General features: G+C 65.6%; 71 protein-coding genes and 1 pseudogene. 47 read left to right on the top strand and 25 right to left on the bottom strand.

The window, feature by feature from the left end:
- From K206_RS37305 to K206_RS0101620, 9 genes are all read left to right on the top strand, one after another.
- Positions 1-865, top strand: an 865-nt coding sequence (locus K206_RS37305; protein WP_020200667.1) for a tripartite tricarboxylate transporter substrate-binding protein, incomplete at its 5' end; no start/stop codon positions are given.
- A 46-nt stretch (positions 866-911) separates the two neighbouring features.
- On the top strand, positions 912-1,901 hold the full coding sequence (locus K206_RS0101650; protein ID WP_020200666.1) for a tripartite tricarboxylate transporter substrate binding protein: 990 nt from the start codon (positions 912-914) through the stop codon (positions 1,899-1,901).
- Between the two features lie 40 nt (positions 1,902-1,941).
- On the top strand, positions 1,942-3,105 hold the full coding sequence (locus tag K206_RS0101645; RefSeq protein WP_043365039.1) for an iron-containing alcohol dehydrogenase: 1,164 nt from the start codon (positions 1,942-1,944) through the stop codon (positions 3,103-3,105).
- Between the two features lie 19 nt (positions 3,106-3,124).
- Positions 3,125-4,141 (top strand): substrate-binding domain-containing protein, encoded by a 1,017-nt coding sequence (locus K206_RS0101640; RefSeq protein ID WP_020200664.1) that lies wholly within the window; start codon positions 3,125-3,127, stop codon positions 4,139-4,141.
- Between the two features lie 663 nt (positions 4,142-4,804).
- Positions 4,805-15,730: a hemagglutinin repeat-containing protein gene (locus tag K206_RS0101630; protein ID WP_196812828.1), complete on the top strand. Its 10,926-nt coding sequence runs from the start codon at positions 4,805-4,807 to the stop codon at positions 15,728-15,730.
- Complete coding sequence (locus K206_RS42535; protein ID WP_155887906.1) at positions 15,727-16,119, top strand: hypothetical protein; 393 nt, start codon at positions 15,727-15,729, stop codon at positions 16,117-16,119. The genes K206_RS0101630 and K206_RS42535 overlap by 4 nt, the downstream gene beginning before the upstream one ends.
- A gap of 979 nt (positions 16,120-17,098) precedes the next feature.
- Positions 17,099-17,443 (top strand): DUF596 domain-containing protein, encoded by a 345-nt coding sequence (locus K206_RS42530; protein ID WP_155887905.1) that lies wholly within the window; start codon positions 17,099-17,101, stop codon positions 17,441-17,443.
- Positions 17,444-18,174: 731 nt separating this feature from the next.
- Positions 18,175-19,872 carry a ShlB/FhaC/HecB family hemolysin secretion/activation protein gene (locus K206_RS0101625; protein ID WP_369796856.1) on the top strand — a complete coding sequence of 566 codons (1,698 nt, stop codon included), beginning with the start codon at positions 18,175-18,177 and terminating at the stop codon, positions 19,870-19,872.
- Between the two features lie 375 nt (positions 19,873-20,247).
- Positions 20,248-21,195, top strand: coding sequence for a cupin (locus K206_RS0101620; protein WP_029043109.1), 948 nt, complete (start codon positions 20,248-20,250; stop codon positions 21,193-21,195).
- A gap of 115 nt (positions 21,196-21,310) precedes the next feature.
- On the opposite strand, the gene K206_RS0101615 is transcribed toward K206_RS0101620, so the two are convergent.
- Complete coding sequence (locus K206_RS0101615) at positions 21,311-22,255, bottom strand: LysR family transcriptional regulator (protein WP_020200659.1); 945 nt, start codon at positions 22,253-22,255, stop codon at positions 21,311-21,313.
- A 210-nt stretch (positions 22,256-22,465) separates the two neighbouring features.
- Here K206_RS0101615 and K206_RS0101610 point away from each other — a divergent pair, with 210 nt between their 5' ends.
- The 6 genes from K206_RS0101610 to K206_RS0101585 all read left to right on the top strand — a co-directional run bounded on the left by K206_RS0101610 (position 22,466) and on the right by K206_RS0101585 (position 28,554).
- On the top strand, positions 22,466-23,473 hold the full coding sequence (locus K206_RS0101610; protein ID WP_020200658.1) for a LacI family DNA-binding transcriptional regulator: 1,008 nt from the start codon (positions 22,466-22,468) through the stop codon (positions 23,471-23,473).
- A 105-nt stretch (positions 23,474-23,578) separates the two neighbouring features.
- Positions 23,579-24,913, top strand: coding sequence for an FAD-dependent oxidoreductase (locus K206_RS0101605; RefSeq protein WP_029043108.1), 1,335 nt, complete (start codon positions 23,579-23,581; stop codon positions 24,911-24,913).
- Complete coding sequence (locus K206_RS0101600; protein WP_020200656.1) at positions 24,910-26,595, top strand: dihydroxy-acid dehydratase; 1,686 nt, start codon at positions 24,910-24,912, stop codon at positions 26,593-26,595. The genes K206_RS0101605 and K206_RS0101600 overlap by 4 nt, the downstream gene beginning before the upstream one ends.
- Positions 26,596-26,617: 22 nt before the next feature.
- Positions 26,618-27,592, top strand: a complete 975-nt coding sequence (locus tag K206_RS0101595; protein ID WP_020200655.1) for a tripartite tricarboxylate transporter substrate binding protein — start codon at positions 26,618-26,620, stop codon at positions 27,590-27,592.
- A 135-nt stretch (positions 27,593-27,727) separates the two neighbouring features.
- A complete protein-coding gene (locus tag K206_RS0101590) occupies positions 27,728-28,072 on the top strand; it encodes a helix-turn-helix transcriptional regulator (RefSeq protein ID WP_020200654.1) in 345 nt (114 codons plus the stop codon).
- Positions 28,069-28,554 carry an SRPBCC family protein gene (locus K206_RS0101585; RefSeq protein ID WP_029043107.1) on the top strand — a complete coding sequence of 162 codons (486 nt, stop codon included), beginning with the start codon at positions 28,069-28,071 and terminating at the stop codon, positions 28,552-28,554. Before K206_RS0101590 ends, K206_RS0101585 begins: the two co-directional genes overlap by 4 nt.
- Positions 28,555-28,642: 88 nt before the next feature.
- Here K206_RS0101585 and K206_RS0101580 read toward each other — a convergent pair whose 3' ends face one another.
- The 10 genes from K206_RS0101580 to fisR form a co-directional block, all read right to left on the bottom strand.
- Positions 28,643-29,623 (bottom strand): ABC transporter substrate-binding protein, encoded by a 981-nt coding sequence (locus tag K206_RS0101580; protein ID WP_020200652.1) that lies wholly within the window; start codon positions 29,621-29,623, stop codon positions 28,643-28,645.
- Between the two features lie 123 nt (positions 29,624-29,746).
- Positions 29,747-30,844, bottom strand: coding sequence for a mandelate racemase/muconate lactonizing enzyme family protein (locus K206_RS0101575; RefSeq protein WP_020200651.1), 1,098 nt, complete (start codon positions 30,842-30,844; stop codon positions 29,747-29,749).
- A 35-nt stretch (positions 30,845-30,879) separates the two neighbouring features.
- Entirely contained in the window at positions 30,880-31,575 is a 696-nt protein-coding gene (locus tag K206_RS0101570) for a GntR family transcriptional regulator (RefSeq protein WP_081651283.1), read from the bottom strand.
- Between the two features lie 313 nt (positions 31,576-31,888).
- Positions 31,889-32,710, bottom strand: a complete 822-nt coding sequence (locus K206_RS0101565) for a sulfite exporter TauE/SafE family protein (protein ID WP_020200649.1) — start codon at positions 32,708-32,710, stop codon at positions 31,889-31,891.
- Positions 32,711-32,779: 69 nt separating this feature from the next.
- Positions 32,780-33,025 (bottom strand): cyd operon YbgE family protein, encoded by a 246-nt coding sequence (locus K206_RS0101560; RefSeq protein WP_020423624.1) that lies wholly within the window; start codon positions 33,023-33,025, stop codon positions 32,780-32,782.
- A gap of 29 nt (positions 33,026-33,054) precedes the next feature.
- Positions 33,055-33,171: a cytochrome bd-I oxidase subunit CydX gene (cydX, locus tag K206_RS41100; protein WP_020200647.1), complete on the bottom strand. Its 117-nt coding sequence runs from the start codon at positions 33,169-33,171 to the stop codon at positions 33,055-33,057.
- Positions 33,172-33,189: 18 nt separating this feature from the next.
- Positions 33,190-34,326 carry a cytochrome d ubiquinol oxidase subunit II gene (cydB, locus tag K206_RS0101550; protein ID WP_020200646.1) on the bottom strand — a complete coding sequence of 379 codons (1,137 nt, stop codon included), beginning with the start codon at positions 34,324-34,326 and terminating at the stop codon, positions 33,190-33,192.
- Positions 34,327-34,336: 10 nt separating this feature from the next.
- Positions 34,337-35,905 (bottom strand): cytochrome ubiquinol oxidase subunit I, encoded by a 1,569-nt coding sequence (locus K206_RS0101545; RefSeq protein WP_020200645.1) that lies wholly within the window; start codon positions 35,903-35,905, stop codon positions 34,337-34,339.
- Positions 35,902-36,096 (bottom strand): cytochrome oxidase putative small subunit CydP, encoded by a 195-nt coding sequence (gene cydP / locus K206_RS0101540; protein ID WP_020200644.1) that lies wholly within the window; start codon positions 36,094-36,096, stop codon positions 35,902-35,904. Before cydP ends, K206_RS0101545 begins: the two co-directional genes overlap by 4 nt.
- 190 nt (positions 36,097-36,286) lie before the next feature.
- The gene (gene fisR / locus K206_RS0101535; RefSeq protein ID WP_029043106.1) at positions 36,287-37,597 is read right to left on the bottom strand and encodes a sigma 54-dependent transcription regulator FisR; all 1,311 of its coding nucleotides are present in this window, start codon (positions 37,595-37,597) and stop codon (positions 36,287-36,289) included.
- Between the two features lie 238 nt (positions 37,598-37,835).
- Between fisR and K206_RS0101530 the strand changes: the two genes are divergently transcribed.
- Both K206_RS0101530 and K206_RS0101525 read left to right on the top strand, forming a co-directional pair.
- Complete coding sequence (locus K206_RS0101530; RefSeq protein WP_029043105.1) at positions 37,836-38,732, top strand: MBL fold metallo-hydrolase; 897 nt, start codon at positions 37,836-37,838, stop codon at positions 38,730-38,732.
- A gap of 30 nt (positions 38,733-38,762) precedes the next feature.
- Positions 38,763-40,439, top strand: a complete 1,677-nt coding sequence (locus tag K206_RS0101525; protein ID WP_020200641.1) for a bifunctional protein tyrosine phosphatase family protein/NAD(P)/FAD-dependent oxidoreductase — start codon at positions 38,763-38,765, stop codon at positions 40,437-40,439.
- Positions 40,440-40,566: 127 nt separating this feature from the next.
- Here the strand turns inward: K206_RS0101525 and K206_RS0101520 are convergent, their stop codons facing one another.
- The gene (locus K206_RS0101520; RefSeq protein ID WP_029043104.1) at positions 40,567-44,085 is read right to left on the bottom strand and encodes an autotransporter domain-containing protein; all 3,519 of its coding nucleotides are present in this window, start codon (positions 44,083-44,085) and stop codon (positions 40,567-40,569) included.
- A 139-nt stretch (positions 44,086-44,224) separates the two neighbouring features.
- Here K206_RS0101520 and K206_RS0101515 point away from each other — a divergent pair, with 139 nt between their 5' ends.
- Positions 44,225-45,061 (top strand): helix-turn-helix transcriptional regulator, encoded by an 837-nt coding sequence (locus K206_RS0101515; RefSeq protein ID WP_020200639.1) that lies wholly within the window; start codon positions 44,225-44,227, stop codon positions 45,059-45,061.
- Between the two features lie 113 nt (positions 45,062-45,174).
- On the opposite strand, the gene K206_RS0101510 is transcribed toward K206_RS0101515, so the two are convergent.
- On the bottom strand, positions 45,175-47,379 hold the full coding sequence (locus tag K206_RS0101510; RefSeq protein WP_020200638.1) for an OsmC domain/YcaO domain-containing protein: 2,205 nt from the start codon (positions 47,377-47,379) through the stop codon (positions 45,175-45,177).
- Between the two features lie 253 nt (positions 47,380-47,632).
- Positions 47,633-47,767 carry a hypothetical protein gene (locus tag K206_RS44595; protein WP_255359623.1) on the bottom strand — a complete coding sequence of 45 codons (135 nt, stop codon included), beginning with the start codon at positions 47,765-47,767 and terminating at the stop codon, positions 47,633-47,635.
- 278 nt (positions 47,768-48,045) lie between these two features.
- Here K206_RS44595 and K206_RS0101505 point away from each other — a divergent pair, with 278 nt between their 5' ends.
- The gene (locus K206_RS0101505; protein WP_029043103.1) at positions 48,046-48,540 is read left to right on the top strand and encodes a hypothetical protein; all 495 of its coding nucleotides are present in this window, start codon (positions 48,046-48,048) and stop codon (positions 48,538-48,540) included.
- Positions 48,541-48,551: 11 nt separating this feature from the next.
- On the opposite strand, the gene K206_RS0101500 is transcribed toward K206_RS0101505, so the two are convergent.
- Positions 48,552-49,454 carry a LysR family transcriptional regulator gene (locus K206_RS0101500; protein WP_020200636.1) on the bottom strand — a complete coding sequence of 301 codons (903 nt, stop codon included), beginning with the start codon at positions 49,452-49,454 and terminating at the stop codon, positions 48,552-48,554.
- A gap of 161 nt (positions 49,455-49,615) precedes the next feature.
- Here K206_RS0101500 and K206_RS0101495 point away from each other — a divergent pair, with 161 nt between their 5' ends.
- The 4 genes from K206_RS0101495 to K206_RS0101480 all read left to right on the top strand — a co-directional run bounded on the left by K206_RS0101495 (position 49,616) and on the right by K206_RS0101480 (position 52,975).
- Positions 49,616-50,362 carry an SDR family NAD(P)-dependent oxidoreductase gene (locus tag K206_RS0101495; RefSeq protein ID WP_020200635.1) on the top strand — a complete coding sequence of 249 codons (747 nt, stop codon included), beginning with the start codon at positions 49,616-49,618 and terminating at the stop codon, positions 50,360-50,362.
- 31 nt (positions 50,363-50,393) lie between these two features.
- Complete coding sequence (locus K206_RS0101490) at positions 50,394-51,497, top strand: alkene reductase (protein WP_020200634.1); 1,104 nt, start codon at positions 50,394-50,396, stop codon at positions 51,495-51,497.
- 62 nt (positions 51,498-51,559) lie between these two features.
- Positions 51,560-52,306 carry an SDR family NAD(P)-dependent oxidoreductase gene (locus K206_RS0101485; protein WP_029043102.1) on the top strand — a complete coding sequence of 249 codons (747 nt, stop codon included), beginning with the start codon at positions 51,560-51,562 and terminating at the stop codon, positions 52,304-52,306.
- 36 nt (positions 52,307-52,342) lie between these two features.
- Positions 52,343-52,975 carry a glutathione S-transferase family protein gene (locus K206_RS0101480; RefSeq protein WP_020423623.1) on the top strand — a complete coding sequence of 211 codons (633 nt, stop codon included), beginning with the start codon at positions 52,343-52,345 and terminating at the stop codon, positions 52,973-52,975.
- A 246-nt stretch (positions 52,976-53,221) separates the two neighbouring features.
- Here K206_RS0101480 and K206_RS0101475 read toward each other — a convergent pair whose 3' ends face one another.
- The gene (locus K206_RS0101475) at positions 53,222-53,650 is read right to left on the bottom strand and encodes a hypothetical protein (protein WP_020200631.1); all 429 of its coding nucleotides are present in this window, start codon (positions 53,648-53,650) and stop codon (positions 53,222-53,224) included.
- A 315-nt stretch (positions 53,651-53,965) separates the two neighbouring features.
- Here K206_RS0101475 and K206_RS37300 point away from each other — a divergent pair, with 315 nt between their 5' ends.
- The 4 genes from K206_RS37300 (at position 53,966) to K206_RS0101450 (ending at position 57,408) form a co-directional block, all read left to right on the top strand.
- Entirely contained in the window at positions 53,966-54,421 is a 456-nt protein-coding gene (locus K206_RS37300) for a hypothetical protein (RefSeq protein ID WP_196812826.1), read from the top strand.
- Between the two features lie 480 nt (positions 54,422-54,901).
- The gene (locus tag K206_RS41275; protein ID WP_081651282.1) at positions 54,902-55,879 is read left to right on the top strand and encodes a hypothetical protein; all 978 of its coding nucleotides are present in this window, start codon (positions 54,902-54,904) and stop codon (positions 55,877-55,879) included.
- Positions 55,880-56,203: 324 nt separating this feature from the next.
- The gene (locus tag K206_RS0101455; RefSeq protein WP_020200628.1) at positions 56,204-56,707 is read left to right on the top strand and encodes a helix-turn-helix domain-containing protein; all 504 of its coding nucleotides are present in this window, start codon (positions 56,204-56,206) and stop codon (positions 56,705-56,707) included.
- A complete protein-coding gene (locus K206_RS0101450) occupies positions 56,704-57,408 on the top strand; it encodes a nucleotidyl transferase AbiEii/AbiGii toxin family protein (RefSeq protein WP_020200627.1) in 705 nt (234 codons plus the stop codon). Before K206_RS0101455 ends, K206_RS0101450 begins: the two co-directional genes overlap by 4 nt.
- Before the next feature lie 123 nt (positions 57,409-57,531).
- Here the strand turns inward: K206_RS0101450 and K206_RS42525 are convergent, their stop codons facing one another.
- Positions 57,532-58,059 (bottom strand): hypothetical protein, encoded by a 528-nt coding sequence (locus K206_RS42525; RefSeq protein WP_155887903.1) that lies wholly within the window; start codon positions 58,057-58,059, stop codon positions 57,532-57,534.
- Positions 58,060-58,309: 250 nt separating this feature from the next.
- A complete protein-coding gene (locus K206_RS42520; RefSeq protein ID WP_155887902.1) occupies positions 58,310-58,729 on the bottom strand; it encodes a hypothetical protein in 420 nt (139 codons plus the stop codon).
- Positions 58,730-59,023: 294 nt separating this feature from the next.
- Between K206_RS42520 and K206_RS42515 the strand changes: the two genes are divergently transcribed.
- The gene (locus K206_RS42515) at positions 59,024-59,251 is read left to right on the top strand and encodes a hypothetical protein (RefSeq protein ID WP_155887901.1); all 228 of its coding nucleotides are present in this window, start codon (positions 59,024-59,026) and stop codon (positions 59,249-59,251) included.
- A gap of 221 nt (positions 59,252-59,472) precedes the next feature.
- Here K206_RS42515 and K206_RS44200 read toward each other — a convergent pair whose 3' ends face one another.
- The gene (locus K206_RS44200) at positions 59,473-59,814 is read right to left on the bottom strand and encodes a hypothetical protein (protein ID WP_081651281.1); all 342 of its coding nucleotides are present in this window, start codon (positions 59,812-59,814) and stop codon (positions 59,473-59,475) included.
- Positions 59,815-60,357: 543 nt separating this feature from the next.
- Here K206_RS44200 and K206_RS0101445 point away from each other — a divergent pair.
- On the top strand, positions 60,358-60,639 hold the full coding sequence (locus tag K206_RS0101445) for a hypothetical protein (protein ID WP_020200626.1): 282 nt from the start codon (positions 60,358-60,360) through the stop codon (positions 60,637-60,639).
- A gap of 34 nt (positions 60,640-60,673) precedes the next feature.
- Here K206_RS0101445 and K206_RS0101440 read toward each other — a convergent pair whose 3' ends face one another.
- Positions 60,674-60,874 carry a DUF3606 domain-containing protein gene (locus K206_RS0101440; protein WP_020200625.1) on the bottom strand — a complete coding sequence of 67 codons (201 nt, stop codon included), beginning with the start codon at positions 60,872-60,874 and terminating at the stop codon, positions 60,674-60,676.
- 320 nt (positions 60,875-61,194) lie between these two features.
- On the opposite strand from K206_RS0101440, the gene K206_RS0101435 reads away from it, so the two are divergent.
- The 9 genes from K206_RS0101435 (at position 61,195) to K206_RS0101395 (ending at position 71,130) form a co-directional block, all read left to right on the top strand.
- Positions 61,195-62,343, top strand: a complete 1,149-nt coding sequence (locus tag K206_RS0101435; protein WP_020423621.1) for a porin — start codon at positions 61,195-61,197, stop codon at positions 62,341-62,343.
- 175 nt (positions 62,344-62,518) lie between these two features.
- Entirely contained in the window at positions 62,519-63,706 is a 1,188-nt protein-coding gene (locus K206_RS0101430; protein ID WP_043365047.1) for a hypothetical protein, read from the top strand.
- Between the two features lie 72 nt (positions 63,707-63,778).
- The gene (locus tag K206_RS0101425) at positions 63,779-65,500 is read left to right on the top strand and encodes an AMP-binding protein (RefSeq protein ID WP_020200622.1); all 1,722 of its coding nucleotides are present in this window, start codon (positions 63,779-63,781) and stop codon (positions 65,498-65,500) included.
- Between the two features lies 1 nt (position 65,501).
- Positions 65,502-66,362 (top strand): VOC family protein, encoded by an 861-nt coding sequence (locus tag K206_RS0101420; RefSeq protein WP_029043101.1) that lies wholly within the window; start codon positions 65,502-65,504, stop codon positions 66,360-66,362.
- A gap of 11 nt (positions 66,363-66,373) precedes the next feature.
- Positions 66,374-67,558, top strand: coding sequence for an FAD-dependent monooxygenase (locus K206_RS0101415; protein ID WP_052165766.1), 1,185 nt, complete (start codon positions 66,374-66,376; stop codon positions 67,556-67,558).
- Positions 67,555-68,022, top strand: coding sequence for a thioesterase family protein (locus K206_RS0101410; protein ID WP_020423620.1), 468 nt, complete (start codon positions 67,555-67,557; stop codon positions 68,020-68,022). Before K206_RS0101415 ends, K206_RS0101410 begins: the two co-directional genes overlap by 4 nt.
- A gap of 41 nt (positions 68,023-68,063) precedes the next feature.
- Entirely contained in the window at positions 68,064-68,819 is a 756-nt protein-coding gene (locus K206_RS0101405; protein WP_020200618.1) for an Asp/Glu racemase, read from the top strand.
- A 76-nt stretch (positions 68,820-68,895) separates the two neighbouring features.
- Complete coding sequence (locus K206_RS0101400; protein WP_020200617.1) at positions 68,896-70,152, top strand: MFS transporter; 1,257 nt, start codon at positions 68,896-68,898, stop codon at positions 70,150-70,152.
- A 204-nt stretch (positions 70,153-70,356) separates the two neighbouring features.
- Positions 70,357-71,130, top strand: a complete 774-nt coding sequence (locus K206_RS0101395) for a TetR/AcrR family transcriptional regulator (protein ID WP_020200616.1) — start codon at positions 70,357-70,359, stop codon at positions 71,128-71,130.
- 9 nt (positions 71,131-71,139) lie between these two features.
- Here K206_RS0101395 and K206_RS0101390 read toward each other — a convergent pair whose 3' ends face one another.
- The 3 genes from K206_RS0101390 to K206_RS37295 form a co-directional block, all read right to left on the bottom strand.
- Positions 71,140-72,594: a cytosine permease gene (locus K206_RS0101390; RefSeq protein ID WP_020200615.1), complete on the bottom strand. Its 1,455-nt coding sequence runs from the start codon at positions 72,592-72,594 to the stop codon at positions 71,140-71,142.
- A 70-nt stretch (positions 72,595-72,664) separates the two neighbouring features.
- Positions 72,665-73,804, bottom strand: a complete 1,140-nt coding sequence (locus K206_RS0101385; protein WP_020200614.1) for an acyl-CoA dehydrogenase family protein — start codon at positions 73,802-73,804, stop codon at positions 72,665-72,667.
- Positions 73,797-75,026: a CaiB/BaiF CoA-transferase family protein gene (locus K206_RS37295; protein WP_052165765.1), complete on the bottom strand. Its 1,230-nt coding sequence runs from the start codon at positions 75,024-75,026 to the stop codon at positions 73,797-73,799. Before K206_RS37295 ends, K206_RS0101385 begins: the two co-directional genes overlap by 8 nt.
- A 165-nt stretch (positions 75,027-75,191) precedes the next feature.
- Between K206_RS37295 and K206_RS0101375 the strand changes: the two genes are divergently transcribed.
- The 5 genes from K206_RS0101375 to K206_RS0101355 all read left to right on the top strand — a co-directional run bounded on the left by K206_RS0101375 (position 75,192) and on the right by K206_RS0101355 (position 80,594).
- Positions 75,192-76,094: a LysR family transcriptional regulator gene (locus K206_RS0101375; protein WP_029043098.1), complete on the top strand. Its 903-nt coding sequence runs from the start codon at positions 75,192-75,194 to the stop codon at positions 76,092-76,094.
- 147 nt (positions 76,095-76,241) lie between these two features.
- Positions 76,242-77,906, top strand: a complete 1,665-nt coding sequence (locus tag K206_RS0101370; RefSeq protein ID WP_020200611.1) for a DUF262 domain-containing protein — start codon at positions 76,242-76,244, stop codon at positions 77,904-77,906.
- Positions 77,907-78,106: 200 nt separating this feature from the next.
- On the top strand, positions 78,107-78,634 hold the full coding sequence (locus K206_RS0101365) for a 2,4'-dihydroxyacetophenone dioxygenase family protein (RefSeq protein WP_020200610.1): 528 nt from the start codon (positions 78,107-78,109) through the stop codon (positions 78,632-78,634).
- Positions 78,635-78,776: 142 nt separating this feature from the next.
- Positions 78,777-79,766 (top strand): tripartite tricarboxylate transporter substrate binding protein, encoded by a 990-nt coding sequence (locus K206_RS0101360; protein WP_043365029.1) that lies wholly within the window; start codon positions 78,777-78,779, stop codon positions 79,764-79,766.
- 108 nt (positions 79,767-79,874) lie between these two features.
- The gene (locus K206_RS0101355) at positions 79,875-80,594 is read left to right on the top strand and encodes an SDR family NAD(P)-dependent oxidoreductase (RefSeq protein ID WP_020200608.1); all 720 of its coding nucleotides are present in this window, start codon (positions 79,875-79,877) and stop codon (positions 80,592-80,594) included.
- 11 nt (positions 80,595-80,605) lie between these two features.
- On the opposite strand, the gene K206_RS37290 is transcribed toward K206_RS0101355, so the two are convergent.
- Together K206_RS37290 and K206_RS0101345 are read right to left on the bottom strand one after the other, a co-directional pair.
- Positions 80,606-81,430 (bottom strand): IclR family transcriptional regulator, encoded by an 825-nt coding sequence (locus tag K206_RS37290; protein ID WP_020200607.1) that lies wholly within the window; start codon positions 81,428-81,430, stop codon positions 80,606-80,608.
- Positions 81,431-81,523: 93 nt separating this feature from the next.
- Positions 81,524-82,465 carry a LysR family transcriptional regulator gene (locus K206_RS0101345; protein WP_020200606.1) on the bottom strand — a complete coding sequence of 314 codons (942 nt, stop codon included), beginning with the start codon at positions 82,463-82,465 and terminating at the stop codon, positions 81,524-81,526.
- Between the two features lie 146 nt (positions 82,466-82,611).
- Here K206_RS0101345 and K206_RS0101340 point away from each other — a divergent pair, with 146 nt between their 5' ends.
- The 4 genes and pseudogenes from K206_RS0101340 to K206_RS37285 all read left to right on the top strand — a co-directional run.
- Complete coding sequence (locus K206_RS0101340) at positions 82,612-83,037, top strand: hypothetical protein (protein ID WP_155887900.1); 426 nt, start codon at positions 82,612-82,614, stop codon at positions 83,035-83,037.
- Positions 83,034-83,891 (top strand): alpha/beta fold hydrolase, encoded by an 858-nt coding sequence (locus K206_RS0101335; protein WP_020200604.1) that lies wholly within the window; start codon positions 83,034-83,036, stop codon positions 83,889-83,891. Before K206_RS0101340 ends, K206_RS0101335 begins: the two co-directional genes overlap by 4 nt.
- Before the next feature lie 72 nt (positions 83,892-83,963).
- Positions 83,964-85,115 (top strand): ABC transporter substrate-binding protein, encoded by a 1,152-nt coding sequence (locus tag K206_RS0101330; protein ID WP_020200603.1) that lies wholly within the window; start codon positions 83,964-83,966, stop codon positions 85,113-85,115.
- A gap of 22 nt (positions 85,116-85,137) precedes the next feature.
- Positions 85,138-85,408: pseudogene (locus K206_RS37285) on the top strand (branched-chain amino acid ABC transporter permease); the annotation flags it as partial.

Genomic DNA, 85,408 nt, shown 5'->3' with positions numbered 1-85,408 from the left:
GGGCGGGCCCACCGACATTCTCGGGCGCGTCATCGCCGAGGGCATGGCGCGCGATCTCGGCCAGCCCGTGGTCGTCGAGAACCTGCCCGGCGCGGGCGGCACGCTCGGCACGGCCCGCGCGGTACGCGCCGCGCCGGACGGCTACACGCTGGTGATCGGCAATGTTGGCACGCTGGCCGCCAACGCCACGCTGTACAAGTCGCTGTCCTACAACGTGCTGAAAGACCTGATCCCGCTCGCCTCGGTCGGCGACGCGCCGCAGGTCATCACGGCGCGCAAGGATTTTCCGGCGACGGGTCTCGATCAGTTCGCCGCCTACGCGCGCCAGAACGCCGGCAAGATGAACGCGGGCGCGGCCGGCGTGGGCTCCGGCTCGTTCCTTGGCAGCGTGCTGGTGAATGCCAGGCTTGGCGTCAACGTCAATATCGCCAACTACCGCGGCGCGGGCCTGGCGCTCAACGATGTGGCCGCCGGCCACATCGACTACCTGGTGGACAGCACCACCACGTCCACCAGCTTCATCAAGTCGGGCATGGTCAAGGGCGTCGTCGTGCTGCGCCCCAGGCGGATCAGTGCGCTGCCCGACGTGCCGGCCGCCGGCGAGTCGGGCATCAAGGACCTGAACTACGACATCTGGAACATGGTCCTCGCGCCGAAGGGCACGCCGGCCCCGGTGGTGGCGCGACTCAACAAGGCACTGCGCAGCGCGGTGCGCGACCCGCAGACCCAGGCGCGGCTCGCGCCGGCCGGCGTGGAAGTGCCGGCCGAGCGCCAGCAGACGCCGGAAGGCGCGGCCGAGCTGCTGGCCGGCTCGGTGGCCACCTGGCGCACGCTGCTGTCCGGGCTCAACGTCACACTCGATTAGCATCCCCGGCCACAGGCCGAAACATAAGAAATTCTGGAGACAGACCATGATGCATTCCCTCAAGAAGATCGCGCGCACGGCAGGCGCATTCGTTGCGCTGGCCGCTGCGGCAGGTGTCGCGGCAAGTCCGGCCGTCGCCGCCGACTGGCCGACCAAGCCCATCACCATCGTGGCGCCGTTCACGCCCGGCGGCACCACCGACATCGTGGCGCGTGCGATCGCGGCGCAGTTGCAGCGCGAACTCGGACAAGCGGTGATGGTGGACAACCGCCCCGGCGCGGGCGGCACGCTCGGCGCCGCGATGGTGGCGCGCGCGCAGCCCGACGGCTACACGCTGCTGCTGGCGAACGTGGGCCACGCGGCGGCGCCGGCGCTCTACAAGAACCTGCCCTACGACTTCGAAAAGGACATGACGCAGATCACGACCGTCGCGGTCGTGCCGAACGTGCTGATCGTGCGCAAGTCGCTGCCGGTCAACAACGTCAAGGAACTGATTGCCTACATGAAGGAGCATCACGCCGAGGCGACTTACGGCTCGGCCGGCATCGGCACCACGCAGCACCTGTCCGCCGAGCTGCTGAAGAAGCAGGCGTCGTTCGATGCCGTGCACGTACCGTACAAGGGCGCCTCGCCGATGATGACCGACATCATCGGCGGCCGCGTGACCTTCGCGCTCGATTCCGCCGCCTCGGCCAACGCCCAGCTTGCCGGCGGCAACATCAAGGCGCTGGCGGTGACCACCGCGCAGCGCACGCGCTTCCTGCCGAACGTGCCGACGCTGAGCGAATCCGGCGTGCCGGGCTATCAGATGAGCACGTGGTACAGCCTCGCCGCGCCGCGCAACCTGGCCGCGCCGATCCGCGACCGCATCTACCAGGCCGTGGTGGCCAGCATGAAGGATCCCGCCATGCAAAGCACGCTGCAAGGCATGGCGGCGGAGCCGGGCGGCATGGCGCCGGCCGCGCTGACCACGTTCGTGCATGCGGAAACCAAGCGCTGGACGACCATCGCCGCTGGCTTCTCCGCGGCCGACTGATCGATCCCCATCGATTCCCTGTCGATTCGACTATCTTTTCATGTCCATTACCGATATCTCCACCTTCTTTTGCCCGACTCGCATCTACATGGGCGCCGGGTCCCATGAAAAAATCGCCACCATCGTGCGCGATCGTGGCTGCAAGCGCGTGTTCATCGCGGTGGATGCCGCGCTGCTCGCCAGCGATTTCTACGGGCGCGTGGCCGCGCTGCTGGAGCGCGAGGGCGTGGCCATCGCCACCTACTCGGAGATCGAACCCGACCCGAGCGCGCATACCGTGGCGCGCGCGCTGGAGGTCTGCCGCGCGCACGAGGCCACGGCCATCATCGCCATCGGCGGCGGCAGCACCATCGACGTGGCCAAGGCGGTCGGCATCGTGCTCGCCAACGGCGGCCGCATCCATGACTACGAGGGCATCGAGGCATTCTCGATCGCGCCGCCGCCGCTGATCGCGATTCCGACCACGGCGGGCACGGGCTCGGAGGTATCGGGCTCCTGCGTCATCACGGATACGGAAAAGAACCTCAAGATGTCGATCCGCCATGCCGCGCTCAACCCGGCGGCATTCGCGATCCTCGATCCGCTGGCGCTGCGCACCGTGCCGGGCCACGTGGCGGCGCACTCCGGCATCGATGCCTTCGTCCATGCGTTCGAGTCGTACATCTCGCGCCAGTCCAACCTGATCACCGACGCCATCAATATCCAGGCGATCGAACTGCTGGCGGGGAACATCCGCCAGTTCGTGGCCGACCGGGAGAACCTGGAGGCCGCCACCAACATGCTGTGTGGCTCGGCGCTGGCCGGCATCACGTTCGGGCAGACCGGCCTGGGGAACGTGCACTGCATGGCGCGTTTCGTCGGTGCGGAGTTCCACCTGTCGCACGGGTTGTCCAATGCGCTGTGCCTGCCGGCGGTGGCGCGCTTCAACCTGATCGCCAATCCCGCCAAGTATGCGAAGGTGGCGGCCGCAATGGGACGGCCCGTGCAAGGGCTGCCGGTGCTCGACGCCGCGCGCATGGCGGTGGAAGCCATCGAGGCGCTTTGCGCGGACCTTGGCATCCCGCGCCGCCTGCGCGACGCGGGCGTGACCGGGGACAAGCTGGAGGGGATGGCGGAGTTGTGCGTGCAGGCCAACTATAATCGCTGGAATCCCCGGAAGACGACCCTTGCCGATTTCCGGAATCTGTTCCAAGAAGCCTTTTGATTCTGATCCGGAAGCCGATTTGACCAAGCGCGTGACTGTCCATGACGTCGCCCGCGCGGCGGGCGTCGCGATAGCGACCGTCTCGCGCGTGGCGAACGGGGTGCCTACCGTGGCGGAGGACGTGCGCGTGCGCGTCCAGGCCGCCATCGACGAACTGGGATGGAAGCCCAGCGTGGCGGCGCAGAGCATGCGGGGCGTGTCCGCGCGCATGATCGGCTTCATCTTCTCCGACATCCGCAACCCGATCTATTCGGCGATGGTCAAGGGTGCCGAAGGCATCCTCAGCGAACACGGCTACATGATCATGGTGGCCAGCAGCGACGGCAGCAGCGAGCGCGAACTCGCGCTGCTCGACCTGTTCCGGCAACGTGGCGCCGACGGCGTCATCTTCGCGGTGCAGGACGAATCCAACGGCAAGGTGCTGGCCAACATCCGCTCCGGCAACCTGCCCGTGGTGCTGCTCGAGCGCGAACTCGACGCCCCGGTCAATGCCGTCGGCGCCGATCACCTCAGCGGCACCCGGCGCGCCGCCGAATACCTGATCAGCCTGGGGCACCGCCGCATCGCCATGATCACCGGCGGCAGCGGCACGCGCGTGGCGCGCGACCGCCTGCTGGGTTTGCAGCAGGCCCACGACCAGGCCGGCCTGGCCGTGGATCCGCAACTGCTGCGGCTCGACAGCTTCTCGACCGAATACGCATACCGGGAAATGCAGATGCTGCTGAGCCTGCCGGAGCCGCCCACCGCGGCGATCGTGCTCGGCATGCCGCTGCTGTCCGGCGTGCTCCCGGCCATCCGCATCAGCAATCGCCGCATTCCCGAGGATATTTCGCTGATCGCCTCGAACGACAGCGAACTCGCCCAACTGGCCACCCCGCCAGTCTCCGTGATCCGCTATGACGCCCACGCGCTCGGCAACGAAGCCGCGCGCATACTGCTGCGGCAGTTGAAGGGCGAGGTGCCGCCTGACCGGATCCGCATCCAGATTCCGACGGAGCTGGTCCTGCGCGGGTCGTGCGCGCCGCCGGGGGGATGATTCGGGTCTTTCTCGTGCGCGTAATGACTCGGCAGCCGTTGGCGCATCTTTGGGAATGGCTTCGTGACCGGCTTACGCCACGTATCTTCTACGATGATCCGAAATCTTTGTGCGCGCGCGCTTCTTGTCACTGCGGTGATGATCCATTAGCAGGAATATAGGTTTCCGCGAAACGCTCGCTTTTTTCGGCCTTATTGCCGGGAATGCCGATGCTGACGCCCTGCTTATGCTTGTGCAACTCATTACTAATAGCCCTTTAAAGATAATTTTTTAGGCTTTATAAGTTATGTAAAAATCTGATTTAAGAGATTTTCAGATCAGGGCGGCAGGGGGGCTATGGGATGCATCGCTCCTGGATCAAATCCATTCACTTTCCTTATCCGGCGCGGCAGTGCGGGCGATCTCGGTTGCGGGCGCAACAAATCTGTGAGGATTATCAGAGTTCACCTAGTTATAAAGGGGGGTATCAGCGCTTTGTACCGTACATTAAGCTGCGCGCAGTTTTTTGTTGTTACAAAAGGTTACAGCTGTAGTTGCGCGCGGTAGGACGGTGTTTGCCCCTAGGTTGCTGCGGATCTCAGCGCGTTGCCGCTAGACACGCCAGCTTCCCGGGTTGCCATGAATCGTCTTTGTTACCGCATTGTCTTCAATCGCACACGCGCCATGCTCATGGCCGTGGCGGAAACCGCTTGCAGCACGGGGACCGGCAGGGCCGCCGCCTCGCCGGCGGGAGGAACAGCGAAGACGAACTCCGGCGCAACCCGGATTGGTATCCCGGCGATCCAGCTTGCGGTGTGGGCCTGCATGGGACTGCCGATGGTGGCCGGCGCACAGATCGTGGCCGACCCGAACGCCGGCGCCAATCGCCCGGGCGTGATCCAGACCGCCAATGGTCTCCCGCAGGTCAATATCACGCGGCCCTCCTCGGCAGGGGTGTCGGTGAACCACTACACGCAGTTCGACGTCAACCGGCCCGGGGCGATCCTCAACAACTCGCCGGTGATCACAACCACGCAGCAGGCTGGCTACATCAACGGCAACCCCAATCTGCTGCCTGGGGGCTCGGCACGGATCATCGTCAACCAGGTCAACAGCACGTCACCGAGCCAGCTGCGCGGCTACCTCGAAGTGGCCGGGGGACGGGCCGATGTGGTGATTGCCAATCCAAACGGACTGCTGGTCGACGGCGCAGGCTTCATCAACACCAGCCGCGTGACGCTGACCACCGGCACGCCCGTCTACGGCGGCAGTGGCAGCCTGGATGCCTTCCGTGTGACCGGCGGCCAGATCAGCGTCGAGGGCGCCGGCCTCAATGCTGCGAGCACCGACCAGGTGGACCTGATCGCGCGTGCGGTCAAGGCCAATGCCGCGATCTATGCGAACAGGCTCAACGTGGTGGCCGGCGCGAACCAGGTCGACTACAACGCGCTGTCAGCTGGCGCGATCGCTGGCAACGGACCGGCCCCGGCGGTCGGCATCGACGTGAGCGAGCTGGGCGGCATGTACGCCAACAAGATCCTGCTGGCGTCAACGGAGCTTGGTGTCGGGGTCTCGAATCGGGGTGTGCTGGCGGCGCAGGCCGGCGAGCTGACGCTGACCGCGCAAGGCAAGCTCGTACTGGCCGGCCAGACGAACACCATCGGCAATCTCGCGGTCTCGGCACGCGACGGCATCGACAATAGCGGCACGACGTATTCGGCCGGTGCTGCCTCGCTTCGCACCGACGGCGCATTCTCCAACGGTGGCACGCTGGCGGCGCAACAGTCGCTTGGCATCCAAGCGCAGAGTGTGGCATCGACGGGCACACTCGCGGCTGGTTTGAACCCGGATGGCACGCCGGGCCCGGCAGCCGACCTGACGGTGAGCGCAACCGGGGCCGTGTCTGCCACAGGCCGGAACCTGGCAAGCGGGAACGCCACAATCCAGGGCGCCAGTGTCAGCCTGGCAGGCAGCCAGACCGCGACAAATGGCAATCTGGGCCTCACCGCAAGCGCCGGCAATCTCGATCTGACGGGGGCGACGGCTGCCGCGGGCGCGGCCCTGGTCGTCAATGCGCAGGGGGCGCTCGTCAACGACCGGGGCCAGATGTCCAGTGGCGCGGCCACCAGCCTGAGCGCCGGCAGCCTGTCCAACCAGGGTGGCCAGATCGTGTCGCAGGGCGCCACGACGATTCAATCGGCGGGCGCAGTCAACAATATGCAGGGCACGGTCCAGGCGGGCGGTGCGCTCACGGCCACGGCCGCATCGGTGGACAACACGGCCGGGCGCATGGTGTCGCTCAATGCGGATGGCCTGTCGATCCAGACGGCCGGCATGCTCATCAATACGGCTGGCACCACCGCCAGCGGCGCCCAAGGCGGCGTCATTGGCGGCAACGGGAACCTGCGATTGACCGCTAGTGACCTGATCAATCACGGCCAGGTCAACGCGCAGGGCGATGCCACGGTGCATGCCGCCTCGCTCAACAACGACACCGGGACGCTCAGCGCGGGTGGCGCGCTCACGGCAACCGCCGCTGGCGGCATGAGCAGCCGTCAAGGCGTGGTATCGGGGAGCAGCGTCGCTGTCGCCGCCCAGTCGCTCGACAATACTGCTGGCCAGATCGAAGGCGGTCAGCTTGCCATCCAGGCGACGGGCGACCTGATCAACCAGGGCGGCAGCCTGAAGCAGTACGGTCAGGCCGATACCACCATCACCGCAGGCGGCAAGCTGGACAACACGGGAGGCACCATTGCCGCCAATGGCCAGAACCTGACGGTCAATGCGGGCAGCCTGACCAACGACGGTGGCCAGGTCTCCCACGCCGGTGCAGGGACGCTGGCGATGGCCAGTCAAGGTCCAGTCATCAACGCGGGCGGTGTCATCCAGACCAACGGCGCGCTGACCGCACAGCTCGGATCGCTTGACGGCGCCGGCGGCACCGTATCGGCTCAGAAGGCGCTGGCGCTCACGGTACAAGGCGCGGTGGACAATACCAGCGCGACCCTGCATGCGGGCGATGGACTCACCCTGCAAGCTGCGGGCGCACTGACCAACGCGGGCGGGCGCATCGAGTCCGCCAGTGCGGATGGAGCGTTGTCCGTGTCGGCCGCAAGCGTTGACAACACCGGCGGACGCATCGCCAATGCGGGCGATGGCCTGACCCAGGTCACGGCGCGGCAGCAGATCCTGAATGCACCCGGTGCAACATCTGCGGCGGGGCTCATTGGCGGCAATGGCGCGCTGGCGCTGAATGCAGGCACATCCATCGTCAATCAGGGGGTGATATCCGCCCGGGATGACGCAACCCTCAACGCTCAAACCATCGCCAACGACACCGGCAGCTTGACCGCCGGTGGGGTGCTGTCGTTGGCCAGCACCGGGACAACGAGCAATCGTGGCGGTTTCATCTCGGCGGCGACCACGACGCTGGGCGCGGCTTCCCTGGACAACACAGATGGCTGGCTCGATGGCGACAGCGTCAACGTCTCGACCGCAGGAGACCTGTCCAACCGTGGGGGCACGATCAAGCAGTACGGTCAGAATGACACAATCGTTACCGCCGGCGCCAAGCTCGACAATACGGGCGGCATCATCGCGGCCAATGGCGCCAATTTGACCATTGGCGCCGGCACCCTGGTCAATGACAGCGGGTCGGTGGCGCACGCGGGCACCGGTACGCTGGCAGTGGCAAGCCAGGGAACCCTCGCCAATGCCGCGGGCGCGATCCAGACCAACGGTAGCCTGCAGGCGCAGGCCACGACGCTCGACAACAGTCAGGGCACGATCACCGCCCAGGGTACGGCGACTGCAATCACGAGCGGCAATCTCGGCAACCGGCAAGGCAGCATATACGGCCAGACCGGACTCACACTAGCCAGCGGTGGCACCGTGGACAATACCGCCGGCTCGGCACAGACCGCCGGCAACCTCGCCGCGGTCGCGACCGGGGCCGTGGTCAACCAGGGCGGCAAGCTGGCGGCCAATGGCCTTCATGGGGAGGTCAACATCTCGGCCACCAGCGTTGACAATACTCGGGGCCTGCTGGTCAACGCCGGCGATGGCGTGACGACCGTGACGGCGACGAATGCATTCACCAACACCGCGGGCAAGCTCGGCGGCAACGGTGATGTCACCATCGGTGCGCAGGCGCTGGCCAACAACACCGATGGCGCCGCGGGTGGGCTGGTGGCGGCAGGTGGCGCACTCGCCCTGAACATCACGTCGCAGCTCGACAATCGTGGTGGCACGCTATATGGCCAGGGCCTGACGCTCAACCAGGCTGGCGCGACGTTCAACAACGCCGGTGGCCAGGTATTGGGTAGCACGGACGTCAAGCTCAATGTGGCATCCCTGTCCAACCTGGGCGGCGCGGTGAAGGCGAACCAGGATGTCGTCGTGGGCGGTGCCGTGTCCGGCAGCGGGACAATGATCGCCGGGCGCGACCTGACGCTGAACGTGGCCGGGGATTACACCAACGATGCGAGCAATCTGCTGCGCGCCAACAGGGATATGCGGGTCGCCGCCAGCGGCACGCTCGCCAATACCGCGACCTTGGCGGCGGCAGGCGCCCTGACTGTCTCCGGGGCCAATGTGGTAAACGCAGCCGGCGCCGATATCAACTCTGCCAATACCACCGTCACGGCCAGCAACATCGTGTCGAATACCGGACGCATCGAGGGTGATGCAGTCCTGATCGGCAGCCCGACGGTGGTCAACACCGGCACGGTGATCGGCAACAACGTCCAGGCACAGGGAACGGACATCGTCAACAATGGTGCGGCGGCGCTGATGGCGGCGGTCCAGAACCTGAAGCTCTACGCGACCAACTCCGTCCAGAACCTCGAGGGGGCTACGCTCTACAGCGCGGGCAACCTGCAAATCGCCCGTGATGGCACGCGCGACTCCAACACGGGACTGCTGGCCAACCAGGTCAATACGCTCATCAATCGCTCGGCCAACATCGAGGCCGATGGCGATATCGACATCGCCGCCAATCAGGTCAGCAACACGCGAACGAGCATCGTGACCACGCCTGGCACGCCCGTGCAGACTGCCGTCCAGACACTCACGCTCTGGCAAGCGGGACTCATTGACATCGACCTGAACTCGCATTCCAGCGTCACCTTCCCCGGCTGGAACTGGAGTGCGCAGAACGCGCAGATCAGCACACCGCAAACCAACGCGCTGCGCGCGCCAGTCACGGTGACCGTGGACAAGTCGACGGTGACGAGCCTGAACACCACCAGCCAGACGCTGTCCTTCACGCAATCCCCGATCGAGGAATACAACGGCATGCCGACGGGGGCGAACTGTGATCCGAGTACGCTGATCTGCACGCGCCCGCTGACAGTCAATCCGACACAGTACTACCAGTCGATCACGGACAACGGTACGACCTACAGCATTACGTTCTGGCCTGACTGGGACCCGAACGTCAATATCCGCCCGGATCTGGTGCGGCAGGCGAACTTCGGGCACGACTACAACGAGATCTCCCGCACCACCGTCACCATGACGGCAACGGACCAGCTCGTCAGCGCCACTGATCCGGCGAAGATCCAGGCGGGCGGCAGCATCCGCATCAATAGCAATGGCGGCAATATCCTGAACCAGTCCTCGACCATGGCGGCGGGCGGAAATCTGGTCCGGGTGGCAGCCAATGGCGGGGTTCAGGATGTCGGTACGGTGCTTCAGCAAACGGTGACGACCGAGGACACCTCGACTTTCTACTGGCACCAGCGTACCGGCGGCAGCCAGGACATACAAGTTGTGGCGCTCCCCGGCGAGCCGCAGGCGCCAACTACGGTGATGGCGCTGCCCGCCATTGCCACGGCCAATCAGACGGTGCAGACCACGGCCCAGAACGTGACCGTGGCATCGGTCAATGCCGTGGGTGCGGCCGTCACCGGTAGCAGTGTCACGGGGGGAGGTGCAAGCGGCACGCAGCTGGCGGGCGTCTCCGGTAGCGCGGGCGGCGCGGCTGCGGTCAGTGCGGGCGGGGCTAGCACGGTGACAGGTGTGACCGGGCAAGCCCGGCCCGCGCAGACGCTCGGGACGGCCAGCGGCGGGATCCCGAACCTGAAACTGCCGACCAACGGCCTCTATACCATCCGCACGACGCCGGGCGACACGTACCTCGTCGCCACGGACCCGCGCTTCACGCAGTACACGAACTTCATCTCCAGCGACTATATGCTCAACGCGTTGGGGCTCGATCCGCAGAAGACGCAGAAGCGCCTCGGCGATGGCTTCTACGAGGAGAAGCTGATCCGCGATCAGGTCACGCAGTTGACGGGCAGGACGTTCCTGGCGGGCTACACCGACCAGCTCGAAGAGTACAAGGCGCTGATGAACAATGGCGTCACCTATGCCAAGACCTTCAACCTGACGCCGGGTGTGGGCCTGACCGACGAGCAGATGCGCCAGCTCACCACCGATATGGTGTGGATGGTGTCGCAGGACGTGACGTTGCCCGATGGCACGACACAATCGGTGCTGGTGCCGAAGGTGTATCTGGCACAAGGCAACGGCGTGGACCTGCAGTCAACGGGCGCGCTGGTCGCCGGCAATGCCGTGTCAATCAATGCTGCCGGCAACGTGGAGAACAGCGGAACGATCGTCGGTGACATCGCCACGCAGGTGGTGGGTACCGATATCGTCAATCGGGGCAGCATCGGAGGCACGGGTACGACCGTGGTGAGCGCAACGCAGGACGTGCGCAACCTGGGCGGCCGCATTGGCGGACAGGATGTGGTGGTCGCCGCCGGTCGCGATGTCGTCAATGAATCGCAGACGATCACGAATACCACCGTGCTTGCCAACGGCAATAGCGCGAGCGCCACCGGGATTGGCGCGGTGGCGTCGATCTCGGGGACGAACAATGTGGCCGTGATGGCCGGGCGCGACCTGACGTCGACGGGCGCCACGCTCGGCGCCGGCAACGACCTCGCGCTGGGCGCGGGCCGGGACATGCGCTTCGGTACCGTGGCGACGGGCACCACCCAGGATGCCACCGCGCATGGCGGACAGGACTATCTGCACGACCAGACCGTCGTCAATCAGGGCAGTACCATACAGGCCGGCCAAAGCGTCACCGCCGTCGCCGGCCGAGACATGACGCTGACGAACACCAACGTCCAGTCGGGTGCCAACGCGGCGCTGGTTGCCGGGCAGAACGTTGCCATCGTCAATGCGACCGATGCGCATACGCACAGCGAAGCGGCGCAATCGAACCGGCAGCAATCGAGCTACACCCAATCGTCGTATGACGAAACGGTGCAGGGCAGCAACGTCCAGGCGGGCCGCAATGTCTCGATCGGCGCGGGGCAATCCACGCTGGCCGCCATGGCTCTCGCGGCGAACGGCATTACTGCGGCGTCGACGACCGGGTCGGGCAGCGTCGCGATCACGGGTAGCGCCGTGTCCGCAGGTAATGACGGCAAGGGCGGCGGCACGCTGGCGGTTGTGGCAACGGACGGCGTGACAGTGAGCGAAGCCCGCGAGGTACACGATGCCGCGTCGGAGAGCCGCACCCGCAGCAGCGGTTTCCTTTCGCGCAGCTCCACGCACGACCAGAGCAGCAGCCATGAGGACCTGGGCGTGGGTAGCACGCTCGCGGGCGATAGCGTTGGGCTGAAGGCCAACAACGACGTCACGATCCGTCAGAGTGCGGTCATTGGCTCGGATGCAGTGAACCTCCAGTCCACCCAGGGCAACGTGCTGATCACGGCGGGCCAGAACGTGCGGGAATCCAGCGTCTCGCACGAGGAATCGAAGTCTGGCGTGTCCGCCTTCGCGGGAGCCGGCGGCATCGGCGTGTCGGTGGGCAGCAGCGGCGGCAGCGCAAGCGGCCATGTGCTGGCGGTGACGCAGAGCGACGCGCGCTCGACGGTCGGGGCGACCGATGGCAACGTGACCATCCTGGCCGGCCAGGATGCCACCGTCATCGGCAGCGACGTGATCGCGGGCCGCAAGGGCGGCAACGAGGATGTCGGCCATATCGACATCCTGACGAAGAACGTGACGATCGCCGAGGGCATCGACCGCATCGCGCGGGAATCGAGCGCCAGCAGCCGGTCGAGCGGCCTGTCGGTGGCGCTGGTGGGCACCCCGCTGGATACGGCCAACAATCTGCGGGATGCGCAGCAGAGCCCGAGCGGTGTGACGCGCGCGAAGCAGACGCTGAGCGAGCTTGGCGCCGCGGCCGGTACCACGCCGCAGGTCGCCATATCGTTCAGCAACAGCAAGAGCAGCAGCCAGTCGTCGAGCGTGGCCACTATCAGCAGCGGCAGCAGCCTGAGCGGCGCGGGCGACGTTCGCGTGCGGGCCACCGGCAACGGCGAGACCGATGCCAACGGGCGCGCATTGGACGGGAACATTCTCGTCTCGGGCAGCACCATCAGCGCCGGCCAGGCCGCGGTGCTGGACGCCGCACGCGACGTGGCGCTGCGGGCTTCCACCGATACCTACACCGAGTCCAACAGCGCCACCAGCAGCGGCTGGAAGATCAGCACCGCGACGCCCAGCCTGGGCGATATTGGCCGGCACATCGAGGGCGGTCCCAACAACAGCGGCGTGAGCATGGTGCCCTACGGCAGCCAGCGCGCCGATGCCAGTGGCGATCTGGCCAGCAGCCAGCAGAACGCAAGCGTCATCACCGGCAACACCGTGGGCGTGAAGGCGCGCACGGGCGACATCACCATCGCGGGCAGCGGCATTGCTGGCGAGGGCGACGTGACGCTGTCGGCGGCCAAGGGCAAGATCGACATCCTGTCCGGGCAGGACACGTTGTCGCAGCGTTCGGACAGCTCCAGCCGACAGATTGGCGACCTGGGCGGCACTGGCTATGCCGGCACCGTGGGGGTGCGCAGCGAATCGCACCACACCGACACCAACCAGGCGACGCAGAACACCATTCGCAGCCAGGTGGTCAGTCACACCGGAAACGTGGCGATGGTGGCCGGGGACGACATCACGGCGCGCGGCGCGGACATTGCGGCGGGCAATGACGTGACGATGATCGGCAAGAACGTCATCCTTGATCCGGGCACGGACTCGGCCAGCCAGAACGAAAGTCATCGCGTGAGCCAGTATGGCTCGACGCTCGCGCTATCGGGCTACACGGTGCAGGCGGCACAGGCCGTCGAGAATGCGGCCCGGGCCATCGAAGACGGCAAGGATGACCGGGTGGCGGCGCTCTACGGGGTGCAGGCGGGCCTGGCGCTTGCCAATGGTATCCAAGGCGTTCAGACCGTGACCAGCGGCGGTACCAGTCCGACCGCCGCGGTCAAGGTGACGGCGAGCATCGGCGGCGGTAGCCAGAGCAGCGAATCGCACATGCAGGCCAGCACCAACCAGGGCACGACCGTCAAGGCAGGCAACGCGGTCACCGTCATCGCCACCGGCTCCGGCTCCGGCCAGAAGGACGCCGAGGGCTACTCGACCGATGGCGACATCAGCGGGCGCGGCGTGCAGATCGAGGGCAAGACTGTGACCCTGAGCGCCGCGCGCGACGTGAACCTGGAGAGCGCGCAGGACCGTTCCAGCCTGGACAACCGCAGTTCGGGCAGCAATGCCAGTATTGGCGTGGGTTTTGGCCTCGGGGGCGATCAGAACGGCTTCACGCTGGAGCTGGCCGCGAGCCAGAACAAGGCCAAGGCCAACGGCGAGGCGGTGACCAACCACAATGCGCACGTGGTGGGCACGGATAAGGTGACCGTGGTCAGCGGCCGGGACACCAGCCTCAAGGGCGCGCAACTGATTGGCGACACCGTGGAGGGCACGGCGGGCCGGGACCTGAACATCGAGAGCCGTCCGGACACCGAGACGTACCACAGCAAGGAATCGTCGTCGGGCGTGCAGGCCAGCATCTGCGTACCGCCGTTCTGCTACGGCACCACGGTACATGCCAGCGGCAGTGTCACGCAGGGCAATACCGACAGCACCTATAGCTCGGTGCAGGAACAGAGCGGTATCTACGCGGGCCAGGGCGGGTTCAACGTCGACGTGAAGGGCAACACCGACCTGAAGGGTGGCATCCTGGCGAGCACGGCTGACCTGGCCAACAACCACCTCAAGACCGGGACACTGACCACCAGCGACATCGAGAACAAAGCCGAGTACAGCAGCGATTCGACCACGTTCGTCGCGAGCTACAGCGGCGGCAAGAGCGTGCAGGCCAGCGACCCGAACCTTGGGCCGGTGCAGCAGGCGCATGTGGATTGGGCGGGCAACGCGAACCTGCTGCAAAGCGGGGCCAACAGCCTCGCGGCCACCGCGGCGGGCAACGCGCAGAAGCCGATTGACGGCAATGCCGCAGGCGTCACCAAGAGCGCGATTGCGGCTGGCTCTGTCGAGATTACCGACAGCGCGGGCCAGCAGGCGAAGACGGGCAAGAGCGCCGACGAGACCGTTGCCAGTCTGAATCGCGACACGGCCAACGCCAACCAGAGCATCGACAAGATCTTTGATGCGCAGAAGGTGAAGGATCAGCGGAAGCTGAACCAGTTGCAGAGTCAGGTGGCACAGCAACTGGCGCCGATGGTGTATGACCAGGTCGGCATGTTGACGCGGGATCAACCGCCGGAAGTGAAGGTGGCGGTCCATACCGTCATCGGTGGCCTGCTGGCGCAAGCGATGGGTGGTAGCTTCGCGGCGGGAGCCGCTGGCGACGCGGTGGCCACCGCGGCAGCCGAACTGGTGGGCCAGCAGATCCTGAATAACCCGGACTTGCAGACACTGTCCGAGCAGGACCGCAAGGCGCTGGTGCAGATCGCGGGGACCATCGTGGCGGCGGGGGCTGGCGCTGCGGTGGGCGGTACGATACAGGATGCGGCGGCGGCGGGGGCAGCGGGGGGGCTGGGGACGCAATACAACTACCTCAACCACACTCAGAAGAAGGAACGCGCTGAAGCAACGACCGCCTGTAAGGACGCAGACTGCAAGAAGCAGGTGCAGGCTAAGTATGCTGCGGAGTGGGAGAAGAATCGGGCAAGCGTAGAGAATTGCTCAAGCCAGTCCGAGTGCCTTTCGGTCGCCCAAGGATTGCGAGAGGAACAGCAGGCTCAGGGGCAGCGCATGGCTGAGCTGCAAGCCAAAGGGCCGCTCAACTGGACCGAGGCTGAAAGCCTAGAATACACTGATTTGCGCTTTGGCGACGCCAGCTTGAATCGAATGCGCAGTGTCGCAATTGGCAATGCGAATCGATTGGCAGGAAACGACCCGCTTGATGTAACGGCTGTGGCCGATCTGGTTGCCGACATTGGAATCGGAGCGGCTTCTGGCTTCGGCGTCACCACAGGAAAGTACTCGCCGAATGTAGGTGCGGTCGGGAATATGAAGCAGTACCTTTCCAGCGATGGATTTGGGTCGGAACTGAGCGAATCGGTTCGAAAGACCTCGCAGCAATACCAAGGGCAGAGTATTTATAAAGCGACAAGTGATATTGGGGAAAATATTTCGCGAGGGGACCAGCTGTATTTAGATGGGTTGCACAAAGATCATATTGAGGTTTTCGACAGAAACGGAAAATTCAAGGCATCACTCAATCTCGATGGGACGATAAATGAGGCCAAAACAACATCAGGTCAAGGGAGGGTGATAAAGTGAGGCGAAATTTTGAGATTTTTAAATCACTATTATTAGATTTGGCAAAATCGAAAGGAATAACAGAGGATGATCTGGATGGATATGATGAGGCTAGGGACGAGTTCAATTGGCATATAAACTGGAAACGAAATCTTGACGATTGGTTTGAGATGAAGATGCAGCGAATTTGTGATGCCATTGAGCTTTATGAGGCGGCAACTAAGCAGGGGGACCTGTTGGCTGCACGCGCCGGCTTGCAGGACGTGCGATTAGCCACTCACGATCTGATGAATTTCTTCGATGATATTCGCGAGGATTTGATAAAGATTTCTTCAGATAGTAGATTCGGTTGGCCTGATTTTCCTGATGATTATAAGATTCCGGAGGTCTACAACTATTCAAAAAAATGATTTGAGGTCAATGATGAGAGAGGCGTCCATCAAAGATCGCAGCCTTAAGATTCACGTGCCTCACTTGCGATGGGGTAAGCGATTACGCTTGACTCTTGTGATCGCCAGGCTTCCTGTGGGTTTTGTGGGCGACTTGGTTAGTAGGTGCGATGCCGCGCCAGCCCGCATTGCATGCAGTTTCGTAGTATGTATCCGAACATTCAACTAAATATATTCATGAAATAATGAATGCATCTGACTCCTATTCTTCCTTGTGCAACTTGGTAAGGGGAATATTTAGTTCGGCTATTAGCGGGCACGGCCTGCGCCCATACCAATCGTTTTCGTATACCTACGATGAGATAGAAGGAGAATTCTCCAATGGGGAGTTCTCGCGACTTTACTTGCTAGTCGCGCTGTTCGTCTGCGCAAAGGAAGTCAGTCTCTCCTTGGATTATGAAGACCCCTTCACGCAGGATGTACTCTGCGAGCTTAAGAAGGCGGTCAAAGGATTTGAGGCGCAAAGCGGTGATGGCAAACCTTTCGACGACGATGACCTCGTCACCGATATAAGATCAGTTAGAGATACGTACTTGGCTAAGTTTGATCCTCTGTAGATTGATTTATTTGTTGCCATCTGCCGTGAATCAAGGATGTTCCCGCAGAGTGTCTATCCCATTCTGGACACCGCGTGTCGATTCTACCGTGCCACTGCATTGGCGCTTATCGCGAAACATGTAGACGGAACACACTGTGCGCGAATGTGCTGAGATATTTTTGACTGCTCTTCGTCAGAGCAAGGCGTTAGGTCGTCAGAATATTTTGGTACGGGGTTGCCGATCGCTCGCGACGCCGACCGTGTTCTCTTTCGTTCGAGTTCAGCAGTTGGTACATCAGGGGCACAGGCGAGATGGACAGTAGATGTGATCAACAACTCTTCGATACAATCCGTGGTATCTACGGCCGCGCGTGGAAATAAAGTTCCAATAGGAGTGTGTCGATGCTGTCCAATGCTCAGTATGAGTTCATCGCGGAGGGATGCGAGGATATGGAGCTAGATTCCATCTGGGATTATTTTTCGTCTCCGTTCGGGAGCCAATTTTTGCCGCACCGTTTGCAGTCATTTGAAGAAAGGCGCGATGGCTTTCTTTGGGTTTTGAATAGGTTAATTTCTGAAAAACGTATAATTTTGGTGGATCTGACGACGCATGCTTGTCTTCGGTGCAGCGCTGAAGCGCAACTTTATTTGTTTCGGAAAGCATTCCCATCGAATGACGCGGAAATGGACGGAGGGCTGTGGTTCTTCTCACCAGCCTGTCCTGGCGGTGCATCTTGGCAACGGTAGCATACCCACATCCCAGGCGCGCTTTCATGAGACGATGCACGCTAGTCGAATCATTTCTTGCTGCCGCATACTGGGGCACTTGAAAAGAAGGCATGGAGTCTTGTGCCACGAGAGTTCAGCGCTTCTTGAGTGAAGTTGCGACTTTGTCGCCTGACTTCACTGGTTGGCGAAAGAGGAGAGATTCCCGAAAGTAGGTACTTAGTGCTGATCGGCTTGCGGGAAGCTCCCTTGATTCACTGGTTGCCCTGCTGCCGAAAGGAAGGCATAAGAAAGACGTTGGTGGCGACGTCATTGAGGAACTGGGGTACTCCGTATCCGCCTGGAACGGAGGAACCAGCGAGCCGGTCTCTTTCGTGTCTATTTCATGCGGCATGTATTCCCCAAGTAGCTGGCTTGTCCAATGCTGTGGTGTTGCATTTGCCGAAACGATTTGAGATTGACTCGAACGATCAAGTGTGTCGCCTTCTTGGCGCATTTGTAGAAGCGTGGGAGCCGCGGTGGGCAATTTAGATATCCAAGGCAACTGAGTCGCCACAAGCCAGCTTCGCCTGCGTCGCGTTCTAGAGAAGCGTATCCGTCCTGGCTCCTTGTTGATCAAATCCATTTTCCGTTGTTTGAGCGGGTGCAAAGGCATCCGCCGGGTCTTCATTACTCCGATGTCTTTCAAACCGCTGCACATTGCAACTGCTGCATCACTCGCGATGGGTCTTTCGAGTATCCCGTCGCATGTGATGGCTCAGGTTCCACCCAGCCCAGGACAGGCCGCCGCGCTGTCTAATGCCGAACAAGATCAACGCACTCGCCAGCAGCAGGAAGCGCGCGAGCGTGCCGCGCTCGTGCAAAAGCCGACGGTCCGAGCCGAAGCGATTGCCCGCGCGGAGTTTCCTGCGCTGCCGACGGAGACGCCGTGCTTCCGTATCAGCCAGTTCTTGCTCGAAGTCCCACGGGATCTGCCCACAGATCTTCAGGCGCGCGGTGCGTCGGCGCTGCCGATGGATCCGTTTGCGTTTGCGCTGCAATGGCTCAATCACTATCAGGGCGAATGTGTCGGCCAGCAGGGCGTGGAGATGCTGGTCAAGGGTCTATCGCAGACGATCCTGTCGAGGGGTTATGTCACCACGCGGGTACTGGTGCCTCAGCAGGACCTGTCCTCCGGTGTGCTCAAACTGGCGTTGATTCCAGGGGTGATCGGAGAAATTCGCTTTGCGGAGCCGGATATCTGGGGCACGTGGAAGACCGCGTTCCCGACCTCCCGGGGTGAGCTGCTGAACCTGCGCGATCTTGAGCAGGGACTCGAGCAGATGAAGCGCGTGGTGAGCCAGGACGTCGATATGCAGATCGTGCCCACCTCTGTGCCGGGCCGCAGCGATGTCGTGATCGCGGTGAAACGCAACAAGCCCTGGACGCTGGTGGCCTCGGTCGATAACTCGGGCTCGCGCTCCACCGGAAAGTGGCAGGGCAACCTCAGCGTCGGCATCGACAACCCCCTGGGCCTGAACGACATGTTCAACATCGGCTACAACCAGGATCTGATGTTCAGCAACAAGGCGCACGGCACGCGGGGCTGGAATGGTTTCTATTCTGTGCCGTGGGGGTACTGGACGGCCACGCTGTCCGCCTATAGCAGCAATTACTTTCAGCAGATTGCCGGCGTCAATACGACGTTCGTTTCCAGCGGGCAATCAGAGACCGTCGACCTGAAGCTGCATCGCGTGCTGAGCCGGGGCCAGAACGATGTGTTCGGCATGCAGGTGCGCCTGACGCGTCGTTTCGGAAAGAGCTTCATCGAGGATACGGAGATCCCGCAGCAGCACCGGAACAACACGATGCTGGAATTTGGCTTCACGGATCGCCATTACTTCGGCCAGTCGCAGCTCGACGCCACGCTGGCATTCCGCCAGGGCATCGGCGCATTCGGTGCACAATCCGATGCGCTGGCCGCCGACGATGGCCCGACGTGGCGCTTCCGCATGATGGTGCTCGATGCCAACCTGTCCGTGCCGTTCAAGGTGGCCGACCAGCCGTTCCGGTATGTGACCACGCTACGCGGCCAGTTCACCAACGACCGACTCTATTACATCGATGACTTGACCATCGGCAGTCGCTATACCGTGCGTGGCTTCGATGGCGAAAACCAGCTCGCGGGCGAACGCGGGTTCTACTGGCGCAACGAACTGCAGGCGCCGCTCGGTGGAAGCGGGCAAGCATTCTATGTCGGGTTGGACTACGGTAGGGTGCATGGACCTTCCACGCAGGGCCTGGTTGGCACGCAACTGGCGGGCGCGGTCATCGGCATGCGGGGCGCTATCGGAACGCGGAAACTCGGAGGGGCTTCGTATGACGTGTTCTTGGGCACGCCCGTGTACAAGCCTGCTGCTTTCCATACAGCGGGTGTCACGGCTGGCGTCCAACTGACGTACCAATATTGAGTTGGACAATGGGGACGCACGAACCAGGAGAGAACGGCGGAACGCGCGCGAGAGAACGGGTCCGGCTGCTCGCCAAGCAGCCGTCCGGAGCAAGCAGATCGCTTTGGCCGGGCCCGAGCGCGACGACGGCTTCCTGCCTCCAGGCACCCGTTGGCGCAGCCGTGCGGCCAGACTATCCGCCAGCTTCCCGGAACGCCGCCCAGCTTCATCCCGTCTCCAGCCCGGTATGCCGTTCTCCGCAAAGGTGATTTCCCCGACGAGCGCTTCTGGCGAAGGGCGCGGATTCTTATAGTGGCTACCAGACGCTGGCGATGGCCGGCGGACTGTCCGGGGACGCCGGTTGTCGTTTCCCCGGACCTTTTTTGGGAGCTACTCATGCTGGACCGTACCGCAACTTCTACCTTGAACCTCGACGCGCCGGCGACTACCGAAGACGCCCGGTATTTCGAATACACGTCCTCGGCCAACCCGATCGGCGCGAAGCTCATTTCGCGCGTGCCATACCGCTCGTTCCCGGCGTCGCTGTATGACGGCGGGCCGACCCGCGTCGTGCCGCTCGACCTCGCGGCCGAGCTCGGCTGCGAGGGCCCGGCGACGGGCCCCGGCCTCTGCGCGAACTTCGTGCGGGTGCTGGCGGGCGAGAAGATTTCGCTTGAGCCGAACGCAACGTCGCTCGTCTTCTATGTCGTCGACGGCGCCGGCATCGCGTCGCAAGACAGCACGGGCCTGTGCTTTTCCAAGGGCGACTTCTTTACCTTTCCGGGCGGACAACGCGTGGAACTGGCCGCCGATTCGACGGCGCGTCTTTACTACGTCAACGACGCGCCGCTGCTCGCCTATCTTGGCGCGAGCGCGACCGTGCGGCGCTTCGTCCCGACCCTCTATCCGGCCACCCGTGCCGAGGAAGAGTTGCGCAAGGTGTTGAAGGCGCCGGGCGCCGGCCAGCGCAACCGCGTGAGCATCCTGCTCGGCAACGCCAACTTCCCGCAGACGCGCACCGTGACCCATACGATGTGGGCGATGTTCGGCGTGGTCGCGCCGAAGACGATGCAGAAGCCGCACCGCCACCAGTCGATCGCGCTGGACTTCATCTCGGAATGCCAGCCGGGCTGCTATACGCTGGTGGGCACGGAACTGGACGACCACGGCGATATCCGCAACCCGCAGCGGGTGGACTGGGAGCCCGGCATGGTGTTCGTCACGCCGCCGGGATACTGGCATGCGCACTTCAACGAGTCGTCCGAGAACGGCTACGTGATCCCTATCCAGGATGCCGGGCTGCAGACGTACCTGCGCGCGCTCGATATTCGATTCGCGCATTGATGCGCCGCCCGGCCGGGCGCGCGGCCCGGCGCGCAGCGACGCGCCACCAGCGACAGGCACGGGCCTGCCGCGCGGCAAGCCCGCATCGTGCATCGGTCCCGCGGGAGCGGGCTGGCTAGCTGCCGCCCCGGCCGTTCGGCGGGGCGTGTTCGTCTTCGTCCTTCAAGCGCTCGGCGAAGAAGTCCACGAAAGCACGCACCTTGGAGGAAACCACCTTCTTGGGCGGATAGACCGCCCAGATCGCCGGCGCGGGCTGGCCTGCTCCGGCCTGCCAGCCGGGGAGCAGGTGAACGAGCTCGCCGCGGGCGAGCTCCGTGCCGATACTCCATGCGGGCAGGAGCGCGATGCCGCACCCGGCTACCGCCAGGGCAATCAGGGCGTCGGTGTCGTCGGCCCTGACCTGGCCGACGACCGGAACCGCGCATTCCCTGGGTGTCTTGCCATCGGCACGGGCGAGAGTCCACTTGTCGTCGTGGGCGCGGGAAAAACGCAGCGCCGTGTGCCGGGTCAGGTCGCCGGGTTCCGAAGGCTCGCCATGCGCGGCGATGTATGCCGGGCTCGCGCAGACGATGCGCCGGTGCGAAGCGAGCCGCCGCGCGACCAGCCGGGAATCGGGCAGCACGCCGATTCTCAATGCGAGATCGATCTCTTCGTCGATAAGATTGATGACGTCATCCGTGAAGACGAGATCGACGCTGATGCGGGGATACTGCCCGATGAAGGCGGGCAGATGTCTGACCACGTGCTTGCGGCCGAACGACGTGGGCACGGTGACGCGCAGCATGCCTTGCGGCGAGGCGTTCAGGGACGACGCCATGCTGCGGGCTTCCTCCATCGCTTCCATCGCCACCATCGCGCGCTCGCGGAACACGCGCCCGCCCTCGGTCAGCACCAGGCCGCGCGTGGAGCGATTGAACAGGGCAATGCCGAGATCCGCCTCTAGCTCGGACACGTACCGGGAGACGGTCGATGTCTTCAGCGACATCTGCTGCGCGGTCTTGCTGAAGCTCTGGAGATCGCCGGCGAGGAGAAAGGCGCGGACGGCAGAGAAGTAATCCATGAGTCGGGGCGGTGGTATCGGGCGCCGGTGTCGGGGGCTTGTATCGGGCGCATCACGTCGCCCAATGTTACCCGCATCCGCTCGCCTCGGGCCCGTCGGAATTCCTCCAGTCGGTTGCCGCGGCGCCGCCAGTTTCGCATTTGGACTGGTTCCCGCGGCGTTCCATTAGAATCACAGGCGCCGACTACATCGCGACGCGAATCACGCAACATGAACAAGAGGCTTACCAGTATCGACATCGCTCGCCTGGCCGGTGTGTCCCAGACCACCGTGTCCCGCGTGCTGCAGGATCTGCCGTCGGTAAAGCCCGCGACGAAGGCGCGCGTCCTGAAGGTGATCCAGGACCACGAATATTCGCCGAGCGCGGCCGCGCGGCAGATGAAGACGCGCCGCAGCGGCACCGTCGCGGTGGTGGTCGCCAGCCTGTCGAATCCGCTGTACCCGCTGCTCCTGCAACTCCTGGTCGAGCGGCTCGCCAGCCGGGATTTTCGCACCACCGTCTGGGAGGTTGACGGAAAGATGGACGATGCGACCGTGCGCGCGCTTGCGGAAAGCGCGACGGACGGCGTGATCTTCGCCGCCGCGCTGGACGAATCCCGGGAGATGCTGAGCCGCGTCGCCGCCGAGAAGCCGATCATCCTGATCAACCGCTCGGTGGGGACGGACCTCTTCGACACCATCGTCAGCGACAACTATGCCGGCGGCCGGCGGGTCGCCGAGTACTTCCTGTCGGCGGGCCGGAGGTGCATCGGGCTGATTTCCGCCGATTCGGGCCGGGGCTCCAAGGCGAGCACGATTCGCGAGCGGGAGAGGGGGTTCATCGAGGGGCTGGGCGGCCAGTTCAACAGCCGCGCTTTCGTGCGTGCCGATGCCACCGACTTCGGCTACGAGTATGGACTGCGGGCGATGCAGACATTGCTCGCCGAGCGCCCCGAGCTTGACGCCGTGTTCTGCACCAACGACATCGTGGCGATCGGTGTCCTCGATGCTGCCAGGCGAACCGGGAAGCAGGTCCCCGACGATCTCTGGATCGTCGGATATGACGACATCCCGATGGCGCGATGGGATTGCATCAGTCTGAGCACCGTGCAGCAGCCGCTGCCCGTGATGGTCGAGCAGGTGGTGGAGCGGCTGGAGCAGCGCATGGCGGCACCGGAGCTTCCGCCGCACACGTTTGTGCTGCCGAACGACCTTGTGCTGCGCCGCACAACATCTTGAGGTTGGCAACCGCTTTTTTTTCTATAAAATGACTACGTAACCATATGGGTTAAGGGCGTGATCGAACCAGCATCGTCTGGGATCGCGCATTTCTTTGGAGGTAAAATGACTACGTATTCATTTGGCGTGGTATCCGAGCCAGCCCGGTCCACGCCAGTGTTCCGCACCGCCGACGTCTGCGTGGTGGGCGGCGGTGCCGCCGGCGTGGCGGCCGCCGTCTCGGCGGCACGCGCGGGCGCCAGGGTGCTGCTGCTCGAGCGCGAGGGCTTCCTGGGCGGCACGCTGACATCGGTCAGCCTGGGCAGCATCTGCGGCCTGTACGCCGTCACCGAAACGCAGGTCCGGCAGATCGTGGGCGGCTTCTGCAACGAGGTCATCGAGCGGCTGCGGGGGCTCGACGGCCTCGGGGCGCCGACCCGGTGGCTGGAGACGGCATCGCTGCCCTACGACCTGTTCGCCATGAAGATCGCCCTCGACCAGCTCGTCCAGGAGGCAAAGGTCGAGGTGCTGTTTCACGCGATGGTGGCCGGCGTGGCGATGAACGGCCGCGAGGTCGATGCCGTGCTGATCGAGACCAAGGAAGGGCGCCTGGCCATCCGCGCAAAGGCGTTCGTCGACTGCTCGGGAGACGCCGACCTGGTGAACTTCGCGGGCGCGCCGTGCGAAGTATCGGCGGGCGATCTCCAGTTTCCGACCACCATGATGCGGTTCGGCGGGGTGGACACCGACGCGCTGGCCGGCTTGAGCCGCCCCGCGCTGCGCGAGCGGCTGGAACAGGCCGTCGCCGACGGCTATGACCTGCCCCGCACCGCCGGCGGGGTGTTCGCGGAGCGTCCCGGGCTCGCGCACCTGAACATCACGAAAGTGGCGGTGGACGGCAAGTCGCCCGATCCGTTCGACCTGAGCGTCATGTCGCGCGCGGAAATCGCCGGGCGGGAACAGGTCTGCACCTACCTGAAGGCATTCCGCAAGTACGTGCCCGGATTCGAGTCCGCCTTTGTCATGGATACGGGCGCGGTCATCGGCATCCGGGAAAGCCGGCGCACCGTCGGCAGCTATGTCCTCACCGACCGGGACGTGCTGGAGGGCGCGCGCTTTGACGACGCCATCGCCTGCTGCGCGTGGCCGATGGAGGATCACGCCGCCGGCCGGGCCACCAAGTGGATCTGGCTGCCGCCCGGCACGTATTTCCAGATTCCCTTGCGCTCGCTGCTGCTGGAAGGCTTCGACAACCTGATGGTGGCGGGCCGGTGCGCGTCGGCCACCCACGGCGCGCAGGCCTCGATCCGCGTGACCGCGCAATGCTTCGCGATGGGCGAGGCGGCCGGCCACACCGCCGCGGCTGCCGCGGCGCGCGGCACCAGCGTCCATCGCGTGCCGGTATCCGATATCCAGCAGGTGCTGGAAAACAATGGTGCCTTCCTTGGAGCCCCGCAATGACTTCCCCGAAATACCGTAGCAATTTCGACCCGGGCACCACCCGATGGGCGCTGCGCAAGGCCCAGTGGCAGGCGCTGGGCCTGAGCGACGTGGACCTGGACAAGCCCAAGATCGCGGTAGTCAACACGTCCTCGGAGCTGTCGAGCTGCTTCAGCCATCTCGACGGCGTGTCCGCGCAGGTCAAGGCGGCAATCCGCGCGGCGGGGGGCGTGCCCTTCGAGATCCGCACGGCCGCGCCCAGCGACTTCATCACCAGCGCGGGCAAGCAGGGGCGCTACATCCTGCCGTCGCGCGACCTGATCGTCAACGACATCGAAGTGCAGGTCGAGGGCGCGCAACTCGACGGCATGGTCTGCCTGGCGTCCTGCGACAAGACCACGCCGGGGCAGATGATGGCGGCGGCGCGGCTCGACATACCGACGCTCATGGTGATCTGCGGCTACCAGGCCAGCGGCCAGTACAAGGGCGAGCATGTCGACATCGAAGACGTCTTCGAGAAGGTGGGCATGCACGTGACGGGCCAGCTTTCCTTCGAGGACCTGGACGGGATGTGCAAGCGCGCCGTGCGCAGCCCCGGGGTGTGCGCCGGTCTCGGCACGGCGAATTCGATGCACATCGTCTGCGAGGCCCTGGGCCTGACGCTGCCGGGCGCCAGCCCGGTGCTGGCGAACTCGCCCGCGATGGTCGACCAGGCCCGGGCAGCCGGCGCGCGCATCGTCGAGATGGTCAATGAGGGGCTGACCCCGCGCAGCATCCTGACTCCGGCGGCGTTCCGCAACGCCGTGCGGGTCGCGCTGGCGCTGTCGACGTCGATCAATGTGCTGCGCCACCTGCAGGGCGTCGCGGAAGAGGCCGGAACGGAGGTCGATCTCTACGAGCTGTTCGATCGCCTCGGGCGCGAAGTCCCGCTGCTGGCAACGGTCAAGCCCAATGGCCCGCACCGCACCGAGGCGCTCGAAGCGGCGGGCGGCACGCTGGCGACGATCAAGCGGCTGGCGCCGATGATCGAGCAGACCTGCCTGACGGTCTCGGGCAAGACGTGGCAAGCGATTCTCGATGCGTACGAGGCGCCGTCGCCGTCCATTCTCCGGACGCTGGACGATCCGGTCTCGACCAAGCCGTCGCTGGTCATCCTCAAGGGCTCGCTGGCGCCGGAGGGCAGCATTCTCAAACTTGGCAATGCCGGCGAGAAGGCGGAGAGCTTCCGCGGCAAGGCCGTGGTCTTTCACTCGCAGGAAGAAGCGCTTGCCGCGCTGGCCGATGGCCGGATCACGGCCGGAACCGTGGCGTGCCTGCGCGGCATGGGGCCCATCGGCGGCCCGGGCGTCGCCCTGGCCTCGTCGTTCGTCGCGGCTGTCGAAGGCGCCGGCTTCAACGGCAAGGTCGCGGTGGTGACCGATGGGCAGTTGTCGGGCCTGAACCGGGGCGTCGCCGTGGGACAGGTCTGCCCCGAGGCCGCCGCGGGCGGTCCGCTGGCGCTGGTCAAGGACGGCGACGACATCGAGATCGACATTCCCGGCCGGCAGCTCAACCTGCTGGTCGACGAGAACGAGATGGCCGCGCGCCGCGCCGTGGCGACGCCGATTCTGGGCGCCGCCGAGCAGGGCTGGCTGAACATCTACAGCAAGACGGTCAAGCCGCTCGCAAGAGGCGCAGTACTGATACCCATCCAACCTCGATAATCAAAACCTGGAGGAGACACCCATGAAAACACGAATCCACATTTCCTGGCGCCTGGCGATCGGCGCGGCAGTTCTGGTCTCGGGCGCGGCGGCGGCGGCCTATCCGGACAAGCCCGTGCGCATTGTCGTGCCATACCCCCCGGGCGGTGCATCCGATACCACCGCGCGTGTCCTGAGCGAAAAGCTGAAGGATGTCACGGGCGGCACATTCGTCGTGGAAAACCGGCCTGGCGCCAACGGCAACATCGCGGCGGAGTTCGTCGCCAAGTCGCCCGCCGACGGCTACACGCTCCTGATGGCGAACGTCGGCCCCAACGCCATCAGCCAGACGATCTATCCGCGCCTCAACTACGACGTCAACAAGAGCTTCGCGCCCATCGGCCAGACGACCACCGTGCCCATCGTGCTGGTGGCCGGACCCAAGGTTCAGGCCGCGGACATCAGCGGGCTGGTGGCGGAGGTCAGGGCGAATCCGGGCAAATACACGTTCGCTTCCGCCGGCAACGGCTCCTCCAACCACCTCGTCGGCGAGATGTTCAAGTCCGGGCTGAAGCTGGACATGATGCACGTGCCATACAAGGGCGATGGTCCGGCGATGACGGATGTCATGGCCGGGCAGGTGTCCATGATGTTCACCACCGCCGTCGCCGCGCGCCCGTTCGTGACGGGCGGCAAGCTCAAGCTGATCGCCGTGGCGAGCAAGAAGCGCGTGCCGGCGTTCCCGAACGCGCCAACCATCGACGAATCGGTGCTGAAGGGCTTCGACGCATCCTCGTGGGGCGGTCTCGTCGCGCCCGCCGGCACCTCGCCGGAGATCGTCAGGCAACTGAACGCGGCCCTGACCAAGGTGCTCGCCATGCCGGAGGTGAAGAGCAAGCTGGCGACACTCGGCGCGGAAGTGGTGGCGACCAGGCCGGAGGAGTTTGCCGGCTACATCAGGAGCGAAACGGACAAATGGGGCGCCGTCGCCAGGTCGGCGAATGTCGTGGCTGAATAAGGCCTCTCCACCTTGCACCGTTGAGGCAGGCTTCGGCCTGCCTTTTTTGTCGGGGTTGGCGGCGACGGGCGGCGTTCTTCCTGTTCCCGGACGCCGGTATTGCGCATTCTTCTGAGCGACCCTATACTTAGCTTTATGGATAAGTATTTACCGCCGATCAGCGAGGTCTTCCAGGCACTGTCGGATCCGACACGTATCGCCATCGTTTGCGCGCTGGTCGGCGGCGCGCAAACCGTTTCCGCATTGGCAGCGCCTTTCGACATGGCGCTGCCGTCCTTCATGAAGCACCTGACAGTGCTTGAACGCAGCGGCCTTATCCATACGCAGAAGGCCGGCCGCACGCGCACCTGCGAGCTAAGGCCGGAGACACTTTCGATGGCCGAAAAGTGGATAGCGGAACAAAGGGCCATGTGGGAAGCCAGATCGGATCGCATGGTCCGGTTCGTTGAACGACTTCATCAAGCGGAGCAAAAGAAATGACCCAGAACGTAGCCGATAGCGCTGATTCCCGTGATCTCGTCATCACCCGCGTCCTGCGCGCCCCGCGCGCCGCGTTGTGGCGCGCCTGGTCGGAGCCCGAGTTGTTGAAAGAATGGTGGTGTCCGAGACCTTGGCAGACTGAGGTTGTCGCCTTCGACCTGCGGCCGGGCGGTGCCTTTCATACCTTCATGAAGGGTCCGGACGGGGGTAGCAGCGACAACCCGGGCAGCTTTCTCGAAGTTGTTCCGCAATCGCGCTTGGTCTTCACCTCGCTGCTTACCGCGGGCTGGCGTCCGACCAAGCCCATGCTGGGCTTCACGGCGGTGATCACGATGGAAGACGAAGGCGAGGGAAGCCGCTATACCGCCCGCGTAATGCACCAGGACGAAGAGGGCCGCGCCACGCACGAACAGTATGGCTTCTTCGACGGCTGGAACAGCGCCATCACGCAGCTCGACGAATTCGCGTACTCGCTTCGTTGAGTGCTTTCCGCTACCGAAGGCGCGGCAGCCCGTGGCGAGCCCGGGGAGATCGCGCGCCGCCCCCCAGACTATGCCTGGCCGATGCCTGTCACGTCGCCAGCGATTGTTCCGCGATCGACCTGACATCGATGCGCTTCGGAATGATGTTCCAGGCGGACGCCGCGTCGGACACCTTCTGCAGCGTGGCCACGTCATCGTCGGTAAAGCGGCGGATGTTGATGAACGACCGGTTCGTGATGAGCTTGGCCGCTTCCGGCGGCACGCGCGTCAGCTCGCCGTAGATGCGTGTGTAGGCCTCCGCGTTGTTCTTCGCCCAGGCGCCGGCTTGCTGCAGGCGGCGAAGGTACTCAGCCAGCGCGGCGCGCTTGGCCGGGTCGGCCAGCGACGTCTGCGGCGCGGTGACGAAGAACAGCCCGCTGTTGATCCGGCTGCCGTCGCGCAGGATGCGGCCGCCGCGCTGCTGCGCCACGCCGAAATACGGGTCGAAGGTGCCCCACACTTCGATCTGCCGCGACGCGAACGCGGCTGCCGCATCGGTCGGCAGCACAAAGCGGACCTGGACGTCGTCGGGTTTCAGGCCGGCCTCCGCCAGCGCGCCATACAACTGGTATTGCGCCACGCTGCCACGCGCGGACGAAATCACCACGGTCTTGCCCTTCAGGTCGGCGACCGACCGGATTTTGGAGTCGTCCTGCACCAGCAGGCCCAGCGACGATGCCTGCCCGCCCAGCGTCGTCACGATCTTGAAGGTGGGGTCGCCGACCGATGCGGCGAGGATCGGCAGGTCGCCGCCCCAGGCAACGTCCACCGCGCTCGCGCGCTGCGCCTCGAACAATGGCGCCGCGCCCTGGAAGCTGGCCCAGCGATACTTGAAGCCCGCGTCCTTGAGTACGCCGGACGCCTCCACCAGGCCACGCAGCAACCCGGCCTGATCGCCGAGCACAAGCGTGGTGTCGGCGCTGGCGGCGCGCGAAGGCAGGCTGATGCCCAGGCCAGCCGCGGCGGCCGTGGCAAGCGCCGGCGTGGCGATGAGGAATTTGCGGCGGGACAGCGAAACGTGACGACTCATGACTTACCTCTTTGGAATGGTTGAGAGACGGGGGATTCGATAAAAATGCGCGGCTGGCCGCTCCCTCACTGGTTGTCCCACCATTGAGGTCCGATCGGTGATGCGTTGCGCGACGCCGATGCGTCAGCGCACGCGGTATTTTTCGACGATGGCCGGATCCGGATCGAGGCCAAGGCCCGGGCCTGTCGGCACCCGGATATTGCCGGCCACCGGATTGGCGCGGCCGCCGTAGAGGTCTTCGTCGAAGTCGCAGTACAGCCGCTCCACGACCGGCGTGGACCGGGTTGCCGCATTGATGTGGAACGTCGCCACCTGCCCCGGCCCGAACAACGCGCAGTGCGGCACGAAATCGACCCCGGTGGCTTCGCACAGCGCGCGGATTCTCAGCAGCTCCGTCACGCCGCCCGTCTTGGCCACGTCGGGCTGCGCGATGTCGATGGCGCCGGCGGCAATCATCGCGGCAATATCGAACAGGCTGCCCTGATTCTCGCCGGCGGCGATCGGAAACGGCCCCGCGGCCCGCACCTGCGCCAGGCCGCTGTAGTTCTCCGGCGGCCACACCGGCTCCTCGAACCAGATCAGGTCGACATCCGACAGCGACTTCGCCTGGCGGATGGCTTCGGAGACCGGCCACGGGCAATTGGTGTCGAGCATGAAGCGCGCACGTCCCGCGCCCAGGTTCACGGCAAAGCGGATCAGGCCGGGATCGATCTCGTGCAGCTTGATATACCGGTAGCCGCGCCCGATCGCCTGCTCGATGGCATCGCCGAGATGCGTTTCGTCGGCGTAGCGCAGCAGGCTCGCATATGCCGGCAAGGTGTCGGCGAACGCGCCGCCGATCAGGTCCACCAGCGGGCGGTTCACGGACTTTCCCAGGATGTCCCACAGCGCGATATCCACGGCCGAGATGCCGTTCATGACGCCGCTCACCCGCCCGAAGTTGTGCAGGTTGAATTCGAGATCGTGCTTGATCCGGCCGATGGCCGACGCCTCCTTGCCGATGACGAGCGGCAGGATCTTCGTGCGGATGGTCTCGGCCAGCGCCCGGTCCTTGTTGCGCGAGAACGCCTCGCCCCAGCCGACGATGCCGGTGTCCGTCTCGATGCGGACCAGCAGCGTGTCGAAGCAGTTTTCCGCCTTGTCTCCCCAGCTCCACGGGGGAATGCCGATGGGCTGGAACGGGATCGAAACGAGGATGGCGTCGGCGTTGACGATTTTCATGATGAAGAGGGTGAGGGGGAAGGCAAGGGATGTGGTTACAGGGCGGACGCGGGCGCGCTGGCCAGCATGTCGGCGATCATCGCGCCGGCGACGCGGCTATGGTCGCGTGCGGCGCCTTCCGCGTCGGCGGCGTGGCCGGCCAGGATCGCGTCCTTCATCGCGTCGTGGTCATGCACGATGTCGCGGAAGCGACCCCGGATGCGGTTGGCGGTGGCCACGTAGATCTTGATGTGCTGCTGCACGAGCTGATACTGGTCGACCAGCCTGGGATTGCCAGACTCCAGCACGATCTGCGTATGAAAGGCGTGGTCGGACGCACTCATCCGCTGCATGACGCCTTCGGTCGCGGCGGCCTGCATCGCCTCGTATTGCATGGCGATGCGCGCCAGGCTGGCCGGATCCGCGCGCTGCGCCACCGTGGCGGCCGCGACCCCCTCCAGCGCGCCGCGCAGCATGTAGAGGTCGAGCGCATCCTGCGCGGTAGGCGTAAAGATCCGCCAGCCTTTGTACTGCTGCTGGACCACCAGCCCCTCCAGTTCGAGCAGCCTCAGCGCGGTGCGCGCCGTGCTCCGCGAGATGCCCAGCATGGTGCCGAGCGCCGTCTCATTGACCGCCCGGCCGGGATGCAGCACGCCGTCGATGATGGCTTGCCGGATGGCGGTGGCGCCCTGGACGTCGAGAGAGACGCGGCCGGGCAAGGGCGGTACGAGGAGAGTGGAATCGGAAGGCATCGGACAAGCGAAAGCGTCGTTTTCCGAGAGTGTTAACACTTAACACTTCGGCGTCCAAGACTCATTTCGTCGTTCGATAGCCACCGGATGCATATGGAGGCGGAGCGTTCCTGCATCCCGGCGGGGCCGGATCCCGCCGCGCCGGATGCCTGGCGGGCCAACCGCTACGTGGAGGGAGAAGCTGGCGACAGCGCGAAGCCGGCCTGAATGCTCTACGCCCGCCGCGCTCGGTGTTCTGCTTTCCACATCCCAGCCGTAAGACACCGCCGCGCATCCGCGGCGGATTTTCCCCACGGGCGCCTGTTTGCCTGTCTCAGGCTGACATGACCACCTTCGCCACCATGCCGATGGCAATCAGCCCGGCCACCACGGCAAAGCCTTGCTGAAGCCTGGCGCCGCTCAGCCGGCTCGCGACCAGCCGGCCGCCCAGCATGGCCAGCACGGCGCCCGCGGCGAACGGCATGCCTACCTGCCAGTTCATGTGCCCGGCAATGGCGGTCGAAACCACGCCTGATGCGGATACCAAGGTGATGACTGCGAGCGATGTCGCCATGATGGTGTGCAGCGGCGCATTGGTGGCTTTCTTCAACGCGGGAACGATGACAAATCCGCCACCCACGCCCAGCAGGCCGGAGAGAAACCCCGCGCTCACCCCCGAGAGCGCCAGCGCGCGGCTGCACGAGGCGGTCCAGACAAAGCGCCCCGAGCGGTTGTCCAGTTGGCAGGGCTGGACGGACTGGCCTGCGTCCGCCACGCGCGCCGTCCCGCTGCCGGCGGCCTGCCTGAACATGCGCAATGCCACGAACGCCAGCACCGCGGCGAAGAGCAGCGTCAACGGTCCGTTCGGCAGGCGATGCGCGAACCATAGGCCGACGGGCGAGAACAGCGTGCCGGACACGGCCATCAGCAAGGCGGCGCGGTAGCGCACAATGCCGGCGCGCAGTCCGAGCAAGGCCCCGACGGCTGCGGACAGGCCCACCGCGAGCAAGGCAACCGGCGCGGCCTGGGCCACGCTCAGATGCAGGACGAAAAGCAGCAGAGGGACGGCGAGAATGGCGCCGCCCGCGCCGGTAAGCGCCAGGATGAGGCCGACGACGGCACCTAGTGCCGCACTGTTGGCAACGACGTTTTCCATCTGTTCAAGGTCGGGATCGAGGGGGACGGGATCGGGGACACGATCGGGGACACGATTGGGGCCGGGAGACTACACGAAGCGCGCGGCGAGGCAGCCGGCCAGCGCCGCCGCGCTCGCCCAGGCGGAGAGCAGCCAGCGTCCCGCCGGGTGCGCCGGGACAAAGCCGACACCGCGCACCAGTGCCGCGCTCATGGCCCAGCACAGCAGGGCCGCGGCAAGATGCGTGCGGCCGGGACTCGCCGAAATCAGCGCGCGGGGATCGACGCTGACGACCAGCATGACGGCGACGCCCGCCAGCAATGCCGGCCAGTGCATGCCGGGCCGCTGCGCTTTCGCCCGCGGGCTCATACGTCCTCTTCCCGGCTGGCGCGGCGCGCCTCCTCGTTCTCGCCCCACATGGCGTTCATGATGGCGAGCAGGACAGCAAAGCCCACGCCGAGAACCCAGCTGAAGTACCACATTCGCAAACTCCGTTGATGTCAGTAGGCGCTATGCTCGTTGGCTTTGACGTATTCCACGGTCACCTTGCCGCGCATGACGCGATAAGCCCAGGACGTGTATCCGATCACCAGCGGCATGAACAGGACGGTCGCGCCCAGCATGATCGTCAGCGTCAGCTGGCTGGACACGCTGTCCCAGACCGTCAGGCTGTGGGCCGGCACGCTGCTGGATGGCATGACGAACGGGAACATGCTCGCCCCCGCCGTGCCGATCACGCCGGTCATGCTCAGGCCGGTGGCCACGAACGCGGCCAGCGTGCGCCGCGCGCGCTGGAGCCAGGCGCCGGCCAGCGCGCCCGCCACGCCCAGCACGGGCAGCAGCCACAGCGCGGGCACGCGCGCATAGTTGGCCAGCCAGCCGCCGGCCTCGCGCACGACGGCCTTGGCGGTCGGATCCGCGACGGCGGCCGTATCGAGCGCCGAGACGATCCGGTATCCGTCGAGCTTGCCGACCCACAGCCCCGCGGCGACAAAGGCCACGCACATGACCAGGGCCGCCCAGCCGTTGGCGCGCACCGCGCGCGCCTGCAGCCGTCCCTGCGTGCGGTGGGCAAGGTACGCGGCGCCGTGCATGGTGATCATGGCGCTGCTGACCACGCCGGCGAGCAGGGCGAAGGGGTTGAGCAGGCCCCAGAAGCTGCCGGTGTAGGTGGAGACCATGTACGCGTCGAAATGGAACGGCACGCCCAGCAGCAGGTTGCCGAACGCCACGCCGAAGATCAGCGGTGGCACGGCGCCGCCGATGAACAGGCCCCAGTCCCATGTGCGGCGCCAGCGCGGATCATGGATCTTGCTGCGATAGTCGAAGCCGACCGGGCGGAAGAACAACGCCCACAGCACGGCAAGCATGGCCCAGTAGAAACCGCTGAACGCCGTGGCATAGACCAGCGGCCAGGCCGCGAAGATGGCGCCGCCCCCGGTGATGAACCAGACCTGGTTGCCGTCCCAGTGCGGGCCGACCGTGTTGATGACGACGCGCCGTTCTTCGTCGCCGTGGCCGACGAAGGGCAGCAGCGTGCCGACGCCCATGTCGTGCCCGTCCATGACGGCGAAGCCGACGAGCAGCACGCCGACGAGCAGCCACCAGACCAGCTTCAGGGTGGTGTAGTCGAACATCCGGTTCTCCTTATGCGTGCGCGTGGACGTGGACGGGCTCGCGCTCGTAGCGCCCGGTGCCGAGACTGCCCGGCCCCTGCCGCGCAAACTTGACCATCAGATAGACCTCGACGACCAGTAGCACGGTGTAGAAGCCGACGAAGCCCGCCAGCGAGCCATACAGGCTGGCCGCGCTCAGGGTGGAGACGCTCAGGTGCGTGGGCAGTACGCCATAGATGGTCCACGGCTGGCGGCCGTACTCGGCGACGAACCAGCCCAGCTCGCAAGCCAGCCACGGCGCCGGCAGCATCCAGATCGCCCAGCGCAGCAGCCACGGGCGCGAGCGGAACCGGCCCTTCAGGGTCGTCCAGAACGACAGGGCGAACAGCGCCAGCATGGCAAAGCCCAGGCCCACCATGACGCGGAACGCCCAGAACATCGGCGTGACGCGGGGAATGGTGTCGCGCACGGCGCGCTCGATCATGGCCGGCGTGGCCTGGCGCACGTCCGTCGCATAGCGCTTGAGCAGCAGGCCGAAGCCAAGGTCGGCCTGATGCCGCTTCAAGGTCGCCAGCGCACGCGCATCGTCGCGATGGCTGCGCAGCGTCTCCAGCGCGGTCACCGCTTCGATGCCGTTGCGGATCCGCTCGCGGTTGCGCGCCTGGATCTCATGAATGCCCGGGATCTCCCTGGTGGCCGACCGGGTGCCGATCAGGCCCATGACCCAGGGAATCCGCACCGCCCAGTCATTGCGCTGCGCGGCCTCGTTGATGCCGGCCACCACGTTGAACGACGCGGGCGCGGGCTCCGTCTCCCACATGGCCTCGATCGCGGCCATCTTGGTCTGCTGCGCCTCGCCGACCGTGTAGCCGCTTTCATCGCCCAGCACGATGACCGAGCAGACGCTGGCCAGCCCGAACGCCGCCGCCACGCGGAAGCTGCGCTTGGCGAACTCCACGTCGCGCCCGCGCAGAAGGTACCAGGCCGACACCGACAGCACGAACATCGCCCCGGTCACATAGCCGGCCGACACCGTGTGCACGAACTTGGCCTGCGCGTCGGGATTGAAGACGATGGCCCAGAAGTCGGTCATCTCCATGCGCATCGTCTGCCAGTTGAATTCGGCGCCGACGGGGTTCTGCATCCACCCGTTGGCGATCAGGATCCACAACGCCGACAGGTTGGTGCCGAGCGCCATCAGGCTGGTCACGACGAGGTGCTCCACGCGCGAGAGGCGGTCCCAGCCGAAGAAGAACAGGCCGATGAACGTGGATTCGAGGAAGAACGCCATCAGCCCCTCGATCGCCAGCGGCGCGCCGAAGATGTCGCCCACGTAGTGCGAGTAGTAGGCCCAGTTCGTGCCGAACTGGAATTCGAGCGTGATGCCCGTGGTCACGCCCAGCGCGAAGTTGATGCCGAACAGCTTGCCCCAGAAGCGGGTCATGTCCTTCCAGACCACCTTGCCGGTCATGACATAGACGGTCTCCATGATGACGAGGAGCCATACCATGCCCAGCGTGAGCGGGACGAACAGAAAATGATAGAGAGCGGTGGCGGCGAACTGCAGCCGGGAAAGGTCCACCAGTTGTTCCGAAATCACGGACGGGCTCCTTGCAGGCGTGTGTGGCTGGACACGATGGGCGCGGAGCGCAGGTGCGCGGAAGCGGCGGCGGCGTCGACCGGCACGCGCTGCCCGGCGACGAAGGCCAGCCAGAGGCTCGCCAGCAGCAGCATCTTGATCGCCAGGATCCAGCACAGGTGACGTAACAGGTTTTGATCGGGATCGTTCATGACGACATATGAACAAGTTCCGTGCCATCCCGGCGCGTGGGCCGAAAGGGCAGACAAAACAATCACTTGCGCGGAAATGGCGTGGCAACGCCGGCACGGCGGGGCTGTCAGCCGGGTGTCAGTGCTGCCAGCGGTGGCAGTGAATGGCAGTGCGCTGGCAGGGAAATGCCAGCTGCCGACGAAGCGCGGCTCAGCCGATGCCCAGTTCCTTGAGCCGGCGATACAGGCTGCGCTCGCTCATGCCCAGCGCGTGGGCAAGCGCGCGCCGCGTGCCCTTGAAACTGCGCACCCGTTCGCGCAATGCCTCGTCGTCGCTTTCCCGGGCGCCCGGCATGTGGCGCCTGGCCACCGGCGCCAGAACCGGCTCGCCCAGCCCCGGTGGCAGGTCCTTCACGCGGATGACGCCGTCATCGGCATAAAGGCGCGCGCGGTCCAGCACGTTGCGCAGTTCGCGGATGTTGCCGGGCCAGTGGTACGCGCGCATCCACGCCAGCGCCTCCGCACTCAGGTGAAGCTGGTCCCGCAGCCCGCCGCCGCGCTGCAGGATCGATTCAGCCAGCAGCGCGATGTCGCCAAGCCGCTCGCGCAGCGCCGGCAGGTGGATCGGGAAGGCGGCGATCCGGAAGAAAAGGTCCTGCCGGAACAGGCCCTGGCTGACCATCTGCTCGAGCGGCTTGTGCGTGGCCGCGACCAGCCGGAAGTCCGCCCGCCGCGTTTCCACGCTCCCCACGCGCCGGTAGGTGCCGGATTCGATCAGCCGCAGCAGCTTGACCTGCATCGACAGCGGCACGTCGCCCATTTCGTCGAGGAACAGCGTGCCGCCCTCGGCCGTCTCGACCAGGCCCGGCTTGCGCGTGAGCGCCCCCGTAAATGCCCCCTTTTCGTAGCCGAACAACTCGCTCTCGAACAGGGACTCGGTCAGGCCCGAGCAGTCCACCACGACGAACGGCCCGCCGGCGCGGGCGCTGGCCTCGTGCACCGCGTGCGCGAACATTTCCTTGCCGGTGCCAGATTCGCCCAGCAGCAGCACCGGCAGCGAAGACGGCGCCACGCGCTGCACGGCCTCCAGCGCCGCGTTGAACGCCTCGGAGCGGCCCACCAGCCCTTCCGCGCTCGGCCGGGCCGATGCGCTGCGCACGGTGCTCAGCCGCTCGACGTAGGCAACGATCCGCTGGTCCTCGTCGAGGATCGGGCGCAGTTCGACATTCACGTGCTCCGGCCCGCGCGGCGTGTGGTGGATGTGCAGGACGCGGTCCGGGCCGCGCGTCTCGAAGGCCTTGCGCATCGGGCAGTGCTCGCCGGCCTGGTCGCACGGCACGTCGTAGCCATGCGAAATCCGATAGCAGGGCTGGCCCAGGTAGGGGCGCTGGACGGCGCCGAACTGCCTCCGGTAGGCGGTGTTGGCGGCCAGGATGCGGTAGTCGGTGTCGAGGACGATCATCGGCTGGCTTTCCTGCTCCAGATAGGAGAGGAGAGCCTGGAGACTGGCTTGGGGATCCATTGGGGGGGAGCCTGGGGCTGGCGGCGGGCCGGCATCATGCCGGCATCGGGAAGGTGCCATTCTGCCAAATCCTGCCATCACTGCCAAGTGGCAGCGCCGCCTGGCGCCCGGCAGCGCGCAATCCGGCATGGCGCACATGGAAATCACAAGAAAATCAGCACTTTGCGGCACACCTCGCCGTTGGCACGAGTCTTGAGACAGGGGAGCCGATCCCGTCTCAACCCCAAATCGACAACGCATGACGCCGACCGAGCCCCGTACCTCGCAAATGGAGATCGAAGCCTTCTTCGATCCCGACACCTCGACCCTCAGCTACCTCGTGCTGGACCGCACCAGCCTGCAATGCGCGCTGATCGACAGCGTGCTGGACTATGACCCGAAGTCGGGGCGCACCCGCACCGCCAGCGCGGACCGCATCGTCGGGCGCGTGCGGGAACTGGGCGCGACCGTGCGCTGGATCCTGGAGACCCACGTACACGCCGACCACCTCTCGGCCGCCCCGTACCTCAAGGAGCGGCTGGGCGGGCAGACCGCCATCGGCAGCCACATCACCACCGTGCAGCAGGTGTTCGGCGAGCTGTTCAACAGCGGCGCCGACTTCGCGCGCGACGGCCACCAGTTCGACCTGCTGCTGCACGACGGCGACGCCTTCCGCATCGGCGAACTGCAGGCACTCGCCATGCACACGCCGGGGCATACGCCGGCCTGCATGACCTATGTGATCGGCGATGGCGCGGACACCGCCGCCTTCGTCGGCGACACGCTGTTCATGCCCGACTACGGCACCGCCCGCTGCGACTTCCCCGGCGGCGACGCGCGCACGCTGTACCGCTCCATCAACAAGGTGCTGAGCCTGCCGCCGGACACCCGCCTGTACATGTGCCACGACTACCAGCCGGGCGGACGGGAAATGCAATATGCGACCACGATCGCGGACGAGCGCGCGCACAACATCCACGTGCGCGACGGCATCAGCGAAGAAGAGTTCGTCGCCATGCGCCAGGCGCGCGACGCCTCTCTCTCGATGCCCGTGCTGATCCTGCCCTCGGTCCAGGTCAACATGCGCGCCGGCGAATTGCCGCCGCCGGAGGACAACGGCGTGCGCTACCTGAAGATACCCCTCAACTTGCTCTGAGCCACCCGCCCCAGAAGGAACAGACAGACCATGCAACCCCGCGCCCTCACCAGTGAACTGTCGGTCAGCCCGCAGATTCTTCCCGACGACGTGCATACCCTCGCCGCCAGCGGCTTTCGTTCGCTGATCTGCAACCGCCCCGACGGCGAAGGCCCCGACCAGCCCGGCTTCCAGGAAATCGAGCGCAATGCCTCCCTGCTCGGCCTCCAGGCGCACTACCTGCCGGTGGAGTCGGGCAAGGTAGGCGACGAACAGGCGCAGGCGTTCGGCAGGCTCATGGACAGCCTGCCGAAGCCGGTGCTGGCCTACTGCCGCACCGGCATGCGCTCGGCCACGCTGTGGGCCTTGTCGCAAGCCACGCACCGGCCCCTGCCGGACATCATCGAGCGCGCCGCGGCCGCCGGCTACCAGCTCAAGGGCGTGGTCAGGCGCATTGCCAATGGCGGCCGCACGCCAACGGACATTGCCGACGCCAGCCATGCCGTCGTCATCATCGGCGGCGGCGCCGCGGGAATCGCGGTGGCATCGAGCCTGCTGGCACGCAGACCGGGGCTCGACGTCGCCATCATCGACCCCGCGGATATCCACTACTACCAGCCCGGCTGGACGCTGGTGGGCGGCGGGGTCTTCGAGCCGGCCCATACGGCTCGCACCATGGCTTCGGTGCTGCCGCGCGGCGTGGCCTGGATCAAGGCGGCCGTGGCGGCCTTCGAGCCCGAGCACAATACCGTCATCCTCGACGGTTGCCGCGTGGTGAAGTACGACCAGCTCGTGGTGTGCCCCGGACTCAAGCTGGACTGGGAGGCGATCGAAGGCCTGCCCGAAACGCTGGGCCGCAACGGCGTGACCTCCAACTACCGCTATGACCTCGCTCCCTACACCTGGCATCTCGTGCGCGAACTGACCCGCAAGGGCGGCGGCAAGGCGCTGTTCACGCAGCCGCCCATGCCGATCAAGTGCGCGGGCGCGCCGCAGAAGGCCATGTACCTGTCCGCGGATGCGTGGCGCCGCGCCGGCATGCTCGACCGCGTGGACATGGATTTCTGCAACGCCGGCAACGTGCTGTTCGGCGTAGCCGACTACGTGCCGGCGCTGATGCAGTACGTGGAGCGCTACGGCATCGCCCTGAACTTCGGCGAGACGCTGGTGAAGGTAGATGGCGCCGCGCGGCGGGCGACGTTCCGGCGCGCCGTGGCCAACGGCGAGCCGGAGATGGTGGAGCGCGAATTCGACATGCTGCACGCCGTGCCGCCACAAAAGGCGCCGGATTTCATCCGGGTCAGCCCGCTGGCGGATGCCGCCGGCTGGGTCGACGTCGATCCGGCAACGCTGCGCCACAAGCGGTTCGACAATATTTTCGGGCTGGGCGATGCCGGCAACATGTCGAATGCCAAGACGGCCGCCGCCGCGCGCAAACAAGCCCCGGTGGTCGCGCACAACGTGCTGGCCACGCGCGGCGAGGCCAGGGGCGAAGCGCGCTACGACGGCTACGGCTCCTGCCCGTTGACGGTGGAACGCGGCAAGATCGTCCTGGCCGAGTTCACCTACGGCGGCAAGGTCGCGCCGAGCTTTCCGCGCTGGTTCATCGATGGCACGCGGCCCTCGCGGCTGGCGTGGTGGCTCAAGGAACGCATCCTGCCGCCGCTCTACTGGCAGGGCATGCTCAAGGGACGCGAATGGCTTGCAACGCCTGAACTGCAAGGATGACGCCAGGGATTTCCAGGGTTCCCACGCCCGCCCTGGCGCCCGGGCAGCAGCCCGTCTTGTCGAGAGGCGTCGGCATCGCAACCTGCTGCGGAACGAACGGCTGGTGGCGATTGCCGGGCGCCACGGTTCAGAACCGGTGGTCGACGCGCACGTGCACCGACTGCGCCGACACGTGGCCGGTATTGAGCACCGCATCCACCCCCAGCGCCACGGTAGTCGCCTTCGACGCCAGCAGGCTGACGCTGGCGCCAGTGGTCAGGAACGAGCGCGGCAGGTCCGTCCCCGGGGCGGCGAACACGGTGCCATCCTGGCTTTGCACCAGCGCAACGCGGCCCCCGCCCAACGCTTCGTGCGCATAGCCCAGGCGCAGCTGCACGTTGACTGGGCGCGCGGTATCGCCAAAGGCTTTGTCGAGCGCCATGCCGACGTAGGGCTGCAGGCTGCGCGCGTTGTCCGCATCCACTTGCAGGTTCTGGCCGCCGGCACCGCTCTCGCCGAAGCCATTGGCGCGGATGTAGGCATAGCGCAGGCCCGCTTGCGGCGTCAGCACGAATCCGCCGGCCTGCATGGGCAGGCTCGCCTGCATCGCCGCCGTGAATTCGTGGCCGATATGGTCGCCCTCGGCCGTGCCCAGCCCGGCAAACGGCCGCTTCTGCGACAGAAAATCCAGCCCATAACCCAACGTGGCCGACAGGTTGACCGCGCCCACGGGCTGGTTGCCATAAAGCGCCAGCCGCAGCGTATCGATGTCGCCGGAGGACCCGGTGCCATCCTCGCCGATGGACGTATGCGTATAGCCGCCGGCAGCGCCGACCGTGGCACTGCCGAGTTGCCCGTCGGCGCCGGCCAGGAAACCGTAGGCGTGTGTCTGGAACCCCGGCGCGCTGCCGGTGCCGCCCACCTTGTTGCGGGTGCCGTTGGCCTTGATCCACACGTCCCTGGACGTCTCCAGGCCGTGCTGCACATTGGCCAGCCGCTCGAGCAGCGTCGCGCTGGCGCCCTGCGCCTGCGAGAGCGCCGTCGTGCCAAGCGCCGTGTAGATCGACGTGTTGGCAGGCGCCACCACCAACGGGCCTGTCGGCGAGGCCGCCGCCAAGGTCAGGGCAACGTCGCCAAGACCATAGGTGACGGACGGCTGCAGCGTGCCGAGGTTGGCTCCGGCGGTTGCCGTGGTGACGTTGGCAAAGCGGCCCGTCACGCCATTTGCCGCGCTCAATACCGTGTACTGTCGCGCCGAGTAGGTACCCGGCGTGAACACCACAGCCAATGTGCCGCCCAGCGCGGCGGAACCGCTCACGCGCAGTTGCGACGCGTCCGTCGGACTGACTTCGATCGACAGGGTGCCACTCGCCGCCTGGGCATAGTTGCCACCGACCGACAGCGTGCCGATGGAGCCGCCCGGCGCCACGAAGCCGCTGTTGTCGACATTGCCCAACACCGTGCCGTGGCCGCGCAGCGTGCCAGGCGCGTTGACCAGCACGTTGCCGCCGAGCGTCGCATTGGCGTTGGCCGCGTCACCCACGGCCAGCGCGCCGCCCGCCACGGTCGTGGTGCCGGCAAAGGCGCTGTTGGTGCCGTTGAGCGTGAGCGTGCCGCTGCCTTGCTTGATCAGGCCACCGGTACCGGCCAGGCTGCCGCTGAACGTTTGCGAGGTGTTGTCGGTCAGCGTGAGCGTATTGGCGCCCAGCGCCACCTGGCTTCCCCCCACGCCGGAGAGGTGTCCCACGGACTGGTTGCCGCCGGCGGACAGGTCCAGCCTCGCGCCGGTACCCGCCAGCGCCACGCCGGTATCCGCGGCCAGGCGGCCCGCGCCGGCCAGGGCCAGCGTGCCGGCATTGATGGTGGTGGCGCCGGTGTAGGTGTTCACGCCGGACAGCGTCTGCGTGCCGCCATTGAGCGTGAGGCCGCCAGTGCCGCCAATCGCGCCGCTGAATGTGCCCGCGGCATTGTTGACCGTCAGCGTCTGGCTGCCCAATGCCACGGTGCCGCTGCCCGACAGTGCGCGCACCGCCGCGCCGCCCGTCGTGCCGGAGATGTCGAAGCTGCCGTTGTTGATCAGTCCGCCGGAGCTTGCAATGCTGCCCGCGCCCGTCAATGCCAGGGTGCCGGCGTTGACCGTGGTGGTGCCGGCGTAGGTATTCAGGCCGGACAAGGTCTGCGTGCCACCGCCAAGCGTCAGGCCACCCATGCCGTCGATCACGCCGCTGAATGTGCCGCCGCCCGTGCTCACCGTCAGCGTCTGGCCGCCCAGCGCGACGGCACCGGTGCCGGACAACGCAGCGATGGTCGCACCGCCGGACTTGCCGGAAATATCGAAAGTGCCGTTGTTGACGAGGCCACTGGAACTGGCAATGCTGCCCGTGCCGGTCAGCGCCAGCGTGCCGCCGCTGATGGTGGTGACGCCCGCATAGGCATTCAGGTTTGTCAGCGTCAGCGTGCCGGCGCCCGCCTTCGTCAAGCCGCCCGCGCCGGCGAGGGCGCTTGCCACGGTCACGTCGTTGCCATTGGTGTCGAACGTGCCGCCGGCCGTGCCCAGCGCATTCAGCCGGCCGGAAATATCCGTCGTGTTCCCCGAGGCCCATTGCAGGCCCCCGCCATTCAGCGTGATGTTGCCCGATCCCAGGTTGCCGCCATTGCTGAAACTGATCAGGCCGGCGTTGACGGTCGTGCCACCCGAGTAGGTATTCGCGCCGGTCAGGAAGGTCGTGCCGCTGCCGTTCTGCGTCACCGTGCCGGTGCCGGAGATCGCCGTGGAAAACGTATATGCCGCGTCGGACTGGTTGAAGTGGATCGCGCCGGCATTGTTGATGCTGCCGGCCAGCCCGTTGATCGTACCGGCGCTCGCCCCATTGGCCGTGGCGTTGCCGATGTTCAGCGTACCGTTGCCGGTGATGGTGAAAGTGGCGCCCGCCAGGTTCAGCGTGCTGCCATCGCCGAGGTTGAATACGCCCGCGCCACCGGCGCCGCCGTTGCCGGAGCAGCCGCAGTTGCCGCCCGCGCCGCCCAGGCCGCCAATGTATAACTGAGTGCCGACCGTGATGGCCGTGCCGCCCGTGGCCGTCAGCGTTCCACTGCCGCCCGTGCCGCCATTGCCGCCGCGAGTCTCACCGGCGCCCCCCGAGCCGCCACCGCCACCGGCGCCTCCGATGAGCAGCGCGTTGGCAACGTTCAGTGTCGTCCCGTTGAGGTCCAGCACCCCGTCGCCGCCGTCGCCGCCATTGATGCCGCCCAGGTTGGCGCCGTCCCCGCCGCCGGCGCCGCCTCCGATGCCGACATAGTCGTAAGTCGGCAGGAGGCTACCGCCATTGGCGGTGCCGGGAATCGTCTGCGTTGGAGCGGGAACGCCGCCGGCACCGCCGGGGCCCGGAAGGAAAAAGTCCGCCCCGCCGCCACCGCCGCTGATGCCGCCATTGCCGCCGTCGCCGCCACCCACGCCCCCGGTACCCACGAGAAGCACATCGACCGCGCGCGCCATCGGCGCGGCCAGGCTCAGCGAGAGCGCCACTACCGCACTCGCTCCGGCCCGCCGCCGGAGATGGCGCCTCCCTCCCTTGCCGGATCCCTTTGCGCGCGGCGCAGCCAGTTCCGATACAGCCTGCCAGACACCCAACGCCCCGTTCCACACCAGCCGGTAAATGCAATTCATCCCGATAACCCCTCGTCTTTTTTTTGGACTACGTGGTCATAGCCGCGTTTGTTCCGCGTGACACAGGCGCGGCAAGCACATCAAGGCGCGCTAATGTAAGATTTGCCGCAGAAAAATGCCATTACCCGAACGAGTAGTCATGCACACCGACCCCATCCTGCTGCAGGAAATCGTGCGTCTGTATGAAACCGAGCCTGACCTGCTGACGTTGCCAGGCGTTCTGTTCGATGGGGTAATCAGGTTGACCGACGCCGATGTCGTCGCCTGGACGGAGATTCACCATCGAAGCGGAGAACTGCGCGCGCTGCTGTCGATCGAAGACGCCCCCGGCCGGCGCGAGCAGGCCTTCGCGGCCTACGCGCGCCATGCCGGCAGCCATCCTTTCTGGCAGAAAGACCCGGCCTTCTATGGCGAGCGGGCCATTCGCGAGTCAGACATCTTCAGCGACGACGAATTCATGGCGCTGCCGATGGCCCAGGAAGTGTTCCTGCCATCCGGCGCCCGCCGCATCATGGGCGTGCTGATCCAGCACGGCGAATACTCGCTGGATCTGAGCGCGCATCGCATCGTTGGCCGGCCGGCGTACAGCGATGCCGAGCGCGACCGGCTGCAGACCTACCGCGCGCACGTGCTGCGCGTCTATCGCCAGGCACAGCAGCGCACGGTCGACAAGCTCTCCGCCGCGGACCGCCTTCACTTTGCCTTTCCCGGCCTGACGCAACGGCAGATCGAAGCGGCCGTATGGCTGGCCCAGGGCAAATCCAACGAAGCCATCGCCGCCGCGATGAACGTCGGCCTCGATACCGTCAAGGCGCACCTGAAGGCCATCTTCAGCAAGATCGGCACGGACAGCCGCCTTGCACTGGCCAGGCTGGTCCATACCGTGCCGCCGTTTTCGCAGATGCCGCCGTTGTGGAAACTGCCGACGGAGTCGTGGAAGACACAGACGGTGCCGGTTGTTGTGGATGCGAAGTAGGCGCGAGTCCTGCCGAACCTCGCCGCGATGCTACCCGCTTGCTAGCCGCGCGCTTCCACCGGATATTGCATTTCCGTCGGCATCCGCGTGCTGCAGAACGGAGGGCCTCAGCCTTAACCGGCTGTAGCCGCTGCGTTTGCCCGTGCCGAGTGCAATTTTCTGTAGCTGTCAATCAGGCGGTGGTGTCTGTCGAGGCCCTCCAATTTCATACTGGTTGGCGTCAGACCAAAGAAACGCACGCTGCCGTCCACTGAACCCAGCACCGCGTCCATCCGCGCATCGCCATACATCCGACGGAAGTTGACCGCGTAGTCGTCCAGGTTCAGGTCGTCATCCAACAGCACCTCCAGCACCACATTCAAGGCCTGGTAAAACAGTCCGCGCTCGACCGTGTTGTCGTTGTACTGCAAGAAGGCGCCCACCAGTTCGTGCGCCGCCTCAAACTGTTGCAAGGCGAGATGAATGAGCAGCTTCAGCTCCAACACTGTCAACTGTCCCCAATCCGTATTCTCGTCAAATTCGATGCCGATCAGCGTGGCGATGTCGGCGTACTCATCGAGCTCGCTGTTGTCCAGACGCTCAAGCAGAGCCTCCAGGCTTGCGTCGTCCAGGCAATGCAGGTTCAGGATATCCGCGCGGAACGACAGTGCCTTGTTGGTGTTATCCCAGATCAAATCTTCTACAGGATAGACTTCCGAATAGCCCGGCACCAGAATCCGGCAAGCAACGGCGCCAAGCTGGTCATACACCGCGATGTACACCTCTTTGCCCATGTCCTCAAGAATGCCGAGCAAGGTCGCTGCTTCCTCGGCATTGGCGTTCTCGCCTCGGGCGGAAAAATCCCACTCGACAAAATCGAAATTCGCCTTGGCGCTGAAAAAGCGCCACGACACCACGCCGCTGGAATCAATGAAGTGTTCAACAAAATTGTTTGGCTCAGTCACGGCGTTAGTGACAAAGGTGGGCTGCGGCAAATCGTTCAGGCCTTCAAAACTGCGACCCTGTAGCAATTCTGTCAGACTCCGTTCCAGCGCCACTTCGAAGCTGGGATGCGCGCCGAACGAAGCAAAGACACCGCCGGTTCGCGGGTTCATCAAGGTGACGCACATCACCGGATAAATTCCACCCAACGAAGCGTCCTTCACCAATATCGGAAAGCCTTGCTCTTCCAGCCCCTGAATGCCAGCCAGAATGCCAGGGTATTTCGCCAGCACCTCGCGGGGCACATCGGGCAGTGCCATTTCGCCTTCCAGAATTTCGCGCTTTACCGCCCGTTCGAAAATTTCCGACAAGCATTGCACCTGCGCTTCGGCCAGTGTATTACCGGCACTCATGCCATTGCTGGCGTAGAGGTTTTCGATCAGATTGGACGGGAAATACACCACTTCGCCGTCCGACTGCCGTATATACGGCAGCGAACAGATACCGCGCTGCAAATTTCCCGAGTTGGTTTCGTACAGGTGCGAGCCGCGTAACTCGCCATCGGGATTGTAAATGGGCAGGCAGTATGCATCGAGAATTTCAGCCGGCAGCGCATCTTTGGGCCCAGGCTTGAACCAGCGCTCGTTCGGGTAATGTAAAAATGCGGCATTGGCGAAGTCTTCGCCCCAAAACGTACCTGCATAAAAGTGATTGCAACTCAGGCGCTCGATAAATTCCCCCAGCGCCGATGCCAGCGCGCTTTCCTTGGTCGCTCCCTTGCCATTGGTAAAGCACATTGGCGAGTGCGCATCACGGATATGGAGCGACCAGACATTGGGAACGATATTACGCCATGAAGCGATTTCTATCTTCATCCCCAAGCCCGCCAGAATGCCCGACATATTGGCGATGGTCTGCTCCAATGGCAGATCCTTGCCCGCAATATAGGTGCTGGCGTCGGGTGCCGGCTTCAACGTCAGCAACGACTGGGCATCGGCATCCAGGTTCTCTACCTCTTCGATCACGAACTCGGGTCCAGTTTGCACCACTTTTTTTACCGTACAGCGATCGATGGAGCGCAAGATGCCCTGGCGGTCCTTGGCGGAAATATCCGTCGGCAGCTCGACCTGAATCTTGAAAATCTGCTGATATCGGTTTTCCGGGTCGATAATGTTATTCTGCGACAGGCGGATGTTCTCGGTCGAAATGTTGCGGGTTACGCAGTACAACTTAACAAAGTAAGCCGCGCACAAGGCCGACGAGGCCAGAAAATAATCGAACGGACCCGGTGCGGAGCCATCGCCCTTGTAGCGGATAGGCTGGTCGGCTATTACCGTGAAGTCATCGAACTTGGCTTCAAGACGTAGCTTGTCGAGAAAGTTGACCTTGATTTCCATGGGGGAATTCCAAAAAAAATGGTGCTAAAAATGATGCGACCGCTATTGTCCGGCTCCGTGCCGGAGCTGCCTTGTTCGTCGTGGGGGCGGAGTGTGATGGTGATGCTGTCCGGCCCTTTGCCGTGACGCCACCGCGCTCGGGTCCTCCGCGATGTCCTCGGTGACGGCGATGTTCGCCTTGCCGCCCGGCTCGAGTCTGGCACGACGTTCAAACCGCGATTGAAACACTTTTCGCCACAAGGCGAATGTCCCTTCAGGCCGATTCCCGCGCTGGAGCGCGCTTGTCCGCACGATAGCTGAAATGGTTGAAGGTGGCGGACGCGCGGTCGAGTACGACATTGACGCCGCCGCGCAGCGTGACCGCGGCGCAGCGTGACCAGCGTGACATTACGGACGGCGATCATGGGGGCCACTTCGGAGAGGATTGGCATCATAGCCGACCGGACGTGCGGGGCCGTCTCTTTTCCGAGCCGCTGCGCCCGCCGGCCGGTCGCGGTCCCTGGCAGGCAGGTCAGCGCCCGGCCGCCGTCATGGCCAGGGATTGCCGCCACCGTGCGCGACCCGGGTGAACTGACAACGATCCCTTGGTCGGCAGACTTACAATTAGTTACTATCCCGTCTCCCATCACAAGACACCAACCCGACGCTGATCGTCGAGATCCCCCAATGAACCCTGCACGGCAATTCGTAGTTGCGTTGATCGCGTCATTGTTCGCTATCGGCATAGCCGAAAATAGCGCATATTCGGCGGAGCCGGCTTCGGATGCCAGCCCCGACGCGGAAGTGGATATCTCCAAAGACGGCGAAACCCCGGCGAACGATCTTCACGGCGACCTCGGCGAATTCTGCTTCTTCGCGCACCTCCCGCCCGCCAGCCAGAAATACAAGATCATCAAGAACATCAAGATCGGCAAGGGAACCTACGGCAGCGTGCAGGACATTCTGCCGAAAATGGCGGAGTACGCCCAATTGCGCGGAGCGGACGCAATCGTCCAGTACACCGGATCACAGCGGTTTGGCTTCTGGCCGTGGCGCATGGTCCGGCCCGTCGTTCGCGGCGTCGCGGTCCAATGGACTGATACGAAGCCTTCCAGTTGCGAATCCATTGGCGGCACAAAACTGAAGACGATACTTTCCTCGGGGCAGCCGCCCGCGCAGTAAGAGGGCGGCACTCACCGCCCGGCGCGCCCGGCGATCCTCGATCTCAGTTCGTCGAGCCGGGACAGGAACAGCCGCAGCGTTGGCGCGGTATTGCTCGGGCTATACCCGACGACGAGATCGATGGTCGGGATTTCACCGGTCAGCGGCCGGCTGACCACCGACCACGGCATCAGGTTCTCCACATAGGCGGGGATCAGCGTCACGCCCCGGGTCGATGCAATCAGCGACATCACCATGGCCGGATTGTCGACGCTCTGCGCGATCTCGACGTCTACGCCCGAACTGGCCAGATAGGCGTCGACGACCTGCCGCAGCACTCTCGCCTTGTCTCCCATCGCGATGAACGGCTCGTTCCGGAGATCCTCCGCGCGCAGGGCGTCGCGCGCGGTCAATGCATGATCGCTCGGCATCAGCACGACCAGCGGCTCCCTGGCAACGACCTGGTATTCGAGGTCGTATCCGGGCTCGGCGCGCATGAAGGCGACGTCCAGCTTGCCGTGGGCCACCGCGGCGGCCAGCTCCGTGGAGTAGTCGCTCGACACGCTCACCTCGATATTCGGCAGCTCCGCGCGCAACAAGTGCATGGCGTCCGTCAGCCATGTCATCTCCTGGCCGGTCAGAAAGCCGAGTGCGAAGCGCGGCTTGGCGGGTTGTGCCGCGCGGCGGGCCGCTTCCACCGCGGCGTCGACCTGCGCCATGGCCAGCCGCGCATGGTCGATGAAGGCCCGGCCTGCGTCCGTCAGCGTCACGCCGTGCGCGCTGCGGCGCAGTAGTTCCACGCCGACCTGTTCCTCCAGATCGCGGATCTGCCGGCTTAGCGAGGGCTGTGACGTATGAAGCCGATTGGCCGCGGCCTCGGTCAGGCTGCCCGCTTCCGCCACCGCGATGAAATATCGAAGATGTCTCAGTTCCATCCGTGTGCCATCCGCCTCATGCCTGACAGGCATGCCTACAGGCTTACAAAGTCTTTTTCGCGGGTGCTGAAAGCCTCTAGATTGGCTCCTGTAGCGACCGTGTTCCGCTATCCGCGCAACGCCAACCCATGCGTGGCAGCGATACTTTACAGGAGTTTCCCATGAGCAATCCCGTCGTTCTCATCACTGGCGCACTGACCGGCATCGGCCGCGCCACCGCCGTCGCATTCGCCCGCACCGGCGCGAAGCTCGTCGTCTCGGGCCGCCGGCCCGCCGAAGGCGCCGCGCTCGAAGCCGAGCTGCGCGAGCTCGGCGCCGATGCCTTCTTCGTGCAGGCCGATGTGCGCCACGACCAGGACGTCCGCCATCTCGTCGATCAGGCCGTGTCGCGCTTCGGCCGGCTGGATGTCGCCGTCAACAATGCCGGCACGGAGGGCAGGCCGGGTCCGGTGACCGAGCAGACCGCCGACAGCTATGCGGCCACGTTCGACACCAATGTGCTGGGCACATTGCTCAGCCTCAAGCACGAGCTTCGCGTCATGACGGCGCAGCGTTCCGGTGTCGTGATCAACATCTCGTCCACCTACGGCCACGAAGGCGCGGCCTATGCCTCGGTCTACGCGGGCAGCAAGCATGCGGTGGAAGGCATCACGAAGTCGGCGGCGCTCGAAGTCGCCGGCACCGGGGTGCGCGTCAACGCGGTAGCGCCGGGACCCACCGAGACCGGCATGCTCGACCGCTTCACGGGGACGCCGGAGAACAAGGCCGCGCTGGCCGGCGGCGTACCGCTGGCCCGCCTCGGCAAGCCCGAGGACATCGCGGCGGCCGTGATCTATCTCGCGTCCGCGGGCGCGGCGTTTGTCACGGGCCAGATTCTCACCGTCGACGGCGGCAAGACCGCCGGTTGATACGCGCCACCTCATTCTGGAAAGAACCATCATGTCCAACACCAACACACTGTTCAGCTCGCTGGAGCTGGGCGAGATCCGGCTGGATCATCGCGTCGTCATGGCGCCGCTGACCCGGCTGCGCGCCGACCGGGACGGCGATGTGCCCAATGCCCTGATGCGCGACTACTACGCGCAGCGCGCGTCGGCGGGCGGCCTGATCATCGGCGAAGCCACCACGGTCTCGGTCACGGGCCGGGGCTACCTCGGGGCGCCCGGGCTGTACACCGATGCCCAGATGGCAGCCTGGAAACCGATCGTGGCCGCCGTGCATGCGCGCGGCGCGCGTATCGTCGCGCAACTGTGGCATGTCGGCCGGACCTCGCACGCGAGCCTGACCGGCGGCGCGGCGCCGGTCACGGCCTCGGTCGTGCCCTACGAGGGCGTCGCCTTCACGGCGGACGGGTGGACGCCGGTCTCGCCGGCGCGGGCGCTTGCAACCACGGAGATTTCCGCTGTCGTCGACGACTATGCCAGCGCCGCCAGACGTGCCCTGCAGGCCGGGTTCGATGGCGTGGAGATCCACGCCGCCAATGGCTATCTGCTCGACCAGTTCCTGCAGGATGGCAGCAACCGGCGTACCGATCGCTACGGTGGCTCGATCGAAAACCGCGCGCGCCTGCTGATCGAGGTGGTGGATGCCGTCCGCACGATCTGGGGCGCGGGACGTGTCGGCGTGCGGCTGTCGCCGAGCAGCGGGTTCAACGGCATGTCCAACAGTGATTCCGAGTCGGATTTCCGCTATGTGGCGCAGGCGCTGTCGGGCCGGCAACTGGCCTACCTGCACGTCGTGGAGCCGCGCGTGGTGGGCTCGGAAGAGATCGCCGCCGGCCTGCATGCCGTTGCGGCGCGTGACCTGCGCGCGCACTTCGGCGGACCGGTGATCGCCGCGGGCGGGTTCGACGGCACTGAGGCGCAGGCCGAAATCACGCGCGGCCATGTCGATGCGGTGGCCTTCGGGCGGCACTTCATCGCCAATCCGGACCTGCCGTCGCGCCTGCGCACGGGCTTGCCGCTGAATCCCTACGATCGCGCCACCTTCTACGGCGGCGACGCGCGGGGCTACACCGATTACCCGGTCTGGAAAGCGGCATGAAAGCGGCATAAGAGCAGCACGAAAGCGGCATGAAATCGGCACAAACGAGGGAACCATCGATCATGAACACATTGACTGGTAAGACCGCGCTCGTGACGGGCGCATCGCGGGGCATCGGCCGCGCCAGCGCGCTCGCGCTGGCCAGGGCTGGCGCGCAGGTGCTGGTTCACTACGGAACGGCGGCGCGCGACGCGGATGCGGTCGTGGCCGAGATCCGCGCACTCGGCGGCAAGGCCGAGAAGATCGCCGCCGACCTGCGCGCTCCCGATGGTCCCCACGCGCTGGCAAAGCAGGCGCGCGCCATCATCGGCGGCCGGCTCGACGTCCTCGTGGCCAATGCCGGCATCTCGCGCGCGGCGACCATCGAGGACACCACGGTGGAAGACTTCGACGACCTGTTCGCTGTGAACGTAAGGGCGCCGTTCTTCCTCGTCCAGCAATTGCTGCCGGTCATGTGCAAGGGCAGCAGTGTGGTGCTGCTGTCGTCGCTCGCGGCGCATGCCGCTGTGGGCACACTGCCGGCGTACTCGGCAACCAAGGGCGCCATCGACACGCTCGTCAGGCACTTCGCCTCCGCACTTGGCGAGCGCGGCATCCGCGTCAACGCCGTGGCGCCCGGCGTGGTGCCGACCGAGATGTCCAGCTTCGCCAGGAGCGAGGAGGGCAGGGCCTTCACGCTTGGCATGCAGGCACTCAAGCGCATGGCCGAACCCGACGACATCGGCGCGGCGGTCGAGTTTCTCGCCTCCGACCGGGCGCGATGGATCACCGGCGAGACGCTGCGCGTCGACGGCGGCTCGAAACTCTGAAACTTTGAAATTCCGAAACGCCAAGTGGAGAAAACAATGAAGCTTTATCATGCCAACGGCTCGCCAAACTCGCGCCGTGTCAGGATGCTGATAGCGGAAAAAGGGCTGGAAGTGGAACGCGTGCCGGTCGATCTCGGCACGCGGGAGCAGCTCTCGGACGCCTATCGCGCGATCAATCCGCGCGGCGTCGTGCCGACCCTGGTGCTCGACGACGGCACGGTCATCGGCGAAGCATCAACGATCATGCGCTATCTCGACGATGCCCACGCGCCGCCATCGCTGTATGGCAAGACCGCGGCAGACAAGGCCGTGGTCGCGATGTGGGAACGGCGCATGGAGATCGAGGGGTTTGCCGCAGTGATGGAAGGCGTTCGCAATGCCGTCGCGGGACTCAAGGGGCGCGCCATTTCGGGGCCGCACGGGTACGACCAGATCCCGGCGTTGGTCGAGCGGAGCAAGCAACGGGTCGCGAATTTCTACGACGATCTGGAGGTACAGCTGGGTCGTGCCGCGTTCATTGCGGGGGACAGCTTTTCCGCGGCGGACATCACCGGACTCGCTGCCGTTGACTTCGCGACGAAGGCGTTCGCGATGCCGATTCCCGAGACGCACGTCGCGGTGAAGCGGTGGTATGAGGATGTTTCCGCACGACCTAGCGCCGCAGCGTAGGGGTGGGGCCGCGGTAGCGTGTGGATCTGTGCCGCCGGGAGGCTTTGGCTGGGGCATGGATACGCGGGATGCCGCGGCCGTTGCCGACCCTGAGCGGTCTCTCGACAGACTCAAAAGCAGTCAGCCATCTGTGCACGATTCGAGCCGCGATCGCGCGCGGATTTCCTTCGTAGGAACAGTCATCACTCACGCGACTGTGCGCGAACCCCGTGATGCCTGTCCCTATCTCGGATCATCCGCCTGCTGTCAGGCTATTTCGCTGGCAGCTTCGCCAGCCAGCGCGACTTCCGTCTCGTTGGTCGCGGTACTTTTCGCTATCGCATTGTCGACTTCGGAAACCATGTCGCCCAGACCGATGGCGACCGTGATATTCGGTGTCCAGTTCTTGCGGTCGGTGCTGACCTCGGCAAACGTGGTCACCGTTGCGGTGTAGCCCTGCGCTCTGAGGTCGTCGGCTAGCCGTTGCGCGCGCGGTTCTAGCGCTGCTTGCGGATTGTCTTCATTGATGTCAAGTACCAGTCTGGTCTCGAATTCTTCCTTGCCCTTCTGGATTGCCGTTTGCATTGCCTTGAGTTGCTTGTTCGCGAGCGCGACGAGCTTGCTGTACCTGGATTCTTCCTGGCTGGCGCGCAGGGCCTTGGCGGCGTTGATGATTTCGGTGCGGTCCACGAACATGATTGCCTTTCGAGGTGGGGAGAGAAAGCACGGGCGCCGCACGAGCTTGACTTCAGGAGTCAACCTATCCGGGATGCGGCGAGTACTGTATAAATATACAGTACTCGCCGGCTAACCGGCAAGAGGTAAGCGAAAGTCCCTCGTAGCAGAAGGTATGGCGAATCGCGCTACCGTTGACGCGTCGATCCCGACTCCTGCAAGAAATGGCGATTTGACTGGTCCGTGGCCGCACGGCGGGCAATCAGAGGGGCGCGGACAGAGCCTGTTCGACAGCCGTGCGAAAATCCGCATATGTATTCCCATGTCAGTCGACTGATGAAGACACCCCATATCTTCCTCGCCGCATTGCTGGTCGCCATCGTTTCCATGGCCGGATGCTCGGATCGCAACTCGTCCTCTCAGAAGAATGCGGAAAACATGCCGGCTACCGCCAGCGCACCGCGCACTGATGAATGGCTCGGCAAGTGGACCGGACCGGAAGGCACGTTCCTTGAGCTGGCCGGTGGCCATGGTAAGTACGATGTCACCGTGCAGAATCTCGATGGTCTGCGCAAGTTCGAGGGCAGGTATGCCGATGGCGGAATCGAATTCGACCGCGACGGGACCAGGGAGGTCATTCGCGCCACCGACGGCGCCGAGACCGGAATGAAATGGCTCGCCGACAAGAAGAACTGTTTGACGGTCCGGGCGGGCAGAAGGCTACTGCAGGGACTGAGCACGCGAAGCATGACTGCTTCCAACCGCAGCCGGGTACTGAGCCTGTACGTTTAGGGTGATGGGCGGTCGCTTCAATCGTAAATGTCACGAACACGGTCGCAGTCGGAGTTCCGTCGCTGCACCATATCGGCCGCCACAACGTTTACGCGAAGTCGCTCGCCAATGTTCGCAGATGGCCGGTAAGTGCCCGATTGCCCAGGGCGGCTGGTGAACCCAGCGGCGACGGGCTGTAGCCGACCCATTGCTGCCGGTCACGTCGCTACGGGCTGAACGATAGGTATTGACGTGAAACGATCATCCCAGACGCACCCTCTACCAATCATTGGCTCTCGCTGCCGATGGCTGATACCTGCATTGCCGATATCACTAGCAATGCACCTGATGCGCCGCGTCTGTGAAGCTACTTCAGGCATAATCTAATGATTCCGGCGCTGGATCCCTGCGATTGGCATTGACCGCAGTTGCCTTGCGTTGTGGCTACTTTACACCTGAAAAATCATCTCGCTGACGAAAACAACATAGACTAACAGCTCCGTGAACAAACATCTAGCTCACCTGATTCGTGATTACCAGGCGAAGGTACATGAGGCCCTAGTACTCATGCAGCGGTCCGGTATCCGTATGCCGACTTCAAACCGGCGGTGGATTGAATCTGACATTCCACTAAAGGGCCTACTTGATAGCGATATTACGTACGTGAAGCATGGTGCCGGATGCATGGTCTATCTCCCTGATGGAAAGGTCGATTTTGATTTCGGAAATCTTGGGGAGATCGATGGATTTGACCTGTGGCGCCTGTCTCTCTTTGCTAGCGAAAAGTTATCAACATACGGTTTCGAGAGTCAGAATGATCTTCAGATGTGCTTCGAGACGGCAGTCTCTGAAGGGCATCTGGTTCGCTCAGATGATTCTCTCTTCTACGTCGCACACCTTGCACGTGCGCTAGCTGTTGACATTGACAGCAGGTTGCCTGACGACAGACTCCCCCCTCGCAATCTGGACATCGTGCTGGTACTTCATAGCCATTATTTTCAGGCTGCCGAGTTGATGCTCGAGAACTACGATAATCTGCACCGGAAATGGAAGAAAGACAATTCATTAAGTCACAGAAAGGTTGTTGATCTGCGAATCTATCTGTCCTCCTGGCTAGGTTTTCTTGCGGTGACATGCGAGGGTTTCGAGGACCGCGGAATGCACCTTCTCCTGCAGAATAGTCGCCCAGCAGCCTTTGAAAAGTTGATTCCGAAGAGTGATGCCATAGGAAAAATGATTAAACGGCACCGCCATCCGCTTCGAGAGCTCCGAAACAAGACATTTCATCTACGAGAAAATCCGGAGGCAATCCGACGTTTCTTCGCTCCCGATGAAAACAGGCTTCCATGGGCTCATGAATTGCACGATGCGTTTACAGATTTTTTCTCAGCTTATCGCGTCGAGTGTGAAGTCCATTACGCGCTCAACGGACGACGAGGTGAGTTGCGCGTCACACGAGAACCGCCTCAACGATGGTGAGCTGCCCGCCCAGCCAAGCGGCTGAAGCTCCGGGGATTTGGTGGCCCAGCGCGTCAAGGAGGATCGCGATCAAGGCGATCGACTATTGAAGCTTCGCGTATCCGGAATGCGGACATCAGCGACAGGCCGCTTTGGCCGTTGGCGGTCATATCGGCTAAGGGGGCATGGCGGCCTCATCGAGGCAATCATCAAGCCCGCTTTCGCTTTGGTTGGCTGAAATGATATGCGGCTACGTCCCAGACGGCGCAGGGTATAAGCTGTGGCCGCAGGAAGCGGAGGTCAAGCCAATTTTGTCGTCTATACTTGACAAAATCGGAGGGCAAAATGAACGCAGCAACGCTCGGCGCAGCCGTCCAGGGCAAGCGGATCGCTTTGGGCCTCACGCAGCAACAATTGGCGGAGATGGCTAATGTATCGCGTCAGTCACTCAATGGGATAGAGCAGGGTCACGTCAATGCCACGCTTGATACCCTGGGGCGGTTGCTGGATGTGCTTGGTTTGTCGCTGGAGGTGGGCGATCCGGAATCCAAACGGCAAGCCGAGGGAAGGCCAACCAGGGCGCTGTGGATGGCCGCGAAAGGAGCCAGTGTCAGCTATGTCGGAGAACTGACGCCCGAGGAACTTGAGCAGGCGTTGGTCACTGGCCAGGTGCCGCCGGCCTTCCGTCCGCATCTCGCCCAGGTCCTCGACGAGGCCCCGCTCCAGCTAGTCACCAAGGTCGTGGCGGAAGTCGCCACCAGGCAGCAGCGCAAACCATCTGAGATCTGGAAGAACTTGCGCAAGTTGGCGCAGGCGTTGACGGCCACGCGCGGAGGTCTGTGGGCATGAAGGTGAAACTGAGAGGCGACACCTGGGAAAGCCTGTTTCCGCATGCCTTTACCTTGATGGATGAGGTGCGCAAGCATGGTGGGATCGAGCCGTTCTGGACATTTGGCGGTGGCACCGTTCTGATGCTTCGCTATGACCATCGGCTGTCCCGCGATATCGATCTGTTTGTGCCAGACCCGCAATATATTGGCTATGTGACGCCCCGTCTAAGCGATGTGGCGGAAGCGATTTCGGCCGACTATCTGGAGCAAGCAAACTTTGTCAAGCTGGTCCTCGATGCGGGCGAGATCGATATCGTCGCCGCTCAGAACCTCACCGAAAACCCCTTCGAGGTCTGGGAAATCATGGGACAGCCTGTCAAGGTCGAAACCGCGGCGGAAATCGTGGCCAAGAAGCTCTACCATCGGGGCGACCGTGCGACGGCACGGGACTTGTTCGATCTGGCTATGGTGATCGAGCGGGAGCCACAAGCGTTGAGTGCCGCCGCGCCGTATCTGGGTCGGCATGCACGGGCTTTTGTCGAGCAAGTAAGGGCTGGCGTGCCGATCATGCGGGAGCAGTTCAACAGCATCCGGCGGCTGGGGTTTCAATTGAGTTTTGATTCGTGTGTGGAACTGGCAGGTGATTTTCTGTTGGGGCTTGGCGGGGACGAGTTAGGTGGATCCAATGGAGGAGGGGGCTTTGATTCACCTAGCCACTAACGGGTGTCTTGTGCCAAAGGCTCACCTGATACGAACGGCTGCCGCGGTCTTTCAATAGTGCCAAGAGCGACTATCCATCCACGGCATTGCCCCAGCACACCCGGAAGATGGCGAACATCAATGTCAACTGCGGTGAATCTGAACGTTGAAGTTGCCCTGCTGGACGCTTTCATTTTCTGACGAAATCGAGACTGCGACTGTTGGCTCGTCGACGGAGGCGACGTCAACAATATGATTTAGACAGAGCGCGGCCCAATGCCTGTATGGGCCGGGGTAGTCCGCACAGGCCCAAGAAGCCTGCTTGAGATAGTCCAGGTAGGTGGACGACGTATATTCGACAAAGAGATGACCAATGCGGATAGAAGTCTCCGGCTCTGGTAGCGCGAAGCTTTCGTTGAGCACAGAATATCCAACATAGCTCGTCCACGTAATTTCGAAGATACGGCAACCCGCACAATGCTCAATGGTCTTCGCGTTGCCGAGATGCTCCTTCAGGGGCTTCAACGGTTCGGCGTCCAGAAGTGAGGGTGGGATCGGACCATTTCCCCTAGCCTCGAGGATTCGCATCGTCAATTGATTCTCGGTCGGTTCGAACAACCTGTCGAGATAGAGGTACTTGCAGTCTGCAAAGATATCGGTTAAGTGTGTCATGACTGGTGCTTTTCAGTTGGCGTCTTGTGAGGAGCAATTACCGTCAATTCTCGATCAAGGTCACTGCTCGTGGGTTCCGAGAGTCTTGGCTTCCCAATCGAGCAGAAATTCAGCGGGATGCCGCGGCCGTTATCGACCCGTCTGGGACGCCCGACGTCTAAGGTGGATTGTCGGCAACGCTCCAATACTCAGTCATTCATCTTTGTGTCTCAATGGCCGCCATGTTGCGACAGGCGAAGTAGCTACAGTCCTATGAGACTGCGCGAAGGGAGGCCGACTCACCGACGCTCACCCCAAGCTGCTTCAGTTCTTGGACAAATACGTCTATGGCGGCGGCTTCAATCTCAATTCCAAACGAGGCCGCTTCGGGGCGGTCGCCGCGATCGCCATGCAGTCTTACATCAACGAATGCCTTGCCTGTGAGAGTAAGACAACCAAATTCAAGCCGTGCACCGCCGCCCGCAAACGCTGGGTCAAGAGTCCCGATCTCGAACTGACGGACGTCAGTCCCATCGTTTGGAAAGCCCCGCAGAGCTGCCGCGAAACTTGTCGCTGTATCGTGGCTCGCATACGCGAAGACTTCGCCGGAAAAGCGACCGTTTGATGCAAGGATACTCAGTTCGACAAGATCCTCGTCGCACCAGCGAACCGAGATTTCTATGCCCACCATAAGCATGTTTCCAATGAGGAGGGAGAGCGCCTGCTCCCGAGTGAAAGGGTGAAGGTATCAAGAGAGTTTTGGTCGACAGGGTCCCATGGAGTCGCATCACAACCACGCCCCACGTCGCCGCCAAGCTCGAATCTTACATTTTTGATAGATTTTCAACCAGTAGGGTAGTGCACGCCTGACTATTAAGTATTTGGACAGTTCGACCACATGAAAAATGTGCCTTCGTTTCGGTGCCAATGAAATTCGTACGCCGCATACAGGATTTGATACGCAGCTATGATCAAGCAAAAACGCATGGAATTTGAGTATGACGCGGAGAAAGAGTGCATGCTCGTCAAGAATCCTGACGAGCCTCGACTCCGTCCAAACGAAATTAAGAATGAGACCCTCAGCAAGATGACGTTTACTGAGGCGGCGACGTTTATCGGAGAAAAAGTATTACTCCTCTACCCGATTTATCATGAAATATTTAAAGACTATCTGTGGTCAGAGGACGGAACGGTGCCGCCGAAAAAGCCGTAGATGAATCATGGCACTGGGGCAGTCGACGACCTAGCCGGTATCAGATCGCGCGAGTGGTCAGCCGCGACCAGGCATTACCTGGCGAATGGGCATATCGGATCAACGAACGCGGTCCTGGCCAGCGTCAGTTCATCACCGCAAAGCAGACGCTCGCCAACGAAACTCCAATGGCAGGACCTGGCCGATATCAGCCATCCTCACCAAACAACTATCCCCATCCCTCACCCCCGCCTAACTCCCACTACCTTCCCATCCCTAACATCCAACGTCCGCCGCTGCGGGTTGTAATCCATTGTCCCGGGCATATGCTGGCCTTCCCGATTACCGAAGCGCCACGCGCAGCCTTGGAGCAGGGCGATGGCATCAGCTTCGGTCTTGCCAATCAGGGCGTCGTCGCCGAGCTTGTCGGCTTGGCAGCCTTCGGGGGTGCCGCGGGCACCTTGTGGGCCGGGATTGGGGATTGGGGTCATGGGGGATTGGGTGGCGCAGCCTGCGAGGAGGGTGGCAAGTGCGATGGCGCCGGCGGCGGTGTGTCGGGTCCAGGGGCGTGGTTGCTTGGGCATGTGTGTCCTTGCCGCGTAGTTCGAGCCTCTAAATTAGCAGGCCGGCACTGGAGGAGGTATGGGCGACCCTCGGTATGTTGTAAGCGGCCAACTGGATGGCGGTGTACCTCCCATGTAGTGCATGATGTGGTCGCTGGCGAATCGGAATCAAAAGTTTACACATCCGTTCCCTGGCGCGGCTTCCAGCCTAGTGCGGCCAAAGGTATACTTCGTGGGTCGCTGAAACAACAGCGACAGGGTTTGACAGCCCGAACACAGGCGGATGGCCGCCGATTTCCTGGCGGCTTTTTTTTCGTCCGTTATGCCTTCGCACGCCCCTACGGGCGGGCCTGGGTGGGGGAGCCTTCGGGCTCGCCGGTCCTGTGTCGGTCTGTCAACCCTGCCTTGCGCCCGCCCACCTCGATTGACAGCGGGGTGCGGGATTGAAGTCCCGTTCACAGGAGGCACTCATGCCGAAGTCTTCATTCGCCCATTCCAGGCACTCATCTCTCTTCATCGTCCGTATCTCCGCCCACCCGCCCATCCCCCAAGCGGAGGCCGCCCATGCCTAAGCACACCCGCCAGGGCATCACCGTCGAGCACACCGGCGCCGACATGTTCGTGACCGCCCACATGCCGTGCGAGACGCCGCTGAGCGTGGCTGCCGAGAAGGCGGCGCAGTTGCATGCGCTGTTGTCGGTGGCAAGCGATTACGCCGCGTCGGGCGGGAACAATCCGGCGGCGGAGCTGCACGGGCGGCTGTTGTCGCTGGCGGCCGGGCTGGCGCAGGAGACGCTGGTGCTGAGCGAGATGGTCGCGCCGGACGCGCGGCAGGCGCTGCCCTGACCGGCCGCTGAGCCGTACCGCGGGCGGCCGGGGCTTACCCGTGCCGCCTGTCGGGATACAGCGCTTCGAGCCGGGCGCGCACGGCGGAGATGTGGTCGCCCACGCTGGCCACGGCTTCCTGCAGTTCGGCGGGCGAGCAGTTGAGCTCCGCGCACCAGTATTGCAGTTCCACGCCGTCCATGGTGTTCACGCGGCCGGGGTCCAGGGGCCTGAAGTGCTTCGGGTCGTGGGGCATGCGGTTCTCCGGGCGGTTGCGGGCCTCGCCGGAGGCGCCGTCGCGCTTTGCATTGTAGCCGCCCGCGCGCGGCGGATATCGCCGAAGTGCTTCCTTGACATGCTCTGGCCGCCGCGCGTGGCGCTCTCTTCGCTCGTACCCGGGAAAACCATAAATTGAGTCACTATCAAAATTAACCTACATTAATTGCCATGCTAGCAATATGAGGGGTGGGATGTAGCGGTAGAGGTAGATGGCGGCGGTGTAGACAAAACATAAATCAAAGGAGGAGACCAGACATGAAGTGCAGACAGTACGGACGGTATGGGCGATACGGACGGATGGCGTTGGCTTGCCTGCTCGCCGGTTCGGGCGCGGCGTGGGCGCAGTCGGGGGTGACGCTGTATGGCGTGGCGGACATGAACCTGGAGTTCGTCAATCACGCGGGCGTGGTGCCGACGGCGGCCAACGGCTTTAATCCGGGGGCGTCCAACAACGTGTACCGGCTGAGTTCCGGCGGCTTGTCCGGCTCGCGCTGGGGCTTGCGCGGCGTGGAGGATCTTGGTGGCGGGCTGAAATCGCTGTTCGTGCTGGAGACGGGGTTCAACCTGGATACGGGCACCACGCAGCAGAGCGGCCGCCTGTTCGGCCGCCAGGCGTACGTGGGCTTGCAGAGCGCGCGGTATGGGCAGATCACGCTGGGGCGGCAGTACACCTCGCTGTTCGACAACATCGCCAACTTCGTGCCGGCCTACTTTGCGACGCAGTACGAGCCGATCGTGATGCTCACGGGCGCGAACTTCCGCGAGGACAACGTGGTGAAGTACACGGGCACGTTCGGCCCGCTCACGGCGGTGGCGCACTGGTCGTTTGGCACCGGGCTGGCCTTGCCGCAGGTGGCGGCCGCGGGCACGGCGATCGGCGGCAATGGCGAGGTGCCGGGGCAGTTCCGGCGCGACAGCGCTTATGGCGTGGCGGCGGCGTATTCCGCCGGGCCGTTGAGCATGACGCTGGGCTATGACCAGTTCAACCCGACCATCGGCGCGGGCAGCGGCACGGTCAAGAAGGCGGTGGCGGCGGCAAGCTATGCGTTCGGCCAGGCGCGGGTCATGGGGGGCTACCGCTGGGGGCAGAACCGGGACCAGAACGGCACGCTGACCGGGTGCGACGATTTCTACTGGGTGGGCGCCATCTACCAGGTCACGCCGGCTTTCGGGCTGACCGTGGAGTACGACTACGACAACCTCAAGAACCTGTACGGCAGCAGCCAGGTGGCCAATCCGTGGCAGGTCTCGCTGATCGCGGACTACAACCTGTCCAAGCGCACCGATGTCTACGTGACCACGGCCTATGCGCGCAATGCCGGGCTGATGCTGGATTCCGCCTCGATCGGGTTTGCCAACAGCCTGTCGCTAGGCAACAGCTATGCGCTGGCCAACGGCAGGAATGCGATGCTGGGCGTTGCGCTGGGCATCCGCCACAAGTTCTGAGGCGCGCGGTTCGCCGGCCAGTGGCGCGTTATTAATTGACAGCATATCAAATGAAGTCTAGATTATTGAGATGGTGGCATTTAAACGAGAAGAAACGAAAGGAGACGTCGTGACGGACAACGGCAAGACGCAGGTGACTGCGGGCATGCGGGGCGCCTCGTGGGACGCAAGGCTGATGACGCGCCCTTATCAGATGGTGCCTTACGCGCTCGGCACCGCGGACGGCCAGCGCACGCTGGGTTTCCTGTTCACGGTGACGGGCGCGGAGAAGACCGTGGTCTGCCTGATGCATCCGCGCGAGATGGCGATCACGCATTACCTCGTGCCGTTCATCCTGGACGCCGGCTGCGCGTGCTGGGTGCAGGGGCCGCGCTCCATCGGCAACGACCTGCGGCTGGAGCACGAGATTGCGCTGTTCGACGTGGCGGCGGGCATGTCGCACCTGCGCGAGCTGGGCTACGCGCGCATCGTCCTGCTCGGCAACTCGGGCGGCGCCGGGCTCTACACCTTCTACAACCAGCAGGCGCTGACGCCGCGCGAGCTGCGCATCGCCCGCACGCCGGGCGGCCGCCCGACCAACCTGGGCGAGCTGCACATGCCGGAGGCCGACGGCATCATCCTGGTGTCGCCGCACCCGGGGCAGGGCAAGCTGCTGATGAGCGGGCTCGACCCGTCGGTTGTCGACGAGGACGATCCCATGCGGACGGACCCGTCGCTCGATCCGTTCTCCGCGGCCAACGGCTTCGATGCCGCCAGCGGGCGCGGGCAGTATGCGCCGGCGTTCGTGCAGCGCTACCGGCAGGCGCAGGCCGAGCGCGTGGCGCGCATCGACGCGCGCGCGCGGCAGATGCTGCGCGCCAAGCACGAGGCGCGGCAGCGCCTCAAGGCGGGCAGCGGCGCGGACGAAGACCGCCGCCTCGCCGCGCACGCGCCGGTGTTCGAGGTCTGGCGCACCGATGCGGACCTGCGCTCGTGGGACATCTCGCTCGATCCGTCCGACCGCAAGACCGGCTCGCTGTGGGGCAAGGACCCGTTCGTCTCCAACTGGGGCAGCGTGGGCTTCGCGCGCGTGGTGACGCCGGAGTCGTGGTTGTCGACGTGGTCCGGGCTGGCGTCCAACGCGGCGCTGGACAAGACGCTCGGCGCGGTCCACCAGCCCACGTTGCTGCTGGAATACACGGGCGACCAGTGCACCTTCCCGGCGGACATCGAGGCGATTTACCGGCAGATCCCCAGCGAGCACAAGCGCCACATCCGCGTGCGCGGCAACCACCACGGCATGGCGCTGGGCCGCGACGAGGAACCGGGCCAGCAGATCGCGGGCCGGCACATCGTGGCGTGGTTGCGCGAAACGATGGTGTAGGCGCAACAATGCGGACAACGCGGCGCGCCCTCGCCGGCGGCCCGTGAAAAAAACAGACGAGGTAGACAAAACATGCAGCAGATTTCAATCGTGCGCCCCGCCGAGCCCCTGGCGGGCGTGAGATACCCGGACGAGCAGCGCCTGCGGCGCTACGTCGCCGAGGGCGTGCTGACGCAGGAGACGCTGACCGGTGGCTTCCAGGTGTCGTTCCGGCAGTATGCCGGCCGCGTGGCGCTGGCCGGCCCCGAGGGCGACATCACCTATGGCGAGCTGGACGAGCGCACCGACCGCCTCGGCGCGGCGCTGCTGGCGCTGGGCATGAAGCCGCTGGACCGCGCGGTGTTCCAGTGCGGCAACTGCAACGAGCTGCTGCTGGCTTTCTTCGGCTGCCTCAAGGCGGGCATCATCCCGCTGTGCTCGCTGCAGGCGTTCCGCAAGCTGGAGATCGGCTACCTGGGCAACCTGTGCGAGGCGCGCCTGCACTTCGTGCAGGGCGACGACCCGAAGTTCGACGACGTGGCCTTCGCCGAGGAGATGCAGGCCGAGGTGCCGAGCCTGGCCTACATCCTCCAGGCGCGCGGCGAGCGCCGCGGGCGCGCCGTGCTGCTGGCGGACCTGATCGACGGCATGCCGCTGGAACGCGCCCGCGCCATGCTGGCGGACGTCACGCATGACCCGTTCCAGGCCGCCGTGTTCCAGCTCTCGGGCGGCACCACCGGCGTGCCCAAGATCATCCCGCGCTTTCACAACGAGTATCTCTACAACATGCGGGCCGTGGCCGCCTGCAACGGCTATACGGCGCAGGACGTGCTGTTCTTCCCCACGCCGTACATGCACAACCTGAACATGGGCTGCTTCTTCGGGCCGTTCCTGCTGATTGGCGCCACCGTCACCGTGACGCCCGACATCGGCGAAGAAAGTCTGCAGGCGCTGGTGCGCAACTACCAGCCGACGTGGTTCGGCGTGGCCGGCCCGATCCTCACGCGCATCGCGCCGGAGCTGGCCCGCGCGGACGCGGCGGGCCGCGCGCGCCGGAATTTCGTCGCGCCGAAGAATGCCGCTGGCCTGACGCGGCTGACCGGCTCGCCGGCGCACCACATCTTCGGCATGACCGAGGGCGTGATCATGTTCGCGCGCCGCGACGACCCGCAGGAAATCCGCGATACCTCCGTCGGCAGCCCGGTCTGCGCCCACGACGAGGTCAGGATCGTCCACCCCGGCACCGAGGACCCGGTGGCCGACGGCGAGGTGGGCGAGGCGCTGTTCCGCGGCCCATACACCATCCGCGGCTACTACAAGTCGGAGCAGGAGGACGTCACGCGCTTCACCGCGGACGGCTTCTACCGCTCGGGCGACCTGATGTCGTCGCGCGTGGTCGAGGGCAGGCGCTATTACTTCTTCTGCGGACGCATCAAGGACGTGGTGGACCGCGGCGGCGAGAAGATCAACGCCGAGGAACTGGAGAACGTCATCAACCTGCACCCGCTGGTGCTGGCCTGCGCCGTGGTGGGCATGCCCGACCGCGTGTACGGCGAGCGCGTCTGCGCCTTCGTCATCCCCAAGCCGCCGGCCACCGACCTCACGCTGGCGCAGCTCACGGCGTACCTGCAGGAGGCCGGACTGGCCAAGTTCAAGTGGCCGGAGCGGCTGGAAGTCGTCCGCGAGTTTCCGCTCACGGCCTCGGGCAAGTTGAGCAAGGCGCTGCTGCGCGAGCGGATCGTCGGAATGCTGGCGGCCGAGGCGGCCAGCGGCACCACAAGCACCACCATCAGCACCACAACCGAAGGGAAGTGACATGACAGAAGCGAAAAACCTTGGCACGGCGCCGTCCGTGCAACTGCATGGCGTGCACCACACCGCGCGCCCGACCTGGAAGCTGGGCGAGACCGTGCACTTCTACCGCGACCTGCTCGGCCTGCCGCTGGTGCACGCGATCTCGGCGAAGGGCTGGGGCCCGGACAACCATGCCGATTTCCTGCACTTCTTCTTCGACAGCGGCAACGGCAGCACCATCGCCTTCTTCTACTACATCGGCACCGAGCGGCCGGACTGGCTGACCGTGCGCGAGCACTACCAGGACCGCGCCACCCACACCGCCTGGCGCGTGCGCGACGAGACCGAGCTGCTGCAATGGCGCCAGCGCGTGGAGGCGGTGGGCATTGCGCTGCGCTACCAGATCCGCCACGAGGTCATCGAGTCGATCTACTTCAACGATCCCAACGGCTACCCGATCGAGATCACCTGGCAGGTGCGCCCGTTCAGCGCGGCGGACGCGCGCGACGCGCAGCTCACCATCGACGCCGCCATCGAGCTGGAGGAAGAGGGCGCGGGCTTCTGCTCCATCGAACCCGTGTGGCAGCGCAAGGCCGCGCGTATCGGCGCCGCGCCGCAGCCGGGCGGCAAGGCTTCGGTCTACGTGCTGGACGTGCCGGAGTTCGCCGCGCTGATCGACGTGGCGCGCGGCACCGAAGGCTACGCCACCACGGCGCTGGGCAACGGCTATGTGCGCATCGATGGCAACCCGCGCATCGCGCTGCGGCGCAAGGCGCTCGGCTTCAAGCCGGCGGTCTGGTATGGCGCGCTGACCGGCGGCCTGGCGGGGCGCATCGAGCAGTTCGACATGGATGCCTTGCTGATTTCGCCGGAGGATGCGTGATGAAGGGCGTGATGAAGGTCGCGATCATCGGCGGCGGCCCGTCGGGACTGTTTCTTGCCATCCTGCTCAAGGAGCGCCTGGCGGCGGTGGAGATCGACATCTACGAGCAGAACCCGGAGGATGCCACCTTCGGCTTCGGCGTGGTGCTGGCGGACACCGGCCTGTCCAGCCTGCGGGCGGCGTCGCCCACGGTGGTGGACGCGCTGGCCGGCGCCATGCGCTTCAGCGACCGGCATTCGATCGTCAGCCACGAGCACCCCATCACCATGAAGCGTCCGGGCGCGGGCGGCGGCGCGATTCCGCGCATCCGGCTGCTGGCGATCCTGCAGGCGCGCGCGCGCGAGCTGGGCGTGCGCATTGCCTACCACACGCGCATCACGGATTTCTCCGCGCTCGATGCCGACCTCGTGGTGGGCGCCGACGGCGTGAATTCGCTGCTGCGCGCGGCCAACGAGGCGGGCTTCGGCACCACGCGGCGCAACCTGACCAACCATTTCGCGTGGTACGGCGTGGAGAAGGCGTTCGCCAATCCGGCGCTGGTGTTCCGCAAATACGAGGGCGGTTATTTCATCGCGCACTATTACCCGTACTCCGACACCATGAGCACCTTCGTGGCCGAGTGCGATCACCAGACCTGGATCGACTTCGGCATGGAGGCCATGCCGCAGGAGGCGCGCCAGGCGCTGTTCGAGCGGATCTTCGCCGCCGAGCTGGGCGGCTACAGGCTGGTGTCCAACAATTCGGTGTGGCGCCAGTTCCCGGTGATCGTCAACCAGACCTGGCACTGCGGCAACCAGGTGCTGATCGGCGACGCGCTGACCAGCGCGCATTTCTCGATCGGCTCGGGCACGCGCATCGCGATGGAGGACGCCATCGCGCTGGCCGACGCCGTGGTCGCGTTCCCCGGCGACGTGCCGGCGGCGCTGCGGCGCTACGACGCGGTGCGCCGCCCGGAAAAGGCCAAGCTGATCAGCGCGTCGGAGGCCTCGTACAACTGGTACGAGCGCATCCGCGAATGGATGGATCTGCCCACGCCGCACGAGTTCGTGTTCCGCTTCATGACGCGCACCGGCCGCGTGGACCTCAACCGCCTGCGCGAGCAGTATCCCAGCCTGATGGCCGAGCTGGCCGCGGGCGGCGTGGGTGGCATGGGTGGCATGGGTGGCATGGGCGGGTCCGCCGCGACGCAGCCATGATGCGCGCCACAGAGTACGTGCTCGGCGAACAGCCCTTCGTGGTGCGCCGCGAGGTCCGCTGGGGCGACTGCGATCCGGCCGGCGTGGTCTACACCGGCCGCTTCACCGACTACCTGCTCGGCGCGGTCGGCCTGTTCTCCGACCACCTCGCCGGCGGTGCCGGGCGGCTCGGCGCCGTGCATGGCGTGGGCACGCCGTGCAAGGGCATGCGCTTCGAGTTCATCGGCACGCTGTGGCCGGACGACGTGATCGACATCGAGTGCTGGGTGGAGGCCATCCGCACGCGCTCCTACGACATCCGCTGCGTGGCGCGCCGGCCGGACGGCACGCCCGTGTTCGACGCCATGTTCTCGCCGATCTGCGTGCGGCTGGACGAACGTGTCGGCACGCCGATTCCGGATTCGCTGCGCGCGGCGCTCGCCGCCTTCCAGCGCACCGCGGGCCACGCGGCAGAAAGCGCGTAGGCGCATAAGCGTGCATAAGCGCGCATCACATTCACGATATCATGCAATACAGAATCGGACAGATCGTTCCCAGCTCCAACATCACGATGGAGCGCGAGGTGCCGGCCATCTTCGCCGGCCGCATGCAGGCGCTTCCAGAGCGCTTCTCGTTCCACGCCAGCCGCGTGCGCATGCACCGCGTGGTGGCGGAGGAGCTGGCGCGGATGAACCAGGACATGGGCCGCTGCGCGCTGGAGCTGGCCGACGCGCGCGTGGACGTCATGAGCACCGCGTGCCTGGTGGCCACCATGTGCATGGGCAAGGGCTATCACCGCCGCGTGGTCGAGGACCTGCTCGCCGCGCTCGAGGACGTGCCGTACCAGCCGGCCATCATGACCTCCGCCGGCGCGCTGGTGGAGGAGCTCAAGGACTTCGGCGCGCGCCGCATCTCGCTGCTGGCGCCATACAGCGACGCGCTCACGCGCACGGTGGTCGAGTACGTGGAGAGCGAGGGCATCGAGGTCAAGGACGTGCTGAACTTCTCGATTCTCGACAACCTCGCGGTCGGCGAGCGCGACCCCATGCAACTGCTGGAGGACGTCAAGCGGCTCGACACCGCCGGCGTGGATACGGTGGTGCTCTCCGCCTGCGTGCAGATGCCGTCGCTGCCGGCCATCGAGCCCGCGCAGCGCGCGCTCGGCATCCCGGTCACGTCCACGGCGGTCTGCACGGCGCGCCAGATGATGCGCCGGCTCGGCATCGAAGCGGTGGCGCCGAATGCGGGCGCCTACCTTGGCAGCAGAACGGGCCTCGCATAACGGCCACGGTTTCACCGGCATCACCTCATCGCAGCCGCCCGCAGAGGCGGCTTCACCCGAAACGGAGACAAGCACCATGCAGCATTCCCGCCAACCGGCCGGCGCCCCCGGCCGATGGACCTATATCGCCGTGATATTTGGCGCCGCGCTCGGCATGCTGGCCGGCTACGCGCCCCTGTTCAACGCCACCGCCGGCGTGTTCGTGCGGCCGCTGGCCACCGAGTTCGGCTGGGGCCGCTCCGAGGCGTCGCTGTCGTACGCGGCGTCGATGTTCGGGCTGGCGGTGGTCAGCCCGCTGGTGGGCACGCTGATGGACCGCTTCGGCATCCGCCGCGTGATCGCGGTGTCGGCGCTGGTGTTCGGCGCCGCCACCGCCTGCATGGCGCTGCAGAACGGCAGCAAGGCGCTGTGGATCGGCTTGTCCGCCGTGGTGGGCGTGTTCGGCGCGGCCACCTCGGTGCTGGGCTATCTGGCGGTGCTGCCGCAATGGTTCGACCGGCGCCTGGGGCTGGCGCTGGGCATCGCCATGTGCGGGCTGGGCGCGGGCACCGTGCTGATGCCGGCGGCCGCGCAGTACCTGGTGACGGGCTTCGGCTGGCGCACGGCCTATGTGGTGCTGGGCATCGGCTCCGTCGTGCTGTCGCTGGCGGCCTGCGCGCTGCTGCGCGAGCGCAGGGCGCCCGGCAGGGGCACGGCGAAGGCGCCGGCCGGCGAGGGCGTATCGTTCGGCCAGGCGCTGCGCAGCTACCGCCTGTGGGCGATCTGGGCGGTCTTCGTGCTGGCCTCGTCGGCCACGCTGTCGCTCGGGCCGCACTTGCCGGCGATGTTCGCCGACCGCGGCTTCAGCCCGGCCGATGCCGCGCGCAGCGCGTCGATGGTGGGCGTGGGCCTGCTGGCGGGCCGCATCCTGACCGGCATCCTGATCGACCGCATCCACGCGCCGTTCGTGGCCTGCGTGTTCTTCGTCGGCGGCGCGCTGGGCATCTTCCTGCTGCGCGCGTCGCACGACTACCAGATGCTGCTGCTGGCCACCACGCTGATCGGCCTGACCATCGGCGCGGAGGGCGATCTCATCTCCTACCTGGTGCGCTCCTACTTCGGGCTGCGCGCGTTCGGCGCGCTGTTCGGCATCGCGTTCTCCGGCTATGGCTTCGGCGCGGTCATCGGGCCGGTGGGCCTGGGCGCGTGGTTCGACCGGCACGGCAGCTACGACGTGCCGCTGCTGGCGCTGCCGTGCATGCTGCTGGTGGCCGGCGTGCTGACGCTGTCGCTGGGCCGCTACCTGCGCCCGGGCGGCCACGCTGCGGCGGTGCCCGAGCCCGCCGGCGCCTGACTCGCCATCGCCGGGGCGGGCGGGTAGAATTAGCAGGGGCGCAATTTCGCCGCGCCCGGCGTCCGAGGACGTCCACTGCGCGTTTACCTCGCATCCACTGAGCTGCCGATTCCCATGCCCGCCGCCCGTACTGCTGCCCGTAAGCCCGCCGCCGAGCCTGACCACAAGACGCCGACCGCGAGGAATGCGCCGAATGCGCCGAACGTGCCCGGCGTACCGGAGGCACCGAACCCGCCGCGCCGCCGCGGCCGCCCGTCCAAGGCGGATTCCGCCATCGGCGCGGAGCCGATGCTCAGCCGCGTGGCGATCCTCCAGCACGCGATCCAGCTCACCAAGTCGGTGCCGCTGGACCAGATCTCGATGGTCCAGCTGGCGAAGGACTTCGGCGTGGCGCCGGGCCTGATCCACTATTACCTGGGCGGCAGGGACCAGCTGGTGTCGGGCGTGCTGAACGACTACTACCGCCAGCGGCTGACGCGTATCCCCTCGCTGACCGGCGACTGGCGCGCCGACGTGGAAGCCATCGCGCGCCTGAGCTTCGAGGTGGCGGTGGAAAATCCCGGCGTCAGCATCTACGTGGCCTCGCACAACCGCTTCCGCCTGTTCCAGGACGTCGAGCCGGGCGAGATCGATTACGGCATGGAATTCTTCAACCGCATGACCTCCGCGTTCATGCAGGGCGGCTTCACCGCCGAGCAGGTCGCGCTGGCCTACCACCTGCTCGCGCAATACCTGGTCTCCGCCAGCATGGCCGAAGCCTCGCGCCAGTTGCCGGCCCATCACCAGGCGTTCATCGAAAAGAAGCTCGGCTCGGTCTCCGCGCTGCAATATCCCGGCGCGCGCTACGTCAGCAAGGCGTTTTCGCGGCTGTCTTCCGACACGGCGTTCGAGGAAGGGCTGCGCATCACGCTGGACGGCATCGCGGCATGGCAGCGGGAGTCCCGGCCGGCGCGCAAGCCGCGGGCCCGGGCGGCCTGAGGGCGCCGTTCAGCCGCCGGCGCGTTCTGCGCTGCCCAGTTCGTCGGGCAGGATCAGCGCGGCCGGCGCCATGCCGGCCCGGCAAGCCACGTAGTACAGCGCCGCCGGCACGGCCAGCCCGATGATCCACGAGATGTCCACGTCGCCCAGCGGCGCCACCAGCGCGCCGGTATAGAACGGCGTGGCGATGAACGGCAACTGCACCAGCACGCCAAGCGCGTAGATGGCGATGCCGGCCAGGTTCCAGCGCCCGTAGCGCCCGTCCGGGTCGAACAGGGCGGGCACGTCGTAGCGCTCGCGCGTGACGAAATAGTAGTCGACCAGGTTGATCGCGCTCCACGGCGTGAAGAACGCGAGCAGGAACAGCAGGAAGGCCGAGAACTCCCTGAGGAAGGCGCGCTCGCCGGCCAGCGCCAGCGCGGTCGAGAGGCCCACCATCAACAGGATGCAGCACAGCCGCGTCCGCCCGGAGATGGCGCGCCGGCCGCTGAAGCCGGTCAGGATGGCAGCCACCGACATCACGCTGCCGTAGGCGTTGAGCGTGGTGATGGTGAGCTTGCCCAGCGCAATCGTGAAATAGAGCAGGGCGGCGACCGCGCCGCTGGCGCCCAGGCCGACGATGAACGCCACTTCGTGCCCGGCGAAGCGGTCGCCGGCCAGCGCGGCGGCGAACACCCCGAACGTCATGGAGATCTGCGCGCCCGCCACCGAGCCCACGCCGACGGCGAGGAAGGTTCCGAGTGCCGGTGTGGCGCGCGGCAGATAGCGCGAATAGTCGGCCACGTAAGGGCCGTAGGCGATCTGCCAGGAGGCGGACAGCGACATCGCGAGCAGGAAAGAGGCCATCGTGAAATGCCGCCGCTGCAGCAGCGCGCCGATGTCGTTGCCGTGCAGCAGGCTGGCGAACAGGTACAGGAATGCCAGCACGCCGACGAGGCTGGAGATGCGCCCCATCGCATGGATGGTGCGGTAGCCCAGCGCCGCCAGCATCACCACCAGCGCCGCGAAGAGCAGGATGGCGCTGCCGTTGGCGATGCGCAGCAACTGGCCCAGCGCCTGCCCGGCCAGCACCATGCCGCCGGCGGAGAAGCCGACGTACATCACGCATGCGAGCGCCAGCGGCAGGATGGCGCCGTACACGCCGAACTGCACGCGGCTGGAGATCATCTGCGGCAGGCCGAGCCGCGGGCCCTGCGCGCCATGCAGCGCCATCACCGTGCCGCCGGCGAGCTGGCCCGCGAACAGCCCGACGAGGGACCAGAACACGTCGCCGCCCAGCACCACCGCCAGCGCGCCGGTTACCACCGCCGTGACCTGCAGGTTGGCGCCGAGCCACAACGTGAACTGGCTGGACAGGCTGCCGTGGCGTTCGGCGTCGGGGATATAGTCGATCGAGCGGCGCTCCATCAGTGTGGGCGCGGACGTGCGTGCGGCGCGCGTGCGCGCGTTCTGGTCTGCTGTCATGTGTGTCTCCTGCACGGGAATGCGCCGCCGTGCGGCGTTGCCGCCGGCGGTCGCGTCATGGAAGGTCAGCTCAGGCGAATGCCGCGCGCGCGATCACGAGGCGCTGGATTTCCGACGAGCCTTCATAGATGCGCAGGATGCGCGCGTCGCGCACCAGGCGCTCCAGCGGCATCTCGCGCGTGAAGCCGTAGCCGCCGTGGATCTGCAGCGCGGCATCGGTAACGAAGCCGACCATCTCGGAGGCGTAGAGCTTGGCCATCGAGGCGTGGTCGGTAAATGGCTGGCCCGCCCCGCGCCGCACCGCGGCCTGCAGCGTCAGCAGCCACGCCGCTTCCAGGCGCGTGCGCATGTCGGCGACCATCCATTGCAGGCCCTGCTTGCGCGCCAGCGGCTCGCCGCCCACGTGGCGCTGCCGGGCCCAGCCGGTGGCGGCTTCGAGCGCGGCCTCGGCAATGCCCAGGCTGGTGGCGGCCACGTCGAGCCGGCTGTTGTCGAGCACCTTCATCGCCGTGCGGAAGCCGCTGCCCTCGGCGCCCAGGCGGTTGGCGGCGGGCACGAAGCAGTCGAGCGCCACCTCATGCGCGGGCGCGCCGCGGATGCCCATCAGCTTTTCCGCTGGGGCCACTTCCACGCCGGCGCTGCGGCGGTCCACCACGAAGGCGCTGATGCCGCGCGTGCCGGCCGAGGGGTCGGTCTTGGCGTAGATCACGATGAAGTCCGCCGCGTTGGCGTTGGAGATGAAGTGCTTCACGCCGCGCAGGCGGTAGCCGTCGCCCTCGCGCGTGGCGCGCGTGGCCATGTCGGCTGGATTGGAGCCGGCGCGCGGCTCGGTCAGCGCGAAGGCGCCGAGCCGGGTGCCGGCGGCGGCGTCCGGCAGGTAGCGCGCGCGCAGCTCGTCGTCGCCGCCGATCAGGATGGAGTCCGTGGCCAGATAGTGCGCGCCGACCATGGACGAGGTGGACGCGCAGGCCCTGGCGATCTCCGCCAGCGCGAGGATCAGTGCCACCGGCGTGGCACCGATGCCGCCCCAGCGCTCGGGCAGGTTCATGCCCATCACGCCGAGTTCGGCCAGTTGCGGCACGTAGCGCGTGGCGGGGATTTCGTCGCGGTCGACCTCGGCGGCGTTCGGCGCCAGCTCGGCGCGCGCAAAGCGGCCGATGGCGTCGGACATTTCCAGGTCGGCCGGCTGCACGCCCAGTCGTTCAAGCATGATGGTTCTCCAGTTCGGGTTTGTCGTGTGGGGCGAGGGCGGTGTCCGGGCCGAGCGCGCCGCCGGCGCGCAGCGCCTGGACCTGCAGCGGGCCCAGGCCGAGCGCGCGCAGGATGGTGTCGGTATCCTGGCCGAGCGCGGGCGCGGGGCGCAACGGCGCGGCGTGCTGGCCGGAGAACTTCACCGGCTGGGTGGGCACGCGGGCGAGGCTGCCGTGCTTGCCGGCCACCTCGGCGAGCAGGCCGCGGTGCGCGGCGAGCTCGCTTTCCAGCGCCTGCCTGACGTTGCGGATCGGCGCCACCGGGATGCCGGCCGCGCCCAGCACGCGGTTGACCTGCGCGACCGTGCGCGTGGCGGACCAGTGCTCGATGCAGGCGCGCAGGTCGGCCTCGTGGGCGCAGCGCGCCGGATCGTCGGCGAAGCGCGGATCGGCCGCCAGCGCGGGCTGGCCGATGGCGCCGGCCAGCGCCTGGAACAGCTTGTTGTTCAGCACCGCCACCACGTAGAAGCCGTCCGCCGCGCGGAAGGCGCCGAACGGCGCGGACGAGGGATGGCGGTTGCCCACGCGCCGCGGCGCCTCGCCGGTGGCGGCGTAGCGGGCCACCAGCGTGGCGCTCAGGCCGAGCGTGGCATCGAACATGGAGACGTCCACGTGCGTGCCCTTGCCGCTGCGCTGCCGCGCCAGCAGCGCAGCGAGGATGCCCCACGAGGCAAAGAGGCCGCTCACCACGTCGGAGACCGCCTCGCCCAGCACCGTGGGTGGGCCGTCTGGCGCGCCGGTGGCGTCCATCAGGCCGCACATGGCCTGCAGGATGATGTCGTAAGCCGGGCGGTGCGATTCCGGGCCGGTCTGGCCGAAGCCCGACACGCTGGCGTACACCAGCCCCGGATTGTCCGCCTGCAGCGTGGCGTAGCCGATGCCGAGCTTGTCCGCCACGCCGGGGCGGAAATTCTCCACCACCACGTCGGCGCGCGCGCACAGCGAGCGCGCCAGCGCCAGCCCGGCTTCGGTCTTGAGGTCGATGACGATGCTCTGCTTGTTGCGGTTCATGGCGCGGAACAGGCCGCTCTCGCCATCGGCGAACGGGCCGATCGCGCGGTAGTCGTCGCCGCCGGGCGGCTCGACCTTGATGACCTCGGCGCCGAGGTCGGCCAGCAGCGCGGTGCAGTACGGGCCGGCCAGCACGCGCGAGAAATCGATCACGCGGATGCCGGCCAGCATGCCGGGCGGCGCGTCGGGATGGGGCACTGGATAGGCGGCTTGCACTTGTCGTTCCTCCTGGTCTTGTTGCGGGCGCCGGCCTGGGACACCCGGATCAGTGGATTCTGTGCATCCGTGGCTATCAAGTAAAATATTGAAATCCACTATGACCTATAAGATTTCTTGATGCGTGTCTCCTTGCGCCTGCTGCGCTACTTCGCCGCGGCGGCCGACACCGGCAGCACCACGGCCGCGGCGCGGCAGCTCAACGTGTCCCAGCCGTCGGTCTCGGTGGCCATCCGCGAGCTGGAAACGCTGTTCGGCGCGGCGTTGTTCGCGCGCGACGCCGGCGCCAGGATGACGCTCACGCGCTTCGGCGTGCGCAAGCTGGCCGAAGCGCGCGAGATCCTGCGCGCGGCCACCGCGTTCGAGGCCGGCGGGCCCGGTGACGGCGCCGCCGGCGAGGTGCAGATCGGCGTGTTCAGCACGTTGGCGCCGGTCTACCTGCCGGTGCTGCTGCGCCTGGCGCGCGAGCGCTACCCGGCGCTGACCGTGCGCTTCATGGAAGGCGACCTCGCGCAGATGGAGGAGGGCCTGCGCAGCGGCTATATCGAGTTCGCGCTGACCTATGACGTGGGCCTGCCCGCCGAGATCGACCGCGAATGCCTGGCCGAGTTGCCGCCCTACGGGCTGGTGCCGGCGGCATCGAAGCTGGCCAGGGGGCGCGGTGGCGTGTCATTGCACGCGCTGGCGCGCGAGCCGCTGATCCTGGTGGACCTGCCGCACAGCCGCGAATTCCTGATGGCGCCGTTCTGGCAATATGGGTTGCACCCGGAAGTGCGCTACCGTGTTGCCTCGCTGGAGCTGGCGCGCGGCATGGTGGCCAACGGGCTGGGCGTGGCGCTGCTGATCACGCAGGCGCCGCCCGCCACCGTGGCCGGCGGCGTGGCGCAGCGACCGATCCGCGAGCAGACGCTGCGCCAGCCGCTGGTGATCGCGCGCCTGGCGGGCGCGCAGCGCAGCGCGGCATCGGAACTGCTGGCCGGGTGCGCGCGCGACGCGGTGCGGGAGGCGATGGCGGCCTCGTGAGCCCCGTGAACCTGTGTCGAACCTGTCGGCCCCTCTTGCGCATGGGCCGCCGCGGGGATGGCGGCTAAAGAAATCGTCCCGCCTGCCGTAGAGCAGGCGGCGGCCTCCGCGCGTGGGAGGCAGGCTGGAAAACAACGTCCCGAAAACATGAAAAACCAAAAAGAAACCATCCGCAAGATCGTCGGCTACCTCAACAACCCGGACGAGGACGGCGGCTTCTGGCTGCCGAACATCCAGCGCCCGTTCGTATGGGGAGAGGAGCAGATCTGTCGCCTGTTCGACTCGATCCTGCGCGAATACCCGATCAGCACCCTGTTGGTGTGGAAGACCACCAGCGGCATCCGCCGCCGCAAGTTCATCGACAACTGGACCGATTCGCTCAAGCTGAGCACGTTCTTCGTGCCCGAGGACGAGAAGAGAAAGTGCCTGGTCCTCGACGGGCAGCAGCGGCTGCAGAGCCTGTACATCGGCCTGTGCGGCAGCTTTGCCGGCAGGGAGCTTTGCTTCGACGTGCTCAGCGGGACCGCGACGCTGCCCGACGACATCAAGTTCCGCTTCGCCTTCCGCGTGGCCAGGGAGTCGGCCTTTCCGTGGGTGAAGTTCAAGGACCTGGTCATGACCAGCCGCCGCAAGCGCGACTTGCTCCGGGAGATCGAGGCCAGCGCGGGCCGCGAGCTGACGGCCGAGGAGGAGGACCGGATCGACAACAACCTCGACCTCGTGGACCGCACCTTCAAGATGGACGAGTCGATCACGTACCAGGAGCTGGACAGCATCGACAATCCCACGCTCTATACCGAGGACGACGTGGTCGAGGTCTTCATCCGCGCCAACTCCGGTGGCACCAAGCTGGAGAAGTCGGACCTGCTGTTCTCGCTGCTGAACGCGACCTGGGACGTGGCGGACAACCGCATGGAGGAACTGCTGGACGACCTGAACCGCTACGGCTTTGCCTTCGACCGCGATTTCGTTCTGAAGACCTGTCTCGTGCTGCTGGACCAGGGCGCGCAATACGAAGTGTCGAAGTTCAGGAAGCCGGGCGTGCGCGAGGCGATCGAGGCGGACTGGGAGTCGTTGTCCGACTCGATCCGCGCGGTGGCCGACTTCGTCCGCAGCAAGACGTATATCCAGGGCGACAAGGCGCTGCCTTCCTACATCGCGCTGATTCCGCTGATCTACGTCCGCCATCATTTTCCGCAGGCCTGGAAGGAGGCGCGGCACATGGACGTGTTCCTCGTGCGCACGCTGCTGGCCGGCGCGTTCAGCGGCCAGTCGGACCGCATCGTGGATGCGCTGGTCAAGCGCTTCCGGGAACTGGGGCGCTTCGATGCGGAAGAGGGCTACGGCGTGATCCGCTCGCAGAACAGGAGTCTGGAGCTGACCCGCGAGCGTTTCTTCGAGATGGGCTATGGCTCCAAGACCATCCACCTCATTCTCAATTTGTGGTATCCGGCGTTCACCTATGCGCCGGCCTACGACAACAACCTGCCGCAGGTCGACCACGTGTTCGCGCAGAGCCGCCTGAGAGCGGTCAAGGTCGTCAACGAGCAGAGCGGCCGGCAGGTCATGAAGTACCGCGATGCCGCGCGCAACCAGTTGGCCAACTGCATGCTGCTGACGCGGGCCGAGAACGGCGCGGGAGGCAAGGGCGACGCGCTTGCCGCGGAGTGGTTCGCCGACAAGTCGCCGGACTATCTCGCGCTCCACCTGATTCCCGCCGATCCGGCGCTCTGGCAACTGGAGCGGTACGAGGATTTCATCGAGGCCCGCAAGGCGTTGATCGCCGACAAGTTCAGTTGGCTGCTGGTCTGACCTTGCCATTCGCATCGGCGGGCGCGGGACGGCGCCCGGAGCGTCTCGCATACCGTCGCGGCGCAGGGACAGTCCGCGGGGGCTAGGGCGGTCCGCGCCACCGTTTCAGGGAAACCCCGGGGTTCGTCGCGCCGCGAGTCTTCCTACAATGAGTCCATATTATAAGTTTCAATTCCATAATATGGACTCATGGACCCCCGATGCCACTAGACACCCCCGACACCGAACCCCTCACGCCCTACCAGTATCCCAATCCGCCGCACGCGCTGCCCGAGATCGTGGTGCCGCACGCTATTCCCACCGACGAGCGGCTGTGGGTGCCGCAGGCGGAGAACGTGTGGTTCCGGCCGCTGTGCCTGAACGCCAGCCAGGGCTACTGGATGAACCTGCTGCGCGTGCGCAAGTCCGGCGTGCTGAGCCGGCACCGTCATCCGCAGGCCGTGCACGGCTTCGTGCTCAAGGGTCGCTGGCGGTATCTCGAGCATGACTGGGAGGCCACCGAGGGCAGCTACGTCTTCGAGCCGCCGGGCGAGACCCATACGCTGTACGTGCCGCCCGACGTGGAGGAGATGATCACCTACTTCCAGGTCAACGGCGTCATGTACTACACCGATCCGTGGGGCAAGGGCATGGGCTACGAGGACGTGTTCACCAAGATCGAGATGTGCAAGGCGCATTTCGCGGCGGTGGGCCTGGGCGCGGAATACGTGGACCAGTTCATCCGCTGAGTTCATCCGCTGAGTGCCGCGCGGCGCATGGCGCCGGGAAATATGAGCCGGCCAGCGAGCCGGCCGGAGAAGCCGCGCCAGATGCGCCGTCGCGGCAGCCAACAGCAAGACGCGACAAGACAAGACCACAAGAGGAGACAACATGACAAGGCAGCCCCGTTTTGCCCCGATGCGCGTGCGCGCCATGCTGGCCCTGGCCGGCGCGCTGCTCGCCGTCGCCAGCGCGCCCGCGATGGCGCAGGCCACCACATTCCCCACGCATGGCATGGAACTGGTGGTGCCGTTCCAGGCCGGCGGCGGCACCGACGCGCTGGCGCGCGCGTTCGCGGAGTCGTCGCGCAAGCACCTGCCGCAGAGCATCGTGGTGGTCAACAAGCCCGGCGCCAGCGGGGCGATCGGCTGGGCCGACGTGGCCAACGCGCCCCCGGACGGCTACAAGCTCTCGCTGCTCACGGCGGACCTGACCATCGTGCCGCACCTGGGGCTCACCAAGCTGACCTACGAGAACTTCGTGCCGATCGCGCGGCTCAACGCCGATCCGTCGGCCATCACGGTGCGCAGCGATTCGCCTTACACCACGGTGGAGGCATTCCTGGCGGCCGCGCGCAAGGATCCGGGCGCCATGCGTGTGGGCAATGCCGGCAACGGCTCGATCTGGCACCTGGCCGCCGCCGCGCTGGAGGACAAGACCGGCACCAAATTCAACCACATCCCGTTCCAGGGCGGCAACCCGGCCGTGCTGGCGCTGCTGGGCGGGCACATCGACGCGGTCACGGTCAGCCCGGCCGAGGTGTCGGTCTATGTGGCGGCCGGCAAGCTCAAGACGCTGGCGGTGATGGCGGACCAGCGCGTGAAGGGCTTCGAGTCGGTGCCGACGCTCAAGGAGCGCAATATCGACCTGTCGATCGGTACCTGGCGCGGCATTGGCGTGCCGCGCGGCACGCCGCCCGAGGTGGTGGCGGTGCTGCGCACGGCGGCCGCCAGGACCGCGGCGGAGCCCGCGCTGCGCGAGACGATGGACAAGCAGAACCTGGGCTTCGCCTATGCGGACCAGGACGAGTTCCGCAACGCGATGGCGAAGGACAACGCCTACTTCAAGTCGCTGATCGCCAAGGTCGGCCTCGGCCACTGACGGCGCGGCCGCGCGCGCTGGCCGGGCGCGCGGTCTTCATCCTTCCCCGTTCTTCCCTGTTCTTCCCTGTTCTTCCCCATTCCCGCTTCGCAGGATTTTCCCGCCACCATGACTTTCCAGACCGACCTCTTTCGCGGCAAGCGCGCGCTTGTCTCGGGCGCCACCCAGGGCATCGGCGCCGCGGTGGCCAACCGCCTCGCGCGGCTCGGCGCCCACGTCACCGCCACCGGCATCGACGCCGGCGACGGCTCGCTCGACGCCGGCGTCGCGGTCAGGCTGGTCGACGTGACCGACACGCGGGCCGTGGACGCGCTGGTGTCCGGCTTCGACGCGCTCGACATCGTGGTGAACTGCGCCGGCATCATCCGCCGCGGCGACGAGCACGACGTGGACGTGTTCGCGCAGGTGCTCGACGTCAACCTGACCGGCACCATGCGCGTATGTGGCGCCGCGCGCTCGCGGCTGGCGGCGCGGCGCGGGGTGATCGTCAACACGGCGTCGATGCTGAGCTTCTTCGGCGGCGCGCTGGTGCCGGGCTACGCCGCCAGCAAGGGCGGGGTGGCGCAGCTGACCAAGTCGCTGGCGCTGGCCTACGCGGCCGACGGCATCCGCGTCAACGCGGTGGCGCCGGGCTGGATCGCCACGCCGCTGACGCAGGCCTTGCAGGACGATCCCGCGCGCGCGGGCCCGATCCTGCAGCGCACGCCGCTGGCGCGCTGGGGCGAGCCCGACGACGTGGCGGACGCGGTGGCCTTCCTGTGCGCGCCGGCCGCGCGCTTCGTCACCGGCGTGATCCTGCCGGTCGACGGCGGCTACCTCGTGGCATAAGGCGCGACGCACTACAGATCGCGCGACGACGACAGCGCCGGACTCTCCGCGATGCGCCTGCCGATCTCGCGGCAGGCCGCCAGCAGCGGCTCGACGTAGGCGGCGCGCGGATCGTCCTTCTGCATGAAGCGCAGCGTGCTGACGCTGACCGCCGCCACCGGCTGGCCGCGCGTGTCGAGGACCGGCGCGCCGAAGCAGTAGATGCCGGCCTCGTTTTCCTCGTCGTCCACCGACCAGCCCTGCGCGCGGAAGGTGTCCAGTTGCCGGCGCAGCGCATCGGCTTGCGTCATGGTGTTGGGCTGGTAGCGCGGCATCGGCAACTGCGCCAGGATCGCGTCCCGTTCCCCGGGCGCCAGCATCGACAGGTAGGCCTTGCCGACCGCGGTCGAATGCAGCGCCACCGCCGCGCCGATGCGCGAGGCCATGCGCACCGCCGCCAGGCTTTCCAGCTTCTCGATGTAGATCATGGTGTTGCCGTTGGGCACGGCGAGGTGCACCGTCTCGCCGGTCACGTCGCGCAGCGTCTTCAGCGCTTCCACCGCGGCCAGGCGCAGGTCCGAGCGCGACCAGCTGCGGCTGGCCAGCTGCATCAGCCGCGGGCCGAGCACCAGCGCGCCATCGCGCCCGTCCTCGCGCAGCATGCCTTCGGCCACCAGCGCCGCCACGATGCGGTAGACCGTGGGCTTGGGATAGCCGCTTTGCTTCACCAGCGCGGCCATGCTGGCCGGCCCCTCCGCGTCGGCCACCAGTTGCAGCACGTGCATGAACTTGGAGAACGCGGCCGTGCCCGCCACCTTGGCGACGGGCGCGGTTTCATGCGTGGTGGAATCGGTCATGAAGCGAGGGAGTGGGGAAGGCCGGAGAGAAGCAAATTATCGCCGATCGCGGTGGCCGGGGGTACTGCCGGCGATGGTGTCTGGTGGTGCTTCTCAGCGCGAGACCGCTTCCAGCGGCGGCAGCGTCTTCTCCACGTCGGCGATGACCGCGCGCAACTGGCTGGCGAAGGCTTCCGCCGCCGGCGACAGCGAGCGGTCGTGCCGGTGCAGCAGGCCGATGGTGCGGCGGGCCGAGGCTTCCTGCAGCGGCTTGCTCTGCAGGCCGTCCATGTTGAGTTCGGGCAGCGCCAGCCGCGGCAGCACGGTAATGCCCACGCCGCGCCGCACCAGGCCGGTGGCGGTGGTCATGTGGGTGACGTCGTAGCGCGAATGCGTGGTCGAGGCGGCGGCCGACGCGGACACGGCGCGGTCGAACTGCTGGCGCACGCTCGATCCCTGCGAAAGCAGGATGAGGTCGTACTGTTCCAGGTCGCGCCAGTACACCGCGGGGCGCCGCGACAGCGCGTGCTGCGCGGGGAAGACGGCGTAGAAGCTGTCGGCCAGCAGCGGCTGGAAGGTCAGGTCGCTGGTCGGCTCGAGCATGGTGGCCAGCGCGAACTCGATCTGGTTGGTGCGCAGCATCTCGAGCAGCTCGTCGTTGTGCGCTTCGAGCACGCGCACGCCGAGCGAGGGCCGCGCCGCGCTGAGCGCGGCGAGCGCCGGCGGGATCAGCGTCAGCGAGGTGGACGGCAGCGCGCCGAGCACGATGGAGCCGCGCTTGACCGCGGCCAGTTCCGACACGCTGCGGTAAGCCTCTTCGAGATCGGTCAGCGGACGGCGCACGCGCGCGAGGAATTCGCGGCCCGCCGTGGTCAGCTCGATCTTGCGCGTGGTGCGCTCGAACAGCCGGACCTCCAGCACGTCTTCGAGATCGCGGATCAGCGCCGTGAACGATGGTTGCGTCACGCCGAGCCGGTCGGCCGCGTGCGTGAACGAGCCTGTCTCCACCGCCAGCAGAAATGCCTTGATCGGGCGGTATTTTATATTGATTGCCATCGGCTAATAGTAGCAAGGAAATTCCAATTTGTTCCTATCAATCTTCTGCTCCATGATGGGTCGATACCTGCGGTGAGCGGCGGCGGCGATCGCGGCCACGCGGGTATCGGACACAACTCTTCCAAGGAGCCGAGGTGCCGGAGACAGTGGAGACAGCAGAGACAAGCGATACGAACGAGGCAGCCGGCGAAGCCGCATTGTGCCTGCGCTTCGAGCAGGCCATGCGCGGCGCCGCCGCGCATGCGGAGTTGGTGCGGCGCGGCAGGACGCTCACGGCGGACGTCCTCGTGCATATCGGAGCGGCGCCCGTGCTGCTGCGCATCGAGCGCGGCGCGGTGGTCGAGTGCACCCGCAGCATTCCGCTGCTGTGCTCGACCCGCTTCTCGGTCCGGGGCACCGCGCAGGCGTGGCGCAAGCTGTGGGAGCCGGTGCCCGAGGCGGGCTGGCACGACCTGTTCGCGCTGACCAAGCGCGGCAGCATGCAGTTCGAGGGAGGCATGCAGCCGCTGCTGGCGCACCTGCAATACGTCAAGGACCTGCTCGCGCTGCCGCGCCGGGGAGCGCTGCCATGAGCGCCGCCTTCATCGAGCCGATGGTCGGCCGCTACCTGCACGTGGAGATCGGTGGCCAGGACTGTCGCGTCTACTTCGAGGAATGCGGCAGCGGCATTCCGCTGGTGTGCCTGCACACGGCGGGCGCGGATTCGCGCCAGTTCCGCCACCTGCTGTGCGACGAGGCCGTGACCAGCCAGTACCGTGTGATCGCCTTCGACATGCCGTGGCACGGCAAGTCCTATCCGCTCGAGGGCGCGCAGGACGGCGAATACCAGCTGACCACGGAGCGCTACGTGGAAACCATCCGCGCGTTCTGCGCGGCGCTCGGGCTGGAACAACCCGTGGTGATGGGCTGCTCGATCGGCGGGCGCATCGTGCTGCAGCTGGCGCATGCGCACGGCGCGGAATTCCGCGCGCTGATCGGGCTGGAGGCGGCCGATTTCCAGCAGCCCTGGTACGACACCGCCTGGCTGCATCGCGGCGATGTGCACGGCGGCGAGGTGTGCGCGGCGCTGGTGTCGGGGCTGGTGGCGCCGCAGAGCCCGGCGCGCTATCGCCACGAGACGCTGTGGCAGTACATGCAGGGCGGCCCCGGCGTGTTTCGCGGCGACCTCTATTTCTATCGCGTCGATGCCGACCTGCGCGGCAAGCTGGGCAACATCGACGCGCGCGCCACGCCGCTCTACCTGCTGACCGGCGAATACGACTTCTCGTGCTCGCCGGACGACACGCGCCGCACCGCGCGCGGCATCGACGGCGCGCATGTGGTCGAGATGAAGGAGGTCGGCCACTTTCCCATGAGCGAGAACCCGGAGCAGTTCCGCCGCTACATCCTGCCGGTGCTGGCGCAGATCGCGGCGCAGCCGGGCTGATTTGCCACGACCCGCGCCGGCACGGCGCGACGGTTTCAAAAAAACAAGACGGAGACAAGAATGAACGCAAGAATGACGATGCTGCTGTCGGCGGCGTTGCTGGCGCCGTGCGCGCTGCACGCGCAGGAGACGCTGAAGATCGGCGCTGTGGTGACCTTGTCCGGCGCCGGCGCGGCGTGGGGCCAGGCGCTGCTGTACGGCGCCGAGCTGGCCGCGGACGATGTCAACGCCAAGGGCGGCCTCGACGTGGCCGGCAAGCGCTACAAGGTGCAGGTGATCCCCTACGACGACAAGTACCAGTCCAGCGACGCCGTGACCGTCACCAACCGGCTGGTGTCGGACGACAAGGTGAAATACATCATCGGCCCGGTCGGCTCGGCGCCGGCGCTGGCGGTGGCGCCGATCACCGAGCGCAACAAGGTCATCGTGATGACGCTGGGCTTCACCACCAAGGCCATCGGCGCCGACAAGCCGTTCACCTTCCGCCCCAACCTGACCACCGAGGAAACCTCGCTGCCGCAGATCACGTGGCTGGTGAAAAGCCGCAACCTGAAGAAGATCGGCGCGCTGTTTCCCAACGACGAGACCGGCCAGCAGATCGCCCGCGACCTGGAAAAGGCCTATGGCGCGGCCGGCGCCACGCTGTCGTCGAAGGAGTTCTTCGACCGCCAGCGCGTGGACATGGTGCCGCTGCTCACGCGCATCATCGGCGCCGGCGTGGACGCCATCGAGCTCGACGGCAACTCGCCGGCCACCGCCGGTCTGATCGTGCGGCAGGCGCGCGAGCTCGGCTTCAAGGGCCTGATTATCCGCAGCGGCGGACCGTCCACGCCGGAGATCGTCGCGGTCGCCGGCAAGGCGGCGGCCGAGGGAATGATGGTCAACGCGCCGGTGGACCCGGCCAACACCGCGGTGAAGGCCTACGGCGAGCGCTACGCCGCCAAGTACAAGAAGAACATGAACGGCTTCAGCCCGGCCTTCTACGACGGCACCCACATGCTGTTCCTGGCCATGCAGAAGGCCGGCACCGTTGCCGACACCGACAAGGTGCGCGTGGCGCTCGAGCAGATCCGGGACTACCGGGGCATCCTCGGCGTGCTGAACTGGACCGGGCAGGACGTGTACGGCGCCAGCCACCAGATCGACGCGCCGTACTTCATCTCCGAGGTGAAGGACGGGCAGGAAGTGGTGCGCGCCCGCTGCAACCTGAAGGCGTGCCAGTAGGCGCGCCGGCACGGAGACGGACATGGATACCTCCACCCTGGTGGCGCAGGCGCTCAGCAACGGCCTCATCATCGGCCTGCTGTACCTGCTGATGGCGGTGGGCTTCACGCTGGTGTTCGGCGTGATGCGCATCGTCAATTTCGCCCACAGCGAGTTCTACATGCTCGGCGCCTTCGCGGCCTACGTGCTGGTGTCGGACTGGCACATGCCGTTCCTCGCGGCGGTCGGCGTGGCCTTCGCGCTGGCGGTCGTGTTCGGCTGGCTGGTGGAGTGGCTGGTGCTCAAGCCGTTCC

Origin of the sequence: Cupriavidus sp. WS (genome assembly GCF_000395345.1) — a bacterium.
Classification (GTDB): domain Bacteria; phylum Pseudomonadota; class Gammaproteobacteria; order Burkholderiales; family Burkholderiaceae; genus Cupriavidus; species Cupriavidus basilensis_B.
The sequence above is the reverse complement of the archived record's forward strand: the minus strand, read 5'-3'. Positions and strand labels throughout refer to the sequence as shown.

Coding starts and splice junctions, on each gene's coding strand:
- K206_RS0101650 (WP_020200666.1), top strand. CDS start 912: ATGATGCATTCCCTCAAGAAGATCGCGCGCACGGCAGGCGCATTCGTT.
- K206_RS0101645 (WP_043365039.1), top strand. CDS start 1,942: ATGTCCATTACCGATATCTCCACCTTCTTTTGCCCGACTCGCATCTAC.
- K206_RS0101630 (WP_196812828.1), top strand. CDS start 4,805: ATGCTCATGGCCGTGGCGGAAACCGCTTGCAGCACGGGGACCGGCAGG.
- K206_RS42530 (WP_155887905.1), top strand. CDS start 17,099: ATGCTGTCCAATGCTCAGTATGAGTTCATCGCGGAGGGATGCGAGGAT.
- K206_RS0101625 (WP_369796856.1), top strand. CDS start 18,175: ATGGCTCAGGTTCCACCCAGCCCAGGACAGGCCGCCGCGCTGTCTAAT.
- K206_RS0101620 (WP_029043109.1), top strand. CDS start 20,248: ATGCTGGACCGTACCGCAACTTCTACCTTGAACCTCGACGCGCCGGCG.
- K206_RS0101615 (WP_020200659.1), bottom strand. CDS start 22,255: ATGGATTACTTCTCTGCCGTCCGCGCCTTTCTCCTCGCCGGCGATCTC.
- K206_RS0101610 (WP_020200658.1), top strand. CDS start 22,466: ATGAACAAGAGGCTTACCAGTATCGACATCGCTCGCCTGGCCGGTGTG.
- K206_RS0101605 (WP_029043108.1), top strand. CDS start 23,579: ATGACTACGTATTCATTTGGCGTGGTATCCGAGCCAGCCCGGTCCACG.
- K206_RS0101600 (WP_020200656.1), top strand. CDS start 24,910: ATGACTTCCCCGAAATACCGTAGCAATTTCGACCCGGGCACCACCCGA.
- K206_RS0101595 (WP_020200655.1), top strand. CDS start 26,618: ATGAAAACACGAATCCACATTTCCTGGCGCCTGGCGATCGGCGCGGCA.
- K206_RS0101590 (WP_020200654.1), top strand. CDS start 27,728: ATGGATAAGTATTTACCGCCGATCAGCGAGGTCTTCCAGGCACTGTCG.
- K206_RS0101585 (WP_029043107.1), top strand. CDS start 28,069: ATGACCCAGAACGTAGCCGATAGCGCTGATTCCCGTGATCTCGTCATC.
- K206_RS0101580 (WP_020200652.1), bottom strand. CDS start 29,623: ATGAGTCGTCACGTTTCGCTGTCCCGCCGCAAATTCCTCATCGCCACG.
- K206_RS0101575 (WP_020200651.1), bottom strand. CDS start 30,844: ATGAAAATCGTCAACGCCGACGCCATCCTCGTTTCGATCCCGTTCCAG.
- K206_RS0101570 (WP_081651283.1), bottom strand. CDS start 31,575: ATGCCTTCCGATTCCACTCTCCTCGTACCGCCCTTGCCCGGCCGCGTC.
- K206_RS0101565 (WP_020200649.1), bottom strand. CDS start 32,710: ATGGAAAACGTCGTTGCCAACAGTGCGGCACTAGGTGCCGTCGTCGGC.
- K206_RS0101560 (WP_020423624.1), bottom strand. CDS start 33,025: ATGCACTGGCCGGCATTGCTGGCGGGCGTCGCCGTCATGCTGGTCGTC.
- cydX (WP_020200647.1), bottom strand. CDS start 33,171: ATGTGGTACTTCAGCTGGGTTCTCGGCGTGGGCTTTGCTGTCCTGCTC.
- cydB (WP_020200646.1), bottom strand. CDS start 34,326: ATGTTCGACTACACCACCCTGAAGCTGGTCTGGTGGCTGCTCGTCGGC.
- cydP (WP_020200644.1), bottom strand. CDS start 36,096: ATGAACGATCCCGATCAAAACCTGTTACGTCACCTGTGCTGGATCCTG.
- fisR (WP_029043106.1), bottom strand. CDS start 37,597: ATGGATCCCCAAGCCAGTCTCCAGGCTCTCCTCTCCTATCTGGAGCAG.
- K206_RS0101530 (WP_029043105.1), top strand. CDS start 37,836: ATGACGCCGACCGAGCCCCGTACCTCGCAAATGGAGATCGAAGCCTTC.
- K206_RS0101525 (WP_020200641.1), top strand. CDS start 38,763: ATGCAACCCCGCGCCCTCACCAGTGAACTGTCGGTCAGCCCGCAGATT.
- K206_RS0101520 (WP_029043104.1), bottom strand. CDS start 44,085: ATGAATTGCATTTACCGGCTGGTGTGGAACGGGGCGTTGGGTGTCTGG.
- K206_RS0101515 (WP_020200639.1), top strand. CDS start 44,225: ATGCACACCGACCCCATCCTGCTGCAGGAAATCGTGCGTCTGTATGAA.
- K206_RS0101510 (WP_020200638.1), bottom strand. CDS start 47,379: ATGGAAATCAAGGTCAACTTTCTCGACAAGCTACGTCTTGAAGCCAAG.
- K206_RS44595 (WP_255359623.1), bottom strand. CDS start 47,767: ATGTCACGCTGGTCACGCTGCGCCGCGGTCACGCTGCGCGGCGGCGTC.
- K206_RS0101505 (WP_029043103.1), top strand. CDS start 48,046: ATGAACCCTGCACGGCAATTCGTAGTTGCGTTGATCGCGTCATTGTTC.
- K206_RS0101500 (WP_020200636.1), bottom strand. CDS start 49,454: ATGGAACTGAGACATCTTCGATATTTCATCGCGGTGGCGGAAGCGGGC.
- K206_RS0101495 (WP_020200635.1), top strand. CDS start 49,616: ATGAGCAATCCCGTCGTTCTCATCACTGGCGCACTGACCGGCATCGGC.
- K206_RS0101490 (WP_020200634.1), top strand. CDS start 50,394: ATGTCCAACACCAACACACTGTTCAGCTCGCTGGAGCTGGGCGAGATC.
- K206_RS0101485 (WP_029043102.1), top strand. CDS start 51,560: ATGAACACATTGACTGGTAAGACCGCGCTCGTGACGGGCGCATCGCGG.
- K206_RS0101480 (WP_020423623.1), top strand. CDS start 52,343: ATGAAGCTTTATCATGCCAACGGCTCGCCAAACTCGCGCCGTGTCAGG.
- K206_RS0101475 (WP_020200631.1), bottom strand. CDS start 53,650: ATGTTCGTGGACCGCACCGAAATCATCAACGCCGCCAAGGCCCTGCGC.
- K206_RS37300 (WP_196812826.1), top strand. CDS start 53,966: ATGAAGACACCCCATATCTTCCTCGCCGCATTGCTGGTCGCCATCGTT.
- K206_RS0101455 (WP_020200628.1), top strand. CDS start 56,204: ATGAACGCAGCAACGCTCGGCGCAGCCGTCCAGGGCAAGCGGATCGCT.
- K206_RS0101450 (WP_020200627.1), top strand. CDS start 56,704: ATGAAGGTGAAACTGAGAGGCGACACCTGGGAAAGCCTGTTTCCGCAT.
- K206_RS42525 (WP_155887903.1), bottom strand. CDS start 58,059: ATGACACACTTAACCGATATCTTTGCAGACTGCAAGTACCTCTATCTC.
- K206_RS42520 (WP_155887902.1), bottom strand. CDS start 58,729: ATGGTGGGCATAGAAATCTCGGTTCGCTGGTGCGACGAGGATCTTGTC.
- K206_RS42515 (WP_155887901.1), top strand. CDS start 59,024: ATGGAATTTGAGTATGACGCGGAGAAAGAGTGCATGCTCGTCAAGAAT.
- K206_RS44200 (WP_081651281.1), bottom strand. CDS start 59,814: ATGCCCAAGCAACCACGCCCCTGGACCCGACACACCGCCGCCGGCGCC.
- K206_RS0101445 (WP_020200626.1), top strand. CDS start 60,358: ATGCCTAAGCACACCCGCCAGGGCATCACCGTCGAGCACACCGGCGCC.
- K206_RS0101440 (WP_020200625.1), bottom strand. CDS start 60,874: ATGCCCCACGACCCGAAGCACTTCAGGCCCCTGGACCCCGGCCGCGTG.
- K206_RS0101435 (WP_020423621.1), top strand. CDS start 61,195: ATGGCGTTGGCTTGCCTGCTCGCCGGTTCGGGCGCGGCGTGGGCGCAG.
- K206_RS0101430 (WP_043365047.1), top strand. CDS start 62,519: ATGACGCGCCCTTATCAGATGGTGCCTTACGCGCTCGGCACCGCGGAC.
- K206_RS0101425 (WP_020200622.1), top strand. CDS start 63,779: ATGCAGCAGATTTCAATCGTGCGCCCCGCCGAGCCCCTGGCGGGCGTG.
- K206_RS0101420 (WP_029043101.1), top strand. CDS start 65,502: ATGACAGAAGCGAAAAACCTTGGCACGGCGCCGTCCGTGCAACTGCAT.
- K206_RS0101415 (WP_052165766.1), top strand. CDS start 66,374: ATGAAGGTCGCGATCATCGGCGGCGGCCCGTCGGGACTGTTTCTTGCC.
- K206_RS0101410 (WP_020423620.1), top strand. CDS start 67,555: ATGATGCGCGCCACAGAGTACGTGCTCGGCGAACAGCCCTTCGTGGTG.
- K206_RS0101405 (WP_020200618.1), top strand. CDS start 68,064: ATGCAATACAGAATCGGACAGATCGTTCCCAGCTCCAACATCACGATG.
- K206_RS0101400 (WP_020200617.1), top strand. CDS start 68,896: ATGCAGCATTCCCGCCAACCGGCCGGCGCCCCCGGCCGATGGACCTAT.
- K206_RS0101390 (WP_020200615.1), bottom strand. CDS start 72,594: ATGACAGCAGACCAGAACGCGCGCACGCGCGCCGCACGCACGTCCGCG.
- K206_RS0101385 (WP_020200614.1), bottom strand. CDS start 73,804: ATGCTTGAACGACTGGGCGTGCAGCCGGCCGACCTGGAAATGTCCGAC.
- K206_RS37295 (WP_052165765.1), bottom strand. CDS start 75,026: ATGCTGGCCGGCATCCGCGTGATCGATTTCTCGCGCGTGCTGGCCGGC.
- K206_RS0101375 (WP_029043098.1), top strand. CDS start 75,192: ATGCGTGTCTCCTTGCGCCTGCTGCGCTACTTCGCCGCGGCGGCCGAC.
- K206_RS0101370 (WP_020200611.1), top strand. CDS start 76,242: ATGAAAAACCAAAAAGAAACCATCCGCAAGATCGTCGGCTACCTCAAC.
- K206_RS0101365 (WP_020200610.1), top strand. CDS start 78,107: ATGCCACTAGACACCCCCGACACCGAACCCCTCACGCCCTACCAGTAT.
- K206_RS0101360 (WP_043365029.1), top strand. CDS start 78,777: ATGACAAGGCAGCCCCGTTTTGCCCCGATGCGCGTGCGCGCCATGCTG.
- K206_RS0101355 (WP_020200608.1), top strand. CDS start 79,875: ATGACTTTCCAGACCGACCTCTTTCGCGGCAAGCGCGCGCTTGTCTCG.
- K206_RS37290 (WP_020200607.1), bottom strand. CDS start 81,430: ATGACCGATTCCACCACGCATGAAACCGCGCCCGTCGCCAAGGTGGCG.
- K206_RS0101345 (WP_020200606.1), bottom strand. CDS start 82,465: ATGGCAATCAATATAAAATACCGCCCGATCAAGGCATTTCTGCTGGCG.
- K206_RS0101335 (WP_020200604.1), top strand. CDS start 83,034: ATGAGCGCCGCCTTCATCGAGCCGATGGTCGGCCGCTACCTGCACGTG.
- K206_RS0101330 (WP_020200603.1), top strand. CDS start 83,964: ATGACGATGCTGCTGTCGGCGGCGTTGCTGGCGCCGTGCGCGCTGCAC.